The organism is Flagellimonas sp. B-3, from assembly GCF_056857835.1.
Map to the genome: position 1 here is coordinate 1 of NZ_JBSXNW010000018.1, position 115343 is coordinate 115343.

The 115343-nt window shown below is 40.7% G+C and carries 115 protein-coding genes (1 of these 115 running past the window's edge); 67 read left to right on the forward strand and 48 right to left on the reverse strand.

Annotation, left to right across the window (positions count from 1 at the left end):
- A partial coding sequence (locus AC13CS_RS06165) for a DUF7507 domain-containing protein (RefSeq protein WP_482888690.1) occupies positions 1–3524 on the reverse strand: 3524 nt, incomplete at its 3' end.
- 833 nt (positions 3525–4357) lie between these two features.
- The gene (gene uvrA / locus AC13CS_RS06170; RefSeq protein ID WP_293162943.1) at positions 4358–7135 is read right to left on the reverse strand and encodes an excinuclease ABC subunit UvrA; all 2778 of its coding nucleotides are present in this window, start codon (positions 7133–7135) and stop codon (positions 4358–4360) included.
- A gap of 251 nt (positions 7136–7386) precedes the next feature.
- Here uvrA and AC13CS_RS06175 point away from each other — a divergent pair, with 251 nt between their 5' ends.
- Positions 7387–7971 (forward strand): RNA polymerase sigma factor, encoded by a 585-nt coding sequence (locus AC13CS_RS06175; protein ID WP_014034330.1) that lies wholly within the window; start codon positions 7387–7389, stop codon positions 7969–7971.
- A 253-nt stretch (positions 7972–8224) separates the two neighbouring features.
- Here the strand turns inward: AC13CS_RS06175 and AC13CS_RS06180 are convergent, their stop codons facing one another.
- On the reverse strand, positions 8225–8887 hold the full coding sequence (locus AC13CS_RS06180) for an endonuclease III domain-containing protein (protein WP_293162948.1): 663 nt from the start codon (positions 8885–8887) through the stop codon (positions 8225–8227).
- Positions 8888–8942: 55 nt separating this feature from the next.
- Here AC13CS_RS06180 and bcp point away from each other — a divergent pair, with 55 nt between their 5' ends.
- Entirely contained in the window at positions 8943–9398 is a 456-nt protein-coding gene (gene bcp / locus AC13CS_RS06185) for a thioredoxin-dependent thiol peroxidase (protein WP_293162952.1), read from the forward strand.
- A gap of 141 nt (positions 9399–9539) precedes the next feature.
- Here the strand turns inward: bcp and AC13CS_RS06190 are convergent, their stop codons facing one another.
- On the reverse strand, positions 9540–10994 hold the full coding sequence (locus tag AC13CS_RS06190; RefSeq protein WP_293162955.1) for a TonB-dependent receptor: 1455 nt from the start codon (positions 10992–10994) through the stop codon (positions 9540–9542).
- Between the two features lie 89 nt (positions 10995–11083).
- On the opposite strand from AC13CS_RS06190, the gene AC13CS_RS06195 reads away from it, so the two are divergent.
- Both AC13CS_RS06195 and AC13CS_RS06200 read left to right on the forward strand, forming a co-directional pair.
- Entirely contained in the window at positions 11084–11848 is a 765-nt protein-coding gene (locus tag AC13CS_RS06195) for an MBL fold metallo-hydrolase (protein WP_293165229.1), read from the forward strand.
- Between the two features lie 5 nt (positions 11849–11853).
- The gene (locus AC13CS_RS06200; RefSeq protein WP_163624791.1) at positions 11854–12345 is read left to right on the forward strand and encodes a hydrolase; all 492 of its coding nucleotides are present in this window, start codon (positions 11854–11856) and stop codon (positions 12343–12345) included.
- 264 nt (positions 12346–12609) lie between these two features.
- Here AC13CS_RS06200 and AC13CS_RS06205 read toward each other — a convergent pair whose 3' ends face one another.
- The 6 genes from AC13CS_RS06205 to AC13CS_RS06230 all read right to left on the reverse strand — a co-directional run bounded on the left by AC13CS_RS06205 (position 12610) and on the right by AC13CS_RS06230 (position 20962).
- The gene (locus AC13CS_RS06205) at positions 12610–13269 is read right to left on the reverse strand and encodes an alpha/beta fold hydrolase (protein ID WP_293162961.1); all 660 of its coding nucleotides are present in this window, start codon (positions 13267–13269) and stop codon (positions 12610–12612) included.
- Positions 13270–13601: 332 nt separating this feature from the next.
- Entirely contained in the window at positions 13602–14855 is a 1254-nt protein-coding gene (locus tag AC13CS_RS06210; RefSeq protein WP_293162966.1) for a dihydroorotase, read from the reverse strand.
- A complete protein-coding gene (locus AC13CS_RS06215) occupies positions 14852–16774 on the reverse strand; it encodes a BatA domain-containing protein (RefSeq protein WP_293162968.1) in 1923 nt (640 codons plus the stop codon). Before AC13CS_RS06215 ends, AC13CS_RS06210 begins: the two co-directional genes overlap by 4 nt.
- A 215-nt stretch (positions 16775–16989) precedes the next feature.
- The gene (locus AC13CS_RS06220; RefSeq protein WP_293162971.1) at positions 16990–17997 is read right to left on the reverse strand and encodes a glycosyltransferase; all 1008 of its coding nucleotides are present in this window, start codon (positions 17995–17997) and stop codon (positions 16990–16992) included.
- A gap of 246 nt (positions 17998–18243) precedes the next feature.
- Positions 18244–18939 (reverse strand): SGNH/GDSL hydrolase family protein, encoded by a 696-nt coding sequence (locus tag AC13CS_RS06225; RefSeq protein WP_293162973.1) that lies wholly within the window; start codon positions 18937–18939, stop codon positions 18244–18246.
- 538 nt (positions 18940–19477) lie between these two features.
- The gene (locus AC13CS_RS06230) at positions 19478–20962 is read right to left on the reverse strand and encodes a S10 family serine carboxypeptidase-like protein (RefSeq protein ID WP_293162975.1); all 1485 of its coding nucleotides are present in this window, start codon (positions 20960–20962) and stop codon (positions 19478–19480) included.
- 142 nt (positions 20963–21104) lie between these two features.
- Between AC13CS_RS06230 and AC13CS_RS06235 the strand changes: the two genes are divergently transcribed.
- Both AC13CS_RS06235 and AC13CS_RS06240 read left to right on the forward strand, forming a co-directional pair.
- Entirely contained in the window at positions 21105–22244 is a 1140-nt protein-coding gene (locus AC13CS_RS06235) for a Gfo/Idh/MocA family protein (RefSeq protein WP_293162978.1), read from the forward strand.
- A gap of 187 nt (positions 22245–22431) precedes the next feature.
- Positions 22432–22977 carry a YfiT family bacillithiol transferase gene (locus AC13CS_RS06240; RefSeq protein ID WP_293162981.1) on the forward strand — a complete coding sequence of 182 codons (546 nt, stop codon included), beginning with the start codon at positions 22432–22434 and terminating at the stop codon, positions 22975–22977.
- 1 nt (position 22978) lies between these two features.
- On the opposite strand, the gene AC13CS_RS06245 is transcribed toward AC13CS_RS06240, so the two are convergent.
- From AC13CS_RS06245 to AC13CS_RS06260, 4 genes are all read right to left on the reverse strand, one after another.
- Positions 22979–23497, reverse strand: coding sequence for a GNAT family N-acetyltransferase (locus AC13CS_RS06245; protein ID WP_293162984.1), 519 nt, complete (start codon positions 23495–23497; stop codon positions 22979–22981).
- Positions 23498–23535: 38 nt separating this feature from the next.
- On the reverse strand, positions 23536–24096 hold the full coding sequence (locus tag AC13CS_RS06250) for a thioredoxin family protein (RefSeq protein ID WP_293162987.1): 561 nt from the start codon (positions 24094–24096) through the stop codon (positions 23536–23538).
- A 100-nt stretch (positions 24097–24196) separates the two neighbouring features.
- Complete coding sequence (locus AC13CS_RS06255) at positions 24197–24568, reverse strand: PUR family DNA/RNA-binding protein (protein WP_163624780.1); 372 nt, start codon at positions 24566–24568, stop codon at positions 24197–24199.
- Positions 24569–24643: 75 nt separating this feature from the next.
- A complete protein-coding gene (locus AC13CS_RS06260) occupies positions 24644–26398 on the reverse strand; it encodes an ABC transporter ATP-binding protein (protein ID WP_293162991.1) in 1755 nt (584 codons plus the stop codon).
- A gap of 182 nt (positions 26399–26580) precedes the next feature.
- Between AC13CS_RS06260 and nusB the strand changes: the two genes are divergently transcribed.
- The 4 genes from nusB (at position 26581) to AC13CS_RS06280 (ending at position 29787) form a co-directional block, all read left to right on the forward strand.
- A complete protein-coding gene (gene nusB / locus AC13CS_RS06265; protein ID WP_293162993.1) occupies positions 26581–27528 on the forward strand; it encodes a transcription antitermination factor NusB in 948 nt (315 codons plus the stop codon).
- Positions 27529–27566: 38 nt separating this feature from the next.
- Positions 27567–28043, forward strand: coding sequence for a DUF1573 domain-containing protein (locus AC13CS_RS06270; protein ID WP_293162995.1), 477 nt, complete (start codon positions 27567–27569; stop codon positions 28041–28043).
- Positions 28044–28056: 13 nt separating this feature from the next.
- Positions 28057–28347: a preprotein translocase subunit YajC gene (yajC, locus tag AC13CS_RS06275; RefSeq protein ID WP_293162997.1), complete on the forward strand. Its 291-nt coding sequence runs from the start codon at positions 28057–28059 to the stop codon at positions 28345–28347.
- Between the two features lie 93 nt (positions 28348–28440).
- Positions 28441–29787, forward strand: a complete 1347-nt coding sequence (locus AC13CS_RS06280) for a Gfo/Idh/MocA family protein (RefSeq protein WP_293162999.1) — start codon at positions 28441–28443, stop codon at positions 29785–29787.
- Positions 29788–30010: 223 nt separating this feature from the next.
- On the opposite strand, the gene AC13CS_RS06285 is transcribed toward AC13CS_RS06280, so the two are convergent.
- A complete protein-coding gene (locus AC13CS_RS06285) occupies positions 30011–30775 on the reverse strand; it encodes a TIGR02757 family protein (protein WP_293163001.1) in 765 nt (254 codons plus the stop codon).
- 1 nt (position 30776) lies between these two features.
- On the reverse strand, positions 30777–31445 hold the full coding sequence (locus AC13CS_RS06290; RefSeq protein ID WP_293163003.1) for an ABC transporter ATP-binding protein: 669 nt from the start codon (positions 31443–31445) through the stop codon (positions 30777–30779).
- 282 nt (positions 31446–31727) lie between these two features.
- Between AC13CS_RS06290 and AC13CS_RS06295 the strand changes: the two genes are divergently transcribed.
- Positions 31728–32366, forward strand: a complete 639-nt coding sequence (locus AC13CS_RS06295) for a peroxiredoxin (protein WP_014034357.1) — start codon at positions 31728–31730, stop codon at positions 32364–32366.
- An 83-nt stretch (positions 32367–32449) separates the two neighbouring features.
- Positions 32450–32644 carry a cold-shock protein gene (locus AC13CS_RS06300; RefSeq protein WP_014034358.1) on the forward strand — a complete coding sequence of 65 codons (195 nt, stop codon included), beginning with the start codon at positions 32450–32452 and terminating at the stop codon, positions 32642–32644.
- Positions 32645–33081: 437 nt separating this feature from the next.
- On the opposite strand, the gene AC13CS_RS06305 is transcribed toward AC13CS_RS06300, so the two are convergent.
- Positions 33082–34014, reverse strand: a complete 933-nt coding sequence (locus AC13CS_RS06305; RefSeq protein ID WP_293163007.1) for a peptidylprolyl isomerase — start codon at positions 34012–34014, stop codon at positions 33082–33084.
- 384 nt (positions 34015–34398) lie between these two features.
- Between AC13CS_RS06305 and msrA the strand changes: the two genes are divergently transcribed.
- The 3 genes from msrA to AC13CS_RS06320 are packed head-to-tail and all read left to right on the forward strand — an operon-like array spanning position 34399 to position 35882.
- Positions 34399–34959, forward strand: coding sequence for a peptide-methionine (S)-S-oxide reductase MsrA (msrA, locus tag AC13CS_RS06310; protein WP_293163009.1), 561 nt, complete (start codon positions 34399–34401; stop codon positions 34957–34959).
- Complete coding sequence (gene folE / locus AC13CS_RS06315) at positions 34946–35545, forward strand: GTP cyclohydrolase I FolE (protein ID WP_293163011.1); 600 nt, start codon at positions 34946–34948, stop codon at positions 35543–35545. Before msrA ends, folE begins: the two co-directional genes overlap by 14 nt.
- A 40-nt stretch (positions 35546–35585) precedes the next feature.
- The gene (locus AC13CS_RS06320) at positions 35586–35882 is read left to right on the forward strand and encodes a hypothetical protein (RefSeq protein WP_293163013.1); all 297 of its coding nucleotides are present in this window, start codon (positions 35586–35588) and stop codon (positions 35880–35882) included.
- Between the two features lie 118 nt (positions 35883–36000).
- Here the strand turns inward: AC13CS_RS06320 and AC13CS_RS06325 are convergent, their stop codons facing one another.
- The 8 genes from AC13CS_RS06325 to AC13CS_RS06360 form a co-directional block, all read right to left on the reverse strand.
- Positions 36001–38262 (reverse strand): TonB-dependent receptor, encoded by a 2262-nt coding sequence (locus AC13CS_RS06325; RefSeq protein WP_293163016.1) that lies wholly within the window; start codon positions 38260–38262, stop codon positions 36001–36003.
- 45 nt (positions 38263–38307) lie between these two features.
- The gene (locus tag AC13CS_RS06330) at positions 38308–38646 is read right to left on the reverse strand and encodes a hypothetical protein (RefSeq protein ID WP_293163018.1); all 339 of its coding nucleotides are present in this window, start codon (positions 38644–38646) and stop codon (positions 38308–38310) included.
- A 54-nt stretch (positions 38647–38700) separates the two neighbouring features.
- Positions 38701–39216 (reverse strand): DUF6787 family protein, encoded by a 516-nt coding sequence (locus AC13CS_RS06335; protein ID WP_163624767.1) that lies wholly within the window; start codon positions 39214–39216, stop codon positions 38701–38703.
- A gap of 31 nt (positions 39217–39247) precedes the next feature.
- Positions 39248–39622 carry a DUF6146 family protein gene (locus AC13CS_RS06340; protein ID WP_482888691.1) on the reverse strand — a complete coding sequence of 125 codons (375 nt, stop codon included), beginning with the start codon at positions 39620–39622 and terminating at the stop codon, positions 39248–39250.
- Positions 39623–39777: 155 nt separating this feature from the next.
- The gene (locus AC13CS_RS06345) at positions 39778–40416 is read right to left on the reverse strand and encodes a DUF937 domain-containing protein (protein WP_293163023.1); all 639 of its coding nucleotides are present in this window, start codon (positions 40414–40416) and stop codon (positions 39778–39780) included.
- Between the two features lie 76 nt (positions 40417–40492).
- Positions 40493–41446 (reverse strand): D-2-hydroxyacid dehydrogenase, encoded by a 954-nt coding sequence (locus AC13CS_RS06350; RefSeq protein ID WP_293163025.1) that lies wholly within the window; start codon positions 41444–41446, stop codon positions 40493–40495.
- Positions 41447–41451: 5 nt separating this feature from the next.
- A complete protein-coding gene (gene serC / locus AC13CS_RS06355) occupies positions 41452–42516 on the reverse strand; it encodes a 3-phosphoserine/phosphohydroxythreonine transaminase (RefSeq protein ID WP_293163027.1) in 1065 nt (354 codons plus the stop codon).
- 71 nt (positions 42517–42587) lie between these two features.
- The gene (locus AC13CS_RS06360; RefSeq protein ID WP_293163029.1) at positions 42588–43634 is read right to left on the reverse strand and encodes an acyl-CoA reductase; all 1047 of its coding nucleotides are present in this window, start codon (positions 43632–43634) and stop codon (positions 42588–42590) included.
- 85 nt (positions 43635–43719) lie between these two features.
- On the opposite strand from AC13CS_RS06360, the gene AC13CS_RS06365 reads away from it, so the two are divergent.
- The 7 genes from AC13CS_RS06365 (at position 43720) to AC13CS_RS06395 (ending at position 52013) form a co-directional block, all read left to right on the forward strand.
- Positions 43720–44073 (forward strand): 4Fe-4S dicluster domain-containing protein, encoded by a 354-nt coding sequence (locus AC13CS_RS06365; RefSeq protein WP_293163031.1) that lies wholly within the window; start codon positions 43720–43722, stop codon positions 44071–44073.
- Positions 44074–44122: 49 nt separating this feature from the next.
- Entirely contained in the window at positions 44123–44251 is a 129-nt protein-coding gene (locus AC13CS_RS06370) for a hypothetical protein (protein WP_293163032.1), read from the forward strand.
- Positions 44252–44306: 55 nt separating this feature from the next.
- Positions 44307–45401 (forward strand): redox-regulated ATPase YchF, encoded by a 1095-nt coding sequence (gene ychF / locus AC13CS_RS06375; RefSeq protein ID WP_293163034.1) that lies wholly within the window; start codon positions 44307–44309, stop codon positions 45399–45401.
- Between the two features lie 67 nt (positions 45402–45468).
- The gene (locus AC13CS_RS06380; protein WP_293163035.1) at positions 45469–46371 is read left to right on the forward strand and encodes a DMT family transporter; all 903 of its coding nucleotides are present in this window, start codon (positions 45469–45471) and stop codon (positions 46369–46371) included.
- A 102-nt stretch (positions 46372–46473) separates the two neighbouring features.
- Positions 46474–48342 carry a DNA topoisomerase IV subunit B gene (locus AC13CS_RS06385; protein WP_293163037.1) on the forward strand — a complete coding sequence of 623 codons (1869 nt, stop codon included), beginning with the start codon at positions 46474–46476 and terminating at the stop codon, positions 48340–48342.
- A 15-nt stretch (positions 48343–48357) separates the two neighbouring features.
- Complete coding sequence (locus tag AC13CS_RS06390; RefSeq protein ID WP_293163040.1) at positions 48358–50985, forward strand: DNA gyrase/topoisomerase IV subunit A; 2628 nt, start codon at positions 48358–48360, stop codon at positions 50983–50985.
- Positions 50986–51050: 65 nt separating this feature from the next.
- Positions 51051–52013 carry a sterol desaturase family protein gene (locus tag AC13CS_RS06395; protein ID WP_293163043.1) on the forward strand — a complete coding sequence of 321 codons (963 nt, stop codon included), beginning with the start codon at positions 51051–51053 and terminating at the stop codon, positions 52011–52013.
- A 40-nt stretch (positions 52014–52053) separates the two neighbouring features.
- Here the strand turns inward: AC13CS_RS06395 and AC13CS_RS06400 are convergent, their stop codons facing one another.
- Together AC13CS_RS06400 and AC13CS_RS06405 are read right to left on the reverse strand one after the other, a co-directional pair.
- Positions 52054–52431, reverse strand: coding sequence for a DNA topoisomerase IV (locus tag AC13CS_RS06400; RefSeq protein ID WP_293163046.1), 378 nt, complete (start codon positions 52429–52431; stop codon positions 52054–52056).
- A gap of 32 nt (positions 52432–52463) precedes the next feature.
- Positions 52464–52871 (reverse strand): helix-turn-helix domain-containing protein, encoded by a 408-nt coding sequence (locus AC13CS_RS06405; protein WP_293163048.1) that lies wholly within the window; start codon positions 52869–52871, stop codon positions 52464–52466.
- A 283-nt stretch (positions 52872–53154) separates the two neighbouring features.
- Between AC13CS_RS06405 and AC13CS_RS06410 the strand changes: the two genes are divergently transcribed.
- From AC13CS_RS06410 to AC13CS_RS06420, 3 genes are all read left to right on the forward strand, one after another.
- Entirely contained in the window at positions 53155–54258 is a 1104-nt protein-coding gene (locus AC13CS_RS06410; RefSeq protein WP_293163051.1) for a M14 family metallopeptidase, read from the forward strand.
- Between the two features lie 99 nt (positions 54259–54357).
- A complete protein-coding gene (locus AC13CS_RS06415) occupies positions 54358–54837 on the forward strand; it encodes an Lrp/AsnC family transcriptional regulator (RefSeq protein WP_293163054.1) in 480 nt (159 codons plus the stop codon).
- 16 nt (positions 54838–54853) lie between these two features.
- Positions 54854–55372, forward strand: a complete 519-nt coding sequence (locus AC13CS_RS06420) for a DinB family protein (protein WP_293163057.1) — start codon at positions 54854–54856, stop codon at positions 55370–55372.
- Between the two features lies 1 nt (position 55373).
- Here the strand turns inward: AC13CS_RS06420 and AC13CS_RS06425 are convergent, their stop codons facing one another.
- Complete coding sequence (locus AC13CS_RS06425) at positions 55374–55700, reverse strand: hypothetical protein (protein WP_293163060.1); 327 nt, start codon at positions 55698–55700, stop codon at positions 55374–55376.
- Positions 55701–55794: 94 nt separating this feature from the next.
- The gene (aroB, locus tag AC13CS_RS06430; RefSeq protein WP_293163063.1) at positions 55795–56850 is read right to left on the reverse strand and encodes a 3-dehydroquinate synthase; all 1056 of its coding nucleotides are present in this window, start codon (positions 56848–56850) and stop codon (positions 55795–55797) included.
- A 91-nt stretch (positions 56851–56941) separates the two neighbouring features.
- Between aroB and AC13CS_RS06435 the strand changes: the two genes are divergently transcribed.
- On the forward strand, positions 56942–58114 hold the full coding sequence (locus AC13CS_RS06435; protein ID WP_293163066.1) for a proline dehydrogenase family protein: 1173 nt from the start codon (positions 56942–56944) through the stop codon (positions 58112–58114).
- Positions 58115–58682: 568 nt separating this feature from the next.
- The gene (locus AC13CS_RS06440) at positions 58683–59786 is read left to right on the forward strand and encodes a hypothetical protein (RefSeq protein WP_293163069.1); all 1104 of its coding nucleotides are present in this window, start codon (positions 58683–58685) and stop codon (positions 59784–59786) included.
- On the opposite strand, the gene AC13CS_RS06445 is transcribed toward AC13CS_RS06440, so the two are convergent.
- The 7 genes from AC13CS_RS06445 to porX all read right to left on the reverse strand — a co-directional run bounded on the left by AC13CS_RS06445 (position 59763) and on the right by porX (position 64906).
- The gene (locus AC13CS_RS06445) at positions 59763–60254 is read right to left on the reverse strand and encodes a helix-turn-helix transcriptional regulator (protein ID WP_293163072.1); all 492 of its coding nucleotides are present in this window, start codon (positions 60252–60254) and stop codon (positions 59763–59765) included. The genes AC13CS_RS06440 and AC13CS_RS06445 overlap by 24 nt on opposite strands.
- Positions 60255–60361: 107 nt before the next feature.
- The gene (locus AC13CS_RS06450; protein WP_293163075.1) at positions 60362–60739 is read right to left on the reverse strand and encodes a DUF4258 domain-containing protein; all 378 of its coding nucleotides are present in this window, start codon (positions 60737–60739) and stop codon (positions 60362–60364) included.
- A 5-nt stretch (positions 60740–60744) separates the two neighbouring features.
- On the reverse strand, positions 60745–61944 hold the full coding sequence (locus AC13CS_RS06455; RefSeq protein ID WP_293163078.1) for an alanine dehydrogenase: 1200 nt from the start codon (positions 61942–61944) through the stop codon (positions 60745–60747).
- A 44-nt stretch (positions 61945–61988) separates the two neighbouring features.
- Complete coding sequence (locus tag AC13CS_RS06460; protein ID WP_293163080.1) at positions 61989–62534, reverse strand: hypothetical protein; 546 nt, start codon at positions 62532–62534, stop codon at positions 61989–61991.
- A 94-nt stretch (positions 62535–62628) separates the two neighbouring features.
- Positions 62629–62763: a hypothetical protein gene (locus tag AC13CS_RS06465; protein WP_293163082.1), complete on the reverse strand. Its 135-nt coding sequence runs from the start codon at positions 62761–62763 to the stop codon at positions 62629–62631.
- Between the two features lie 174 nt (positions 62764–62937).
- Positions 62938–63354 (reverse strand): tRNA (adenosine(37)-N6)-threonylcarbamoyltransferase complex ATPase subunit type 1 TsaE, encoded by a 417-nt coding sequence (gene tsaE, locus AC13CS_RS06470; protein WP_293163083.1) that lies wholly within the window; start codon positions 63352–63354, stop codon positions 62938–62940.
- Positions 63355–63361: 7 nt separating this feature from the next.
- On the reverse strand, positions 63362–64906 hold the full coding sequence (gene porX, locus AC13CS_RS06475) for a T9SS response regulator signal transducer PorX (protein WP_293163085.1): 1545 nt from the start codon (positions 64904–64906) through the stop codon (positions 63362–63364).
- 37 nt (positions 64907–64943) lie between these two features.
- Between porX and AC13CS_RS06480 the strand changes: the two genes are divergently transcribed.
- The 23 genes from AC13CS_RS06480 to AC13CS_RS06590 all read left to right on the forward strand — a co-directional run bounded on the left by AC13CS_RS06480 (position 64944) and on the right by AC13CS_RS06590 (position 87482).
- Complete coding sequence (locus AC13CS_RS06480; protein WP_293163087.1) at positions 64944–66167, forward strand: HD domain-containing protein; 1224 nt, start codon at positions 64944–64946, stop codon at positions 66165–66167.
- 23 nt (positions 66168–66190) lie between these two features.
- Positions 66191–67225, forward strand: a complete 1035-nt coding sequence (gene lpxD, locus AC13CS_RS06485) for a UDP-3-O-(3-hydroxymyristoyl)glucosamine N-acyltransferase (protein WP_293163089.1) — start codon at positions 66191–66193, stop codon at positions 67223–67225.
- The gene (locus AC13CS_RS06490) at positions 67209–68621 is read left to right on the forward strand and encodes a bifunctional UDP-3-O-[3-hydroxymyristoyl] N-acetylglucosamine deacetylase/3-hydroxyacyl-ACP dehydratase (protein ID WP_163624739.1); all 1413 of its coding nucleotides are present in this window, start codon (positions 67209–67211) and stop codon (positions 68619–68621) included. Before lpxD ends, AC13CS_RS06490 begins: the two co-directional genes overlap by 17 nt.
- A complete protein-coding gene (gene lpxA, locus AC13CS_RS06495) occupies positions 68622–69407 on the forward strand; it encodes an acyl-ACP--UDP-N-acetylglucosamine O-acyltransferase (RefSeq protein ID WP_293163112.1) in 786 nt (261 codons plus the stop codon).
- 4 nt (positions 69408–69411) lie between these two features.
- Positions 69412–69978: an elongation factor P gene (gene efp, locus AC13CS_RS06500; protein WP_207026480.1), complete on the forward strand. Its 567-nt coding sequence runs from the start codon at positions 69412–69414 to the stop codon at positions 69976–69978.
- A gap of 6 nt (positions 69979–69984) precedes the next feature.
- On the forward strand, positions 69985–70920 hold the full coding sequence (locus tag AC13CS_RS06505) for a UDP-3-O-(3-hydroxymyristoyl)glucosamine N-acyltransferase (RefSeq protein WP_293163119.1): 936 nt from the start codon (positions 69985–69987) through the stop codon (positions 70918–70920).
- A 62-nt stretch (positions 70921–70982) separates the two neighbouring features.
- The gene (sucD, locus tag AC13CS_RS06510) at positions 70983–71855 is read left to right on the forward strand and encodes a succinate--CoA ligase subunit alpha (protein WP_293163121.1); all 873 of its coding nucleotides are present in this window, start codon (positions 70983–70985) and stop codon (positions 71853–71855) included.
- A gap of 392 nt (positions 71856–72247) precedes the next feature.
- Positions 72248–72997, forward strand: a complete 750-nt coding sequence (gene fabG / locus AC13CS_RS06515; protein ID WP_293163123.1) for a 3-oxoacyl-[acyl-carrier-protein] reductase — start codon at positions 72248–72250, stop codon at positions 72995–72997.
- 6 nt (positions 72998–73003) lie between these two features.
- Positions 73004–75037, forward strand: a complete 2034-nt coding sequence (locus tag AC13CS_RS06520) for a VWA domain-containing protein (protein WP_293163125.1) — start codon at positions 73004–73006, stop codon at positions 75035–75037.
- Positions 75038–75049: 12 nt separating this feature from the next.
- A complete protein-coding gene (locus tag AC13CS_RS06525) occupies positions 75050–75865 on the forward strand; it encodes a prohibitin family protein (protein ID WP_293163127.1) in 816 nt (271 codons plus the stop codon).
- A 199-nt stretch (positions 75866–76064) separates the two neighbouring features.
- Positions 76065–76922: an ATP phosphoribosyltransferase gene (gene hisG, locus AC13CS_RS06530; protein WP_293163129.1), complete on the forward strand. Its 858-nt coding sequence runs from the start codon at positions 76065–76067 to the stop codon at positions 76920–76922.
- Positions 76922–78211, forward strand: coding sequence for a histidinol dehydrogenase (hisD, locus tag AC13CS_RS06535; RefSeq protein WP_293163131.1), 1290 nt, complete (start codon positions 76922–76924; stop codon positions 78209–78211). Before hisG ends, hisD begins: the two co-directional genes overlap by 1 nt.
- A 32-nt stretch (positions 78212–78243) precedes the next feature.
- Complete coding sequence (gene hisC, locus AC13CS_RS06540; protein WP_293163133.1) at positions 78244–79293, forward strand: histidinol-phosphate transaminase; 1050 nt, start codon at positions 78244–78246, stop codon at positions 79291–79293.
- Positions 79293–80429, forward strand: a complete 1137-nt coding sequence (gene hisB / locus AC13CS_RS06545; RefSeq protein ID WP_293163135.1) for a bifunctional histidinol-phosphatase/imidazoleglycerol-phosphate dehydratase HisB — start codon at positions 79293–79295, stop codon at positions 80427–80429. The genes hisC and hisB overlap by 1 nt, the downstream gene beginning before the upstream one ends.
- 81 nt (positions 80430–80510) lie before the next feature.
- The gene (gene hisH, locus AC13CS_RS06550; RefSeq protein ID WP_293163137.1) at positions 80511–81095 is read left to right on the forward strand and encodes an imidazole glycerol phosphate synthase subunit HisH; all 585 of its coding nucleotides are present in this window, start codon (positions 80511–80513) and stop codon (positions 81093–81095) included.
- A 2-nt stretch (positions 81096–81097) separates the two neighbouring features.
- On the forward strand, positions 81098–81514 hold the full coding sequence (locus tag AC13CS_RS06555) for a GNAT family N-acetyltransferase (RefSeq protein WP_293163139.1): 417 nt from the start codon (positions 81098–81100) through the stop codon (positions 81512–81514).
- A gap of 3 nt (positions 81515–81517) precedes the next feature.
- The gene (gene hisA, locus AC13CS_RS06560) at positions 81518–82246 is read left to right on the forward strand and encodes a 1-(5-phosphoribosyl)-5-[(5-phosphoribosylamino)methylideneamino]imidazole-4-carboxamide isomerase (RefSeq protein ID WP_293163141.1); all 729 of its coding nucleotides are present in this window, start codon (positions 81518–81520) and stop codon (positions 82244–82246) included.
- Positions 82239–82757, forward strand: coding sequence for a DinB family protein (locus AC13CS_RS06565; RefSeq protein WP_293163143.1), 519 nt, complete (start codon positions 82239–82241; stop codon positions 82755–82757). Before hisA ends, AC13CS_RS06565 begins: the two co-directional genes overlap by 8 nt.
- A gap of 17 nt (positions 82758–82774) precedes the next feature.
- Complete coding sequence (locus tag AC13CS_RS06570) at positions 82775–83101, forward strand: DMT family transporter (RefSeq protein ID WP_293163145.1); 327 nt, start codon at positions 82775–82777, stop codon at positions 83099–83101.
- Between the two features lie 38 nt (positions 83102–83139).
- Positions 83140–83895 carry an imidazole glycerol phosphate synthase subunit HisF gene (gene hisF / locus AC13CS_RS06575; protein ID WP_293163147.1) on the forward strand — a complete coding sequence of 252 codons (756 nt, stop codon included), beginning with the start codon at positions 83140–83142 and terminating at the stop codon, positions 83893–83895.
- Positions 83896–84180: 285 nt separating this feature from the next.
- Positions 84181–84777: a bifunctional phosphoribosyl-AMP cyclohydrolase/phosphoribosyl-ATP diphosphatase HisIE gene (gene hisIE, locus AC13CS_RS06580; RefSeq protein ID WP_293163149.1), complete on the forward strand. Its 597-nt coding sequence runs from the start codon at positions 84181–84183 to the stop codon at positions 84775–84777.
- A 63-nt stretch (positions 84778–84840) separates the two neighbouring features.
- A complete protein-coding gene (locus AC13CS_RS06585) occupies positions 84841–86004 on the forward strand; it encodes a vWA domain-containing protein (RefSeq protein WP_293163151.1) in 1164 nt (387 codons plus the stop codon).
- An 8-nt stretch (positions 86005–86012) separates the two neighbouring features.
- On the forward strand, positions 86013–87482 hold the full coding sequence (locus AC13CS_RS06590) for a magnesium chelatase ATPase subunit I (RefSeq protein ID WP_293163153.1): 1470 nt from the start codon (positions 86013–86015) through the stop codon (positions 87480–87482).
- 132 nt (positions 87483–87614) lie between these two features.
- On the opposite strand, the gene cysM is transcribed toward AC13CS_RS06590, so the two are convergent.
- The gene (gene cysM, locus AC13CS_RS06595; protein ID WP_293163155.1) at positions 87615–88499 is read right to left on the reverse strand and encodes a cysteine synthase CysM; all 885 of its coding nucleotides are present in this window, start codon (positions 88497–88499) and stop codon (positions 87615–87617) included.
- Complete coding sequence (epsC, locus tag AC13CS_RS06600; protein ID WP_293163157.1) at positions 88492–89283, reverse strand: serine O-acetyltransferase EpsC; 792 nt, start codon at positions 89281–89283, stop codon at positions 88492–88494. The genes cysM and epsC overlap by 8 nt, the downstream gene beginning before the upstream one ends.
- 91 nt (positions 89284–89374) lie before the next feature.
- On the opposite strand from epsC, the gene AC13CS_RS06605 reads away from it, so the two are divergent.
- Positions 89375–90055 (forward strand): DUF2461 domain-containing protein, encoded by a 681-nt coding sequence (locus AC13CS_RS06605; protein ID WP_293163159.1) that lies wholly within the window; start codon positions 89375–89377, stop codon positions 90053–90055.
- Here the strand turns inward: AC13CS_RS06605 and AC13CS_RS06610 are convergent.
- Positions 90044–90457, reverse strand: coding sequence for a glyoxalase (locus AC13CS_RS06610; protein ID WP_293163161.1), 414 nt, complete (start codon positions 90455–90457; stop codon positions 90044–90046). The two genes, AC13CS_RS06605 and AC13CS_RS06610, sit on opposite strands and share 12 nt — an antisense overlap.
- A gap of 339 nt (positions 90458–90796) precedes the next feature.
- On the opposite strand from AC13CS_RS06610, the gene AC13CS_RS06615 reads away from it, so the two are divergent.
- The 4 genes from AC13CS_RS06615 to AC13CS_RS06630 all read left to right on the forward strand — a co-directional run bounded on the left by AC13CS_RS06615 (position 90797) and on the right by AC13CS_RS06630 (position 92862).
- Entirely contained in the window at positions 90797–91018 is a 222-nt protein-coding gene (locus tag AC13CS_RS06615) for a hypothetical protein (protein WP_293163163.1), read from the forward strand.
- Between the two features lie 2 nt (positions 91019–91020).
- Positions 91021–91326: a type II toxin-antitoxin system RelE/ParE family toxin gene (locus tag AC13CS_RS06620; RefSeq protein WP_293163165.1), complete on the forward strand. Its 306-nt coding sequence runs from the start codon at positions 91021–91023 to the stop codon at positions 91324–91326.
- Positions 91327–91372: 46 nt separating this feature from the next.
- On the forward strand, positions 91373–92272 hold the full coding sequence (locus AC13CS_RS06625; RefSeq protein WP_293163167.1) for a DUF72 domain-containing protein: 900 nt from the start codon (positions 91373–91375) through the stop codon (positions 92270–92272).
- Between the two features lie 170 nt (positions 92273–92442).
- Complete coding sequence (locus AC13CS_RS06630; protein ID WP_293163169.1) at positions 92443–92862, forward strand: hotdog domain-containing protein; 420 nt, start codon at positions 92443–92445, stop codon at positions 92860–92862.
- Here AC13CS_RS06630 and AC13CS_RS06635 read toward each other — a convergent pair.
- Entirely contained in the window at positions 92859–94142 is a 1284-nt protein-coding gene (locus AC13CS_RS06635; RefSeq protein ID WP_293163171.1) for a dipeptidase, read from the reverse strand. The two genes, AC13CS_RS06630 and AC13CS_RS06635, sit on opposite strands and share 4 nt — an antisense overlap.
- Positions 94143–94271: 129 nt before the next feature.
- Between AC13CS_RS06635 and AC13CS_RS06640 the strand changes: the two genes are divergently transcribed.
- Together AC13CS_RS06640 and AC13CS_RS06645 are read left to right on the forward strand one after the other, a co-directional pair.
- Entirely contained in the window at positions 94272–95054 is a 783-nt protein-coding gene (locus AC13CS_RS06640; protein ID WP_293163173.1) for a hypothetical protein, read from the forward strand.
- 11 nt (positions 95055–95065) lie between these two features.
- Positions 95066–95419 carry a hypothetical protein gene (locus AC13CS_RS06645; RefSeq protein ID WP_163624710.1) on the forward strand — a complete coding sequence of 118 codons (354 nt, stop codon included), beginning with the start codon at positions 95066–95068 and terminating at the stop codon, positions 95417–95419.
- Positions 95420–95818: 399 nt separating this feature from the next.
- Here the strand turns inward: AC13CS_RS06645 and AC13CS_RS06650 are convergent, their stop codons facing one another.
- Positions 95819–96682: a sigma-70 family RNA polymerase sigma factor gene (locus AC13CS_RS06650; RefSeq protein ID WP_100818963.1), complete on the reverse strand. Its 864-nt coding sequence runs from the start codon at positions 96680–96682 to the stop codon at positions 95819–95821.
- A gap of 243 nt (positions 96683–96925) precedes the next feature.
- Here AC13CS_RS06650 and AC13CS_RS06655 point away from each other — a divergent pair, with 243 nt between their 5' ends.
- Positions 96926–98437, forward strand: a complete 1512-nt coding sequence (locus tag AC13CS_RS06655; RefSeq protein WP_293163184.1) for a DEAD/DEAH box helicase — start codon at positions 96926–96928, stop codon at positions 98435–98437.
- A 569-nt stretch (positions 98438–99006) separates the two neighbouring features.
- On the forward strand, positions 99007–100242 hold the full coding sequence (locus AC13CS_RS06660) for a glycosyltransferase family 4 protein (RefSeq protein WP_293163186.1): 1236 nt from the start codon (positions 99007–99009) through the stop codon (positions 100240–100242).
- Between the two features lie 483 nt (positions 100243–100725).
- Here the strand turns inward: AC13CS_RS06660 and AC13CS_RS06665 are convergent, their stop codons facing one another.
- Entirely contained in the window at positions 100726–102897 is a 2172-nt protein-coding gene (locus tag AC13CS_RS06665; protein WP_293163188.1) for an endonuclease MutS2, read from the reverse strand.
- 227 nt (positions 102898–103124) lie between these two features.
- On the opposite strand from AC13CS_RS06665, the gene AC13CS_RS06670 reads away from it, so the two are divergent.
- Positions 103125–103790 carry a uracil-DNA glycosylase gene (locus AC13CS_RS06670; RefSeq protein ID WP_293163191.1) on the forward strand — a complete coding sequence of 222 codons (666 nt, stop codon included), beginning with the start codon at positions 103125–103127 and terminating at the stop codon, positions 103788–103790.
- A 10-nt stretch (positions 103791–103800) separates the two neighbouring features.
- On the opposite strand, the gene AC13CS_RS06675 is transcribed toward AC13CS_RS06670, so the two are convergent.
- The 5 genes from AC13CS_RS06675 to AC13CS_RS06695 all read right to left on the reverse strand — a co-directional run bounded on the left by AC13CS_RS06675 (position 103801) and on the right by AC13CS_RS06695 (position 108134).
- A complete protein-coding gene (locus tag AC13CS_RS06675; RefSeq protein WP_293163194.1) occupies positions 103801–104649 on the reverse strand; it encodes a substrate-binding domain-containing protein in 849 nt (282 codons plus the stop codon).
- A 72-nt stretch (positions 104650–104721) separates the two neighbouring features.
- The gene (locus AC13CS_RS06680; RefSeq protein WP_293163197.1) at positions 104722–105609 is read right to left on the reverse strand and encodes a nucleoside phosphorylase; all 888 of its coding nucleotides are present in this window, start codon (positions 105607–105609) and stop codon (positions 104722–104724) included.
- A gap of 4 nt (positions 105610–105613) precedes the next feature.
- Entirely contained in the window at positions 105614–106546 is a 933-nt protein-coding gene (locus AC13CS_RS06685; protein WP_293163200.1) for a DUF1835 domain-containing protein, read from the reverse strand.
- 144 nt (positions 106547–106690) lie between these two features.
- Positions 106691–107020 (reverse strand): translation initiation factor, encoded by a 330-nt coding sequence (locus AC13CS_RS06690; RefSeq protein ID WP_293163202.1) that lies wholly within the window; start codon positions 107018–107020, stop codon positions 106691–106693.
- 163 nt (positions 107021–107183) lie between these two features.
- Positions 107184–108134, reverse strand: coding sequence for a 2-oxoglutarate and iron-dependent oxygenase domain-containing protein (locus AC13CS_RS06695; protein ID WP_293163205.1), 951 nt, complete (start codon positions 108132–108134; stop codon positions 107184–107186).
- 110 nt (positions 108135–108244) lie between these two features.
- Between AC13CS_RS06695 and AC13CS_RS06700 the strand changes: the two genes are divergently transcribed.
- From AC13CS_RS06700 to AC13CS_RS06730, 7 genes are all read left to right on the forward strand, one after another.
- Complete coding sequence (locus AC13CS_RS06700; RefSeq protein WP_293163208.1) at positions 108245–110224, forward strand: dehydrogenase E1 component subunit alpha/beta; 1980 nt, start codon at positions 108245–108247, stop codon at positions 110222–110224.
- Positions 110225–110310: 86 nt separating this feature from the next.
- Entirely contained in the window at positions 110311–110796 is a 486-nt protein-coding gene (locus tag AC13CS_RS06705; RefSeq protein WP_293163211.1) for a lipocalin-like domain-containing protein, read from the forward strand.
- Between the two features lie 4 nt (positions 110797–110800).
- Complete coding sequence (locus AC13CS_RS06710; RefSeq protein ID WP_293163214.1) at positions 110801–111493, forward strand: YiaD family glycine zipper/OmpA-like lipoprotein; 693 nt, start codon at positions 110801–110803, stop codon at positions 111491–111493.
- Positions 111494–111654: 161 nt separating this feature from the next.
- Positions 111655–111984 (forward strand): hypothetical protein, encoded by a 330-nt coding sequence (locus tag AC13CS_RS06715; protein ID WP_293163217.1) that lies wholly within the window; start codon positions 111655–111657, stop codon positions 111982–111984.
- Positions 111985–112081: 97 nt separating this feature from the next.
- The gene (locus AC13CS_RS06720) at positions 112082–112999 is read left to right on the forward strand and encodes an EamA family transporter (protein ID WP_293163220.1); all 918 of its coding nucleotides are present in this window, start codon (positions 112082–112084) and stop codon (positions 112997–112999) included.
- 68 nt (positions 113000–113067) lie between these two features.
- Complete coding sequence (locus tag AC13CS_RS06725) at positions 113068–113628, forward strand: DUF4251 domain-containing protein (protein WP_293163223.1); 561 nt, start codon at positions 113068–113070, stop codon at positions 113626–113628.
- A 309-nt stretch (positions 113629–113937) separates the two neighbouring features.
- Complete coding sequence (locus AC13CS_RS06730; protein ID WP_293163226.1) at positions 113938–115131, forward strand: PQQ-dependent sugar dehydrogenase; 1194 nt, start codon at positions 113938–113940, stop codon at positions 115129–115131.
- A gap of 204 nt (positions 115132–115335) precedes the next feature.
- Here AC13CS_RS06730 and AC13CS_RS06735 read toward each other — a convergent pair whose 3' ends face one another.
- Positions 115336–115343: the 3' end of a TIGR03915 family putative DNA repair protein gene (locus tag AC13CS_RS06735; RefSeq protein WP_293163229.1), read on the reverse strand. The gene runs 757 nt beyond the window's last position; only the last 8 of its 765 coding nucleotides appear in the window; its start codon lies beyond the right edge, outside the window; its stop codon occupies positions 115336–115338.

The following is a 115343-nucleotide window of genomic DNA, read 5'->3' on the forward strand; positions in this document are numbered from 1 at the left end:
TCGTTGACGGTGACTTCGTCGAGGTCCACATCGCCCGTGTTGGTTACGGTAAAGGTATATTGGATGCTTTCATCGCAGCCATCGGTATTGACATCTACCAAAGCTCCAGTTTTGATCAGCCCGATACCTGCACTGCCAGTCGTACAGGCGTCGTTGGGCACTACGTTATTGGTGGGGTCGTCCTCCAGAAGGCTATCGTTGTCGCATTGGTCCTCCACCTCGGTATCGGTGCCGACCATCTGTGCGGAGACCGTTGCGCAGTTCACCACATTCCCGTTGTCGATGTCCGCTTGTTCGAGTTCGTAAAGTGCCTCGTACGTCCAGCTCTCGCCGATGGAGAGGATGCGGTCTTCCCCTTCGTCGCTTTCGGGTACGGGGCCTGCGAGCGAACCGCCGAGCAATCGGTCGTCCACGATAATCTGGTCCAGGTCCACATCGCCCGTGTTGGTCACGGTGAAGGTATATCGGATGCTCTCGTTGCAGCCATCGGTGTTGACGTCTATCAAGGCACCTGATTTTATCAGCCCGATTCCCGCGCTGCCGTTTATACAGGCATCGTTGGGGATTGTGGTATTGGTGGGATTGTCTTCCTGCAGGCTGTCGTCATCGGACAGGTCCTGCACCTCGGTGTCGGTGCCCAATAGCTGTGCGGTGACCGTTGCGGAGTTGGCCACATTGCCGTTATCAATGTCCTGCTGGGTAAAGGCGTAGAGTGCCTCGTAGGTCCAGCTCTCGCCGATGGACAGGATACCGTCGTTTCCTTCGTCGCTGCCCGCTACGGGGCCTGCAAGCACACCACCGAGCAATGGGTCGTGCACGGTGACCTGATCCAGGTCCACATCGCCCGTGTTGGTCACGGTGAAGGTATATCGGATGCTCTCGTCGCAGCCATCGGTGTTGACGTCTGTCAAGGTTCCAGTCTTTATCAGTCCGATGCCGGCACTGCCGTTTAAACAGGCATCGTTGGGAACCGTGGTGTTTGTGGGGTCATCTTCCAATAGGCTGTTGTCATCGGACAGGTCCTGCACCTCGGTGTCGGTGCCCAATAGCTGTGCGGTGACCGTTGCGGAGTTGGCCACATTGCCGTTATCGATATCCTGCTGGGTAAAGGCGTAGAGGGCCTCGTAGGTCCAGCTCTCGCCGATGGAGAGGATACCGTCGTCCCCTTCGTCGCTGCCCGCCACGGGGCCTGCAAGCACACCACCGAGCAAGGGGTCGTCCACGGTGACCTGGTCCAGGTCCACATCGCCCGTGTTGGTCACGGTGAAGGTATATCGGATGCTCTCGTCGCAGCCATCGGTATTGACATCTGCAAGGACTCCTGATTTTATCAAACCAATGGATGGTGAACTAATTTGACAACTAGATACATCAATAGAGGTAATATCATTTTCATCAATACTATTGTCATCGGATAAATCTTCTATCATCAGGTCTGGAAGTCCAAGAACATTGGCAGAGACCAAAGCTTGATTATCTACTTGCCCAGCATCAATATCGGCTTGTGTTAGGGCATAAGTGGCGGTATAGGTCCAAGTTTCATCTATATCCAAGCGGGTATTGTTATTCGCATCACCTTCAGGACCTTCAATGACGAGGGGTAGGCTTAAATCGTTCAACACCACATTTTCCAATATTTGATCGTCACCGCTTTCATTGGTAAGGGTAAAAGTGTAATTAATGGATGTGCAATCTTCATTGAGTACTCCTGTTTTAATGAGCCCCATGCGGGCACAATTGACGAGTGGCACTACGGTGGGACGGTCTTCATCAATGCTTTCATAATCGGAGTAATCCTCAACATCAATATCTGTACTTAGGAGTTTTGCTTTTACATGTGCCTGATTTTCCACCTGTTCCGCATTGATGTCATCGGCAGTTAATTGATAAATAGCAGTATAGGACCAACTTTCCCCAGGATCCATAAGGCCATCATTATTGGTATCGCCATCGGGGCCAACTATGGCATCATTTGGGATGTTCAAGTCTGTCAATGTTATATTTCCAAGAGTTAAATCTGGTCCACTTTCATTGGTTACAACAAAGTTGTACTCTACAAAACTGCATCCTCCATCTTCACCAAAACCGTTCTTGGCCACTCCTTTTTTAATAAGACTGATCCTTGGCGAACATGCTGAAAGGTCCACCACGGTGGGACGGTCTTCATCGGTACTTTCATAATCGGAAAAATCCTCGAGGGTAATATTCACTGGCCCCAATAGCTCGGCCCCGACGCGAGCCTGATTCTCTACAGAACCAGCGTTGATATCATCCGCAGTAATTTGGTAATTGGCCGTATAGTCCCATGTTTCTCCGGGGTCCATAAGACCATCATTGTTGATATCCCCATTAGGTCCTTGTATAAAAAGTCCTGGGTTATTTATATCGGCCAAAGAAATATTGCTCAGCACTTGGTCTTGGCCACTTTGATTGGTTACTGAAAAAGAATACTGTATAAAGCTACAGCCTCCTTCTTCACCTAATCCATTTATAGTTACCCCCTTTTTTATAAGGCTGATTTTTGGCACACAGGTAGATAGGTCTATCGCTGTTTTTCTATCTTCGTCCAAGCTAACATAATCAGAAAGGTCGCTGACCATTATATTGGTGTCAAGAGCAGAAACACCTTCCACATAGCCTTGAACCAACATGGTCCCAGCCAGATATTCTTCGGCAGTGGGCACATAGGCGACTTTGTAAATCCATACTTCACCTGGATCTAGGTGGCCAAAGTTAATATCATCACCACTGTCTGGGGCAATAATATTGCCTTGGTGGGAATCGTTCAGCACAATGGATTCAAATGTTTCGCCAGGAACGTCACTGGTATGGTGCAGTTCATAAGTAAGCTCAACACCGGAACAGCCGGGGTCTCCATTTCCTAAAGGCCCTGTGGTTACTCCTGTTAAGAGTAAGGAAATACCTGTGCCACAATCATCTAAAAAGGTTTTTGTGGGAGCATCAAAATTTTGTAGTGTTCCGTGTGACAAGTCGCTCACGACCACCCCTGGTTGGCCTACCACATCAGCTTTTACTGCTGCTTGGTCCTCTGCCATACCATTTTCTATTTCACTTTTAAGAATTATTCGTTTGCCCTGGTATGTCCATTGTTCCCCTACATCCAATTGGCCGTTGTTGTTGTCATCGCCATCTTTAAAGCTTATGGTAATCTCTGTTCCCATGCTTATATCTATGTTCTCAAGAGATTCGTTGTTGTCACTTTTATTATAAACCAATATTCGAAACTCGATATAGGTACAACCTGGTGTATTGTTGTTATAGGTAAGTGTTTGAGTTTGAAGTATTGCAGCAATGCCCGGCGCATAGACCTCACTGTCCATCGGTGAATCGATAAAGGGTGCCGGTAGTTTTGTTTTGTTCGCCCTTACTTTTAGATGGTTGAACTTGTTTTTTACTGAATGATCGTAGTTATTACCCCATGCATAAGGAGTCAATACAATGAACATTAGAAGAAAAGCAATAACGTACTTTCTCTTTTGTAAGGTAGATTTGGAGAGGAACATGGCTACAATGTTAACTTGTGACCTGTAATATTAGAGAATAGGGACGTTATTGGACTAGATGAATTGATAGATGCCAATGGTAAATTGACGAAATAGCGGTTTGGATTGATAGAAAAAATCAACCACTAAAGTCCTTGGAACTTAGTGTATTTTCTTTTTTACAAAACAAGTGGTAATATACTTACATTGCTGTTTGTTCCGTGGTTAAAGTGCAGTATTTGGTCTTGTAAACGTGATTCTTATTTTGCTAGAGATTTAGAATCGAACTCAAGTATTAAGTTTAAGTTCAAGACTTTGGAGTTATGAGTTCGGAGTTACTGCAAACTGCGTACTTCCAAATTCGGACGTTTCGACTGCGCTCAACGTGACACTTCGGACTAAATTGTTCGTTTATTGAGTTACAGCAAACTGTGTACTGCGTACTTCCAAATTCGGATGTTTCGACTACGCTCAACGTGACACTTTGGACTAAGTTGTTCGCTTATTGAGTTTCTGCAAACTGCGTATTGCGTACTGCAACTGCCGACTGCGTACTTCCGACTTCGGATGTTTCGACTACGCTCAACGTGACACTTTGGACTAAGTTGTTCGGTTATTGAGTTTCTGCAAACTGCGTATTGCGTACTGCAACTGCCGACTGCGTACTTCCGACTTCCGACGTTTCGACTGCGCTCAACGTGACACTTTGGACTAAGTTATTCGCTTATTGAGTTTCTGCAAACTGCGTATTTCGTGCTGCAACTGCCGACTGCGTACTTCCAAATTCGGACGTTTCGACTGCGCTCAACGTGACACTTCCAACTCCGTGCATCGGGCTTCCGACATCCGACATCTTATAATTTTTCCCTTAAATACGTTGCTGTGTAGGATTCCTTATTGTTGATAATTTCTTCGGGAGTGCCTTCCACCACTAAATTACCACCTTTTTCGCCACCTTCGAGACCAAGGTCGATGATGTAATCCGCACATTTTACGAGCTCCATATTGTGCTCTATTACAATTACGGAATGTCCTTTGCCAATAAGTTCATCAAAGGATTTAAGCAATTTTTTAATGTCGTGGAAATGAAGACCTGTGGTAGGTTCATCAAAGATGAACAAAGCTTTTTCCTTGGTATGTCCTTTTACCAAAAATGAGGCCAGTTTTATACGCTGCGCTTCACCACCGGAAAGGGTAGAGGAGGACTGCCCCAAAGCCACGTATCCCAAGCCCACATCTTGCAAGGGCTTCAGTTTGGTTACTATCTTGTCTTGTTTGTGGGTTGAAAAATGTGCAATGGCATCGTCAATGGTCATGTTAAGGATGTCGTCAATATTTTTTCCTTCAAACTGGACTTCCAGAATATCTTTTTTGAAGCGTTTTCCATCACATGCATCACATTCCAAATGCACATCTGCCATAAACTGCATCTCTACAGTAATTTCACCTTCGCCCTTACATTTTTCACACCGACCACCATCAACATTAAAAGAGAAATGCTTGGCCTGGTATCCCCTTAACTTGCTCAGTTTTTGTGAAGCAAACAGACTTCGAATGTCATCGTAGGCCTTTATATAGGTTACGGGATTGGAGCGCGAAGAGCGACCAATAGGGTTCTGGTCTACGAACTCTACATGCTTTATATGGGAATATTTTCCCTCCATTGCCGAAAACTGACCTGCTTTTTCGCCATATCCTCCGGTTTCTTTTAATATGGTGGGATACAATATTTTCCTGACGAGGGTACTTTTTCCACTTCCGGATACGCCAGTGACCACGGTAAGCACATTTAAAGGAAAAGTAACATCTATATTTTTAAGGTTGTTTTCGCGTGCCCCTTTTATTTGAATGTAGTGTTTGGAATTCCTTCGTTCTCCAGGAACAGGGATTTCCATAGTTCCATTAAGGTAAGATGCTGTTAAGGAATCTGATTGAAGGATTGCTTCCCAATCTCCAGTAGCCACCACTTTTCCGCCCAAGGTTCCTGCTTCTGGACCAATATCGATGATTTCATCGGCAGCTTTCATAATATCTTCATCGTGCTCCACTACAATAACCGTATTGCCCAAGTCACGAAGGGATTTGAGCACTTCAATCAAATTCTCGGTGTCTCGAGGATGCAATCCAATACTCGGTTCGTCCAAAATATACATGGAACCTACCAAGCTGCTTCCTAACGAGGTGGCCAAATTGATACGTTGGCTTTCACCACCAGAAAGTGTGTTCGATTTTCGATTCAGAGTGAGGTAACTCAAACCTACTTTGTCCAAAAAGCCCAATCGCGTAGTGATTTCGGTCAATAGTCTCTTGGCAACAGAAGTATCGTGTTCAGAAAGCTCTAATGCTTCAAAAAATGGTGTCAACTGGTTGATGGGCAGTTCAATCAAATCTGAAATGGATTTGCCGCCTACTTTAACATAATCAGCTTCTTTGCGAAGTCGTTTTCCTTTACACACGGAGCATCGTGTTTTTCCACGGTAACGGGACAGCATCACCCTATTCTGGATTTTATAGCTTTTTTCTTCTAGCTGTTCAAAAAACTTATGGATGCCGATAAAATGTTCGTTCCCATCCCAAACCAATTGTTTTTGTTCTTCGGAAAGTTCAAACCAAGGTTTGTGAATGGGGAAATCAAACTTGTAAGCTGAGTTCACCAATTGATCACGGTACCAGCTCATACTTTCGCCTCGCCATGGGAAAATGGCATTTTCATAGACAGATAGAGCAGTATTGGGAATCACCAAATCCTCATCAATTCCGATAACATCGCCATAGCCTTCACATTTTGGGCAGGCTCCGTAGGGGTTGTTAAAACTGAACAAGTGAACGTTCGGTTCCAAAAACTTCATTCCGTCCAACTCAAACTGGTTGCTGAAGGTCTTTACTTCTCCGGTTTGAAGGTTTTCAATGGCGCACTGGCCTTTTCCTTCAAAAAAGGCATTGTCCACAGCATTGGCCAAGCGGTTATAAAAATCCTCATCATCCTTTACAATGATACGATCTACGACCAAGTCGAATTCTCTACCAATATCTTCTGGCGCTTGATCTATTCGGATGACCTCTCCTTTATATTTAATACGGGCATACCCTTGTTTGGAGAAAAGTTCCAAGGATTTTAAAGGTTCCCGTTCTTCACTAATGGTTATAGGGGCCAATAACAGAAGTTTGTCCCTTTCGTTAAGTCCTTTGATATAATTGATGACATCCGTTACGGTATGCTTCCTTACTTCTTTGCCAGAAATAGGGGATAGGGTCTTTCCGATTCTGGCATACAGCAACTTTAAGTAGTCATATATTTCGGTAGTGGTTCCAACGGTTGAGCGTGGGTTCGTGGAATTTACTTTTTGTTCAATGGCAATGGCAGGAGCTATACCTTTAATATAGTCCACTTTGGGTTTGTCCAGTTTGCCCAAAAACTGGCGTGCATAGGAGGAAAGGCTCTCTACATACCTACGCTGGCCTTCGGCGTAGAGTGTATCAAAAGCTAGGCTAGACTTCCCCGAACCGGATAAACCTGTGATAACCACCAATTTATTTCTTGGGATGACAACATCTATGTTTTTAAGGTTATGCAGTTTGGCACCCTTTATGATAATATTCTGCTTGGGATCTACGTTTATATTGATTGCCATTCGTTAAAATTAGGGTCTCAAAGATACGATACGCCACACTTAATACGTATATTGCATCAGTTAACATATAAAAATCGTCAACTCACAACATAGATTTTTAGATCGCCTAGCTATTTATCTATATTTGAAGTGTAATTAAAATCCTGATAGGCCTATACAGAATAATTACTTTTTAAAGATTAAAAACTGAATAACTAAGGTTTTCCTTTTAAAGGGAGGACTGTGATTTTAACCCAAAAAAAGTAATTTGTATGGAACAGCTACAGATTAAAGATTCGATTTTAGTAAAGAACTACATTGACGGAGACGAAAAGGCTCTTGAAATCCTGATCAACAGGCATAACCAAAGAATTACCAGCTTTATTTACAGCAAAGTTTTGGACAGAGATGTTGCAGAGGACATCTTTCAGGACACTTTTATCAAAGTGATCAAAACCTTGAAAAAAGGAAGATATAGCGAAGAGGGCAAATTCTTGCCCTGGGTAATGCGAATTGCGCACAACTTGGTGATAGATCATTTCCGTAAAAATAAAAGAATGCCCAAGTTCGAAGGCAGCGATGATTTCAACATTTTTTCCGTTATCCACGATGAAAAGTTGAATGCCGAAAAGCAAATCATCAAAGATCAAATAGAAAGTGATCTAACACTTTTGATCGATGAATTGCCAGATGATCAAAGAGAGGTGCTCATCATGCGTATTTACAAGGATATGAGCTTTAAGGAAATATCCGAAAACACCAATGTTAGTATTAATACAGCTTTGGGAAGGATGCGTTATGCACTCATTAATTTAAGAAAAATTGTAGAGCGTAAAAACATCGTTTTAACGAATTAATCGAGCAATACGTCGAAGTCTGCAATATTTCCAAACTAGCGCCGTTATATAATGGAAACAATTACTTACGCTAGAATATGGAAAACATTTACTCTGAAGAACAAAAATCCGTAAAAACGGTAAAAGCTAGTCAGAAAACAGTAGATTTTTTGCTTAGCTTTTCAAAATCGATTCATGTAGTTGACTACAAAAAACACCAGTTTGAAGTAACATTGAATTAATTTAAGGATCAAACTGACGAAAAGAGCCGCAACTAGCGGCTCTTTTTGTTTTTATAATACTCGTTGATCACTGTTTTTCTACCAATGGTCTTGGTAATAATATCTTTTTCCAAATCCCAGCCCCTGGCCGGTGAATATTCCCTACCGTACCAAATAATCTGAAGATGTAAACGGTTCCAAATCTCCTTGGGGAACAATCGTTTGGCATCACGCTCGGTTTGCACCACATTTTTCCCATTACTAAAACCCCAACGGTACATCAGCCTATGAATGTGGGTATCTACCGGAAAAGCAGGAATTCCAAAGGCTTGGGAAACCACAACACTCGCCGTTTTGTGTCCCACGCTTGGCAATTCTTCCAACAACGCAATGTCGCGAGGGACTTTACCATTATATTTTTCAATCAAAATTTGGGACAGCCCATATATTCCCTTTGATTTCATGGGTGACAGCCCTACTGGTTTTATGATTTCCCGAATCTCATCCACAGAAAGTTTTACCATATCATAAGGGTTATCCGCCTTTTCAAATAAAAGAGGGGTAATTTGATTGACCCGAACATCCGTACTTTGGGCCGATAACAACACAGCTATCAACAAAGTATAGGGATCTTTATGATCTAACGGAATGGGAATAGTAGGATATAGTTCATCCAAGGTTTTGATGGCAAAATCAACCTTTTCTTGTTTGGTCATATTTGTTTAACTTTGTTAATGTAAATATTAAACAATTAATTCAAGAGCAACGCACATGAATATGTTAAAAGTAGGTGATAAAGTACCTGATTTTTCAGCAAAAGACCAAGACGGCAACACAATTAATCTCAGTGGTTACAAAGGGAAGAAGCTGGTAGTGTTTTTCTATCCCAAAGCAAATACACCAGGTTGCACGGCCGAAGCGTGTAATCTTCGTGACAATTACAAGGAATTACAAGCACAAGGCTATGAACTTTTGGGTGTAAGCGCAGATTCGGAAAAGAAACAATCGAATTTCAAGAACAAATATGAATTCCCATTTCCTTTATTGGCCGACGAAGACCATACCGTAATCAATACCTTTGGCGTTTGGGGCCCTAAGAAGTTTATGGGCAAGGAATATGATGGCATTCACAGAACCACTTTTGTGATCGATGGAGATGGTGTTGTGGAAAATGTTATCGACAAAGTGAAGACTAAAGATCACGCCGCGCAATTACTTGATGCGTAAAACGTATTTGTCTCATCGAGCTCGCGCCTGCCGGACGGACGGGCAATCGAGATGATATGGAACAATAGGCATTAAAAGTTCTTGACTGCGCGCGAACTGACATTTTAAAATAAAAAGGCGCTGAATCAGCGCCTTTTTATTTTATTTTTCCTTCTCTTCAAGAACCTTTCTGGTAAACAGGTTTTTCTCTTTTATTATTTCAGCAATACCTTCTGGCAGCTCTTTTTCCCATCCATCATCATTGTTAATAATCTTTTTGAGCACATTTCTTGAAAAGATATGAAGTACATCCGGGTCATAATCAATAATATCCATCACTTTTCCATTGTACTTAAAGAATTTGTACAATTCCTTCATACGAGGATGGACTTTGACATTGTTGCTGGTGAGTACTTGACCCGTTTCTGGATCTTTCATCGGATATAGATAAACCTTCAAATCTTTAAAGAACAATTTTCCGAAAGCTTCCAAAATACCACCACTTAAGTGACGGTAGTATTTTTCATCAAATACATCCACTAAATTGTTCACGCCCATCGTCAATCCAATCTTGGCTTTGGTATAATTGTTAAAATACTCTACCAATTTATAGTACTCTTGGAATTTGGAAATCAATACTGTATGTCCGAGTGAACACAATAGCTCCGCCCTGTCCATAAAATCCTGCTCGTCGATTTCTCCAGATGCCTTTAGGTTGGACAATGTTATTTCGAAAACAACAATGGCATTTTCCATATCCACGGTCTGTTCCCGAATAAAAATATCGTATGACTTTTGGAACATGTCCATATTCACCTTGGTAACAGGCCTAAAACTACCCCGTAATGCCAAGATATTTTTCTTGTACAACACGGCTGCAGGCAGCAAGTTGTTTCCATCGGGACCAAACATAACCGCGTCGGTCATGTCATTTTTAATAAGCTGAAGGCTCATCAACCTATTATCAACATCCGCAAAGTTGGGTCCTGTGAAGTTGATCATATCAATTTCCAAAGTATCATGGTCGATATGATCGTATAGGTATTTTAAAAGTTTTTTGGGCTTATGGAACTTGAAAAATGCCCCATAAATCAAGTTTACACCTAAAATGCCCAAGGTTTCTTGCTGTAATCTTGCTTCATTTTGTTTAAAACGAATATGAAGTACGATTTCGTCATATTCCTTTTGGTCCGGGTCCAACTGAAAACGAAGTCCAACCCATCCATGCCCTTTGTAACGTTTGGAAAAATCGATGGTAGCTACAGTATTGGCGTAACTAAAGAACAAATAATCCGGATTACTGTCCCTACTGATCCGTTCCTCGACCAATCTCATTTCGTGATCCAACATCTTTTTTAACCGGGATTGGGTAACATAGCGCCCATCTTCCTCAATGCCATAAATGGCATCACTAAAAGATTTGTCGTAAGCGCTCATCGCCTTTGCTATGGTTCCAGAAGCCCCACCGGCCCTAAAAAAATGTCTGGCAGTTTCCTGTCCGGCACCAATTTCCGCAAATGTTCCATAAATATCACGGTTCAAATTGATCCTAAGGGTCTTGGCCTTTATGGAAGGAATATTTTCAAAAGCATTTTCTCTGCTTGGTACGCTAGGCATATCCGAATTTTTAAAGTAAAGCAAAGTTACACTCTTCAATCAATCTATTAAATAAATAAGTTATAATTTTGGATTTAATGGATGATAAGATGACCATTACTTTTTTGGGTACGGGAACTTCACAGGGAATCCCCATAATCGGAAGCAAACACCCCGTTTGCCTGAGCGATAATCCAAAAGACAAAAGACTACGTGTATCCGTGCTCATTTCTTGGAAAGATTATAACTACGTGATTGATTGCGGCCCCGACTTTAGGCAACAAATGTTGGCCAACCCCATAGATAAATTGGACGGGATTCTGTTTACGCATGAGCATGCCGATCACACCGCTGGAATTGACGATATTCGACCCTTTTTCTTTAGACAAGGAGACATTCCGGTTTATGCGCATCCAAGGGTTTTGGATTCCCTCAGAAGACGTTTTGATTATATTTTTGCAGATGAGGACCGTTATCCTGGCGCACCAGCAGTACAGGTCCACGAAGTTTCAAAGGATAAAAATATTCCGTTGGGCGATTTGGATGTAGTTCCCATAGAAGCCTTTCACAACAGACTACAGGTCTTTGGATACCGCTTTGGGGAATTTGTGTACTTAACTGACGTAAAGCGGGTAGATGAAGAGGAGATCAAAAAAATAAAAGGCGCCAAAGTATTGGTTGTAAATGCGCTTCGGCTAGAACCGCACCATTCCCATTTCAATTTGGAGGAAGCTTTGGAGTTTGCCGAAAAAGTAGGGGCGGAGCAAACCTATTTTACCCATATCAGTGCTTTGTTGGGATTCCATGAAGAAGTGGAGAAAAGTCTTCCCGAAAACATACATTTGGCCTACGATAACCTAAAGATTAAAATTTAGATTTGATGAAAAGCAGAATTTTTCTATACCTGTTTGTTTTTGCCGCTTTGTTGGCTTTGTTTCAATATGTGACGGGAAACAATATGCAAAAAGCATTGACCTCTGATGTAAAACAACTTGAAGAAGAGGTAGTAAAACTCGAGGATTCCCTGCAGACCATGCATTTAAAAGTATTGGATATGCAATACTTTACTTTGGAAAACAATGATGATGCTTTGGCATATTACGACCATTTGAATTTAGAAAACCCATCACTCTATATTCAGGATAAATTATTGGAAACCAACGAGAAGAAAGGCGATAATCCTTTAATTCCCTATGAAGGAATGGAAAGTGATTTTAAAATAAATAAGATTAAGGTGTTGAACCATAAATGGATTTTGGCCGATTTTTCAGATGGAAAATATTGGGGAGACCTTATTATAAAATATGAGCTAAAAGATGATTTAAGCGTGGATTTTACCTTGGCCGAACATTTGCTTTACGCTCCGCAGTAATTAATCCGTGCCAAAAGAGAAACAAGAACAGAGAAAAAATAGAATAAGGACAAAAGAATCAAGAGACAAGAACCAAGACTGAAGTTCAGAGTTCAGAGTTCGGAGTTACTAAGTTATTGGGTTACTGCCAGCTTCGTGCTTCGGACATCAGACTTCGGCCCCCCAACAAGTTCAAAAACAAGAGTTACTACCGACCGCGAAACTGACTCCAGACCTCGTGCATCGGACTTCCGACATCAAACATCAAACATCAAACATCAAACATCAAACATGTTCCTCTAACCACTTTTTAAAGGAAAAGAAGTTCTGTTGGGAAACACCATGACCCACAGGAAATTCCTGATAAGTAGTTGGAATGCCCAGATTTTCAAGGAATTCTGGCGACTTTTGTGCCCATTCCAAAGGAATTACTTGGTCCACTTGCCCATGCGATGCGTAAAAATTTAGTTTACTATGGTCTTTTTCAGCATAGCCGTCCACCAAAATATTTTCGTTGATGTATCCGCTGAGCGCAATCACGTTCTTCACTTTTTCCGGATATGATAAGGCGACCGCATAGCTTAAAATGGTTCCTTGGCTAAAGCCCAACAGCGTAATATTGTCTTTGTCCAAATCGTATGCCTCAATGGCTTCGTCCATAAAAGCAACAATTTTTTCCCTAGATTCTTTGGCCTGTTCGTCATCGCTCCATTTCCCTTGTTCGGCATCAAAATTAATGGCATACCATGCATGGCCAAATGGTTCAATATCATAAGGAGCTCTTACTGAAAATACCATCAGCTCTCCTGGCAATTCCGGTGCAAAGGAAAAAAGGTCCTCTTCATTGCTACCATAACCATGGAACATAAAAAGCGCAGGTATTTTGCCGGAAACTTTAGAGGATGGTCGTAATAAATATGTTAGCGATAGGGGTTTTAAGGACATTGTTATAGTTTATGATATGAATGTGAACCATTTTTGAAAGTATTTTCCCAATACTGGTAATGGTTTTGTCTTTTCGTTAAGCGCTTGCAAAAAGCCAAACACCCAGATTACAATATAAAAAATATAAATAAGGAACGATAAGTAAACAAATCCAGTGTAAGTGAGCAAAATAGCCAGGGCATGAAAAAGTACATGAATACCAAAAGCCTGCCGGATATGAAATCGGGCAAAGGCATTTTTGGGCTCAATATTCATGGTGATGGCTATTAAACAACCAACAATGGTAATGTATGATACAATTGCAGTAGTTTTTCCCGGAGTGGAATTACTCATTATAGTGTACTTTGACCGTTATTAATGATTCCGTAAACTTTACCCCTTAATGTAGAACCTACGAACATGCTATTCTTTGAGGTAGAAAGAATGTTCTTTGCCTCAAAAGTGTACTCCCCATCAGGATTGAACAGGGTTAAACATGCTTTGGAGCCTTCTTTTAGGGCAGGAGGCACTATTTGGAACCGAGAACGTCCTTTGGTTAAAAAAGCAATGGTTTCTTCCAACTCAAAAATGGTGTTCAAACTTCCAAAAGCGGATTCTAGCCCAAGACTTCCGCTTTTTGCATTATCAAATTCTACACGTTTGTGCTCAATATCCATAGGAATATGGTCTGTGGTCACAAAATCTATGGTTCCGTTTTTCACTCCTTTGATCAAGGCCTTGCAATCCGATTTTGTCCGAAGGGGCGGCGACACCTTAAAATGGGTATCAAAACTCGTTAGGGTCTCATCCGAAAAGAATAGATTGTGAATGGCCACGCTGCACGTTACATCCAACCCTTTTTTCTTGGCCTCAGCAATAAGTTTTACCGCCCCCCCCGAAGATATGGTCGGAATATGCAGTTTACCACCCGTATATTCCAATATAAAAAGGTCTCTGGCAATTTGTAGCTCTTCCGAAAGTGCAGGGATTCCCTTGAGTCCTAATTTTGTTGAGACTTCACCTTCGTGCGCCACACCTTTCCCTTTTATGTCGCCATCCTGAGGAAAGGAATACACCAATCCATCAAAATTTTGGGCATACAACAATGCAATTTTTAATAGGTTGGGATTGGAAACCTGTTTTTTGAAATCGTAAAAGGCCACGGCTCCCGCATTCTTCATGTCATAAAGCTCCGCAAGATCAACACCGTCGGAATTCTTGGTCAAGGTACCCAAAGGATAAATTTTTGTAGCCTTTCCAATTCCGCGCTCTTTTAAAAACACCACATCGGAACTGGTATCGGGCACGGGATTCGTGTTTGGGTTCAGCACAATATCGGTGAACCCACTTTTACCGGCCGTAAACAATCCATTTGCAATGGTTTCCCGTTCCTCAAATCCTGGCTCACCAAAACTCACACTGCTATCGAACCAACCGAGGGATACATGTAGATTATCCTTTTCTACCACCTTGGTATTGGCAGGAGCTTCCACAGCCGCACCGATCTTCTCAATAATTCCTTTTTTAATAAGGATATCCCTTTTCTTCAGGTGAAGTTCCTTGTTCTCTGGGCATACGATTTTTGCAGACTTCAGCAGAATGTTCATGTAACAAATTTTTGAATGAGTACCTCAATAAGCGCCAGAAGCAACGCTAAAATAACAAACCATTTCCAATATGCGGTAATGTTGTTCTCCGCTTCCAGATATTCAAATAGTTCGGGAACGGAATCCATGGTGTTTACATTTTCCAAGGCTCCGATATCCAAGTATTTGAGTTGACTTTCCGCTCTGGGGTAATTAAAACTTATATTTTGTAGCCTTTGTTCGTTTTGTAAGATGGAAAAAATGCCATCTTCGGTCGGATTTTCGTCAAAAGTGAGCCGCACCCGATTTGGGAAAGTTTGTTGCAGCGGAATAAACCCATAACCTGCTTTGGATACCTCTAAAATATCGTCGTTGCCTATTTGAGCAGAAATATCCACCATGGTTGTTTCACCAAGGGTTTGATAGGGTTTTGGTGTTTGCAAACTGGATTGTGCCATATTATAAAAGGTGGGCACAATCAACGGGGAGTTGATAAAATTGGAGTTGTTCAATGCTAAGGGAACTGTAAAAACATACAGTCCATCATCCCCGGACAAAAACGAATCGCCACCTTCCAAGGACAAAGCTTTGGGCAAAGTGGTCTGTATTCTGAAATGTTCTTTTACGGATGGATATTGAAAATTGGTCACTTCTTGCTCGAAAACGTTGCGGTACAATGGATGGTCAAAGGTGATGGTAGTCAACTGGGCATCGGATGTGATTTTCTCCGAAAATTGTGTTGTGGACAAACTGGACAAAAACGTATTGTAAGAGGATAAATTACTGTCGATGGCAGGAACTATGATCAAGGTGCCGCCATCATTTTTAAAAGTGCGCAAGATATTTTGAAGGCTGCTTGGAATTGTAGCTAAATTATCCAGAATCACTACATTTTGATTGTCCAAATTACTGTAATCCAATTGATTCAAACCAAATTTTTGTAAATCGAACTCGTTGCCCCGGAACAATCGGTTTAAATAATCGCTATCCGATTCACTAATGGCCAATACCTTAATTTTTTCTTTGGAATTGATGTTGAAGAAAAACCGATTATCGTACCCCAATGCATTATCGATGATGCTCAAACGTCCGTTTAACTCTTCACTGGCCGGAATGGTAAATTCGACTTCAGCATCTCTATTTGATTTAAATTTTGCAGCAGTTTTGGCAATCAATTCATCATCATTATAAAGAGAAATGGGTAAGGCATTATTCTCGTTTCCTCCAGAAAGAAACACTTTTAATTTGGCCTGTTCGTTCAAGCCATCATCCACAAAAACGGAATCAATCGATACGTTTTGAACCTCCCGCGGCCGCATCGGAACAAAATGGGCCACCAAAGTTGAATCCAAATCGGTATTTCCATCGGATACCCTTTCTTGAAAATCAGAAATTACGACCAAGTTTTTTATGCTACTACTGTTTTGCGAGAACAGACTGTTGGCCTTTAGGCCAATTTCGTTCAGGTTGAGTTGTTTGTACGAGTAGGGGAGCGATAGCAACGAATTTTGAATGTCAGTTATGCGAACATTATTGAATGTTTTTTCGTTGGTGAACAGACTGAACTCCGTATCTCTCTCAATGTTTTTGATCAGATCTTGGACAGCTTTTTCCAAAAGTGAAATGCCATTGTTCTTGGCTTGCATGCTGAAAGAATCGTCCAGATAAACAACGGTTTCCTTTTCTTGAAGCGCTGTTGTGGCCGAGGTAAACGGTTGCGCAAAGGCAATTATAATGGCAGCCAACAATAAGAGACGGGTAAACAGCAGCAGCCATTTTTTAAGCGTATTGCTTTTTCTGGACTCCGAAACCACTTTTTGTAGCATGGCCACATTGGTGAACGGGGTTTTGGTAAAGCGTCGTAACTGAAATAAATGGATTAAAATGGGTATGACTAGAAGAAAAAGTGCCCAAAGAATTTCTGGATGTTTAAACTGCATTCCCAACATTGCTTGATCAAAGATAGGCATTAAAACATTCTGATTTCAAACTTCATTTATCAATTATCTATGACGATTAAACAATTACTAATGAACCTATTTTGATTGTGGGCGGGGTGAAGCATCTTTTTTGACACGAATTTCACGAATGACTCGAATATACTTAATTGTCAATTTCGAACGAATGTGAGAAATCTAACTCGAAACAGGTTTAGTCAGCAAAAAAAGAAGTAATCCTGCATGGGCGATTGTCCCAATTCTGAAAAGTATTCCCTGATTTCTTCTTGGGCTTCCTCATTGGCAACGGTGATAATGCTTTGTGGATTGTCCAGTTCTTGTAATGCCTCAAAATGGACGAGTTCCTTGCCGTAAATTTCTTTGCCGATTTTCTTGGGGTTATCACATAACCAAACAAAATCATGCCCCTGTCTTTTTAACCCTTTTGCGATATTCTTCCCTTTAAATCCAGCCCCCCAAACTACCAACGAACGGGTGTCATCGTAATCCAACCGTATAAAATAATGGAGTTTAATGTCCAAAAAATAGTTTTGCGCGTAATGCTCGTGGGTGCGGGAGGTACGGGTATCGTAATCGCGCCAAAGGTGCAGCACTTGGTCGCATGGAATAATTTTAAATCCATGTTCATAAAATCTAAAGGTTAGGTCGTAATCTTCGGGATAGCGTTGGGGCTCAAAACCTTTGCATTTTTCAAAATCTTCACGGTGGACCATCCAGCAAGGAGAGGGGATCACACATTCCTTATAAATTTCATCATAATTATTGCCCGTTGATGTTAATTGGTTCAACCATTTCTCATACCGCTCGTAACCATTGCTGATACCTCGGTCGGAAAAATATTTTACCTGTCCAACAGTGACATGCCCAATCCCGTTTTCAACTATAGCGTTTACCATTACCTCCAATCTGGTAGGCTTCATGATATCATCAGAATCCATGCGAGTCACAAAGCTCCCACTACTTTGGGCGTATGCCGTTTGGAGCGCAGGAATAATCCCCATGCCTTTGTTTTGGAAGATTTTGATGCGCTCATCCTTTTTGGAGTAGGAGGTAAGGAACTCAAAACTCTCATCGGTGGAATGGTCGTTAACGGCTAAAACCTCCCAATTGGTATACGTTTGATTCAAAATGGAATCAAAACATTCGGGCAAAAAATTTGCTGTGTTTTTAAAAGGAATGATGATGCTGACCTTACCGTTTTGCATGCTGCAAGGTAACTAATTCTGATTGTCCGCAATCAACCAAAATGCACTGTCACTTCGAGCCTTTCGACTCCGCTCAAGATAAACTTAAGTAGAGAAGTTATTGAACCCAATGTCTTAAAAATGAGGTCTCGACTGCGCTCGACCTGACAACTTTTTGTTTATATGGTTGATTGCGGACAATTAGTTAACCAAATAACTCAGTAACTGTTTGCAATATCATTGTTTTTCAACCCATAATGGTTTAGTTCAATAACTTTTTAAGGCTTTGTCAATGGCTTCTTTTACCATTGTCTCCATAATATCATATCCTGCTTTGGTGACGTGCACTTCGTCCGTAGTTAACTTGGACTGCATTCCATTTCTATCATCAACCATTTCAGAGAAATAGTCCAAATACATTACGTTCTGGGCTTTGGTCATATCTTTGAGCAATGCATTTAGCTTTGGAATTTTAACGTTTGGATTCAACCCTGGACGCCACGGATAATCGTAAGCAGGCAGTACGGAACAAACGATTGGTTTAATGCCATTTGCTTTTGCCAGTTCTACCATGGAAAGGATATTGTCGTGTATTTGTTTTAGTGTCATGGGGCCTGTATTGCCCGCAATATCGTTGGTTCCAGCCAAAATAACGACAACTTTGGGATTTAGATCAATCACATCTTGACGGAAACGAAGCAGCATCTGTGGCGTGGTCTGTCCGCCGATGCCTCGGTTTACAAAAGGGTGGTCCTTAAAAAACTCAGGATGGGCATCTTTCCACATTTCGGTAATGGAATTGCCCATGAACACTACGCGGTTTTCACCGTCTGCGGGAGCGGTGAGTTCGGCATTTGCATTTTTATACTTTTCCAAGTTGGGCCAATCTTGGGCATTGATTTTAGAAGTGCCCATCAATCCTAAAAAAGAAAGCATCATCCAGAGTATGGTTTGTTTTTTCACTTGTGTGGTTTTTGCTAAAAATAGAAAATTATCATTGTACAAATAGCAAATACATCACAAAAAACAGAAGGACGGTTGCTATGATGGCATAAAACATCTGCCGTTTTTCTTTCTCTTTTTGGATAAACATTTTTTTACGGATTCGAGCTACGTCCCGTCGGGTAGATTTTTTGAAATGTAATTTTGTGACGTTTTTTTTGCCATAGACATCACCTTTAGAAGCTAACTTTCTTTTTTTTAACATGCTTCGATTGGCCTTTAAGCTTTTTATGGCATGCATCATACTTCCTTCACCTCCCATAATTGATATATTTTACCATATAAGTATGATTAATTACATTTTTGTTACACAAAAGGCTACTTTTCGGATTTTTCTTCAACAAAAAAGCGGCATGACTTAAAATGTCATACCGCTTTTGTAAACTATGAATATTGTTTGAATCCCTCATTGAGGGTTTGATTCCCCGACGTTCTACGTCGAAATGAATTAATTTATTTCATTTGAATACCTCGTGGGCTTGCCACCGAAGTAGTTGATTTAATATTTCGCGCTCTTTCCTTTGGCTTGGGTTCTTAAAATGAACGCTCTAATATCGTCGTTGGCCGATTTTAAATCTTCTTTTCTCAAATACATCATGTGACCGGAACGGTATCCTTTAAACTCAAATCGGTCTTTCATTCTACCGCTAGGGTCTACTTGCGACATGGTGTACTTGGCCGCAAAATAGGTGCAGGCGCCATCGTAATAACCCGATTGCACCAAAACGTTCAAGTATGGATTTTGTGCCATCGCTTGACGTAGATTGTCCCTTACGTTATCATCATCATTGTCCCAGGGATGTACAGGGCCGAACATATTGTACTTAATGTCAGTTTTAAAATCAAGCTCTTCTTGCAAGTAATAATTAATGGCAGGGGTAAAACTGTGCAACCAAGAGGTCAACTCGGGTGAATAATCGGGTCGGGTTCCTGCCAATGTTTTGTCGATTCCCAAATAACGGCTATCCAAACGCCCGATCGTGTATCCGCCTTTATCTCGCAACAAAGCTTTCCAAAAGAATTGCGTAGGCACATCCAAATTGTGGTCAATAATGTCTTTTGCATCCAATCCGGAATAACGCGCCATTTTATCGGCAATGGCTTTACGCTCAGATTCGGGAATAAAACCACCTTTGGCGATAGCCGGCAATAATTCATTAATTGTGAATTCTTCCACCTCTGGCAACACTTCCAACAGGTCTTTGCTTTGCAAATCGGATGGCAGGGCTTTGTGGTGCCATGCTGCGGCAGCAAAATAAGGAAGGTTCAAGGCACTGGAAACGGGGTCGTTGTCACGGAATACCTTGTAATCGGCTGGGGAAACCATAATTACCCCGTTCAAATACATCCATTGTTGGTTTTGAAGTGCCAAGGAAAGGCCCATAACACGGGTGCCTCCGTAACTTTCACCCACAATATATTTAGGGGAGTTCCAACGGTTGTTTCTAGATACAAAAGTGTTCAGCCATTCGGCCAAATATTTGGTATCTGCATTGATTCCGAAGAATTTTTTACGGTCCACTTCTTTTCCTGTTTCGGGAATGGTACGTGAATAGCCTGTGTTCACAGGGTTTACGTAAACAATATCGGTTACGTCCAAAACGGAATACGGGTTTTCCTTAACGCCATAGGGTTGCACGGGATACCCTTCATCATCAATTTTAAGAATACGCGGACCTGTGTAGGCCAAGTGCATCCAAACCGAACCGGAGCCCGGTCCGCCGTTAAAGGAAATCAACAAGGGTCGCGAAGACCTATCCTTTACACCATTTTTGGTGTAGTAAGTGTAATGCAAGGATGCAATCGGTTCCCCCAATTCATCCCAAACGGGTTGGGTTCCTGTAGTCGCGGTGTAGTCAATGTTGGAACCGTTGATGGTTACGGAATGTTGTGTGGTTACTGTGGTGTCAACGGGTAATTTTCTACTTTGGGCAAAGGCAAATGACGTGCAAAACGCCATGCCTAACAATACGAGTTTTTTCATTTTTACGGGTTGAATTAGTCAAGTTCATAAAAATAGGGAATTTGAAGATTCTTATACAGACAAAAGCTCTGAAAATGCATGAAGGTGCATTCGATTGTTCTATTATGTGTAAATTTAATAGCGTTAACTAAATCTATATTCCATGAAAAGTCTCACCCGAAGAAATTTTAATACCCTGACCGCAAAAGGCATAGGAGGTGCCGCCTTGTTATCATCGGTGCCGTTTGCCTGTGCCATGGGAGCCAATCAGGATAAAAAGAAGCTGGGCATTGCCTTAGTTGGACTTGGTAGTTATAGCACCTATCAATTAACGCCTGCTTTGCAGGATACCCAACATTGCTATTTGGCAGGAATTGTTACCGGAACTCCCGAAAAGGAAAAGGTTTGGGCCGATAAATACGGTATTCCTAAAAAGAACATTTACAACTATCAAAATTTTGATGATATTGCCAACAACCCCGAAATTGATGTGGTATATGTGGTGCTTCCCAACAGTATGCATGCCGAATTTAGTATTCGTGCCGCTAAAGCAGGCAAGCATGTTATCTGTGAAAAACCTATGGGCATTAGCGTGGCAGAGTGTGATGCCATCATAAATGCATGTAATGAAGCTGGCGTAAAACTGGGCATGGGTTATCGCTTACATTCCGAGCCCTATACGCAGCAGGTAAAGGAATTTGTCAGGGAAAAAACCTTTGGCGATGTGTTGTTTGTTTCCGCAGATGCCGCCTACCGATCCACGGGCAATCCAGACCAATGGCGTTTGGACAAAAAACTTTCGGGAGGAGGCGCTTTAATGAATATGGGCGTGTATGCTGTGCAAAGTGCCATTTATGGTACGGGTGAAAATCCAATTTCGGTGGCTGCACAGGAATTTAGCACCAGACCTGAGTATTTTAAAGACACTGACGAGACCATTACGGCACAATTTGAATTCCCGAGTGGGGCAGTGGGCAACATTTCCACTTCGCACAATTTTAATGCGAATGCGATGTATGTTTCCGGGACTTCGGGATGGTTTCGGTTACAGCCTGCCAATAATTATGGTCCGTTGAGCGGGGTGACTTCTAATGGTGATGTTATTAAATTTCCGCACGAGAGCCAGCAGAAATTGCAAATGGACGATTTTGCCCGGCACGTATTGTTCGACGAGCCCAACAAAGCGCCCGGTGAAATGGGTAAACGCGATATGATGATCGTGGAAGCCATTTACAAATCCATTGCGAATGGGGGAGAAACCATTTCCTTGGATTTTGAACCTGGTTTTGGGTTTGGGGGATGAGTTGGGTCGATTGAAGAATTGGAGGTATTTTAAATTGGTATTTGCCCGTTACTTTCTATATTGGCTTTGTACTTGTGTCATAATGTTTAGGTTCCGTGAAGCAAATATCCTTAGCGCTATCTTTTAATCCGAAAAGGTCTAAACCGTTTCTCTGAAAAAAAAATGTAATTCGCTAACGTCAATCAAAATGAATAAAAAAGAAACTTTGGAACAACTACGTTACCCTATTGGAAAATTTGAGGTTCCTGATACCATCACAAAAAATAATTTGAAGGAATGGATTTCCGTTTTGGAACAGTTGCCCCAACGTTTGAGCGATTTGGTTACTCCATTGTCCGAGGAACAGCTCGAAACCCCTTATCGACCAGGGGGTTGGACTGTTCGCCAAGTGGTCCATCATATTTCCGATAGCCATCACAATAGTTATATTCGCTTTAAATGGGCACTTACAGAAGATACTCCTACAATTAAAGCTTACGATGAAAAGGCTTGGGCCGAATTGTTCGATACCCGTACCGCGCCCATATTAATGTCGCTTTACCATTTGAGTGCCATACACGCCAAGTTGGTTTATTTGCTGAAAGGGCTTTCCGAAGGAGATTTAAAAAGAAGCTTTATACACCCCGATGGAAACCAAGAGACCACTTTGGAAGAAAACATAGCTCGCTACGCTTGGCACAGCAATCATCATTTTGCCCATATTGAAAACTTGGTAGAGCGCGAAGGGTGGTAACCTAAAGGTTTTTGGTTAAGATCCACATGGCCTTCTCGGTAGGTTTAACGCGGGGCAAAACCACCTCGCTCTCCCGTTTGATGGTAAATCCGTTTTTTTGATAGAAATGAATCGGGTTTCCTTTTTGCATGGCATCCAACCAAACGATTTTCTTGTTCAAGTCTCTCGCCGTATCTTCAATAAATTGAAGCACTTGTTTGCCTATTCCTTTACCGGAGTGTTCTTTCAGCAAATATATTTTCTCAGCTTTAAGCGCATCTGTATCTGCAATTTCATCGATACCACAGTTTTTTACCAATTTAAGGATACCAACGTTTTTATTGTTTTGTTGAATTAAATAGTTGAACGCATTGGGGTCCTGAAGTTCACGCTCAACAACTTCTTTGGTCAGTCCGTACGAAATATAGGGGGTTGGATCTTCGTTCTCCCATAAGTGGAGGTAATGTTCGCAGTACGATTTTACGCCAACAGCCAAATATTCATTTAAGTTATCTTGGATAACGGGTTCCAAGCTTACCATGTTTTTTTGAACAGTAAGAGTCATTCTTTATTATAGTGCTAGGTGTTGATCCATTTAATATTGCAGCCCAGACTTGGCTTTTGCTCGGAATTTACAGCTTTACCATCCAAAACGGCATCCATTGCATTTTTAAGGTCCGTTCCTGTAAGTGGAATTCCGTTTCCCGGTCTGGAGTCGTCTAATTGACCGCGGTAGACCAAGGACAAATTCGCATCAAAGAGATAGAAATCGGGAGTACAGGCCGCATCGTATGCCTTTGCTGTTTCTTGTGTTTCGTCATATAAATAGGGAAACGTATAGCCTTCCTTTTTGGCTTTCTCGGTCATTAAATGCGGAGCATCTTGTGGATAGTTTTCCACATCGTTGCTGGAAATGGCCACAAAGGCAATTCCTTTTTCCTGATATTCTTGAGCCAACTTTACGATCATCGGGTTTACATGAACCACAAAAGGGCAGTGGTTGCAAATAAACATTACCACGGTCCCTTTTTCTCCTTTCAGCTCGTCCAAAGAGCGTTTTTTATTGGAAACGGTGTCCAACAGTTCAAAGTTGGGAGCCTTGGTGCCCAAAGGGAGCATGTTACTGGGAGTCCTAGCCATTGTTCTTAAATTTTAGGATTGTACAAGGTCGTATATGGTAAAAATAAAAAAACGACCTGCAAAAAATACAGGTCGTTTAATTTTTTTAAAGGAGATGTTTTTAGATATCGTCGAAACTTACATCGGTAAAGTTGCCCGATGCAGCCCCGTTTTCACTAAAACTGTTTTCTTCCTTTTTAAAATCTTTTTGGTGGCGTTCGGAGATAACCTCGGTACCTTTTTCGTCAATAATGTAGTCCATCATCTCTTCCATAATCTCACGGAAAGCACTAAAATCTTCTTTGTACAGATAAATCTTGTGCTTTTTGTAGTGGAAAGAACCATCGTCGTGGGTAAACTTTTTACTTTCGGTGATGGTAAGGTAGTAATCTCCGGCCTTGGTACTTCTTACGTCAAAAAAATAGGTTCTTCTTCCTGCTCTTAAGACTTTCGAATAAATCTCTTCCTGATCCATTGTATCTTTCTGGCCCATATGGTATAGTGTATTTAGTACTATGTTGAATTATGTCATCAAAAATGTAAAAAAAAAGCTAATTCAGCAACTTTTTTATGAATCTTTACCCGAGAGTTGGTTGATGTAGAGGTCTTTGTAATACCCTTCGGTATTGTTCAATTCCTCGTGGGTACCCTCTTGAATGATGCTACCGTTGTCCAACACAATGATTTTATCGGCATTCTTGGCAGATGATACTCTGTGACTTACAATAAGTGTGGTTTTACTTTCCGATACTCTTTTTAAATTATTAAGGATCTCTTCCTCGGTCTCAGTGTCCACGGCGGATAGGCAATCATCAAAAAGATAAATTTTAGGGTCTTTTAAAAGGGCACGGGCAATGGAAACCCGTTGTTTTTGGCCACCGCTCAATGTGATGCCCCTTTCTCCCAATACCGTGTCGTATTTTTTTGCAAAGCCTTGGATATTTTTGTGTACCACTGCTTTTTTGGCTACTTCCACAATATCGTCGTGCGTTGCATTTTCATTTCCAAAACGAATATTGTTCTCAATGGTATCCGAGAACAAGAAAGCATCTTGCGGTACGGCGCCTATGGAGCTGCGTAGGCTATCAAGGTTTAGTTGTTGAACAGGAATGCCATCAATCAATACTTCTCCAGAAGAAGTGTCGTACAAGCGGGCCACCAAATCCAATATCGTTGATTTCCCTGCACCTGTTTTTCCTAAAATAGCCACAGTTTGACCGGCTTCAACAGTAAATGAAACATTTTTGAGGGCAGTTATATTGGTGTCTTCGTAGGTAAAGGTCACATTTCTGAACTCAATACTACCAATAATTGGGGTCGGTGTTTTTACTTGGTTTTTAATGGATGGTTCTTCCTTTAAAAATTCGTTTATTCTTTTTTGCGAAGCCTCAGCCCTTTGTACTATGGATGTAAGCCACCCCACAACGGCAACGGGCCATGTAAGCATATTTACGTAAAGAATAAACTCGGCAATGATCCCAATGGTCTCAATTTCCCCATTTATATATTGGCGTCCACCTATGTATATCACAAACACATTGCTGATACCGATCAATAAAATCATTAAAGGAAAGAACCAAGCGTTCACTTTGGCCAAGGCCATACTGGTATCTTTTCCCTCTTGCGCCAATCCACGAAGCTCCGTATTTATTCGGGGCTCAATGCTGTATGCCTTTATTACTGAAATCCCCGAAAAGGATTCTTGTGTAAAAGTGGACAGGGTGGACAAATATTCTTGGACCTTGGTGCTTCTTTTGTGGATAATTTTACTGATCTGGTAAATCAGAACAGATAAAATAGGTAACGGAAGCAAGGTATAGGCCGCCAGGGTAGGGGCCTTTATAAACATTAGGGGGACCAAGCACACAAAAAGGGTTAAGGTTTGTATACCATACATAATGGCAGGGCCGCCATACATCCGCACTTGGTTGATGTCTTCACTGATTCGGTTCATTAAGTCACCAATCCTATTTTTTTTGTAAAAATTGAGACTAAGTAACTGATAATGGTCAAAAACTTCGTTTTTCAAATCATACTCAATGTAGCGGGATACATTAATGATCGTTTGGCGCATCAAAAAAGTGAAAAGGCCCGAAAGAATAGCAGCTCCAACAATAATGAGAATGTACTGTAGCAATAATCCCTTGGCATCCGAAAGGCTGATCACATCCGATGCAAAATCTTCGACTGCCTGTATGGACTTGTTCACATACGAAGGCATTACCAAGGAAAAAACACGGGCAATTATGGTAATGAGAATCCCCAAAAAGAGTTTGAGCCAATATTTTTTAAAATATTTATTTAGGTGTTTCAGTTCCTTCATAAAAAGGTAAAAAAAGTGATTTTTAGGGTAAATGTACAGCGACAATCCCGCAAATATATACCATACCAAACAAAGTAAACGTTATAAAACTGATAAGAAAGTAACTTTGGTAGGTAAGATTCAAATATAAGATTACTTTTGCGGAGTGAAAGCCAAACAATGACTTTAAAAGTTCTTTAAACATGCTTACCCGAAGGCACATCAGAGTAAAAGTAATGCAATGCATTTATGCATTGGTGCAATCCAAGGATGATTCCTTGCAAAAACAAGAAAAGTTTTTGAGAGTTAGTATAGAAAACATGTACGTTCTATACCTTTTGATTTTAAGCCTTTTGGCCGAACTCCATCGTTTGGCGGAAAAACATGTGAGCCACGCTTCCAAAAAATATGTGGCCACCGAGGAAGACAACTACCCAAACCCCAAAAAGTTTATAAAAAATCGTTTGTTGCTGCAATTGGTGAACAACGAGGTCTTGAAAAACGAGATTTCCAAGCGAAAATTGGACAATTGGTACATGAATGATGAATATGTAAAAATCATTCATAAAGAAATTATTACCAGCGATATTTATAAGGAGTATATGTCCAATGGCGAAGACAGCTATGCGGACGACCGCAATATTGTTATTCAACTGTTCAAGGAAATTATAGCGCCCAACGAAAAAATTTACGATTACTTTGAGGATGATAAGTTAACTTGGGTGGATGACTTCCCCATTGTGAACACCTTTTTGGTAAAGCGTTTAAAAAAGGCCAAACCGGATTCTGGGGACCGTTTCTTTTTACCAGCTTTACTAAAAGACCAACAGGACATGGATTTTGCCAACGAACTGTTGACTAAAACTTTGCTCAACGATGCCAAATGGGAAAAGGAAATCGAAGGTAAAACACCCAATTGGGACAACGACCGTATCGCAGAGATAGATTCCATTATTTTAAAAATGGCAATTTGTGAGCTGCTCAACTTCCATTCCATACCCGAAAAAGTAACCTTGAACGAGTATTTGGAGATTGCCAAAGAATACTCCACACCAAAGAGCAGCATTTTTATTAATGGTGTTTTGGACAAGTTGGTAAAAGAGTATAAATCAGATGGTAGGCTTCAAAAAATGGGTAGAGGCTTGCAATAAACAATTATTCCTTAATTTTGGAAAAACAAATTTTAATCATGAAAAGAATAACAACAATTTTAAGTTTGATCATGGTAGTCGCCATAATGGGCGTATCATGCAAGGACAAAGCATCAAAAAAAATAGTTGCTGACAACGTTGAGAGTGCTGTGGACAGGGATGAAGCAGCAAAAAATGTTCCCGTAATGACCTTTGAGAAAACTGAACACGATTTCGGTACGATCCAACGGGGAACTCCACAAGAAACAACTTTTGCATTTACCAATACCGGCAACGCCCCTTTGATCATTACAAATGCTAAAAGTAGCTGTGGTTGTACCGTGCCAAACCCTCCAAAAGACCCTATTGCACCAGGAGAAACAGGAGAGTTGTTGGTTAAGTTCAATGGATCTGGTCAAAACCAGGTCACCAAAACAATTACCGTAAACGCAAATACAGCTAAAGGTTCAGAAATATTGAGAATCAAGGCGTTTGTTCAAGCACCGGGAGCTACACCAGCAGGCCCTGTTAAATAATTAAAAGACCTAAATGGAAAATATAGGACAGTTTTTACCGCTGATATTGATTTTTGCCGTGGCGTACTTTTTTATGATTCGCCCGCAGATGAAACGTCAGAAGGATGAGAAAAAATTCGCTTCAGAATTAAAAAAAGGTGATAATATAATTACCAAAAGTGGGCTGCACGGCAAAATCGTGGAATTGAACGACAAGGATTTTTCCTGTGTCATCGAAACCATGGCAGGCCGTTTAAAGTTCGACCGCTCAGCCATTTCTATGGAAATGAGTAAAAAATTGAACGCTCCCGCCGAAAAGAAGTAAGCGAAAGTATACACATTAAATTCAAAAACGTCCCTTGAAAATTAAACTTCAGGGGACGTTTTTTTGTATCTTTTTCCAAAATTTTTAAAGAATATGGGAACAAGAAGACAATTTGTAAAACGTGGTGGAATGTATGTGGCAGGTTTGGGAGCATCAATGGTATTTCCTACCGAGTTATTGGCATCAATTCGGAAAAACATAAGTCCTAACGATAAAGTACAGGTTGGTCTTATTGGTTGTAAGGGTATGGGCTTTTCCGATTTAAGTTCCATGCTGCAGAACAGCGAAGTGGAAATTGTTGCCCTTTGTGATGTAGATGAAAATGTACTTCGCGAAAAAACGGCAGAACTTGAAAAAGGAGGTATCAAAAAGCCAAAATGGTATTCCGATTACCGAAAATTGCTGGAGGACAAAGATATTCACATTGCCATTATCGGAACTCCGGACCATTGGCATTGTCTACAACTTACAGATGCCATTGATGCAGGCAAAGATGTGTATTGCGAAAAGCCCATTGCCAACTCAGTAGCAGAGAGCGATGCCATGCTCGCCAAAGTAAATGCAAGTGATAGAATGGTGCAAATAGGCCAGTGGCAGCGTAGCGAGCCCCATTTTGTAGATGCGATCAATTACGTACATTCCGGTAAATTGGGGCAGATTCGCTTGGTAAAAACTTGGGCCTACCAAGGGTGGATGCAATCCATACCTGTAGTACCAAATAGTTCCGTACCGGAAGGAGTGGATTACGATATGTGGTTGGGCCCTGCGGAAAAAAGGCCATTCAATAAAAATAGGTTCCATTTTAATTTTAGATGGTTCTGGGACTATGCTGGTGGATTAATGACGGATTGGGGCGTTCACTTGATCGATTATGCACTTTACGGCATGAAAGCCTCTACACCAAAATCCGTAATGGCAATGGGGGGCAAATTTGCTTATCCCAATGATGCCGCAGAAACACCCGATACCTTGCAGACCGTATACGATTTTGGCGACTTTTCCCTGTTATGGGAACACGCCACTGGTATTGATGGTGGCAATTACGGACGAAACCACGGTATCGCCTTTATTGGCAACAATGGTACCTTGGTGCTGGACCGTGGTGGATGGGAAGTGATCCCAGAGCACGACCGCCCTCATTGGAGCAAAGATTTAGGGCCTAAAATAGAAGCCGTACCGTTACAGCAAGGAGTAGGGCAAGGGTTAGGGCTACACACACAGAATTTTTTGGAAGCCGTAAAAACCCGTGATAAATCAATTTTGAAGGCACCAATAAAAATTGGATACGATGCAGCCGTGGTTAGCCACTTGGGCAATATTGCCTATAAAACAGGGGGTCGACTTTTCTGGGATGCTGAAAACGGCAAGTTTAACCACTCAGAAGCTGATGCCATGTTGAAAAATGAATACCATAACGGTTGGGAGTTTCCAAGGACTTAACTTCTAGGGAGTAATTTGGATTGAAAAAATTTCAAAAGAGATGCTCAATTTAATCAATAGGTCCAGTAATGCCCAAAAGATAAATTTGATTGATCCTTGAAAAATTTTTAAGAGTGCATTTGCCATATTTATGTCTTGGAGACTTTTTCAAAAAACAGCTTCCTAATTATAAAAGTAGGCAGCTCCTTAACCAAACACCAATTCAGTGAATGTTCAGAAGTTTCTAAAACCGCTCAAAAACACCTAAGCTAAATAGGGCAAAGTCATACTTTACGGGGTCGGTGGCATCCAATTTTCTAAGATTATTGTCGAGCTCCTCTAATGCTTTGGCATCATTTTGTTTGCGTTTGAGCAGTTTTAGTTTCCGGGCCACATTACCCGAATGTACGTCTAACGGACAGGAGAGCTTGCCGGGGTCGATTTTTTTCCAAAGCCCAAAATCAACTCCCGTGTCATTGTCCCGAACCATCCAACGTAAAAACATATTGATACGTTTGGCAGCGGAACCTTTATTGGGGTCGGAAACATGTTTTTGGGTTCTACTTTGGTGGGGCAACTCAAAAAACACTTCCTTGAACTTGGAAATGGCAGGCTGCATGGAGTCTTTGGTCTGATGTTCTGTGAAAATCGCTTCCAAACCACCGTGGTTCTTATAAATATGCTTCAAACTGGTTACAAAGTAAACAAGGTCTATCCCATTAAAGGTTCGGTGTACAAAAGACCGTAGTTCTTCAAGATCATCGTCGGTATGGTTTATCACAAAATCATAAGGTGTGTTGCCCATCAACCCCATTAATTTAGAGGCATTGTTGATAATGCTTTTGCGATTGCCCCACGCAATGGTGGCCGTTAAAAACGCACTGATTTCAATATCTTCTTTTCCAGTAAATTGGTGCGGAATCTGTATGGGGTCATCTTCCAAAAACTTGGGGTGGTTATACTCCAACACCTTGGCATCCAAAAATTCTTTGAGCTCTGCTTTGGTCATATCAATCTTTGGAAACGATCAAACCATCTACCATGGTGAGTTTTCGGTCTGCCATGTCGGCCAACTCTAGGTTGTGGGTCACCAATACAAAGGTCTGCCCAAATTCATCACGCAATTGAAAAAAAAGTTGATGTAGATTGTCCGCACTTTCGGAATCTAGGTTTCCGCTGGGTTCATCTGCCAAGACTACAGAGGGATTGTTCATTAACGAACGGGCGACAGCAACACGTTGTTGTTCACCCCCAGAGAGAGCATTGGGTTTGTGGTCGTAACGATCCTGTAATCCTAAAAAGTCCAACAGTTCCTTGGCGCGCTTTTCAGCTTCGGCCCGAGGCGTTTTTTTAATGAAAGCAGGAATGCAAACATTTTCCAAGGCTGTAAACTCGGGCAACAATTGGTGAAACTGAAAAATAAAACCGATATGCTGGTTCCGGAACTGTGCCAAGCTCTTATCGTTAAGTTGGTTTACATCGGTGTCGTTGATAAGAAGTGTGCTCTCTCCTTTGTTGGTAGGGGTATCCAAGGTGCCCAGAATTTGCAATAAAGTGGTTTTTCCTGCACCCGAGGCCCCGACAATGGATACCACTTCGCCTTTTTTTATTACCAAATCGACCCCTTTTAAAACTTTGAGGTCTCCGTAACTTTTTTGAATATTAGTGGCCTTTATCATAAATACAACTTCGTTGGTCGAAGATAATGATTACTGCTGTATCGCAAAGAATGTATTTTCTTGATGAACACCTGCCAAGTTAAGTTTTTTGGCTCAAGCCAATAAAATTGTATTGAGATTTGATATGCTCAGATGTTAGTCCTTGATGTTTTTTTGAAACAGGTACTCTAAAATGTACAACAGGTATTTTTAATACACTTTTAACTGATTTTATGCGCAATACACAAATAATCTAGTAATTTTGTAGGGTACTATTTTTCAAACTTTAAAATCAGAAAATATATGGCAACTTTACGATTGGGAGATACTGCTCCGGATTTTACTGCAGTTACTTCGGAAGGAACACTTAATTTTTATGAATACCTTGGCGATAGTTGGGGGATTCTATTTTCTCACCCTGCTGACTTTACCCCTGTTTGCACCACCGAACTGGGCACAGCTGCCAAGTTTAAGGATGAATTCGACAAAAGAAACGTAAAGATGATGGCATTGAGTGTTGATGGGGCAGCATCGCACATGGAATGGATCAAGGACATCAACGAGACCCAAAACACCAAGGTCAACTTCCCCATAGTTGCCGATGTGGAAAGAAAGGTTTCGGATCTATACGATATGATTCACCCCAATGCAGACGATACACTTACTGTACGATCTGTGTTTATTGTGGGTCCCGATAAAAAAATCAAACTTACATTAACATATCCTGCCTCGACCGGACGTAATTTTTACGAATTGTTGCGTGTTGTGGATTCTTTGCAATTAACGGCCAACCATAAAGTGGCTACTCCCGCTAACTGGAAAAATGGAGAAAAAGTTGTGGTAAGCCCATCTATACCTACCGAAGAGGCCAAAGGAATCTTTACCAAAGGTGTGGAAGAAATCAAGCCATACTTGCGTTTAACCCCTGATCCAACCACATAATTATTTTATTTTTAAGAAAAAAACTGATTCCCAATAAATTAAACGTACCTTTGTAGCTCAATTAATTTTTTTCAATTTATATTATGAGTAAAGGAACAGTAAAATTCTTCAATGATTCTAAAGGTTATGGATTTATCACTGAAGATGGTTCAAACACAGATCACTTCGTACACATTTCTGGTTTAATCGATGAAATTAGAGAAGGTGACGTTGTAGAATTCGAACTACAACAAGGTAAAAAAGGATTAAACGCCGTTAATGTACAAGTTGCGGATTAAGTTATAACATACTTTTTTATAGACACAAAGCCTGGGCATTGCCCAGGCTTTTTTTTGCATTTTTCTTTAATCTCACGCAACCATTTATTTTTTTACTATCTAAGCTATAAACACACTGTTCCCCATAACCATTAAATCCAATTTAAATGAACACTTTTTTTGGAGTACTCTCGTTCCTTTTGATCGTTAATGCACTGTTGTTGTTGTGGAGTGTAAACGGTTCCAAAAAGTAATTGAAAAAATATTTTAGGCAATAGGTAGGGTTTTTTAACGTTGGGATGTTATGTAATAAATACGTTACAACCATGACCATTTTTTTCAGTATTCTAATTACATTACTTGCTCTTAATCTTTGTTTGCTTTTATTAAGTGTAAACAGAGCTAAATAAAAAACTCCCATTTTTATGGGAGTTTTTTATAAATTCTCGTGAGTCTTGTTATTTCATGTTCACCAGTTCCACATCAAAAATAAGTGTTGCGTTCGGGGGAATAACCCCTCCTGCACCTGTGCTTCCGTAAGCCAAATGAGATGGAATTACAAAACGGGCCTTGTCACCTACCTGCAGTAGGCTAATTCCTTCGTCCCATCCCGGTATTACCTGTCCAATCCCCAAAACAAAGTCAATGGGTTGGTTTCTTTTGTAGGAAGAGTCGAAAATTTGTCCGTTGGTCAATGCACCTTCGTAATGAACGGAAACGGTTTTACCTTTTTCAGCTTTGGCACCACCTCCCTTTTGAATCATTTTATAGCGCAGCCCACTATCGGTCTTGTCAAACCCAGCGGCCAATTTTTCCATTTCTGCCTCTGCGGCAGCCTTTTGTTCGGCAATTCGCTTTTCCCTAGCTCCTTCAAAAACCCTAAAGGCTTCTACGGCATTCCAGTTTTTGGCTTCATCTCCAACCCTAATAATTTCCAAGGTTTCAATAGTATCGCCTTGTGCAATGGAATCCACAATATTCTGGCCTTCTTCTACACGACCAAATATAGTATGCTTGTTATCTAACCAAGGAGTAGCTACGTGCGTAATAAAAAACTGGCTTCCATTAGTACCGGGTCCGGCATTGGCCATGGACAACACTCCGGGGCCATCGTGTACCAAATCAGGGTGGAACTCATCATCAAACTTATAGCCTGGGTCTCCGGTTCCCGTTCCGGCTGGGCATCCGCCTTGGATCATAAAATCGGCGATTACCCTATGAAATTTTAGGCCGTCATAATATGGTTTGCCCTGTGGTTTTACATTGTTTTCCATATTTCCTTCAGCCAGAGCAACAAAGTTGCCAACAGTTCCCGGTGTTTTATCGTGGGTAAGTTTTACCAGTATTTCCCCCTTGGTGGTATTGAATTTTGCGTAGATTCCGTTTTGCATTGTATGTTGATTAATATGTTATTAAAAACTAAATTCTCGGATTTTTACAAGGATGCAAAGGTAGGGGTTTATGGTTAAAGGCAAAAGCAAGGACTATGGTGTAAAGGGTTTACTATCAACTATAAATTCCCACCCATCCAATTACATGGGTAAAACCTGCAATGTTTTATCAATGTTTTTGTAGAATGATTCAAATATGTATCGCCCTTTTAAGTAATTGGGCAGGGAACCATGCCTTAAGATGGAAGATTACATTTTTTACACCCGGTTTCTGCTTGTAAACAGCAAAAGATAATTTTATGATAATTTCGACCAAGGATTATATTAATATTTGCTAGAATTCATTTTCTCAATCAAATATTGTTTAACTTTGAATCAAATTATATGAACAAAAATAATTTAAAATTGGAAACCGCAATATTTGCCGGAGGGTGTTTTTGGTGCACGGAAGCTGTTTTTCAGCGACTTAATGGAGTAGAGGAGGTGGTTTCCGGTTATACGGGTGGCACCATTAAAAACCCTGCGTACAGAGAGATTGCTACAGGAAGAACAGGACATGCAGAGGGAGTAAAAATAACATTTGATGCTTCACGAATATCATATAAAGAGTTATTGGAAATTTTTTTTGCCACTCACGACCCCACAACGTTAAATCGTCAAGGAAATGATGTGGGCACGCAATATCGCAGTGAAATTTTCTATACTACTGCGGAACAAAAGGAATTGGCAGAGGACTTTATCAAACTTTTGGAAAAAGAAGAAGTGTTCGATTCCCCAATTGTAACAGCAATATCTGCTGAAAAACCCTTTTATTTGGCAGAAGAAGACCATCATAATTATTACAACCAACATAGGAAACAACCGTATTGTCAAATTATAATTGATCCCAAGATCAAAAAACTGAACAACTATTTTTCAAAAAAACTTAAGCATGGCACCCTATAGAAACCTCGAAGAGTATAATATTGAAATTACCAATGAGGTAAAAGAGCATTTCTCAAAGATAGTGGAGGATATCGGAGAGGATGTAACCCGAGAGGGGCTTTTAAAAACCCCTGAACGTGCCGCAAAAGCTATGCTTTTCTTAACGCAAGGTTACAAACAGGACGCCGAAGAAATTCTGAAAGGAGCCATGTTTGCAGAGGATTATGACGATATGGTCATAATAAAGGATATTGAGCTTTATTCGCTTTGTGAGCACCACATGCTCCCCTTTTTTGGGAAGGCTCATGTAGCCTACATTCCCAATGGGCATATTGTAGGTCTGAGCAAAATTCCCCGTGTTGTAGATGTTTTTGCACGTAGGTTGCAGGTGCAGGAACGTTTGACGCACGATATTCTGGAATGCATCAACAAAACATTAAAACCCAAAGGCGTTGCCGTTGTAATAGAGGCCGCCCATATGTGTATGATGATGCGTGGTGTGCAAAAACAAAACTCTGTGACGACAACCTCGGGTTTTAGAGGACAATTTGAAAAAATTGAGACCAGAAACGAGTTTTTAAAGCTCATCAGCTCTGATTTGTCATAAACTGCTTTTTCAATTAAGCGGGAATTGCTATTTTTCCTTTATGGTAGAAGAAAAAGATAACAAGTATCGTAATCTACTACTGGGATTATTGTTCGATGGCATTGGTATGCTATCCTTTATGATTCCAGGAATTGGAGAGTTTTCCGATGTAATCTGGGCACCCGTTGCGGGATGGCTCATGACCAGACTTTACAAGGGCAGGGTAGGACAGGCAGCAGGTTTGGTGACTTTTGCCGAGGAGCTGGTGCCTGGTATGGACGTAATCCCTACTTTTACCTTGACCTGGATTTATACTTATCTTTTGAGCAAGAAAAAAGGTCAACCTAAAAAAGATTGACCTTGATTTATTCTGATTTGATTTAGAAAGAACTTGTTCTCGATACAATTTTCTTCGCTATACTCGAAAATGACTCGAACTGACGATTTTCAATTTATAATTTACTGCCAATTTATTATCACAACGGAACATTCAAATTGAAAGAAATGTTTCTTCCGATATTGGCAATACCATCTGCTTTTAATCTGGACAAATGTGAGATATAGTTCTTATCAAAAAGGTTGTTTCCTGTAATGGAATATCCCACTTTTTGGTTGAAGATTCGTAAATCGCCGCCCACACCAACATTAAATAGATTGTATCTGGAAGTAGGAGTTTCAAAATCTGCTACTTTATTTTGGTCAAAAAAGGTTTGAAGCGTTACAAACGCATAGCATTTATAATCTTGTTTACTTTTGTTCCATTCCACTCTAAAAGTGTTTGTCCAACGGTTGGCTGGAATCAAGGGGAGGTCGGATTTATCTTCCAATTCACCAAAAACAATATCGTAGCTACTTTCCAAATGGAGCCAATCAATAGGGTGGGGGTGCAGGTGGAATCCGAACTCACCACCATACAAAATGGCGTTTTGCTGTTGAAAATCATAAATTGGATCTAATTCTCGGAATTCTCCGGTTGGCTCCAAATAAATATAGTCATTTACAATATTATAAAATGAATTAATGTAGGCTTCAAGGTGTTTGTTACCGTACTCCAAGGCCAAATCAATCTGAAAATTTTGCTCACTATCCAAATCTGGGTTACCAATTTCCACTCGGTTCGCTCCGCTGTGCAAACCATTCGAGGTCAATTCCGATAGGTTAGGGGCCCTAAAGCCAGTTGCCAAGTTTAATCGACCCATTACGTTTTGAGTCAAGTCCATTCGGTAACCTACAGCAGCGTTGAAACTGTTGAAATCCTTGTTCAAAGCAGGAATGTATTCTTCATCCCCTTCGATACCACTTTCTTCACCATTGATAGATCTAAGGTCGTAACGCAATCCAATTTGTAAATCACTTTTGTTGAAATGAATGTGAGAAGTGGCCAAAACACCAAAATCGTTTGTTGTAGCATTGGGCACCAACACTTCTTCCCCGAAGTTTTCATTGGTTTGATGCATTCCCTGAACCCCGAAAATGGTTGTCATTTTTCCCCATTGCGGATTAAATTGGATGTTGTAGTTGAAGGTACTCAAACGCATGTCCAAAGCAGCTCCTTCTCCTTCTTCATGCTCTTCGCCTTCATGTTCCTCACCTTCATGCTCATCGTGATGGTGCTCCTCGAACTCTTTTCTGTCGTTTACAGTATACCCAAAAGTGGCCTCTAAACTCGATTTTTTAAAGAAAAGGTTGTTTTTAGAACTTATAATATGTGTGGAAAGCTCTTGATAAGGCTCCAACGGATCACGATCGTTGTTCTGAACCCCAATTTCTTCGGGAATACCAAGCTCCGAAGCATTGTAATTGTATCGGAGTTCCGTCTTAAATTTAGATACTTGGTAGGCAAGACCGGTTTTTAAATCCGCTTCGTTAAACCTAGAATTTGTAACGCTTGTTCCGTCGCCAGTTTCATAATCGGCGTTGGTAGCGTAAGCACCACGTACCAAAAACTTTAATTTTTCCCCAGATGTTTTAAAACCTGCATTGGCATTGTACCCCAAGGTATTGGTAAAATATCTCATGTTTACATCTCCTGAAGTTTGGCCAGAGGCTTCAAACTTTTCCGGATTTAAATAGAGTACACCGCCCAAGGCATCGGAACCATAAAGCAAGGATGCAGGTCCTTTGATTACTTCCACACTGGAAATCCCGGCATCGTTGATACCCAAACCGTGCTCACCACCATATTGCTGGTTTTCCAAACGAACCCCTTGAGTGTAAACTAGGACACGGTTAAAACTCAATCCCCGGATGACGGGTTTTCCAATTCCCACACCTGTAGAGACAGAGGAAACCCCTGGGATATTCGTAATTCCTTCAGACAGTGTTATGCCACCTTGTTGTTTCAGCTCTTCCATGGATTTTTGTTCCACCTTCATCACGTTTTCGCGCTGTAATTTATGGAAGGGAGTAGACAGTACCACTTCATCCATTTCTATGGCAGATGGTACCATTTGATAATCAAATTGGTTGTTTCCAGAGTTGATTTCCACTGAAGTTGAATAGGTTTCAAATCCTATGTAAGAGATAACGAGCTTATAGTTTCCTTCTGGAAGATTTTTGAGGGAATAGTTCCCATTTTGGTCAGTAACCGTTCCGTTTTCCAATTGGGGTATATAAACGGAAACCTGCTCCAAGGGTTCGTCAGTTTCAGCTTCCGAAACGTTTCCCGAAAGTGTATTTTGGGAATAGGCATAAATGGATGTCAATGCCAAAAGCATTGAAATATAAAATTGTTTCATTGTAAAAAGTAAATGGTTTAAAAAACTTAAATCAATCGGTACTTACTATGAAACTGTTGGGGGAGCACGTAAAGCTCGAAAAGAAACTTTTTTGGGCTTGTAAATAAAGTTGTAAATGGAAGTCGTGTACCTTATTTCAGGTATGTTGACCGGAATGTAGGTAAAAGAAAAATTGAATAGTACTTTATTGACTAGGGTAAAGTCATGAAAATCACAATCCAGATTGGCATCATGAATATGATTGGTGCCATACGCAATACATTGCTCTTCTTGGTTGTGCTCATATAAAGCGTGTCCCAATTTAATAAAGGAGGGGGCTATAATTGCCGCCACCATTACAATGGAAACAAAGATGAGTATACGTTTATGGAGGTTGGTAAACATACTTCACAAAAGTAACTAAGGCACTTACTCTTTTTATGTTAAAAAAGTTATAAACTATGAAAAGAAAGCACCTAACCCCATGCGTTTAAGCATCTTTTTTTCAAAATCCCAAAAAAATTGATACTGACCGAACAACCAGCCAATAAAAACAAGGAGAATTTGGTAGATGGGAAAAATCAATAGGATCCGGAGTGCCCAATACACTGCAGAATGTACATTTTCACTATCCAATCCGATCCAATGGACCAAGGGACCGGCCAATTTACCGGAAAGACTACCGGTAATCGCAAAAACAATAAAAATGGCTATCATTTCCCATTTATAGTCCACTTTCCATTTGTTTTCCACTTTTTTAAAGCACCAAATAAAGAATTTTACCAAAAAGTAATACAATATTGGTGTAGCAACAAATAGAACGGGCCACTCGTAGGTATGCCCCTCCAAACCGAATGCATTTACGAATCCCTGAACAATAGCATAGGCGGTAAATAGTGTCAACATTGCACCCAAAATCGGAAATAAAAGTTGCCAATTTCTTTGGATTTCCCAGCGTTGTTTTAGTTTCTGCATCGCAAAAATTTAGAACTGCAAAAATAACACATTAAATTCTTGGGAGAAAAGGCCCTAGTCGCTGATTGTATTTTCTTTGAAAATAAATGAAGTAGTTATAGAGTTTATAGTTGACTTCGTAACCATAATCGATACTTGGGTCGTAGTTAATTTGCATTTCGTATAGGTTGGGGTTCCATCTTTGAGGTTGTAGCACTCTTTGGTTCCAAGTAATAACCATGATTGCATTTCTATTCTCCAAAAATGATTGGGAATAGTAGCCCTCAGGCCGAGCAATAGAATTTAACCAAGTGTAAAAACCCGGTTCTATTATGATGATTTCGTACTCGGTTTCATCATCGGCAATCTCTACGGGTTCTTCATCCCCCGAATCAAATAGTGCCTTTTCTTCACTCGAAACATCCAAGGTTGATTTTTGCGAGGTGCAAGAAACCAGACCAAAACAAAACACTAAACAAAATAATAATAATGTATGTATTAGTTTCCTTTCCATCTTATTAAGATACAAAAAAAGCCACTTGAAAATTCAAATGGCTTTGTTAAATACCGTTGGCTGAATTTTTATTTTCCGAAAAGCCCGCCCAGCATTCCACCAAGACCGCCTTTCTTTTGACCTCCTCCAAGGGCCAATCCAGCTAAGTCATCTATAACACTGCCGTCTCCATCACTATCCAAAAATGTTTCCACAAGGGATTGTTGTTTGGCCGCTGTTTTTCCACCACCCATTAGTCCACCCAAAAGGCCATTTAATCCTTCGGGACTGCTTACATTTTGTTGTCTGGTCTGTTTTCCCAAATAGCCCAAAATAATAGGGGCAGCAATTTTTAATATTTGTGAGACTGTACCAGCATCGATACCTGACTTGCTGCTCAAGGCATTTTCTACTTGGGGTTGTTTGGAACCAAGGATATGGCCCAAGATTCCTGCGCCATCATCCATTACATTTTGGTCCACACCACCTCCGAAAAGGCCTCCCAAATCGTCCAAAATGCCACCATCGTGTTTGGAAGAGAGCGCATCCATAAGTCCTTGTGCCCCTCCCGGGGTCGATGCGTTTTTCTTCATGGCACCCATTAAAAGGGGCATTGCCATGCTCAAAACATCTGCTGTTTTGCTTTCCGATTGCCCTGTTTGACCAGCGACACCGCTGACCAATTGTTTGCCCATTGGGCTATTTATCAAATCTAGTAGTCCTGACATTGTGTTAGTGTTAAAGTTAAAAAAGACAATGTACAAAAAAATGGGGTTAGAAAAGATGTTTACAAACAGAACCCCATCACTTTAGCAATTTGATAACCTTTTGGGCCAATTCAATCCCGATACGTTGCTGCGCTTCGATTGTGGAACCACCAACATGGGGACTGAGAGAAATTTTGGGATTCATCAATATTTTGATTTCTGGATTGGGTTCTGACTCAAACACATCGAGTCCTGCAAAAGCCAGATGGTCGGAATCCAAAGCCTCAACCAAGGCAACTTCATCCAAAACACCACCGCGTGAGGTGTTTACAATTCCAGAGCCTGGTTTCATGAGTGCCAATTCTTTTTTTCCAATCAGGTATTTTTCTTGTGATGGTACATGCAGGCTCACAAAATCAGAATTTGCGAGCACTTTTTTTAAATCGTTGTTTTTCAAATTGAAACTAACGGATTGTCCATCAAAAAAAGGAACCGAAATGGTAACCTCCTTGGTATTATGGTCTGTAAATAGCACCTCCAAACCCAAAGCAAGTGCCATTTTAGCGGTAGCTTGACCAATTCTGCCAAAACCTACTATTCCCAAGGTTTTTCCGCGAAGTTCAATACCAGTTGCGTAACTCTTTTTGAGTTGCTTAAATTGACTATCACCTTCCAAAGGCATATTTCTGTTGGAATCGTGCAAAAAGCGTACCCCATTGAGCAAATGCGCAAAAACCAGTTCAGCTACCGATTCTGAAGATGCCTCTGGCGTGTTGAACACATGTATGCCTTTGGATTTTGCATATTTTACATCAATATTGTCCAAACCAACACCACCGCGACCGATCAACTTTAAGCTTTGGCAGTCGTCAATCAACTTTTTGTCGACCTTTGTAGCGCTACGCACCAAAAGTGCTTCAATGTTGTTTTTGTTGATATAATTTGCCAATTGCTCTTCGGCGACCCTTGTATTTTTTACTTCGAAACCTTCTTTTTCAAGCAAGTCGATTCCTGATTGGGCCAAGCCATCATTCGCTAAAATATTCGCCATTAAATTTATCCTTTCTTTTCGAGTTCACTCATTATATCTACCAACACGCCTACACTTTCCAAAGGAAGTGCGTTGTACATGGAAGCACGGTAACCACCAACGGAACGGTGGCCGTTTATTCCGTTTATTCCTGCTTCTTTGCACATTTCATCAAATACATCCTTTAATTCGTCATCGGTGATGTTAAAGGTGGCGTTCATATTGGAGCGGTCTTCCTTGGTGGCAATTCCAGAAAAAACAGGGTTGAGTTCAATTTCCGAATAGATCAAGTTCGCTTTGCGTTCATTGATTTCCTCAATAGCGGCGATTCCTCCCAAATCCTTCAACCATTGCATAGTAAGCATGGAAACGTAGACCGCAAAAACAGGTGGGGTATTGAACATACTGTCCTTGGCGATGTGAACCGAGTAATCCAGCATTGATGGTATTTTTCGGGATACTTTACCTAAAATATCCTCTTTTACAACCACAAGAGTTGTTCCGGCCGGGCCCATATTTTTTTGTGCTCCTGCATAGATCAGGTCAAACTGAGAAAAATCGAGCTGTCTGGAAAAGATATCGGAACTCATATCACATACCAAGGGCACATCGGTTTTTGGGAATTTCTTAAACTGTGTTCCGTAAATGGTATTGTTGGAAGTTAGGTGCAGATAATCCAAATCGGAGGGAATATCGAACCCCTTCGGAATATGGTTGAAATTATCCTTTTGGGAAGACGCTACTTCCACAATATCACCGAACAAGCGAGCTTCCTTAATGGCTTTTTGGCTCCATGTTCCCGTGTTTACATATCCTGCCTTTTTCTCCAAAAGGTTATAGACGGTCATTAGGAATTGCATACTTGCGCCCCCCTGAAGGAACAGAGCTTGGTACCCTTTGCCTTCGAGCCCCAAAAGTTCCAAGGCAAGGGCTCTAGCTTTTTCCATAATGTCCACAAACGCTTTGCTGCGGTGGGAGATTTCTATAAGTGAAAGACCAATGCCATCCAGTTCCAGAACGGCTTCGGATGCCTTTTGCATTACCTCTGCGGGCAAAATGCAAGGGCCTGCGCTAAAATTGTGCTTTTTCATTACCTAGGTTTAAGGGATAAAGGTCTTAAAAATTGTTGGATCTATAAACGGTTCCGTAGGTTAGGATTTTCTTAAAGTTGAAGGAGAAATTCCATAGTGTCGATTCCATCCGCGTAGTCGTTAAGACTTGGCTTTTGCGTTTCTCCAAATTTCACCTCGTTTTCTCTTGATTTACTTGAAACCACACATTGGATCTGTTCTTCAAGTGCTTCCAATTCTTTTCTCAAACTTGTTTCATCATCATAATATGAATAAAACACTACAGAAATAGGGGAGGAGAGGCCTTCGTCTTCTTTTAAGACCAAGAATCCATTATCCAAAATCTTGAATTGGCTCATTAAATAAACCGCCTTGTTGTAATCGTAGTTATTGGCATATTTATGTTGGTGAATGATGTCATTGTAATCATATAGCGCTTTGAACAATGCATCAAAATCATACTCTTTTGGCACATAGATTTTGGATACGTTGCGACAACCCAATCCATAATACCTGAAAATATCCTCGCCAAGTGATTTTAGTTCTTCTTCGGTTTCATTTCCGGTAAGGACAGCGACCGAATTTCTGTTTTTTCGTATGATGTTGGGCTTATTTCCAAAATAATATTCAAAATAACGGCTTGTATTGTTGCTTCCCGTGGCGATAACGGCATCGAAGTTTTCGAGTTTTCCGTCAACGAACCCAATCCTATCTGCGAGTGAGGGTTCCTGTTGAATCAAATATTTTGACAGGTATGGTAGCAGCACTTTATCGTTGGACGACAGTTTGGCCAACACCTTGTTTCCAGAGAGCAATACGCACAAGAAATCATGGAAACCCACTAGTGGGATGTTGCCCGCCATTACAATGCCCACCGTTTTAGGATCACTTGTTTTGTTAAAGGTATAATTGGACAACCAATCCTTGAGATTTTCTTCAGTAAGTAAATCGCCCCATTGTTTTAGGGAAAACAATATGTTGTCCTTTGTGAACCATCCGTTATGGTGTCCGGCCTTGGATATGATTTCCTTGAATTCAGCATCAACTTTCGCGCTTTTGGAATAACATTTATCACAAAAATCCGTTAGGTATTTTCCAAGTTTAACAAAAGCTTCTATGGTTTTAATATACGGAGCCATTAAATTTGTACACTAATTTAGTAGGGTTTATTTTTGTCAAAAGTAAGCATGCTGATAAGAATCAACCCAAAAGGAAAAGAAAATTATGGCAATTATTATAACAGATGAGTGCATAAATTGTGGTGCTTGCGAGCCAGAATGCCCAAACACAGCAATTTATGAAGGTGCGGATGAATGGAGATATAGTGATGGAACTTCGCTGACCGGCGATGTAGTTTTGCCCAATGGCAAAGAGGTCAATGCCGATGAAGTTCAAGAACCTGTTAGCGATGAGCTTTATTATATAGTTCCCGATAAATGTACGGAATGTCAAGGATTTCACGAAGAACCCCAATGTGCAGCGGTATGCCCGGTGGATTGTTGTGTTCCTGATGAAGACCATGTAGAAACCGAAGAAGAGCTATTGGGCAAGCAAAAGTTTATGCACCCCGATGGTTAAGCAATAAAAAACATTTAATTTAGCCCCGAACCAAGGTTCGGGGTTTTTTATGCAAGAAAAAGAGAAAGCATACAACGGTATTTGGAAACAAGCGGGATGCATATTGTCCTTGATCGCCATTTTTGGCATCATAGCCTTGGTAGTGATGGGCTTCTATTTACTCATTCAAGGTTATTAGGCTCCAGTACCAAAACTTCAACTTATATTTGCAGCCTCAAAACACAAGAATTTAGATGAAAGCAGGTATTGTAGGATTGCCCAACGTAGGAAAATCAACACTTTTCAACTGTTTGTCCAACGCAAAGGCACAAAGTGCCAATTTCCCTTTTTGTACCATAGAACCCAATATTGGTGTGGTGAATGTACCCGACCAACGCTTGGAGAAATTGGAGGAATTGGTAAATCCCGAGCGTGTAATCCCCGCAACGGTAGAAATTGTGGACATTGCCGGTTTGGTAAAAGGTGCCAGCAAAGGAGAGGGACTTGGAAACCAGTTTTTGGGAAATATCCGCGAAACCGATGCTATTCTGCACGTACTTCGCTGTTTTGACAATGATAATGTGGTTCATGTTGATGGTTCCGTAGATCCAATCAGGGATAAGGAGACCATTGATATGGAATTGCAGCTAAAAGATTTGGAGAGCGTTGAGAAAAAGCTCGACAAAGTAAAGCGCGCCGCCAAAACAGGCAATAAAGAAGCCCAAAAGGAAGAAGCCGTACTTTCTGCGTTAAAAGAAGGTTTGGAAGCTGGAAAATCGGTCAGAGCTATTGAAATTAACGAAGATGGTCGGGAAGAATTTGTGAAACCATTGCAGTTGATCACGGACAAGCCCGTAATGTATGTTTGTAATGTAGATGAAAGCTCAGCCGTTGATGGAAATGCTTACGTGGAAAAAGTAAAAGAGGCGGTAGCTCAAGAAAAAGCTGAAGTTATCTTTTTGGCCGTGGGCACTGAGGCAGATATTACCGAATTGGAGACCTATGAAGAGCGCCAAATGTTTTTGGAAGACCTTGGACTCTCCGAGCCCGGTTCTGCCAAATTAATTCGTGGTGCTTATAAATTACTTGATCTGGAAACTTATTTTACTGCTGGGGAGAAAGAGGTCCGCGCATGGACCATTCCCGTAGGGGCAACCGCTCCACAGGCAGCAGGTGTTATCCATACCGATTTTGAAAAGGGCTTTATCCGCGCCGAGGTTATCGCTTACGACGATTACGTAAAATATGGGAGCGAAGCTAAAGTGAAAGAAGCAGGTCGTATGCGCGTGGAAGGCAAAGAATACATTGTTAAGGACGGTGATGTGATGCACTTTAGGTTTAACGTGTAGCCACTGGGCATTGTAATCAACACCACTTACTACATTTTAGTTTACGAGTATAAAATAGCTTTGCCACATGTCCAGTAAAAGCTTGGGGATTTTATACGGTATTTTGGGAGTGGTGCTATTCTCCTCCAAGGCCGTAATGGTGAAATTGGCCTACCAATACGAGGTGAGCACACTTGATTTGCTGTTGTTTCGGATGCTATTTTCCTTACCGTTTTATATTATTATTCTCTTTTTGATTCGGAAAAAATCCGCAAAAGCTCAAATTAAAACCAAAGATTATGCTTGGCTCTTTCTTTTTGGATTCGTGGGCTATTATTTGGCCAGTTATTTCGATTTTTTGGGACTGAATTACATTAAGGCCGGATTGGAGCGCATCATTCTATTTGTATACCCGACCATTGTAGTATTCCTGAGTTGGCTCATTTTTAAACAAAAAATTACCCGAGTTCAATTTATTGCCATTGCCGTCACTTATATTGGAGTGCTGATAACCTTTTGGGATGAATTGGATATTGCGGGGAACAAAGTTTTGTTGGGTGGATTTTTGGTATTGTTGAGCGCCATCACCTACGCATCCTATTTAGTGGGCAGTGGTTGGTTGATTCCCAAATTTGGAGTACTTCGATTTACGTGTTATGCCATGATAGTGTCCACCATTTGTATCGTGGCGCATTATTTGGTATCGGGCCATTGGGAATTTATGGATTATCCTTGGCCCGTGTACGCTTATGGTTTGGCCATGGCTATTTTCGCTACCTTTATCCCATCATTTTTGGTATCGGCCGCCATTGAACGATTGGGAGCATCCAATTTTTCAATTCTGGGAAGCTTGGGACCTATTTCCACTATTTTGCTCGCCTTTGTGTTTTTGAACGAAAAACTCACGTATTGGCAGCTCGTTGGAATGATGGTTGTTATTTTTGGAGTGACCTATCTATCAATCCAAGGAAAAAGGCGGGCTAAAGGCTGATATATATTAACAATTATTGTTTTCTATTGTTGATTACTTTCTACCTTACACCCTTTTATTTTTGCTCCTAAATTTTATATTGCAATGATTAACCCTTAACTAATGGCAGACACCCAATATACTGAGGATAATATCCGTTCGCTGGACTGGAAGGAGCATATTCGTATGCGTCCGGGGATGTACATTGGAAAATTGGGCGACGGTTCCTCCGCAGATGATGGTATTTATATTCTTCTAAAAGAAGTGCTCGATAACTCCATTGATGAATTTGTGATGGGGGCGGGAAAGACCATCGAAATCAACATCAAGGACAATACCGTTCACGTTCGCGACTACGGTCGTGGCATTCCACTTGGGAAAGTGGTGGACGTGGTTTCCAAAATGAATACCGGAGGTAAGTACGACACCCGTGCCTTTAAAAAATCCGTAGGATTGAACGGGGTAGGTACCAAAGCGGTGAATGCACTTTCCTCTTATTTTAGGGTGGAATCCAACCGAGACGGCCAATCCAAATCCGCTGAGTTTGAAACAGGGAATTTGGTCAACGAAGAACTTTTGGGAGAATCTTCCAGAAGAAAGGGGACAAAAGTAAGTTTCATCCCCGACGAATCCATCTTTAAAAAATACAAGTACAGGAACGAGTATGTAGAGCGCATGCTCAAAAACTACGTCTATCTAAATCCCGGTTTGACCATTGTTTTCAATGGTGAAAAATTCCATTCGGAAAATGGTTTAAAGGATTTGTTGGAAGACAATAACAATGACGAGGATTTCCTCTATCCCATCATTCACCTAAAAGGTGATGATATTGAGGTTGCCATGACCCATAGCAAAACTCAATACAGTGAGGAGTATCATTCCTTTGTAAACGGACAGCATACCACACAAGGGGGAACACACCAATCTGCTTTTCGGGAAGCCATAGTAAAAACTGTCCGTGATTTCTACGGAAAAAACTATGATGCTTCGGATGTTCGGAAATCCATCATTTCCGCAGTTTCCATTAAAGTGATGGAGCCTGTATTTGAGAGCCAGACCAAGACCAAGCTGGGCTCGACCGACATGGGAGGCGATTTGCCTACCGTCCGTACCTACATCAATGATTTTATCGGCACGCATTTGGACAATTACCTCCATAAGAACCAAGCAACTGCCGACGCTCTTCAAAAGAAAATTGTTCAGGCTGAGAAAGAACGTAAAGAACTCTCGGGCATTCGAAAATTGGCCAGGGACCGCGCCAAGAAAGCCAGTCTTCATAATAAAAAGCTAAGAGATTGCCGCATCCATCTGCAGGACATGAAAAAAGACCGCCGTTTGGAGACCACCCTGTTTATTACAGAGGGGGATTCCGCATCGGGTTCCATTACCAAATCCAGGGATGTGAATACGCAGGCGGTATTCAGTTTGCGAGGCAAACCGTTGAATTCCTACGGAATGTCCAAAAAAATCGTGTACGAGAACGAAGAGTTCAATTTGTTGCAGGCGGCGCTCAATATCGAGGATTCCATGGAAGACCTCAGATATAACAATATTGTAATTGCAACGGATGCCGATGTGGACGGAATGCACATTCGATTATTGTTGATTACCTTCTTTTTACAATTTTTTCCTGAATTGATCAAGGAAAACCACTTATATATTCTGCAAACCCCATTATTTAGGGTACGTAACAAAAAAGAAACCATTTATTGTTACAGTGATGAAGAGCGAAGAAATGCCATTGAAAAACTCTCTGGAAAACCAGAAATTACCCGATTTAAGGGATTGGGCGAAATTTCTCCGGATGAGTTCAAAAATTTTATCGGTGATGATATCCGTTTGGAGCCCGTGATGCTGGACAAAGCCATGAGCATTGATGCACTGCTGAAGTTTTACATGGGAAAAAATACTCCCGACAGACAAGAATTCATCATCAACAACCTTAAAGTGGAACTTGATTTAGTGGAAGAAAACCAACTACAACCCAAATAAATGCCGACTTTCTAAATGGAAGAAAATGAAGAACTGAACGATGAGAGTTTAGAAAACCATGACGAGTCCCAAGACAGCCTGATCAAGGTAACGGGGATGTACAAGGATTGGTTTTTGGATTATGCCTCGTATGTAATATTGGAGCGTGCCGTACCTGCTATTGAGGATGGGTTTAAGCCCGTGCAGCGCAGGATCATGCATGCGCTAAAGGAACTGGACGATGGCCGATACAACAAAGTGGCCAACGTGGTGGGGCATACCATGCAGTATCACCCGCACGGTGATGCGAGTATTGCCGATGCCATGGTCCAAATTGGGCAAAAGGATTTACTTATCGATACCCAAGGGAACTGGGGGAACATTTTAACAGGAGACGGAGCTGCCGCACCTCGTTATATTGAGGCCCGATTGTCCAAGTTTGCCCTGGAAGTGGTGTACAGCCCAAAAATTACGGAGTGGCAACTTTCTTATGATGGCAGAAAAAAGGAACCTGTAAATCTACCTGTAAAATTTCCACTTCTTTTGGCCCAAGGAGCCGAGGGCATTGCGGTAGGCCTTTCCACAAAAATACTCCCGCACAACTTTAACGAGTTGATAGATGCATCCATAAAACACCTAAAAGGAAAAAGGTTTACCATTTATCCCGATTTCCCAACGGCAGGGGTCATTGATGTGACCAATTATAATGATGGAATGCGAGGCGGAAAGATCAGGGTGAGGGCAAAAATATCGACCTTGGACAAGAATACCTTGGTCATCAATGAGATACCCTACGGTACCAACACTTCCTCTTTAATTGACTCCATCTTAAAGGCCAATGATAAAGGGAAAATCAAAATAAAAAAGATAGAGGACAACACGGCCGCCGAAGTAGAGATTTTGGTGCATTTGCCCAACGGCATCTCTCCTGATAAAACCATTGATGCCCTCTATGCGTTCACGGCGTGCGAATCGTCCATATCCCCGCTTGGTTGTGTTATTGAAGACAACAAGCCCTTGTTTATCGGTATTAAGGAGATGCTTGAAAGATCCACTGACAATACTGTGGAACTACTTAAAGCAGAACTTGAAATACAGTTGGACGAGTTGGAGGAGCAATGGCACTTTTCTTCCTTGGAACGAATTTTTATAGAGAACAGGATTTATCGAGAAATCGAAGAGGAGGAAACTTGGGAAGGTGTAATCGAAGCCATAGACAAAGGCTTGAAGCCACACATCTCACATTTAAAAAGAGAGGTGAACCGGGATGATATTGTTCGTTTGACCGAAATACGAATCAAACGAATTTCAAAGTTTGATTTGGACAAGGCACAACAACTTATTGAAAGTTTGGAAGATAGGATTGCGCAGACCAAGCATCACTTGGAGCATTTGGTCGAATTTGCCATCGACTATTTTAAAGAACTAAAAAAGAAATACGGAGCAGGAAGGGAGCGTAAATCCGAAATAAAGATTTTTGATGATATTGAAGCCACCAAAGTGGTGATCAGAAACACCAAACTCTATGTAAACCGCAAAGAAGGCTTTATCGGCACCTCTTTAAAACGGGATGAATACGTTACTGACTGTAGTGATATTGACGATATTATTGTATTTACAGAGAAAGGGGAGATGATGGTGACCAAGGTGGACTCCAAGGTGTTTGTTGGCAAAAACATTATCCATGTGGCTGTTTTTAAAAAGAAGGACAAGCGCACTACCTACAACATGATCTACAAGCTCATGAAAGGTGGGCCTAGTTACATCAAAAGGTTCAATGTCACCAGTATGACACGGGACAAAATTTATCAGCTGGCTGGGGACAAGCCATCTGCAGAAGTACTTTATTTTTCGGCAAACCCAAATGGTGAAGCCGAGGTGGTCACGGTAATGTTACGCCAATCAGGTAGTATCAAAAAATTAAAATGGGATTTGGATTTTTCCGATGTTCTGATCAAGGGAAGGGGCTCCAAAGGAAATTTAGTCACCAAATATGCCGTAAAACGCATCGAACTAAAGGAAAAAGGTGTATCTACACTTAAACCAAGAAAAATTTGGTTCGATGATGTGGTAAGTCGCCTTAATGTGGATGGACGAGGGGAGTTGCTCGGTGAGTTCCGGGGCGACGACCTATTGTTGGTGATAGACCAGAAGGGGATTGTAAAAACCATTCCGCCAGATTTACTGACAAGATTTAATGACGATATGATCGTGTTGGAAAAGTGGAATCCCGACAAACCTATTTCGGTAGTGCACTACGTAGGTGATAAGGAACGTTTTTACTTGAAAAGGTTTTTGGTGGAAAGCCCCAACAAAGAAGAGGTGGTGATCTCCGAAGATTCTAAATCGTATTTGGAGCTGGTATCTACCGACTGGAGACCCATGTTGGAAATTGAATTTGTTAAGCCCAGAGGCAAAGACCCCAAACCAAACCAAGAAATAAACGTGGAAGAATTTATTGCCGTAAAAGGGATAAAAGCACTTGGAAATCAGCTTACTCCAGAAAAAGTGAAAAATATAAATGTTTTGGATTCCTTACCTTACGAGGAACCCGAGGAACAAAAAACCGAAGACATTGAAGTAGTGGATGAAGAGCAAATAGACAACGATGATAATGATATTGGCACTAAGAATGACAGTTCCGACCAAACCACTTTGTTTTGATGTGATTTATGGCTAATTTTCACGCGAGTTACACACTTTACAAGCAGACCGATTAATACATCTATATGGATTTTACAAACCCACTGGTATATGGTGTACCAGTATTTATTGCCTTTATTTTATTAGAATTAACTTACAGTAAAACCCATGATCATGAACACCACGATCTTTATAACTGGAAAGATTTAGCGGCCAGTGGTTTTATGGGGATTGGCTCTGCTATCCTTGGGCCTTTGTTCAAGGTTGCCTTTGCCATACTCCTTTTTGAAGGGACCTATGAGTTGTTCAATCCAGTTGTTGGGGGAGTAAGAACCAACATTATGGGGTATGAATCCTTTGGATATGCATGGTACGTTTGGATTCTTTGTCAATTGGGCGACGATTTCACCTATTATTGGTTCCATAGGGCCAATCACGAGGTCCGTATTTTATGGGCTGCACATATAGTGCATCATTCTTCCGATAATTTTAATTTAGGTACGGCGATAAGGAACGGATGGTTCACTATTTTATACAAACCCTTCTTTTACTTATGGTTGCCTGCAATTGGTTTTCCACCGGAAATGGTACTGGTATGTTTAGGGATTGAAGCATTATGGCAATTTCAATTGCACACGGTTTACGTTCCCAAACTCGGATTTTTGGAAAAAATATTCAACACACACACCATGCACCAAGTACACCACGCACAAAATGTGGAGTACTTAGATAAAAACCACGGCGGTTTCTTGAATATTTTTGATAAAATATTTGGCACATGGAAGGAGCTTGATGATGATGTCGATGTTAAGTACGGCGTAATCCATGCTCCAGAATCATACAATCCCGTAGTTATCCTTACCCACGAATTCAAGGATATTTGGAACGATGTCAAAAAATCGAAAAAACTCTCCCATAAATTAATGTACATTTTTGGCCCTCCAGGATGGAGCCACGATGGCAGCACTTTAACAGTGAAACAACAACAGCGATTGTTTAAAAAACAAAAGGAAGCCAGCCCGGAACTTGCTTACCAAAGACCCAACTGATTTTTATAAATCCAAATTATTGAATTGGCAACTCCCTAAATCAATCAATTTTATGGGCAGTTCCTTTAAACTTGCGATTATCACCAACTACGCTGTACTCAAAAGTGTATGAAGACTCAGTAGTGGTCAATATTTTGATGTGAATCGGTTTTTCTTCTGCCTTGTTCTTGGGGTTCAAGTTTTTTAGCACATATTCACAATCGTTTATCCAGCGAACCGATGAAGAATCCGTTTTCCCTTCAAATTCATCCACTTCCAAATCTGTGGTTCTGTTGAATGTGGTTTTCTTCTCTTCACCATTTATGGTTGCGGTAAACGAAAATTTACCAGTTTTAAAATCGTTACAATTACGTTGTGGCGGCTGCCCACAGGCCAAAAACAATAGCATTATTGACCCGAAAAGAAGATGTTTTGTCATACCTGCAAAGTAACGGAAAGTAGTTGAAAGGGTCAATCCTTTTTTGTGTTGTAAACCTCAAAAGTACCATCGGAATAAAACATAACTATTTTATACGGGTTTTTGGACTGTAGCTCGTGCTTCTTTTCTTTAGAAAAGGGAATGACAAAATCATCCACATACGGTTCTTCCATCGCTTTAGTGATTTTAGTGTCATTTATCTCATCCTGATTGGTGCTTTCCTTTGGAAATCGTCCCTCACCCTTTAACAGCCAATACAAATCCACTTCGGGGTAGGTGTTGACCAATTTCATCACAAAATCCAAGCTAGGCTTATTTCGTCCGTTCAACAAGTGGGAGATGCTCGAACGCTGCACACCAATCTCGTCGGCAAAGGCAGAAACAGATAACTCCAAATGCTCGATAACAGTTTCTATACGGGTTACAATCTCTTTGTTCACAAATGTAAATTATTTAATATCTAAGATAGCACAATTCAAATTAACATAGGGTGTACACCATGAAATAAATTCATTTTTTTGAAATAAAACATTTAAATAAATAATTATATATTACTGATATAATGTATTTTGTGTTGTAAAATAAAGTTATTGTTTACATTTATCACAAAAGGAAGTGGAGGTACATCAATTCGAGTTACAAATGTGTCACGGGTGATTCAAAACTGATTACAATTGTAAATATTAGGTTGGTTACTTTTGTAAACTTTAATTACAAAACTTTATGCTTGATTATTCATTATATAAAGAGAAGTCCATTCAAGGTAGATACATTAACATAGCATCCATTCAGCCTTGTTTCTCCAAACTATCATCACCTTTAATCCATATCGGGGATTCCGTCAATGGCATTAAAATAAATGCTCTTAAAATCGGTACGGGAAAAAAGAAGGTACTTATGTGGTCCCAAATGCATGGCAACGAATCAACCACGACCAAGGCGGTATGGGACATGGTCAATTTTATGCAATCGGAGGAAGCATTGGCCAAAACCATTTTAAAGGAATGTACCTTAATGATTATACCCATGCTAAACCCAGACGGGGCCAATGTGTATACTCGCGAGAATATAAACAAGGTAGATTTGAACCGCGATGCCAAAAATTTGACACAGCCCGAAAGCATAGCTTTCCGAAAACTATTTGAATCGTTTCAGCCAGATTTTTGTTTTAACCTACATGATCAACGTACCCTGTTTAGTGCCGGTAAAACAGACAAACCGGCGACGGTCTCTTTTTTATCTCCGGCAAGCAACCAAGAACGCCACATTACCCCTGCAAGGGAAGTGGCCATGAAACTGATTATTGGTATGGACGCCATGTTGCAAAAACATATTCCGGGGCAGGTGGGCAGGTACGATGACGGATTCAACGATAATTGCATTGGAGATACACTGCAAATGTTGGGGGTGCCGACCATTTTGTTCGAGTCCGGCCATTATCCCAAAGACTATGAGCGGGAGAAAACCCGAGAGTTAATTTTTTTATCGATTGTAGAAGCGTTGAAAATTATTGCCACAGATAAAATCGACGACTATAAAACAGGTGATTATTTTTCAATTCCAGGTAACTATAAGTTATTTTTTGATGTGCTGGTAAAGCATCCAGAGGCGGTAAACCCTGAATTTGATGCAGGACATTCGGTAGGAATCCGATATAAGGAAGTGTTGGAAAACGACAAAATCATTTTTAAGCCGGAAATAGCGGAAATTGGCCCTCTTGAAGGTTTTTACGGACATCAAACCATAGAATGTGTTGATACCAAGGATTTTGGATTTGCAGCTTTCCAAAACGAGATTCTTGATTTACTCCTGAAAATCAATAAATAAAAATCATTTCTCAAAGATTCTTGCATATTATTTAAAAAAGAACCATTTTTATTACGTAAATTTCCTTTTTTAACTATTTTTGCTGCAAAATTCAATGTAATGACCAAAGTAAAACTTGACGAGATAGATCACCAGATACTGGATATGTTAATCGATAATACTCGCACACCTTTTACGGACATCGCAAAAAAATTGTTGATTTCCGCAGGTACGGTTCATGTCCGTGTCAAAAAAATGGAGGAATCCGGGATTATTAAAGGTTCTTCCCTTACGCTGGACTATGTCAAATTGGGTTATTCCTTTATCGCCTATGTTGGTATATTCTTGGAAAAAACACACCAGACAAAATTTGTGCTGGAAAGGTTGAGCCAAATACCATACGTTACCGTGGCCCATATAACAACAGGCAAATTCAATATTTTTTGTAAAATAAGGGCCAGAGATACTACACATGCCAAAAATATTATTTTTAAGATAGATGATATCGAAGGTATCAGCAGAACTGAGACCATGATTTCTTTGGAAGAGAGCATTAACGATAAAAGACGTTTAATGCACACTATTTTCAACGAGTTATAATTCCATTATACATATTATGGTGCTTTCGGAACTGTCCTCTTCGGAATACAATCCATTTTACCAGACCTATATTATGGCGCTGGGAAATGTAGATTTAATGGAAGAGCTAAGAAAGGGGAAGGACGATTTTTTGACCTTACTGCAACAAACACCAGAAGAAAAACTTAATTATGCTTATGCAGAGGACAAATGGTCCTTAGCGGAAGTATTAGTGCATGTTATAGACACGGAGCGAATATTCCAATACCGTGCACTTTGTATTGCAAGAAACGATAAAACCCCACTACCAGGGTTTGACCAAGACACTTATGTACCGTATTCCAACGCCGATAAAAGATCCAAAAAAAACTTGATGGAGGAATATAAAGCGGTTAGGGATTCCACAATTTTTCTTTTTAATTCCTTTGACGAAGAAACGATTAAAAGGGTTGGAGTGGCCAGTGGGTCCAAAATGAGTGTGCGGGCACTGGGCTTCATCATAAGCGGACATCAAGCGCACCATATTCGGATCATAAGGGAACGCTATTTGGCCTAAATCAATATTGATCTTCGCTTTCCAAATCATCTGAAGTAGGTTCCAAGCCTTCAAACGAGTCGTCTTCAAAATCAGAAACCACCAATTCTTTGTCGAGTTCCTTTTCAATGGTCTCTTCAAAATTTGAAATGAAGTTGGAAAGACTCTTGCTGATTTTTACCAAGTAAATGGTATCTGCTGTTTTTACTTCAACAGCTTCTATGACCTCCCCATTTGGTTTTTTAATGGTAATAACATCGTCATCGCCATAACCATCAGGATAAGAATCAATTAATATGGCCACTACCTTGTGGTCCAACTTTTTGTAGTCTATCAAAACTCGTTTCATAATGGTTGGTTATTAAATGCATTCCTAAACTAGGAATTTTTGAATGTGATGGACCCAAAGAGTTGTAAACGAAAAAAATAAGTATGCGAAGAGCTTATTCCTTGTAGTAAGCAAAGGCTTTATGGAATAATTCCTCGGGAACTTTAATATCCGTAACCGCTTTACCAATGGAATGCAGCAATACAAAATTTACGTTCCCGTGAGAATTCTTTTTATCGTATTTAAGTAATTGAAGAATGGCATCAATATCGTTATCCGTAAAGTCCACTTTGTCAAAATGGGTTAAAAATGTTTTTTTGATTTCATCCAACGATAATTTGGAAAGTCCTTGGAGCTTGTGCGACAAATATCCCTCCAAAATCATTCCTGCTGCAATAGCTTCACCGTGCAACAAGGTTTTCTTGTCATGGTTCTCCAAACAATACGATTCTATGGCGTGACCCAAGGTGTGTCCAAAATTTAAGATTTTTCGCAACCCTTTTTCGGTAGGGTCTTGAAGAACAACCTCATTTTTAAGGGCAATGGATTTTTGGATGCATGACGCATCTGTAAAATTGCTTTTTTCAGCTAAACTGCCCCAGTACGCTTTGTCCATTATAAGCCCGTGTTTCAGCATCTCGGCATATCCACTTTTTACCTGGCGTGGGTCTAGGGTCTTTAAAAATTCTGGAAAAATCAGCACCATTTGGGGTTGGTTGATCACACCGATCTGGTTTTTTAACGATCCCAGATCAACACCTGTTTTGCCGCCGATGGACGCATCTACCATAGAAAGTAGGGTAGTGGGGATGTTGATAAAATCAATTCCTCGTTTAAAAGTAGAGGCCACAAAACCTCCCATATCGGTAAGCACCCCACCACCAAGGTTGATCAGTAGGCTTTTTCGGTCACCATCTAAATTGGATAGGTCCTCCCAAAGTTGCAAGCAAGTATGGATATGTTTGTTTTCTTCCCCTGATCGGATTTCCAAGATAAAATCTACAGGTCCGTCAAACATTTCTTTAAAAAAAGGCAAGCAATGCGCTTTGGTGTTTTCATCCACCAAAACAAATATTTTGGAGTAACTATTTTTAGCAATGTGTTGGTTAAGAGCAGCTTCTGCCAATTCGCCAATATGTACCTCGTAAGACTGTGATTTAACCGATTCCATAATTTAAATTTCACTGCTAAATAAAGACTATTTTTATATATATGGTTCTAGTTTGCGTACTTATCTTTGAATCTTTAATGGATATCAAAGAATGCGACCTAATTTTGAGAATACTGCAATAGCTTTTGAGCTTAAGTCGGACTCCCAGCTGGAGCGAGCCTATTTCCTTTTTAAATTGATTTCCAACGAACCTTTGGTTCGTATTGGAACCGCTGTGACCAATTTTGCCATTAAGGCCCATTTACCTGTTGAGGGGTTGATTAGGGCTACCGTGTTCGACCATTTTTGTGGTGGGGTGAACGAGGAAGATTGTCTCCCTATTATTGATAATATGTATGGCAATGGGGTCTGTTCTATTTTGGATTATTCGGCCGAGGGCAAAGAGGTGGACAACCAGTTTGATTTTGCCATGGAAAAGACCTTGGATATTCTGGATTTTGTGAAGGAAAAAGATGCGATGCCCTTTGCAGTTTTTAAGCCCACAGGATTTGGCCGCTTTAAATTGTTCGAAAAAATTTCTGCACAAAGCGAATTGAATGAAGATGAAAAAGCGGAATGGGCAAGAATAGTGAACCGATTCGAAAAAGTTTGTCAAAAAGCACACAAGCTGGACGTTGCGTTGTTGATAGACGCCGAGGAAAGTTGGATGCAAGATGCCGCAGATGATTTGGTCCTTGATATGATGCGCAAATACAACAAGGAAAAAACTATCGTTTTCAATACCTTTCAAATGTACCGTTGGGACCGAATGGATTACATTAAAAAACTCTATGGGTTGGCTTCTGATGAAGGTTTTAAGATTGGCGCCAAAGTGGTGCGGGGAGCCTATATGGAGAAGGAGAACGATCGAGCGAACGACAAGGGCTACGAAAGCCCGATTTGCAAGTCCAAACAAGAAACAGACGAAAACTTTGATGCCTCCATTACATACATGATGGAGCATTTAAACCAATTTACCATTTTCGCCGGCACCCATAACGAGCAAAGTACCCTCAAACTAATTGATTTGATGGAAAAGCAGGGTGTGCCTACCAACGACGAACGGATTTGGTTTGGTCAATTGTTTGGTATGAGCGACCATATCACCTATAATTTGGCCGCCCATGGCTATAATGCTGTAAAATATGTTCCGTATGGCCCTGTAAGGGATGTAATGCCCTACCTGATCAGAAGGGCAGAGGAGAATACTTCGGTCGCTGGGCAAACCTCAAGGGAACTGGCTTTGATAACCAAGGAACGGAAGCGTAGGAGGTTGGATTCTTAACGCTTCGCTTATCAATAATATTTTCCTCTCTGATTCGGGTATTCCACCTAAAAATAAATACTGATTTATAAATCAAACAATATATCATTTGATTAAAACTGTCTGAAACGTCTCTTTCTTAGTATTTTGCTATACTTTTAAATAGGTAAAGTGGCTGTGAAAGAAAATAAAAATATCACCCATCATGAGTTTGAAGATTACATTCTCTCAGAACATTATCTTAAAAAGTGCAAGGCCATACGTGATAAAGCTGATAGAATCTATCATAAAAAAATAAACGCCCAAGACAAATACCTAAAGAGGAAGATTGTTCTCTTTCAAAAATGGATTTTCATATCTAATGAAAGGAGGAGATTACTGCTAAAACGATATTCCAATTTGTTTTGATTTATATTTCAAAATGCGTTCTTCGATATTTTCCATAAATTTCTACTCTGCTATAATGTTGGGTACATTCTACTTCTCAACCTTTCCTATAAGTTTTGCACAAAACACTCAAGCATACGACAGCATTTACCCATCACACTTCTACGACTTTTCCATTATAAATGGACAAAACCTATTCACCATGCGCCAGACAAACACAAACTATGTGTCGGCAAATAGGATTTTGGCCAGATTAATCAATAAAAAGCCTTCTAAGGTTGACAGGTTCTTACAATTCGGGGTTTCATTTCTAGGAACGGTGGTCACCCACGAAGAAGGGCACAGGTCAATTTTGACAGATTTGGAAATAGGATCGGTAAGCCAGCCCTTTTCAATATTCAACGGAGCAGCTTATGTTAAAGGAGTGACAGATCAAACATTGATTGATTTAAGAGACAACAATCTGGATGATTATATAAGGTTGCACACCGCAGGATTGGAGTCCGATTATGCTATCCTCACTAGGACAGAAACACTCTTAGCTTTCGAAGAAGATAATTTTGACAACCTTGGCATAGATTATTTAACGAGAAAGGCATCTATGATCGGTTATTACCTCACAAATTTAATCCCTGGGTTGTTTTCAGATATTGAAGAAGAAGACAATGAGTTGGAAAGGGATATTGTTGGGCATGATATTTATGGTGCCATAAAAAACTTATACCGACCCAACGAAGAATTTTACAGATACACCAATTTTGATGATTTGGTAAGTGAAGAAAAGAAATTTGCAAAAAAAGTTGGCTGGTTGTCCTTGCTAAATTTAGTTAACCCGATGATGTTGGGAAAGAACAACTTCAAGTTTAACCAGAATTTAAAGGCAAATGCTGGTCTGGGATACACAATGGCTCCTTTCGGTGGTTACTTGGATGAGAATTTTTGGTTCAACTATAAAAACCGATTCAAAATCCACTTTTATTTAAGACAGTTCCACAATAAAGACTATCTATTTATGGCTACAGGCATCAAACTTTTTAATCATTCGCTATTTGTCGATAAGATTATTTTAAACTCAGAACTCCATTATTGGAACCAACCTGAGAACTTGGATTTCTTTACCTCCAATTCCACATCAGGGGTAGGAGGAGCATTGGATCTAGGGTATAAAATTTTAAATGAAACCGAAAATGAGTCTAAGCTATATTTAAATCTTGGTCTCAGTCACAAAACTCAAGGGTTTTTACCTGAATACGCTAGTTTGGACAAAAGGACAATGTTAAACCTAGGCTTTTCTTTGGCTTGGTGATTTCCTCCATTCATCCTCCAAAACTCTTTTAAAAAACACCCCTGGCGTTAACCCAGTTTTATCTTTAAACGTTTTTGTAAAAACGTTTAGGGAGTTAAATCCGTACATTTCGGCTATCTGGATCATGGATTTGGTTTTCACAATCTCCGGATTTTCCTTTAAATGGTTTATCGCATAAGTAATCCGAACATCTTTTAGGTAGCTTGCAAAATTTTGATTTTTATGGGTGTTTATCACTTTGGATAAGTAAGAACTGTTGGTGTTGAGTTCTTTAGACAAACGGTGCAAGGTAATTTTGTTGTCCAAAAAGCCGTTTTGTTGTTCCCAAAAACTGAGTTTTTCCAAAATTTCTCCAACCAACTCTTCTTTTACTTTTGACCTTTTATTTATTGGAAAAGTTGAAGCAAACGATAATTTCTTTTTTGATACTCTACTGAGCTTATATTTAAGTACACCAAAATCAATCATGAAAAGAGTGTTTTTCTGTTTAGTCAGAAATATAACACTTGATTTGTGTAATTAGCTTACAAATTGACGAATGCCCCTTTTGAATTGATGGATAAGGCCATGAATTGTTATTCATTAATTTTCTCGACCTTTTCTAGTATAACTTCCTCCTCACAACTCTTGGCCTTTAATTCCAACTCTTCACCATTGTATTCATGTGAGATAAAATACGTCTTGCACGGTTCGGATTTGGTGTCACTTTTACCAAAATCCACGTCTCCATCCTCTAAAAAGGACTGGATCAGCAAAGTGTCTCGATATTGCTCGGGCAGGGATTCGGAGAAAGTCAACGGTTTGGAACGCATATCCTTGAGCACCCTACAATTAGGGAAGTAGCAGAAATCCAACCCCTCTTCACCCGATTTTTTCTTCAAAATAAAAACCAAAAAAATCAATCCTATGGACAGTCCCACTAGGTACCATCCCAATCGTTTCAAAAATGCCATCTACATTAAAAAATAAGAAAATTAATATCGTTATAACTCAAGCCGAACCAATCGCCCACAGATTTGTTGGTCAAAATACCGTGGTACATGTAAAGTCCGTTGCGCAAGCCTTTATCAAACCGAAGTGAATGCTCCAGACCGCCCTCCTCGCCAATTTTTAATAAATAGGGCGTAAAAATATTACTTATGGAGATAGAGGATGTTCTCGGATACCTCGATGGAATATTGGGAACACCATAATGGATCACCCCATATTTCTCAAAAGTGGGTTTTCTGTGTGTGGTCACCTCGGAGGTTTCAAAACAACCGCCCATGTCAATGCTCACATCAATGATTACCGCTCCTTTTTTCATGTTCTCCACCATGGAACTGGACACGACTACGGGAGAACGGTCCTTTCCGCGGGTGGCGCCAATGGCAACATCGCAACGTTTTAAGGACTTGATCAAATTTTTGGGTTGCACCGTAGAGGTGTACAATGTTTGGTTAAGGTTGGTTTGCAGGTTTCTGAGTTTACTGATGGAATTATCAAAAACCTTTACATTGGCTCCAAGCCCTAAGGCAGACCTGGCTGCAAACTCACCTACGGTTCCGGCTCCAATAATGACCACTTCAACGGGAGGTACCCCGCTAATATTTCCAAACATTAATCCGTTGCCCGTACTGGGGTTTGCCATCAATTCCGAGGCAATTAAAATGGAGGAAATTCCTGCAATTTCGCTCAACGACCGAACAGCTGGGTAATTTCCATCATCATCCCGAATGTATTCAAAAGCAATGGCCGTAAGACGTTTTTTAGCCATGATCTCAAAATACTCCTTGTTCTGGGTCTTGATCTGCAAAGCAGAAATAATGATGGTCTGTGGATTTAATATATCTATTTCCGAAAGGGTGGGGGGCTCCACTTTTAAAATTAAGGGGCAGGAGAACACTTTTTTGGTATCCCTTGTAATCTCGGCTCCTGCATTCGTATAGTCCAGATCCGAAAAATTGGCGCCCTCTCCGGCTCCGGATTCCACCAATACCCGATGTCCATGTGCCGTAATGGCGTTAACAGCGTCAGGAGTAAGGCATACCCGCTTTTCTTGATACTGGTTTTCTTTTGGAATGCCTATAAAAAGTTCCCCCTTTTGTTTTACAACCTCTAAGGTTTCTTCTTGGGGGAGCAATTGTTGTTTGCTAAATGGAGATGAAGCTTGGCTCATAAACGGTAAATCTATTCATAATACCGCTAGGTATTAAAACAAATTTACATTTTTTTTGAAGCAGTCTTTTGACGCTGTTCCAGTTTCTCGCGTTCTTTGCGCAATTCTTCTTTTTCCTTGAGTATTTGGAGTTCGGTGTCCATGGCGTCCAAATCGATACCATGTACATGTTTATCAACTAGTTTCAATCGAATAAAATATACAATAGGCACCACTACCATGGTAACGGCAATTACATATAGAATTTCGTTTTCATCTATTCGTTCACTATTAGCATAATTCAGAGCAGAAAACAACTGAAAACTGTACATGGCAATCGGAATCAATATGGCATGGTACCACCAGTTTTTTGAAGTAATAAACCAAATAACCAATAAGAGTAAAGGGACTAACTTACCAAAATAATAATAAAAGGCTAGTGACACTTCGCCAAAATTGTTCTCAGTAAACGTAATTCCTAAAAAGGTCCACGAAGTGGCATTAGGTGGTAAGTATTTATAAAAATAAAATAATATAGGGGTAATCGCAATCAATAATGCTATCGCTCCTTCAATAATAAAACGTTTCTTTATTGTAGATTTTTTGCTCATTACTTTTGTAAACTCAAAAAATCCAAGATTATTGTAAAAAAAATCCCTTTTCGAAAAAAGGGATTAATTTTTAAGGGTCGAAAAGAATCAAAAATTAAAGTTTAATCAATTTTTTCTTTTCAACGCTTACTGTTTGGTCTTTGTCAATTTTAACAACGCTTGTCGAAACAGCGGTCATTGCCAAAAATGCAACAGCTAGCAATCCAAAAAAAACTTTTTTAGTGTTCATCGTAAAAGAGTTTTTGGTTAATAAATGAATTCATTTCAGAACAAATGTAGGAAAATATTTCAACCTACCATGCTTTTTGTCGATAAAATTGGTTTTTAAACGAAAAAACCCCACACTTTATCGAAATAAGCTTGCTCTGAACAATAATTGCGATGAAGATACCGGGATGATCCCTTAAGAAATATTTAACTCGATTGAACGTGTGCTTTCCTCGACAAAGTGCAAGAATACACCCACAGCATCCTCTGGAAGTAAGGATGGGATTTTATCGGGCCACTCAATAAACAACCAAGCGTCGGAACTCAAATAATCCTCCAAGCCCATGTCCAAGGCTTCCATTTCATCATTTAACCTGTAAAAATCAAAATGGTAGGCTATAGGGGTGTCCTTATCATCATGGTATTCGTTCACCAAACCAAAAGTGGGGCTGCTGGCCACATCCACCGCTCCAAGTTCTTTTACCAAGGCTTTTACCAAAGTAGTCTTGCCAACTCCCATATCACCATACAAACAAAGCACCTTGTTCGGTGCTTTTTCCAGTAGCTCTTTGGCAACCTCATGGATTTCATCCAATTCAAAGTTTCTTTTCAAAATAGATTTATTTAGGATCCAAAACTACAAAAGGAACTATCATTTCTTCCAACGAAACACCACCATGTTGATAGGTGTTTCTGTAATAGCTTACATAATGATTGTAGTTGTTCGGATATGCAAAAAAGAGGTCGTTCTTGGCAAAAATGTAACTACTGCTCAAATTGATGTTCGGCAAGTGAATCTCTTGCGGATTTTTGGTGGCCAAAACATCTTTGTCCTGATAGGTAAGACTTCGCCCAGTTTTATAGCGAAGGTTCAAGCTGGTTTCTCTATCGCCAATTACCTTAGATGGCTGTTTTACATTGATGGTGCCGTGGTCCGTGGTCAAAATCAACTTCATTCCCAAATCCTGTGCCTGCTGGATAATTTCCAACAAGGGCGAATTTTTAAACCAGCTCAAGGTAAGGGACCGGTAGGCCTTGTCGTTGGCGGCAAGCTCCTTGACCACCTCCATTTCTGTTTTGGAGTGGGAGAGCATATCCACAAAGTTGTACACCAATACAGTTAAATCGTTATCTTTTTGGGATTTAAAGTTTTGGGCCAGTTGCTTACCTTGTTTAAGGTTGCTTATTTTGTGGTATTCCCAATTTAGGTTAAGACCAAGTCTTTTTAATTGTTCTCCAAGAAATTCTGATTCGTGAAGGTTTTTTCCGCCTTCGTCAGTGTCATTTTTCCACCAATCAGGATACCTTTTCTCCATTTCAGAAGGCATCAGGCCAGAAAAGAGTGCATTACGGGCATATTGCGTTGCCGTTGGCAAAATGCTGAAGTAGGCACACTCTTGCTTCTTTTTATAATATGCCGATAATGTTTTCTCAAATGCCAACCATTGGTCGTACCGTAAATTATCGATCACCACCAAAAGGGTTTTGCACTCTTCCAATTCGGGCTGAATCTTATTTTTGAATAAAGTGTGGGACATTATGGGGGCATCACCATCTCTAAACCAACCTTTATAATTCTTGTCCACAAACTTGCCAAACTGCGAATTGGCCTCAGTTTTCTGGGATTCCAATATCTCGAACATACCGGAGTCTTCGATTTGCTCAAGTTCCAGCTCCCAATAGATCAATTTTTTATAGAGTTCCACCCATTCTTCCTGCGTATTGATCATGGAAAGATCCATGGCAATCTTCCGAAACTCCTGCTGATAATTGGCGGTGGTCTTTTCTGATACCAATCGGGAATTGTCCAAACTCTTTTTTAAGGAGAGTAAAATTTGATTGGGGTTGACGGGTTTTATCAAGTAATCGGCAATTTTGGAACCAATGGCCTCGTCCATAATATATTCCTCCTCGCTTTTGGTAATCATTACCACGGGAATGGAACCATCGTATTTTTTTATTTCCGTCAAGGTTTCCAAACCAGAGAGTCCGGGCATATTTTCATCGAGGAAGACAATATCAAAAAAAGTTTCCTTGATCTCTTCAATGGCATCTTGGCCACTTTGGCTGGTAACCACTTTGTAGCCCTTGCTTTCCAGAAATAATATGTGAGGTTTTAATAGGTCTATTTCATCATCGACCCAAAGAATTGTTATCTTGTTCATATAGTAGTTATCTTTGTGGGAATTAAAACAAAAAACTTTGGTAAAAACCAATAAGCTTAATGTTTTCAACGATCCAATTTACGGTTTTATTGGAACTCCCAACGAACTAATTTTTAGTCTAATTTCGCACCCTTACTTTCAAAGATTGAGGCGGATATCCCAAATGGGACTTTCTTATTTGGTATATCCGGGAGCCCATCATACCCGGTTCCACCACGCGCTGGGTAGCATGCATTTAATGACCAAGGCCATTCAGGCTTTAAAATTAAAAAATGTTGAGATTACTGAAGAGGAAGAGAAAGGATTGTTGTGTGCCATTTTGTTGCACGATATTGGACATGGCCCATTTTCCCATGCATTGGAAGGTTTTGTGGCCAAAGAAATAAGTCACGAGCAGATTTCCTTGAGATTTATGATGGAACTGAACAAGGAGTTTGAAGGACAACTCGATATCGCTATTTCCATATTTAAGGGAGATTACCCCAAGCTGTTCTTAAATCAACTGGTATCCAGTCAGTTGGATATGGACCGGTTAGATTACCTGAAACGTGATAGTTTTTACTCTGGGGTTACCGAGGGAAACATCAATTCGGAACGGCTCATCTCCATGTTAAACGTAGTCAACGGTAATTTGGTGGTAGAGGAGAAGGCCATTTATGCCGTGGAAAAGTTTTTGATGGCCCGTAGGTTTATGTATTGGCAAGTTTACTTGCACAAAACAGGATTGGTGGCCGAGCAATTGTTGATTCGGATCATGCAACGGGCTAGACTGTTGTTGCTGAGAGGAGAAGATTTAATGGGAAGCCGACCATTATTGTTTTTTCTGAAAGATAATAGGGCACAGACATTTCATAAGGAAGTTCTTGAGACTTTTGCCGAACTGGACGATATTGATGTTCTGGGTGCCTTGAAAAATTGGCAGTTCCATGAAGATTTTGTGCTTTCCAAACTGTGCAAGATGATTTTGGACAGAAAACTTTTGCACGTTAAAATAAAAAAGAGACCCATGACTCCTGAAAAAATGAACGAAAAGTTGGATTGGATCATAGAAAAGCATGATCTTTCCGTTGAAGAAGCTTCCAATTTTGTGTTTCAAGGAGAAATATCCAATAAAGCCTATAGTAAGGATGAGGCTATTCAAATTTTAAAAAAGAACGGGAAAATTTCGGATGTTTTAAAGGAGTCGGACCAACTTAGCCTAAAAGCATTGGCCAAAACCGTCACCAAATATTACAGCTGTTATCCAAAGAAAGCCGTTTAACAAATTTTGTTACTTTTGCACCAATGAAATTTACAGCTACCCAAATTGCCGGAATCTTAGAAGGGGAAGTTGAGGGAAATCCTCAAATCGCTGTCCATAAATTGTCCAAGATAGAAGACGGTGAAAAAGGGTCTTTGACCTTTTTGGCCAACCCAAAATATACATCGTACATTTATTCCACTAAGGCATCGATAACCATAGTAAACAAGGATTTTATTCCAGAGCAGGAAATTTCTACCACACTTATTAAGGTAGATGATGCCTATAAATCCTTTTCCAAATTATTGGAGTACTATAATCAAGTTAAAAACAACAAGACAGGGGTTGAAAACCCTTGTTACATTTCCGAAAGCGCAAACTACGGCGAAGGTTTTTACTTAGGTGCTTTTGCCTATTTGGGAGATAATGTTAAAATCGGGGATAACGTTAAAATATATCCCAATGCTTATGTGGGCGACAATGTGGTTATTGGCGATAATGTTATTGTTTTTGCCGGGGCCAAGATCTATTCAGAAACCATTATAGGTAACAATTGTGTTATCCATGGTGGTGCTATCATTGGGGCAGATGGGTTTGGTTTTACACCAAACTCAAATGGAGAATACAGTAAAGTGCCCCAGACGGGCAACGTAATAATAGAAGATAATGTGGATGTAGGCGCGGGAACCACCATAGACCGTGCCACTTTAGGTTCCACTATTTTGAGAAAGGGTGTAAAACTGGATAATCAAATCCAAATAGCACATAATGTAGAAATTGGTGAAAATACCGCCATCGCGGCTCAAACCGGGGTCGCAGGTTCCACCAAAATAGGAAAAAACTGCTTAATTGGCGGTCAAGTGGGCATTGTGGGCCACATCATCATAGGTGATAGGGTACGCATTCAGGCCCAATCCGGAATCGGAAGAAACGTAAAAGATGATGAAGTCCTCCAAGGGTCACCAGCATTGAACTATGGAGACTTCAACAAATCATATGTACACTTTAAGAATTTGCCGAAATTGGCAAATCAAATCTCCAACATAGAAAAAAGAGTTGAAGGTGAGCAAACCAAGTAACAAACAACGCACCATAGCTAAAAAAGTAACGCTACAAGGTGTAGGATTACATACAGGCGAAAATGTAACCATGAGTTTTCTTCCTGCCGATGAGAACCATGGCTATGCGTTCAAAAGAATAGATTTGGAAGGGGAACCCATAATTGAAGCCGATGCGAATTATGTGGTAAATACCCAACGTGGCACCAATCTGGAAAAGAATGGCGTCAAAATCCACACCTCGGAGCATGTACTTGCAGCTCTGGTCGGTTTGGATATCGACAACGTCCTAATTGAATTGGATGCCCCAGAGCCCCCTATCATGGACGGTTCCTCCAAATTTTTTGTTGAGGCGCTGGAAGAAGCAGGCATAGTGGAGCAAGAGGAGGAGCGTGAAGAATTTGTGGTGAAAGATGTTATTTCCTATAGAGATGAAGCCACAGGAAGCGAAATCACCGTAATTCCTGCGAACGAATACCAGGTAACTACAATGGTGGATTTTGGGACCAAGGTTTTGGGCACTCAGAATGCCACTTTGGAAAAAATGTCCGACTTTAAAGAGCAAATAGCGGACTCACGTACCTTTAGTTTTCTTCATGAACTGGAAATGTTATTGGAAAATGGCCTTATCAAGGGAGGTGACCTGAATAATGCCATTGTTTATGTGGACAAGGAGATATCGGAATCCACAATGAAGAAATTGGAGAAGGCCTTTAACAAAGAAAAACTATCCGTAAAGCCGAACGGTATTTTAGATAACCTTACCCTGCACCACCCAAATGAAGCAGCACGGCACAAGCTGTTGGATGTAATCGGGGATTTAGCGTTGACAGGCACCCGGATTAGGGGCAAAGTAATCGCAAACAAACCTGGCCATTTTGTGAACACACAGTTCGCGAAAAAATTGTCCAAAATCATTAAAATAGAAAAAAGGAACAAAGTTCCCAGCTATGATTTGAATCAAGAGCCTTTGCTTAACGTGAATCAAATCATGGAGCGATTGCCTCACCGACCACCGTTTTTGTTGGTCGATAAGATTTTGGAGTTGTCCGACACCCATGTGGTGGGAGTTAAGAACGTGACGATGAACGAACCGTTTTTTGTCGGTCACTTTCCCGGAGCTCCTGTAATGCCAGGGGTTTTGCAAGTAGAGGCGATGGCTCAAACTGGTGGAATACTTGTTTTGAGTACCGTTCCAGACCCAGAGAACTACTTAACTTTCTTCATGAAGATTGATAAGGTAAAGTTTAAACAACAAGTGGTACCGGGAGATACTTTAATATTTAAATGCGATTTGATTTCTCCCATCCGTAGAGGTATCTGTCACATGCAGGCCTATGCTTATGCCAATGGTAAATTGGTGTCCGAAGCCGAATTGATGGCCCAGATCGTAAAAACAAAAAATACAGATTCGTAGATGAACCAACCATTAGCATATGTACACCCCGGGGCCAAAATTGCCAAAAATGTGGTAATTGAACCCTTTACCACCATACATAATAATGTAACCATTGGGGAGGGGACGTGGATTGGTTCCAACGTTACCATAATGGAGGGGGCCAGAATCGGAAAAAATTGCAGCATTTTTCCAGGTGCCGTAATCTCCGCAATGCCCCAAGATTTAAAATACCAAGGAGAGGATACCACCGTTGTAATTGGGGACAATACCACAATCAGGGAGTGTGCCACCATAAACAAAGGAACTTCCGACCGAATGAAAACGGTTATCGGGAATGATTGTTTGATCATGGCCTATTGCCACGTAGCACACGATTGTTTTGTGGGCGACGGATGTATCTTCAGCAATAATTCAACTTTGGCAGGACATGTAACCATTGGCCAGAATGTAGTGTTGGCGGGAATGGTAGCCGTGCATCAGTTTGTCTCTATTGGAAATCATGCTTTTGTAACGGGTGGATCATTGGTCCGTAAGGATGTGCCCCCGTATGTAAAAGCGGCCAGAGAACCACTTTCTTATGTAGGTATCAATTCCATTGGATTGCGAAGAAGAGGTTTCGAATCCGATAAGATTCGAGAGATTCAAAATATTTACAGACTACTATATCAACAAAATTATAACAATTCCCAAGCTGCATCCATTATTGAAGCTGAAATGGAGGCAACTCCAGAGCGAGATGAGATACTTCAATTTATAAGAGATTCGCAACGTGGAATTATGAAAGGTTATTTCAGTTCAAATTAAATTTATGGCAAGTACTTCTGATATAAGAAAAGGGTTGTGCATCAAGTACAACAACGATATCTACAAGATTGTAGAGTTTCTTCATGTAAAACCAGGTAAAGGACCCGCTTTTGTCCGTACCAAATTAAAAAGTGTGACTACTGGTAAAGTAGTCGACAATACATTTTCAGCAGGTCACAAGATTGAAGATGTTCGTGTGGAGACACGTTCATACCAGTTTTTGTACAATGATGGCGAAACATATCACTTTATGAATACGGATGATTACACCCAAATCGCATTGCAAAAAGATGCCTTGGATGCTTCCGATTTGCTAAAAGAAAGCGAAGTGGTGACCATTATTTTCAATGCGGAGGACAATATGCCCCTTTCTGTTGAAATGCCGGCGAGTGTGGTGTTGGAAGTAACCCATACCGAGCCAGGCGTAAAAGGAAATACCGCTACAAATGCTACCAAACCCGCTACTGTGGAGACGGGTGCAACGATCAATGTTCCGCTTTTTATCAACGAAGGCGACAAAATTAAAATTGATACGGAGAAAGCAGCCTATTTGGAACGCGCCAAAGAGTAGCCTTACATGAAATTCCCTAAAACCTATACCTTAAAGGAAATATCGAAAATCATTGATGCCAATTTCGTGGGGGATGATGATTTCCCGGTCTTGGGCATGAATGAAATCCACGTGGTGGAAGAAGGCGATATTGTATTTGTAGACCATCCCAAATATTATGACAAGGCGTTACAATCAAAGGCTACGGTTGTTCTCATCAACAAGGAGGTAGAATGCCCGGAAGGTAAGGCTTTACTTGTATCAGATGACCCATTTAGGGATTTCAACAAGTTGACCCATCATTTCAAACCTTTTGAAACAGCAGCATCATCCATTGCTGATTCAGCCGAGATAGGGGAGGGAACCGTAATTCAACCGAATGTTTTTATTGGAAACCATGTAAAGATTGGTAAAAACTGTGTGATTCACCCCAACGTAACCATTTATGATGGGTGTATTCTTGGGGACAATGTTACCATCCACGCAGGAACCGTGTTGGGAGCCGATGCGTTCTACTACAAAAACAGGCCCGAAGGTTTTGATAAATTACTTTCAGGCGGAAATGTAGTGATCGAGGACAATGTAGATATCGGAGCTGGGTGTACCATTGACCGTGGAGTAACAGGTTCAACAACCATTAAGGAAGGGGCCAAATTGGACAATCAGATTCAAGTGGGGCACGATACCGTTATTGGTAAGAAGTGTTTGATAGCCTCTCACGTTGGTATTGCAGGTTGTGTTGTTTTGGAAGATGAAGTAACCCTTTGGGGGCAGGTAGGCATCACTAGTGGCATCACCATCGGCAAAAAAGCTGTGATATTGGCTCAATCTGGCATTTCAAAATCACTAGAAGGCGGTAAAACCTATTTCGGATACCCAGCTGAGGAAGCACGTGAAAAGTTAAAACAAATCGCATCCATCAAAAAGATTCCAGAAATCTTGCAAAAACTGAAAAAGATTTAAGAAATCAATAGATAAAAACTTTAGTAAACCATATTTTTGTATCTCTACATTAAGTTAAATATATGAGCGTCTTAGTAAACAAGGATTCAAACATAATTGTACAAGGATTTACCGGTAGTGAAGGAACCTTCCACGCCGAACAAATGATTGAATACGGAACCAACGTGGTTGGTGGTGTGACCCCGGGCAAAGGTGGTCAGGAACATTTGGGAAAACCAGTTTTTAATACAGTGGAAGATGCTGTAAAAGAAGTTGGTGCCGACACCACTATTATTTTTGTTCCGCCCGCATTTGCTGCGGATGCCATTATGGAAGCTGCCGATGCAGGAATTAAAGTAATCATCACTATTACCGAAGGTATTCCTGTTGCTGACATGGTAAAAGCCAACGATTACATTAAGGATATGGATTGCACATTGATCGGGCCAAACTGCCCAGGTGTAATTACTCCCGGTGAAGCCAAAGTTGGCATTATGCCAGGATTTGTCTTCAAAAAAGGAAAAGTGGGCATCGTTTCCAAATCAGGAACTCTGACTTACGAAGCTGCCGACCAAGTAGTTCGTCAAGGATTGGGAATTACTACGGCCATTGGTATTGGAGGTGACCCAATCATAGGAACCACTACAAAACAAGCTGTTGAGCTATTGATCAATGACCCAGAAACAGAATGTGTTGTAATGATCGGTGAAATTGGCGGTCAATTGGAAGCAGAAGCTGCAAGATGGTATAAGGAAAGTGGCAGCAAAAAACCAATTATTGGTTTTATCGCTGGAGAAACTGCTCCTGCAGGACGTACCATGGGACACGCTGGTGCCATTGTTGGTGGTAGCGACGATACAGCCCAAGCCAAGAAAAAAATCATGCGCGATTGTGGCATCCACGTAGTGGATTCACCCGCGGAAATTGGCGTAAAAGTGAAAGAAGTGGTTGGGTAACCAACCGTTAAAACCATACTAAATCCCGTTTTATGCGGGATTTTTTTCGTCTACGAGCATGTTTGAAAAGGATTGATTGAAGCGAAAAATCATCATTTTTAGCCAATTGAATTGTTTTTAAATATGCTCTAAACCTAAAACAACAACTATATTTGACTTGTTGTGTATTTTGAAAAATAAAAATTAGTTCTAGGCGTCAGTTCGAGTGATTGTGAGGAACGAAAAATCGTACCTGCCTGCCGGCAGGCAGGTCGAGAACTTTTTAGATGAAAATTCTGTTTCTCGATACAAATTTCACTCCTACTGTCGTGAAATCCACTCGAAATGACGAATTTTAGTAAAACAGATAAGAACCAATATTTTGGTTAATAACCATTCAAACATAATTATCTATGCAACTTTTGGAAGGGAAAAACGTAATCATAACAGGAGCCAGCAGGGGAATTGGTAAAGGAATTGCCGAAGTATTTGCAAAACACGGTGCCAATGTGGCTTTTACCTACAGCTCCAGCGAAGCTCCAGCCTTGGAACTGGAAAAAGAACTGACCCAAATGGGCGTGAAGGCCAAGGCCTATAAAAGTAATGCCGCCAGTTTTGAGGAATCTGAGGCCCTTGTGGCCAAGGTTTTGGAAGATTTTGATGGCAGAATCGATGTACTCATCAATAACGCTGGTATTACAAAAGACAATTTATTGATGCGTATGGGCGAAGATGATTTTGATAAAGTAATCGAAATCAACCTAAAATCGGTATTCAATATGACCAAAGCGGTGCAACGTACCATGTTGAAGCAGCGTAAAGGTTCCATAATCAATATGAGTAGTGTGGTTGGTGTTAAAGGTAATGCCGGACAAACCAACTACGCAGCCTCCAAAGCGGGTATGATTGGTTTTACCAAGTCCGTAGCATTGGAATTGGGTTCAAGAAACATCCGTTGCAATGCCATTGCCCCTGGATTTATCGAAACTGAAATGACCGAGAAATTGGACGAGAAAGTAGTTCAAGGCTGGAGGGAGGCCATTCCATTAAGACGTGGTGGAAGCCCTGAAGACGTTGCCAATGCCTGTGTGTTCTTGGCATCCGACTTATCGGCTTATGTTACAGGACAGGTATTGAACGTTGATGGTGGTATGTTAACATAGAATTGAATGGATTTACGCACGGTACTACTTATTATTTTAGCAGTTGCTGCCGCGCTTACCATAGTATTTTTTCAATACTTTTATAAGAACCCGAGAAAAGGTTCGCTTAAAATAATATTGGCCGCATTGAGGTTTGTTACCTTATTTTGCGGCCTTTTGCTTTTGATAAACCCAAAATTTGTCAGCAAGGATTATTTTGTGGAAAAAGCGAATTTGATTCTCTTGGTGGACAATTCCACTTCCATGGAAGATGCTTCTACCACTTCGGAGATTTCCCAAGCCATAGCCCAAATTAAAGCCGATGATGATTTAAGTGAACGGTTTACCATCCATCAATACGGGTTTGGAAATACAATTACAGTAACGGACTCTGTAAATTTTAACCAAGGAAATACCGACGTCTCCAATGCCCTTTCAACCTTAAATGATGTTTTTGTGAACGGAACCAACGCCATTGTGCTGTTTTCTGATGGAAACCAAACCCTGGGCAGGGATTACGAATACATCAACCTGAATAAAAATTCAACAATATACCCTGTTGTGGTCGGGGACACCACGCAGTATGAAGATATTTCCGTTGGGTTGATAAATGTAAACAAATACGCCTTTTTAAGAAACAGCTTCCCTATTGAGACTTCCATTCGGTACCATGGTTCAAGACCTGTTTCAAGTACAGTCACTATTTCCATTAACGGAAGGAGGGTACATCAAGAACGGGTAAACCTTAATAGCACAAAAAACAGTCAAACCCTAAATACGTTGATCGAGGCGCAAAGTGTGGGCATCAAAACCATCAAAATTGAGGTGGGCGTGTTGGAAAATGAACGAAATACGATCAACAATTCCAAAGAGACCGCCATTGAAGTAATCGATGAAAAAACCAACGTAGCCATAGTTTCGGATATACTCCATCCAGACATCGGCTCATTAAAAAAATCCATTGAATCCAATGAGCAACGTTCGGTTACCCTGCTAAAACCAAATGCAAGTCAGTCTGTTCTAGAGGAATCCGACCTTATAATCCTGTATCAGCCGAATCGAAATTTTAGAAGTGTTTACGAGTTTTTGAAGAATTCTGGAACCAATTATTTTACCATTACAGGTAGCAAAACGGATTGGAACTTTTTGAACCGGGTACAAGAAAGTTTCACCGTTTCCGGCAGTAGGCAACCAGAAGAAATTTTACCCATTTTAAACAATGCCTTTGGCCTGTTTGGTTTAGGTGAATTTTCGGTTGATGGATTTCCGCCCTTGAACGGAACTCTTAGGGATATTCAACTCAATAAGGACAACGAAACTGTTATGTTCCAGCAATTACAGGGGGTTGATTTGGACAAGCCTTTGTTTGCCATTCTCACGGAATCCAATCAAAAGGAAGCTGTACTATTTGGTGAGAATCTTTGGCGCTGGCGCGCACAGGTATATCGTAACGACCAAAGTTTTCAAAAGTTTGATGAATTTATAGGCAATTTGATGGTATATCTGGGTTCCAACAGGCAGCGAAACCGTCTCGAACTCGTTTATGAGTTGGTTTTTGATAATGCCAATATGGCCAAAATCAGGGCTTCCTATTTTGATGAAAGTTACCAGTTTGATGCCAATGCCGATATTTCCATCAAAGTGGAAGGTGTTGACAATGATTTTTCAAGAATTTCGCCCATGCTTTTAAAAGGTTCTTTTTACGAAGTGGATTTGACCGATTTGGATGCTGGCGAATACAACTTTACTGTTACTGTTCAGGATGAAAATTTAAAACGTTCGGGAGCATTTAGAATATTGGATTTTAATCCCGAAAAGCAATTGGTCTCTGCCAACTACAAAAAATTGGGGCGTTTAGCAGCTAATAATAAGGGGCAACTGTACTTTTTGGATGAGCTTGAAGATTTACAATCCGATTTAACGTCCTCCAATGTACTTCTTCCTGTCCAAAAAAGCAGGGATAATGTTGTATCTTTGATAGATTTCCGTATTTTATTGGGGTTGATGATTCTTTCCCTAGCTGCGGAATGGTTCATCAGAAAATATAACGGATTAATATAAAACCATTTATACATGGATAAATTACCTAAAATTGCATTGCCTGCTTTAGCAGGAATTATTTTTCTTATCATTTTCGCGTCAAGGTCTACCGTAACTATTGGTTCTGGTGAGGCTGGGGTGCTGTACAAATATTTTGGTGGAGGTGTTGTTACCGACGAACCGCCTTTGGGAGAAGGTTTTCACTTGGTGGCCCCATGGAACAAAGTGTTTATCTATGAAGTACGCCAGCAAGAAAAACTGGAAAAAATGAACGTACTCTCTTCCAACGGATTGGATATAAAACTGGAAGCTTCTGTTTGGTTTCAGCCAAAATCTGAAGATCTTGGAAAACTGCACCAAGAAAAAGGGGAACAGTATATAGAACGTGTGCTATTGCCTGCAATTCGTTCGGCAGCCCGTAGCGTGGTTGGGCGATATACACCGGAACAATTGTACTCAAGTAAGCGAGATGCAATTCAACAGGAGATTTTTGAGGAAACGCAAAAAATTGTGGACGACCAATACGTTCAATTAAATGAAGTACTGGTGCGCGATGTTACATTACCTCCCACTATTAAAGATGCCATTGAACGTAAATTAAGGCAAGAACAAGAATCGCTGGAATATGAGTTTCGATTGGTGACAGCTTCGAAAGAAGCTGAAAAGGTTCGTATTGAAGCACAAGGAAAAGCAGATGCCAACCGAATACTCAGCGCTTCCTTAACGGATAAAATATTACAGGACAAGGGTATAGACGCCACATTAAAACTCGCAGAATCACCCAATGCAAAAGTAGTTGTAGTAGGGTCGGGAGATGATGGTTTGCCATTAATTTTGGGAAATAACTAATTTTCTCTTTTTTGATATAAAAATATATCCTACTTTTGGAGCATAATGAGAAACAAAAACACACATCATCATTTTTATACTTGCCCTCAAGCGAGATAGAAATGTATTGTTGTTTTTAAAATATATTCTAACCCGTTTGAGAAATCAAACGGGTTTATTTTTTGTACCCCTTTGGTTTTTCGGACAAAACGATTGAAAAATGACAAAAATTAGAATTGCTGTTCAAAAAAGTGGCCGTTTAAACGAGGATTCCCTCAAAATCTTAAAGGATTGTGGAATTTCCATCGACAACGGAAAAGACCAGTTAAAAGCCACCTCCCGAAATTTTCCCTTGGAAGTATTTTATTTACGGAACGGGGACATCCCCCAATATTTGAGGGATGGAGTAGTGGACATCGCCATCATCGGGGAAAACGTACTCATTGAAAAAGGAAAAGATATTTCCATTGCGGAGCGATTGGGTTTTTCCAAATGTCGTGTATCCTTGGCAGTCCCAAAAAATGAGACCTACAATTCCATTACGGATTTTGAAGGTAAAAAAATAGCAACATCCTACCCGAATACGGTAAAGGACTACTTGGCATCTAAAGGGGTTACGGCCGACCTGCACATTATCAATGGTTCTGTAGAAATTGCCCCAAATATTGGTTTGGCTTACGGTATCTGTGACATTGTTTCGAGCGGAAGCACACTTTTTAAAAACAATTTGAAAGAGGTGGAAGTAATGCTGAAAAGCGAGGCAGTTCTCGCAGTATCGCCCACCATCTCCGAAGAACGCAAAGAACTGTTGAAAAAAATCCAGTTCAGGATTAAATCGGTATTGCAGGCGCGCCAGAACAAATATGTGTTGATGAATGCACCGAATGATAAATTGGATGAAATTATTTCCATTCTCCCCGGAATGCGAAGCCCCACGGTTTTGCCCTTGGCCGAAGAAGGATGGAGCTCGGTGCATACGGTAATCAACCGGGAAACCTTTTGGGAAGTCATCGATGAATTGAAAGAGGCCGGAGCCGAAGGAATTTTGGTTTGTCCTATTGAAAAAATGGTACTATAATGCAGCGTATCAATTATCCACAGCAAAGTGATTGGGCCGAAATATTAAAACGACCCACGCAAACTGTTGCCGATATTGAAGAAATTGTCAACAGTATTTTCAAAGAGGTTAAATCTGATGGGGACGCCGTTATAAAAAAGTATACAGACCGGTTTGACCAAGTGAAATTGGATGCACTTTCGGTATCTGCTTCAGAAATTGAAATAGCTGGTGATGCCGTTTCAGACGCCCTAAAACAAGCCATTAACCTGGCAAAGGTCAATATCGAAAAATTCCATGCTGCCCAAAAAACTTCCAAAGTTGAAGTAGAAACCATGCCCGGCGTAAAATGCTGGCAAGAAAAACGCCCCATACAAAAAGTGGGGTTGTACATACCCGGTGGAACAGCTCCCTTATTTTCAACCATTTTAATGTTGGCAATTCCCGCTAAACTGGCAGGATGTGAAGAAATTGTGCTCTGCACCCCGCCCGATAAAAAAGGTGAAATCAATCCAGCGATTTTATACACGGCCCAACTTTGTGGTGTAACACGGATTTTTAAAGTTGGCGGTATTCAAGCCATTGCTGGAATGACCTTTGGTACGGAGAGCATTCCAAAAGTGTACAAAATTTTTGGACCAGGAAATCAATATGTCACGGTAGCGAAACAATTGGCCACCAGGCACAATGTTGCCATCGATATGCCTGCGGGACCAAGTGAGCTTTTGGTGGTTGCGGATGATTCAGCAAACGCAGCTTTTGTAGCTTCGGATTTGTTAAGCCAAGCCGAACACGGGGTGGATAGTCAGGTAATTTTGGTATCCACTTCAGAAAAATTGATTGAGGCGGTTGAAGAGGAAATCGAAAGTCAGTTACAGCAATTGCCTAGAGCGGAAATAGCTCGCAAATCAATTGGCAACAGCAAATTGATTTTGGTGAAGAATGACCAAGAAGCTATGGATTTGATCAACGAATATGGCCCGGAACACTTTATTGTTTGTATGGAGAATGAAGCGTTTTACCTTGAAAAAATTCAGAATGCAGGCTCCGTTTTTATTGGCAATTATACGCCCGAGAGTGCAGGTGATTACGCTTCGGGCACCAATCATACGTTACCAACAAACGGTTATGCCAAACAATACAGCGGGGTGAATCTGGATAGTTTTATGAAGAGCATGACTTTTCAAAAAATATCCGAAAAGGGAATCCAAGGCATCGGAAGTGCCATAGAGCTTATGGCGGATGCTGAGGGATTACAGGCGCACAAAAATGCGGTAACCTTAAGATTAAAAAGTTTGAATAAAGATTAATGTCAGGTCGAGCGCAGTCGAGACCAAATGCTATGCAAAAAACATTTGACATAAATAATATAGTTCGGGAATCGGTTCGCAAGTTGCAACCCTATTCCTCCGCACGTGACGAATATGTATCCGATGGCTCGGAAATGATATTTCTGGATGCCAACGAAAACCCTTTTGACAATGGAGTAAACCGCTACCCAGACCCGTATCAACGAAGTTTAAAATCACTTTTGGCCGAACAAAAAGGGGTATCGGAAAGCCAAATTTTACTTGGAAACGGAAGTGACGAAGTTTTAGATTTGATTTACAGGGCTTTTTGTGAACCTAATCAGGATAATATCATCACATTACCGCCCACTTACGGAATGTACAAGGTGTTGGCGGGGATTAATTCCGTGGAGAACAAAGAAGTTTTGTTGACTACTGATTTTCAGCCGAATGTTAATGAAATTATAGAGGCAGTCGACACAAACACCAAGCTTCTCTTTATTTGTTCACCCAACAATCCTACCGGAAATTCTTTTAAAAAAGAAGGAATTGAAAAGTTATTGGAAGCATTCAATGGATTAGTGGTAATCGACGAAGCATATATTGATTTTTCAAAAGATGAAAGTTGGTTGTCACAACTTAAAACATATCCCAACTTGATTGTGACCCAAACGCTATCCAAAGCCTATGGATTGGCAGGTATCCGATTGGGGATATGCTATGCATCGGAAGAAATAATAGGTATTTTGAACAAAATCAAACCTCCCTACAATGTCAATCAATTGACCCAGCAACGAGCATTACAGCGTGTATTGAATCAAGATTTGGTCGATCAAGAGGTACAGCAGATTCTTGATGAAAGAGATGGATTAATCAAAGCATTGAACAGTATGAAATTTGTAGAACAACTATATCCATCCGACGCTAATTTTGTGTTGGCCAAAGTTGATAATGCCGATAAGCGTTATCAACAATTATTGGAAAAACATGTGGTAGTGCGCAATAGGAGTACGCAGCCATTGTGCGAAAACACCTTACGGTTTACCGTGGGTACACCAGAGGAAAACAAAAAATTGATAGCCATTTTAAAAGCGTTAAGGTAATGGGCAAAAAAGTATTGTTTATTGATCGAGATGGAACCATCATCAAAGAACCAGCTGATGAACAGATTGATGCTTTTGAGAAGTTGTTTTTTTACCCCAAAGCATTTACTTATTTGGCGAAAATCGCCAAAGAACTGGACTACGAACTGGTAATGATTACCAATCAAGATGGACTGGGAACAGATGTTTTTCCAGAAGAGACCTTTTGGCCCGTGCAAAATTTTATTTTAAAAACCTTTGAAAATGAAGGAGTGGTTTTTGAAGCAGTCCATATCGATCGAACCTTTGCAAAGGACAATGCCCCGACACGCAAACCGGGCACAGGAATGTTGACCACGTATTTTTCCGAAGCATATGATCTCGAGAATTCGTTCGTGATAGGTGACCGTTTAACCGATGTGGAACTTGCGAAAAACCTTGGTGCCAAAGGAATTTTTATCAATGATGAAACCCATTTGGGAACAGATGAAATTACCGTAAAACGTGAAGAACTGGACGATTACATCGCTCTGGAAAGCAATGATTGGGAAAAAATCTATGAGTTTCTCAAATTGGAAAACAGGATTGCGGAAATATCCCGAAAAACCAATGAAACCGACATTAAAATCAAGATAAACCTTGATGGTAACGGAAAGAGTGACATTAATACAGGTTTGGCTTTTTTCGACCACATGTTGGACCAATTGGCGCGTCACGGTCAAATGGATTTGGAAATAAAAGTAGATGGCGATTTGGAAGTAGATGAACACCACACCATCGAAGATACCGCTATCGCACTGGGAGAGTTGTTTTCCAAGGCATTGGGCAACAAACTGGGAATTGAACGCTATGGTTTTGCTTTGCCCATGGATGATTGTCTGGCACAGGTTGCCATAGATTTTGGGGGGCGGAACTGGCTGGTTTGGGACACCGAATTTAAACGTGAAAAAGTAGGGGATATGCCCACGGAAATGTTTATGCACTTTTTTAAATCGTTCACCGATGGCGCCAAGGCCAATTTGAACATTAAAGCCGAAGGCACCAACGAACATCATAAAATCGAGGCGATTTTCAAGGCTTTTGCCAAATCCATTAAAATGGCGGTAAAGCGAGATGCGGAAAAAATGGTGTTGCCTTCTACGAAGGGAATGTTGTAAAAAGTGTCATTTCGAAGGAGCTTGCGACTGAGAAATCTAGATTTCTCGCTATGCTCGAAATGACAAAAAGACAAGAAATAAATGAATATAGTCATAATTGATTACGGAGCAGGAAATATCCAGAGCATCATGTTTGCTATTAAACGCCTTGGTTATGAGGCTGTTTTAAGCCATGATGCAGAAGAAATCCAAAATGCAGATAAGGTGATATTCCCTGGTGTTGGAGAAGCGAGTTCGGCTATGGCAAAGTTGAAAGCCACAGGGTTGGACAAGGTGATTCCTACATTAAAACAACCCGTTCTGGGGATTTGTTTGGGTATGCAGTTGATGTGCCATTCATCCGAAGAAGGAAATACCGAAGGTTTGGGAATCTTTGATTTGGATGTGATAAAATTTTCCAGAAATGTTAAAGTCCCACAAATTGGGTGGAACCAAATTTCAGGTTTAAAAAGTAAGCTATTTACTAATATTCCAGAGAAATCATACATCTATTTGGTACACAGTTTTTATGCCCCGATCGGGAAAGAAACCATTGCAACTTCGGAATATGAACTAACTTACAGTGCCGCTTTGCAAAAGGATAATTTTTACGGAGTGCAATTTCACCCCGAAAAGAGCAGTGATGTGGGCAGTGAAATCCTGAAAAACTTTTTAACACTTACCTGATTATGGAATTCCAAATATCAACAGACAAGAATAGGTTGGATATCCAAAAGGTGCACAAAGAAGTTGGATTGACCTATTGGGGAAAGGGCAGGAGTATGGAAGAAACAATAATGACGATTGAAAAAAGTATCTGCTTTGGCATGTACGATGAAAAAGGGGAACAAATGGCTTATGCCCGAATAATAACCGACGGACTGGTTTTTGCCTACATTATGGATGTTGTTGTCTTTGACCCCAATAAAAGAAAGGGATTAGGTAAAAAATTGATACAACATATTTTGGACCGCTCAGATGTAAAAAAAGTCAATACTGTGGCATTCAAAACCATCGACGCACATCACTTTTATGAAAATTTGGGCTTTAAAAGGATAGGGGATTCGGAAATGTGGATGTCCATAGACCGAGTAAAATACGATTAGAAAATGAGATTGATTCCAGCAATAGACATCATTGAAGGGAAATGTGTACGCCTTTCCAAAGGAGATTACAACACCAAAAAGGTGTATAACGAAAGTCCGTTAGAGGTGGCCAAGGCGTTCGAGGCCCATGGTATCCAATATTTACATTTGGTGGATTTGGATGGTGCAAAATCCAAGCATATCGTTAACCATAAAGTTTTGGAGACCATCGCATCAAAAACCAACTTACAAATAGATTTTGGGGGAGGATTAAAAACTGACAAAGATTTACTCATTGCTTTTGAAAGTGGTGCCCATCAAATTACTGGCGGAAGTATTGCCGTAAAAGACCAAGAAACTTTTTTAAGTTGGTTGCAAAATTTTGGTGCAAATAAAATCATTTTAGGCGCTGATGCCAATAACGAAAAAATTGCAGTTTCAGGTTGGCAAGAAGAATCTGAACAAGAATTGTTACCTTTTATTCAGTTTTACCAAAAAGCAGGTATTGTGTACGTAATCTGCACGGATATTAGCAAAGATGGCATGTTGCAAGGCCCTGCTTTTGAACTCTATAAAAAGATATTGGACAATACTTCCAATATTAAATTAATCGCTAGTGGAGGTATTTCTTCATTTGATGAGTTGCCAAAACTTGCTGAAATTGGTTGTGATGGCACCATTATAGGAAAGGCCATTTATGAAAACAGGATCAGTTTAAAACAATTGGAACATTACATTCTCCAAAATGGATAAGGAAAAACAACTCCAAGAAGAATTGGTTTGGAATGCGGGGTATCGCATGAACGAAAGTCTTCGCATGATCAAAATCTGCTTAGAGCAATTGTCGGAAGATGAAATCTGGCAAAAACCCAACAAGTCTAGCAATAGTATTGGGAACCTCATACTTCATCTCTGCGGAAACATTACCCAATACGGTATTGCTTCCATTCAAAATTTGGAGGATTCCCGCCAACGCGATGAAGAATTCTCAACAGTATCGGGATACACGAAAGCAGAGTTGGTCAAAAAACTTGAGGATACCATATCCGATGCAAAAAGGGCATTTTACGATGCTCCGCTCAACGAACTTTTACGTAAAAGAAACGTACAGGGCTTTAATTTTTCTGGTGTGGGCAACATTATTCATGTAACGGAGCATTTGTCTTATCACACAGGTCAAATAGCACTTTGGACAAAGATTTTGCAGAATAAAGATTTGGGGTTTTATGGAGACGTAGACCTGAATATAAAGAATGAAAGCTAGAGTTGGATATATAGCCGATGAACTGGATACTATTGATAATTGCCGGATTCTTTGAAGTAGCCTTTGCAGCTTGTCTGGGAAAGGCCAAAGAAACGACCGGGACCGAAACCACTTATTGGTATATAGGATTTGCAGTTTGCCTGGCAATTAGTATGCTTTTGCTCGTAAAAGCCACACAAGAATTGCCAATAGGCACGGCTTATGCGGTTTGGACCGGAATTGGTGCAGTAGGAACGGTGTTAATAGGAATTTTTGTCTTTAAAGAACCGGCAACATTTTGGAGACTATTTTTTATTACCACATTAATTGCTTCAATTATTGGTTTGAAAGTAGTCTCACATTAAAAATAAACGTAAAATTCAGTAAGACGAAAGAAAAATAAATGCTTACAAAAAGAATAATTCCCTGTCTCGATATTAAAAACGGGAGAACCGTAAAAGGCATCAACTTTGTGGACCTACGTGATGCGGGAGACCCCGTGGAACTAGCGTCCATTTATGCCAAAGAAGGCGCTGATGAATTGGTTTTTTTGGACATTTCCGCCACCGAAGAGAAGCGAAAGACCTTGGCCGAACTGGTGTATCATGTAGCTGAGACCATCAATATACCTTTTACCGTGGGGGGTGGGATTTCTTCCGTGGAAGATGTGGATGTTTTGCTGAAAAATGGCGCAGATAAGGTTTCTATCAACTCATCAGCGGTAAAACGGCCCGAATTGATCAACGAATTGATGGCCAAATTCGGCTCGCAATGTATCGTTGTGGCTATTGATGCCAAGCAAATCAACGGACAATGGAAAGTCCATTTGGTAGGAGGAAAGGTCCCCACAGAAATTGACCTATTTGAATGGGCCAAAGAAGTGGAAGAACGGGGAGCGGGAGAAATTCTGTTCACTTCCATGGACCATGATGGCACCAAAAATGGGTTTGCCAACAAAGCTTTGGCAAAACTCTCGGAATTGGTTAATATTCCTGTGATTGCATCAGGTGGAGCGGGTACCATTTCACACTTTACCGATACATTTAAGAATGGAAAAGCAGATGCCGCTTTGGCTGCCAGTGTTTTTCATTTTAAGGAAATTGAAATCAATAAACTGAAAAAAGAATTAAGGGAAAAAGGAATTCCTGTGAGAGTATAAAATCCACATCTCGACGCTCCTTCCACTACGCTCAGGAAGACAGCTCGATGTGACAAGCACAAAAAACATAAACTAAACACAATGAATTGAATCAATGGGTTTTGAAAAGCAATGGAATTGCAAACTGTTATTAAGTTATTCAGTTACTTAGACAGTATACTTTAATAACTCAATAATCCATAACCCAATAACTCTTATGATGATATTTGTAAAAACCGAAAGTCTTGCACTAAAGTGCATACCTACCTGCCGGCAAGGCAGGGTTTCAACTAACGATTGTGACCAATGAAAATAGACTTCAATAAAAATTCAGACGGACTAATTCCAGCAATTATTCAAGATGCAACCACCAAAAACGTGTTGATGCTGGGTTATATGAACCAAGAGGCGTTTGAAAAAACCCAAGAGACCAAAAAAGTGACATTCTTCAGCCGTTCCAAGCAACGATTATGGACCAAAGGCGAAGAAAGCGGCAACTTTTTGAATCTTGTGGGCATCCAAGTGGATTGCGACAACGATACGTTGCTGGTAAAGGTGAATCCCGTTGGTCCCACTTGCCACAAAGGGACCGACACCTGTTGGGCCGAAGAAAATGTTCAAGATTATGGCTTTTTGTCCACTTTGGAAGGTGTTATCGAATCCAGAAAAAATAATCAAGAAAATCCAGATAGCTACGTGGCTTCATTGTTTCGAAATGGTATCAACAAAATAGCACAAAAAGTAGGGGAGGAGGCTGTGGAAACCGTTATTGAGGCCAAAGATGACAACGAGGACCTTTTCCTGAACGAGAGTGCCGATTTACTGTTTCACTACCTTATTTTGTTGCAGGCCAAAGGCTACACTTTGGACGATATTGCCCAAGTACTGGAAAAACGTCATTAAACAAATCCGTTAAGTTTTTTCTAAAGCCCTAGTCGTTACAGCGAAATGCCGTAAATTTATGTAATGGCTATGAACACAAGAAAAGGGTTTCGTTTTACCAACTACGAAGCTCCGGACCAAACCCCGTTCGAAAAACTCTTTGAGATTTTTCAGGAACTCGTTACCCATACCTCAGGTGATGTGGAGGAGGCTTTGGATTGGCTCCGTGAGCTGGACAAGGAATACGAACTTACCGACGACGATTACACCATTGACGATTTTATAGAAGACCTTAAGGCCAAGGGGTACATCCGTGAGGAATTTGATATGGATGGGCCACAAGGTGGCGAAGGTGAAGAGAGCGACGAAAATGGTGGCGGGGGAAACCTCTCCATCACAGCTAAGCTGGAACGCATGCTACGTCAACGGGCCTTGGACCAAATTTTTGGCAAAATCAAACGAAGCGGCTCGGGAAACCATAAAACAGGCAAGTCAGGAAAAGGCGATGAGCATACGGGTGAGTTCCGTGAATACCGTTTTGGGGATTCATTGGAGCACATCAGCATGACGGAAAGCCTTAAAAATGCCCAAGTGAATCATGGATTGGACAATTTTTCCTTGAGTGAAGAGGATTTGGTCGTGGAAGATACACAGCACAAAGCCCAAATGAGCACTGTACTTATGATTGACATCAGCCACAGTATGATTCTTTATGGTGAAGACCGTATTACACCTGCCAAGAAAGTAGCAATGGCATTGGCCGAGTTCATTACCACACGATATCCAAAGGATACACTTGACATTTTGGTATTCGGAAACGATGCCTGGCCTATTCCCATCAAGGATTTGCCTTATTTACGAGTAGGGCCATACCACACCAATACGGTGGCCGGACTTCAATTGGCGATGGACATGCTCCGTAGAAAACGGAACACCAATAAACAGATTTTTATGATAACCGACGGAAAACCATCTTGTTTGCGGCTTCCGAACGGTGATTATTATAAGAACAGTGTGGGATTGGACGATTACATTGTTGAAAAATGCTACGCCATGGCCCAACAGGCCAGAAAACTTCATATCCCCATAACCACTTTTATGATTGCCGAAGACCCTTATTTAATGCAGTTTGTGCGTGAATTTACCAAAGCCAACAAAGGGAAGGCCTTTTACACTGGCCTTAAAGGTTTGGGCGAAATGATTTTTGAAGATTACGAGCAAAACAGAAAAAGACGAATTAAAGGATAACACATCACATGAATTTGGACCATATCAACATTAAAACGCTAGGCGAACTTAAATCAGCTGGTTATTCCAGTAAAAGCATCAAAGATGAACTACGGGAAAACCTTTTGGAGAAAATATCCAAAGGTGAGCAAGTGTTCGAAGGTGTTTGGGGCTACGAAAACTCGGTAATCCCAGAGCTGGAAAGAGCCATTCTTTCCCGGCATAATATCAATTTATTAGGTTTAAGAGGACAGGCAAAAACACGTTTGGCCCGTTTAATGGTACAGTTGCTGGATGAATGGATGCCGATAGTAGAAGGTTCTGAAATCCATGACGACCCCTTGAAACCCATCTCCAGATATGCAACAGAACTTATTAAGGAAAAAGGAGACGAAACACCCATAAGTTGGGTGCACAGAAGCGAGCGTTTTTATGAAAAATTGGCCACACCAGATGTTACCGTAGCTGATTTGATTGGTGATGTTGACCCAATAAAAGCGGCCAACCTCAAATTATCCTATGCTGATGACCGTGTGATTCATTTTGGAATGATACCGCGGGCCAACCGTTGCATTTTTGTAATAAATGAACTTCCTGACCTTCAAGCAAGAATTCAAGTAACACTTTTTAACATACTGCAAGAAGGCGATATACAGATTAGAGGGTTTAAGCTACGTTTACATTTGGACATTCAATTTGTGTTTACCGCCAATCCTGAAGATTACACCAATAGAGGAAGCATTGTTACTCCTTTGAAGGATAGAATAGGCTCACAAATTCTTACCCATTATCCCGAGAGTATCGAAATTGCAAAGAAAATTACGAAACAAGAAGCGCGGTTGGATAAACGTCAATCTGAATTTGTCCATGTGCCGGAAATTGCCATGGATTTATTGGAACAAATCAGTTTTGAGGCTAGAAATAGCGAATATGTGGATGCCAAAAGCGGGGTGAGTGCCCGTATGAGTATTACGGCTTTCGAAAACCTATTGAGTACCGCTGAGCGCAGAGCGATTGTTGCTGGAGATAAAAAAACCGCCGTACGTTTAAGCGATTTTATGGGCGTTATTCCATCCATCACCGGAAAAATTGAACTGGTGTATGAAGGAGAGCAGGAGGGAGCGGGTTCCGTGGCGGAGAACTTAATTGAGGATGCCGCGAAGTCTTTGTTCCCAAATTACTTCCCTAAAATTGATAAGCTTCAACGCAAAGAAGAGGAAAACGAATATGACGAATTGATAAGCTGGTTCTTTGACGGCGAAGGCTTTGAACTGTTGGATGATGAAAAAGAAGAAGATTACAAGTCCAAACTGGATTCCATCGGTCCATTGAACAATCTTTTAAAGGAATATCAACCCGATGCACCCAAAGAAGATTCTTATTTTTTGAAAGAACTGCTGCTCTGGGGATTGGTTGCCTATAAAAAATTGAGCAAGCATCGTTTTCAGCAAGGGTATCAGTTTAAAGATTTGTATGGAAGTTACATTCGAGGACTGTAACTATTGCCAAATATTTAGGTTGTCGTTGTAGTTTTTAAAGTTCAAACTCAAGTATCAAGTTCAAGCACAAAGGGAAGAGTTACTGCAAACTGCCAACATTTGGCTTCGGGGCATCCAACACCTAACAATTCCTTAATCAAACAAATCCGAAGACAAATAACGATCGCCACGGTCACAAACAATAGAAACGATAACCCCGCTTTCCAAAGTTTCTGCAAGACGTAATGCCACTGTAGCGGCTCCACCACTGCTCATTCCTGCAAAAATGCCTTCTTCTTTTGCCAGCTTTTTAGCCATTTCGGTGGCATCCTGTTCACTGACCTCCATTACCGTATCAACCTTTTTAGGGTTAAAAATCTTCGGAAGGTATTCTTGCGGCCACTTGCGTATCCCGGGAATTTTGGAATCATCGGTAGGTTGCACGCCCACAATTTGGATGTCGGGATTCTGCTCCTTTAAATAAGTGGAGGTTCCCATAATGGTTCCTGTAGTGCCCATACTGGATACAAAATGTGTGATTTCACCATCCGTATCTCTCCAAATTTCTGGGCCTGTGGTTTTGTAGTGCGCTTTCCAATTGTCATCATTGGAGAACTGGTTCAACATTTGGAAACCTTTATCCTTTACTTTAGCCTCTGCATAATCCCGAGCCCCTTCTATACCTACATCGGCAGGGGTCAGCGTCACTTTTGCACCGTAGGCTCGCATAGTTTGCACTCGTTCCTTGGTAGAGTTTTCGGGCATCACCAATTCAATATCAAGCCCAAAAAGGCCAGCAATCATGGCCAATCCAATACCTGTATTTCCACTTGTGGCTTCGATTAATTTGGTTTCCGTGGTAAAATCGCCACGTTCAAGCCCACTTTTTATCATGTTGTAAGCTGGACGGTCTTTAACGCTTCCGCCAGGATTGTTTCCTTCGAGCTTAAACAGGACTTTTACATTAGGATTTGTATTCAAAACTTTGGATTCCACCAAAGGGGTGTTTCCAATAAGGTCGAGTATGCTGTTAGACATTTGGGGTTGTCTTTATTTTAATTTCTGGTTTATGATAAACGGTTGAATTCGCAGGAACGGACGACGTAATCCATGCATTGCCACCAATAACCGAGTTAGCGCCAACTACGGTTTCGCCTCCTAAAATAGTTGCATTGGCATAGATGGTCACATTGTTTTCAATGGTGGGGTGTCGTTTTGTTTTTTCCAATTTTTTGGCAACGTAAAGCGCCCCAAGCGTAACTCCTTGGTATATTTTTACATTATCGTGGATTACTGCAGTTTCGCCAATTACGACTCCCGTGGCATGATCTATAAAAAACGATTTCCCGATTTTAGCTCCCGGGTTAATGTCCACACCAGTTTGTCGGTGCGCATATTCGGTCATCATTCTGGGAATTAATGGAACCCCTTCTTCATAAAGTTCGTGCGCCAATCTGTAAATGGCAATGGCATAAAAACCCGGGTAGGCCATATAAATCTCCTGAATGGAAAGTGAGGCAGGGTCACAATTCAATATAGCTTCAGCATCCAAATTCAAATTTTCTAAAATTTGTGGCAAATGGGAAATGTAATTGTTCCAAAGCTCTTCACTTGGTTTCTCCAAATCCCAACAGGCCATATCCATTAATTGGTTGAATTTTTTCTCTAACAACTCCAGATTAACGGCCACAGGGGTATTGGCATCAAATAAAGTAAAAAAAAGCGTGTCGGTAAAATCCTCGGTTTCTTGCTTTAATCTATAGTCCAGATATGGCAATTTTTTATGCCTATTGAGTTCAGCTATTATTTTTTCTTTATCCATACTGCTCATTATTGTCTTAAAATTAGACAAATCCTTACCATACCCATGATAAAAAGTTAACTTTAGTTTAAAAATAACATATTATCTGTATATGACATCCAAGATTACGGTATCCAATGAGGTTTTTGATTTTTTGACGGAACTTAAAAAGAACAATAATAGAGATTGGTTCGAAGCCAATAAGCCCACTTTTAAAAAGCATCAATCCAAGGTTAAGTTATTTTTTGAAATGGTGAAGGAAAACTTGAACCACCATGATGAAATTGAAAAGATGAAATTGTTCCGTATTTACAGGGATGTTCGTTTTTCCAAGGACAAAACACCTTATAAAAGTCATTTTGCCGGTTCGTTTTCTCGATTGGGCGCCCATTTACGGGGAGGCTATTATCTTCATTTAAAACCGGGGGAGTCGTTTTTGGCAACAGGATTTTGGGCTCCGAACAAGGAGGACCTCTTCCGAATTAGAAAGGAACTGGAGATGGATGCCTCCGAATTCAGGGAAGTCATCAATAAAAAAGAATTGAAAACAATTTGGGGCGAACTAAGTGGTGATGAAGTAAAAACTGCTCCTAAAGGTTTTGACAAAGAACACCCTGATATTGACTTGATCAGAAAGAAACAGTTTGTATTTGTACGTAAACTTTCCGATAAAGAAGTACTTTCCCCATTATTTATTGACGAAGTGGACAAGTCGTACAGGGCTATTCGGCCTTATTTTGACCTAATGAGCGATATACTCACCACCAACTTAAATGGAGAATCAATTTTGTAATAAAGCTTCTTCCTCCAAAAGTTGGATCTGGTCCTTTAATCGTTCCACCACCATGTTCATCATTCTTTTGTTCAATGCAGAAGAATTCGTAATGTAATCCCGATATTCATCCACGGTGAACTGGCCAATGATCATTCCCTTAAGGGAATTCCTGAATTTGATGTCCTTTTGGATAGCCCGCTCAATGTAGTGGAACTTTTTTTCCAAGGAAAGTTCGTAGAACACACCCTTATGTTTGTTCGCATAGTTCTTGAAAGCCTCTACCAACAAATAGTTTTGAAGTTTGATCACGGGTCTCAGGGTCTTGTTCTGAAAATGTTCATCGAAACCCATTTGGCTGTTAAAATGTGACTCTGGAATGGTTGGACGAATGTCCAATCGACGGTCGGATTGTGAATCCATGGTTGTGATTTTTAATAAAATTACAGAATGATCAACCGCACACTTTTAAATATCGCAATAGTTGTCAACGATGTTATGAACAAACAGCAAGGATATTTCTGGGTGTTTTAAAGTAATTTGGAAATCCAGTAAATGATTAGGCACACTATACAAATTGAAAATTCGAGCAAAACCCAATATCTGAATAGCTTGGAGAATTTAATAGATCTGTTGAAGAGTAACATGAACCAAATATATCAAAAATATTGTTCATGCCCTCTAAAAATCACAGGTGTCATATTACTGTTAACATTAGCAATCTAAAAGATTCATTATCTTCGTTTCTACAAAATATTGATTATGAATATTCAGGCGGAAAAAATAGAACTGGTAAAAATGTTGTTGAATACTAATGACCCCAAGATTATTCAATCAATCAAACGAATTTTCAAAAAGGAAGGTTCAACTGATTTTTGGGATGAATTGACTACCGAGCAACAAGCTGAAATAAATCAAGGAATTTCTGAAATTGAAAATGGAGATGTTGTAGACTTTGACTCGTTTATGGCAAAGCATAGATAAGAATGAGCAGAAAGGTCAAGATTTCTAAAACAGCAGAAAAGAAAATCTCAGAACTCTTAAACTACTTGCAGGAAAATTGGTCATTGAAAGTTAAGTCGGATTTTATTAAGAAATTGGATAAATCCATTGACTTGATTAAGAGCGACCCTAATATCTTTCCAGAATCTGATAAAAAGCTTGGACTGTATAAATGTGTAATCTCCAAACAGACCACTATGTATTACCGTTTTAATTCCAAAACGATATTTATAGTTACAATCTTTGATAACAGACAAAATCCCTCTAAACTTAAAAAAGAGGTGAAATAAAATTGTTTTACCTCATAAATTAGGTAGACATAAAATTTGGTGACCCATGAAATTCGGCAAAGTAGACCACCCAGAAAACATAGATTTTACCATCCCACCAGACCACCCCGATACTCCCGTGGTGTTGTCCAAAAACAAAACGGGAGCGGAAACCAAGATTTATGTGGGCTGTGCCAAATGGAACAGACAAGATCTAAAGAATTTCTACCCCAGAGGAACAAAAGACGAATTGGAATATTATGCTTCGCAATTCAACAGTATTGAGCTCAATGCCACATTTTATCGCATCTTTCCTGCGGAACAGTATGAAAAATGGCGGGACAAAACACCGGAGGGCTTTAAATTCTTCCCTAAAATGACCAATGAGGTGAGCCATCTTCGCCGCTTGAACGATAAAGCGCTTGAATCTGCAGACCGCTATTTGGAAGTGACCACTTTGTTAGGAGAAAAATTGGGCACCATCTTTTTGCAAATGCACAACAATTTTGGACCCAAAAACTGGGATAGGGTAGTACGCTTTGTGGAATATTGGCCCAAAGAGTTTCCATTGGCCATGGAATTCAGACATACAGATTGGTTCAACGATGAAAAAGTGGCGCAGGAACTCTATCATTTATTGGAAGAGAACAACATTGCCAATATTTTGGTGGATACTGCAGGTAGGCGAGATCTTATGCACATGCGCCTGACCAATAACGAAGCTTTTGTTCGCTATGTGGGAGCCAATCACAAATCGGATTATCCCCGTTTGGATGATTGGATCGAGCGTTTGTCCACTTGGAAGTCCTTGGGATTGGAGAACATCCATTTTTTTGTACACCAGAACCTTGAACTGGAATCCCCATTATTATCGGCATACTTTATAGAGCAATCAAATGCTGCAATGGGCTGCGATTTGCATATTCCCAAGACCACTTTGCCCCCACAAAAGAATTTGTTCAGTTAAAACACCTCTAATTGATCAAGTTCAAAATCTTGGGCAATCAAAATTAATTACTCCATATTTGGTGACCAGCAAATATTTCAAATTCGTAATTCGCATAAATTAAAGCGATTAACAAGAAAATCTTCAAAGGATTGGGCTAACTTTGTAAGAGAATTCTAAACATTTCAACTATGCGATTCCATACTAGAAAATGGGTAAAGCCAGAGGACCTGAACGCCAATGGTACGCTCTTTGGAGGTAAAGTCCTTGCTTGGATTGATGAAGAAGCTGCATTGTACAGTATTATTCAACTCGAAAGCAGAAAAATCGTAACCAAATACATGTCCGAAATCAATTTTATGAGTACTGCCAAAGAAGGCGATATCATAGAAATTGGTATTGAGGTCATAAAATTCGGGGTCACCTCAATTTCCTTAAACTGCGAAGTTAGAAATAAGATGACCCACGAAAGTATTGTTACGGTGGACAATATTATTATGGTCAATCTAGATGAGCATGGTAATCCCAAGGCCCACGGGAAAACGAAAATAGAATACGTTAAAGACCGTTTGGCCAAAAAGGAAAAAGAAGAGGAAAAAGCCGCTTCTTAATTCAAGGCTTTGGCCACGGCCTGGACCTCGTCCAACACTCTTAACAGGTTACCGCCCCACAATTTTGCTATTTCTTCTTCGGTATAGCCTCGTTTCACCAGTTCCAAGGTTACGTTGAAGGTCTCAGAAGCATCTGACCAGCCTTCAATGCCGCCACCTCCATCAAAATCGGAGCTGATGCCTACGTGGTCTATTCCGATTAAATCCACCATATAGTCAATGTGGTCCACAAAATCGGATACATTTACCGCAGGCGGCACGTTAGGGTCGGTTTCGGCCAATTCTTCACCAATGCCCATCACCTTTCGGTAGTTGGCAAAGAATTCCTCACGCTGTTCATCGGTCAAAGAAGAGAACTGGGAACGCTCATACCAAGCCACATCCAATGAATCGGCTACTTTTTTATAGACTTCGGTCATATAGGCAGAACGGGCTTCGTGCTTTTCGGTGTTCAAATAAGAGCTAAAGGCAACGGTTTGCACCACGCCTCCATTTTCTTTCATCAATATCAATTGTTCATCGTCCAAATTACGGCTGTGGTCGCAAAGTGCCCTAGCCGAAGAGTGCGAAGCTATGATTGGTGCTTTGGTAAGTTCAATCATCTGTTTCATGGCTTCTTTGGATGGGTGCGAAACATCGATCATCATCCCTACACGGTTCATTTCGGCAACAGCTTCTTTACCCAGGTCACTTAAGCCATTATGCAGCCAAACACTGTCTTTTTCACCTGTATTGGAATCACTAAATTGGCTATGGCCATTGTGAGATAGGGACATATAGCGGGCACCTCGTTTTTGGTATTCTTCAATTTTGGAAAGGTCCTCACCGATCGGATACGCATTTTCCACGCCGATCATGGCCACTTTTTTGCCTGACGCCACAATTCTTCTCACGTCATCGGAGGTCAGTGCCAATTCAATCTGGTCTGGTGCAATCTCCTCACAAAGCCTGTGTATGGCCTCAAATTTTGAAATGGCATTTTCGGAAGCCTTGGCATAACCTTCGGCGGTTAATGTGTCCTGACCCGTATAAACGATCAGCCATGCAACATCCAGTCCACCTTCCTCCATTTTCGGAATATTGATTTGAGTTTCCAGTCGTTGGGTGTAATTGATACTATCTGTAAAATTCTGCACGTTGATATCGTCATGAGTATCGATCGTAATCACGGAATCGTGGATCCTTTGGGCTTTTTCTTCCAAGGTTTCGGTCTTTTCAGTTTTTTTTTCTCCACAAGAGATCAATAGGGTAAGGCTAAAGAATAGATAAAAATATTTCATGGTTGGTTTTTTTACACATACAAATAACGCAATTTGACAACAAAATCCGAATGCTACGGAACAATAAATTGTAATCCCTCAGTATAATCAACATTTTTAGGATAACTAATAATTGATTACAACAAAGAATTGGGAACACGTGAATTGTTGACATATCTAGAAAAACTGGAAATAGGATTAAGCTCATTTTCTTATGAGGAATTGGGCGTTGTGGAAGCAGGAGAGCTTAAAAAATCCTTTGAAGTTTTTAAGATGGGATTGGAGAACAAGGTTTTTGGCGTCTCAGAAATGAGACAACTTGAAAGTATCTACCAAAAAATAGGCATACAAAGCTTGGACAACAAACAATTCACAAAATCCGATAACACCAAGTTTTTAGCTCTGATCAAAGCAATGGAAGATACCCCACTATCCGATGAGCAAAGTGCCATTGTGAGAGAACTAAAAAAACTGGTGCAAAATCCGCAGGGTGATAGTGCTCAACATTCTGATAAAAATACCGACAGCATGTCTACCGATTTTAAATTTATAGAAAAAAGCTTGCAAGCTGGGTTTGTTGGCCAAGCCATTGATCTTAAACCTGTTTTGGAAGATTGTATGGGGCAGATGGATCTATTGGAAGAATTGGTCCGTATGTTCAAACAGAACGTTTGGGAATTTATTGGTAGTGCCAAGGTTAATCTAATGAGTGAAAACTTCGCTGAACTGGAGCTTGCATGCCAAAAAATTATGCCTTCGTTGCGCATGATGAAAACCTACGGCCTTTTGGAAGTGGCCCAACAAGTTTCCAGACTTTGCAAAACCGACAAGGATGTAAAACACCTTACTTTTTTATATGACCAATTTCTTCAGGAATATCCGCGAGTGCAAGAGCTGATAGATTTTGAAATGGAAATGTTCCGAACAATGTAAATACCTACACCATGGCAAACAACCAACTTCCCGAGTACCTTCAAAGCATCTTTTATCCTTTGTTCCAATATACAAAGGACCTTGAGACCCAATTAATGTTATTGGATGAAATGTTGGAAGTAGGGGACAGAAAAGAAATTCCTTTTCTTTCTGAGTTGGAATCCCATGAAAACCCAAAAATCAGCAATAAAGCATTTCAAATCAAAAATGAATTACAATCCAAATTGGGTGTAATGTCCGATACCGAACGACGAAGGTTGCCAATGAACCTGTGTTTTATTTATGATGAATTCAACATAAGGCCAAGCAAAGTGGACAAAGACCTTGATTTTGAGGTAGAACTGGATATTTTAAACACAAAGTAGGGGTTTTACCACATTTTATAAGAACAATATAATCTTTAAAATAAAATTACGTTATACCTAAAACCCCGAACAAAAACCGAAGATTACCATGTTATACGATACCTACGGCGAAGAATACTTGGCATTTTTACAAGAACTGAACGAAATTTTGGCAGTAAACGAACTTGCCGAACTTGATTACCTATAGTTGGATAAACAACCCAAAATTTGTTACCATGAAAAACCATAACAAAGAAAACACGGCCTACTTAAATTTTATTCAAGATTTGAAAGACATGCTCACCGACTTTGATATTAGTCTTTTGAGCAAATCGTGATGTTTTTTAAGTGAATATCATGGAAAAGGGGATGTTGAATTGATTACAACATCCCCTTTTTTATTTATAACCATTTGGCATCTTATCCCAAATAAGACTTTAATATCTTACTTTTTGAGGTATGTCTTAATTTTCTGATTGCTTTTTCACGGATTTGACGCACTCTCTCCCTGGTCAGATCAAAGGTGCTGCCAATTTCCTCTAAGGTCATAGAGGGTTGGTCGCCAATTCCATAATACAGTCTTACCACATCGGCTTCTCGTGGGGATAGTGTATCCAACGCCCTGTTTATTTCGGTGTTCAAGGACTGGTGCATCAAACCTTTGTCCGGTTTTGGGGAATCTCCGGCGTTTAGCACATCATACAAATTGGATGTTTCTCCCTCTTTTAAAGGAGCATCCATGGATACGTGCCTACCTGTATTTTTCAAGGATTGTTTTACTTCGGAAACCGTCATGTCCAATTCCTTGGCAATTTCTTCGGGGGATGGTGGACGCTCGTGCGCTTGTTCCAAGTAAGAGAATGTTTTTTTTATCTTGTTGATGGACCCGATTTTGTTCAAAGGCAATCGAACCACACGGGATTGTTCTGCCAAGGCTTGCAAAATGGATTGACGAATCCACCAAACCGCGTAGGAAATAAATTTAAATCCTCGGGTTTCATCAAATCGTTTGGCAGCTTTTACCAAGCCAACGTTCCCCTCGTTGATCAAATCGGGCAATTTTAAGCCCTGATTTTGGTATTGCTTTGCCACAGAGACCACAAACCTTAGGTTAGCGTTCGTCAGTTTTTCCAAGGCAGCTTGGTCTCCGGCCCTAATCTTCTGTGCTAGCTCAACTTCCTCCTGCGCGGTGATCAGATCAATTTTACTAATGTCCTGCAAGTATTTGTCAAGTGATTTGGATTCCCGGTTCGTGACCTGTTTAATGATTTTTAGCTGCCTCATTCTTATATCTGGTTTAACAAGTGTTATAAGCTATCATTATACATTATAATCTCCATTTTTCCAAGTCCAAAATGTTATTGTTATCAAAATGTTATAAGCAAATACATTAATCACGAAAAAAAGGATTCAACAAGGGTTGTTGATACTATTTTAATATAAAAGCCTCCGAGTATTGGTCTCAAGCGCAAAAAACCTCTAATTTTGTAGGGTTTTTTATTTAAGAACCCTTAACGCAATTTCCCTTTGGAGGTAAACAAAGAAATCAAGAAGAAAACATTATACGATTATCAGGAAGAAGACCTGAACAAAATCTTCAAACACTTGGAAAAACTTCCTAAGGGTACCAATATTTTGTACCAATTGCCCACTGGAGGTGGTAAAACCGTGGTTTTTTCCGAGATAACCCGAAGGTTTATTGAGCAGACCGGTAAAAAGGTGATGGTGCTTACCCACCGTATTGAGCTCAGCAAACAAACCTCCAAAATGCTCCACGGGTTCGGTGTGGCCAATAAGGTAATTAACAGCGAGGTCAAGGAACTTTACGACCAGGACAACTATATGTGCTTTGTGGCCATGGTGGAAACACTGAACAATAGGTTACAGGAAGAAAAAGTAAAAATCAACAATATTGGTCTGGTTATTATTGATGAGGCCCATTACAATTCCTTTAGGAAACTTTTTAAATATTTTGAGGATTCCACAATTTTGGGCGTAACGGCAACACCGTTGAGTTCCAACATTAAACTTCCCATGAAGGACAACTATAAGCATTTGATCATTGGGGAGTCCATAAAATCGTTGATAGACAAACAGTTCTTGGCCAAGGCCAACCTTTATAATTATGATGTTAGTTTACGAACCTTAAAACTTGGCATCAATGGAGACTATACCGTAAAATCTTCCGATGAGTTTTACAGTGCTCACAGTATGTTGGGCAAACTGCTTACCGCTTACGAAGAGATTGCGAAGGGCACCAAAACACTAATTTTCAATAACGGTATCAATACCTCGTTGTATGTGTACGAGACTTTTAAAAAGGCCGGTTACAACGTTAGGCACTTGGACAACAAGAATACAGCTACCGAACGAAAAGAAATTCTGGATTGGTTTGCCAAAACACCAGACGCCATTTTAACCTCGGTAAGTATTTTAACCACAGGGTTTGATGAACCCACCGTGGAAAGTATTATCTTAAATAGGGCTACACGTTCGCTTACGCTATATTTTCAGATGATAGGAAGGGGCTCCAGGGTGCTGCCCAATAAAAATGAGTTCAATGTTATTGATATGGGTAACAACATTGCCCGTTTTGGCCCTTGGGATGCACCGGTGGATTGGCAGGAAATATTCCACTTTCCAGACTTTTACCTGGAAAATATTAAAAATGATGAGGAGATCGAGCGTGATTTTGTGTACGAGATGCCCGATGAGCTCCGTGCCAAATTCAGTAAGTCCGACAACATTACGTTTGATGTAAAAGCAGAGTACAAAAAAATATTCGCGCAAGGTAAAAAATCCAAGGTTGTACTGGAAAAAAGTATAGAACAACACGCCCAAATATGTGTGGAAAATAGCGAAGATGTATTCGATGCCCGTATTTTGGCCAAGGAACTCAAAGATGAGATTTCCTATCGTGTAAAGCAGTATTCGTATTGCATCATGAACAACACTAAAAACTACAAGGAGTGGTTGGAAGAAGATTATGAACGAAAGCTCCGCTCCAGTATCTCCAAAATGTTTGCAGCACGGATGTAGTTGGTTTTGAGTTTAGAAGTTTGATGCTCGGTGCTCGATGTCAGGAGTTCTGTTATTTGGTTATTGAGTTATTGGTGTTTCGGGTTTCTGTTCCCTGTCTCTTGTCTATTTTTTATGGTCTGGTTTCAGGTTTAATTATTTGGAACTTGTCTGTCAGAAAGAAGAGTGTCGTGTATCTTGGTTCCTAAATCCTTCTTTTTGTACTTGATGTTTGAACTTGACTCTTGCATTTAGTACTTGTCACATCGAGTGCAGTCGAGATGTCTTCTTCCGAGAAAATTAGTGTCATTCGTGTCAGATACAGATGTTGGTTTTTGATATTTTGATTTTTAGATTTGCTTACCAGTGAAGAAAAGTGTCTTGGTTCCTAAATCCTTGTTATTATATTTGATTGACCCTTGTCGACTGCCAATTGTCCATTGCTTACTGCGTTCTTGAACTTGAATTTGACTCCTGTATTTCCTACTTGTCACATCGAGCGCAGTCGAGATGTCTTTTGATTATTCTATGTACACTTACTACTTTTACCTATAATCCATAATCTTTTACCCAACTACCCTTAACCCAACATGCAAAAAAAACTCCTCGTAATCGGTTATGTATGGCCCGAGCCCAACACCACGGCTGCCGGCAGCCGAATGCAACAATTGCTGGAAACCTTTATAACCTTTGGTTATAAAATTACGTTTGCCAGTACCGCCAGTAAAACCGAGTATAGTTTAGACTTGCAACAAATGGGGATTCGGGAGGTTCCCATACAGCTTAACCATTCCAGTTTTGATGAATTTGTAAAAAAACTATCTCCCGATATAGTGTTGTTTGATCGTTTTATGATGGAAGAACAATTTGGATGGCGCGTAGCGGATTTTACCCCGAATGCCATCCGCATACTGAATACCGAAGATCTACACTCGCTGCGAAAGGCTAGGGAAGAGGCCCATAAAAAGAAGGAATCCTTTACGCTACAACATTGGAAAAACCACCCGATGACTTTACGGGAAGTGGCCAGTATTTATCGTTGTGATCTTAGTTTGATGATTTCCAGCCACGAAATGGAAATTTTACAACAGGAACTAAAGATTCCTGCTGAATTGTTGTTCCATTTACCTTTTATGGTTGATGTTTCAGAGATATCCAAAGATAAATTGGCCCCGTTTGATGCTCGAAGAGGGTTTGTTAGTATCGGCAACGGAAAACATGCACCCAATGTGGATGCCGTTCACATCTTGAAGCAAGAGATTTGGCCCAGGATACGCAAACAACTACCGGAAGCCGAAATGCACATCTATGGAGCATACTTACCCCAACAATTAAACGAAATGCACAACCCCAAAACCCGTTTTTATGTACACGGATGGGCAGAGGACGTAGATGCAGTACTCCAAAATGCCCGAGTACTACTGGCACCGCTTCAATTTGGTGCGGGAATCAAAGGAAAATTATTGGATGCCATGAAAACGGGCACCCCAAGCGTGACCACAAACATTGGCGCGGAGGGTATGCACGGCGACCTGCCTTGGAACGGTACAATTACTGATGATTGGGACAGGTTTGCCCAAGCCGCAGTGGATTTGGACCAAAACCCGACCGCTTGGGAAAACGCCCAACGGCGAGGAAGTGAATTGCTTCAAACTTTTTATGATAAAGAAAGCATGCAAACCCAATTAAAAGAACAGTTACAACAACTAAGCAAAGCTTTGCAAACCCATCGTACACAAAATTTTATAGGGAAATTACTACAGCATCAAACCATGGCCAGCACCAAGTATATGGCGAAATGGATTGAATCAAAGCAGAAGGAGTAGTTCGATATGGCTTTAAAAAGTTGTATGGACATGCCATTAACCTATCAGCCAGGGAGCAGCTACAACAAACAACTAATGATTGTAGTAGGTTTTCAGAAGTAGGGCTATCAAATTTTCGACAATGAATCGTTATAAAAGTTCCCTTGCAAGAATCAAAAGAATTTAAAGATTAGCTCTTGAGGGTTGTTTTTTATGATTGTCGAAGTCCAAAGTTTCCAAATCTTGAAAGGTTCCGCAAGAAACCTGCCTCTTAATGAGTGATTGTGACTTTTTTCGTTTGGTACGCGATTCTATTTCCTTATTTAAAAAATTCACGGGAAAATATTTTATCCAAAAACGAGTTCAGAGCTGTTTTATTATTTAATACACAATTAAATTACTGAAATTCAGTATAATTAATCCAATTTATTTAAAAAAGTATATTGGTTAATTTAAATTCTGTTTGTTTATCCTTTTGAAGAACCCAAGGTAGGAATAAATCTGTTACTTCTTCGCCTCTACCAATTCCAATTGGTCCACGCTTACGTTGGTGGTAAACATACCGTAATTCACCACGGCCTTGCCTTTTTCTAAAGTGTCAATGCTGCCCACGGCCTTGCCGTCCATTAAACGGACGCGGTCACCTACCTTAAAAACAGGTCGCGGTTTGTTCTTTTCGGCCTTAATTTCTTTTTCCTTTTTAATTTTCTTCTCTACCCGTACTTTTTTGATTTTTTGCTCCAATTCTTGGGCCACTTGTTTTTTCTCTTGTTGCTTGGCCTTTGCTTTTTTAGCCGTGATTTTTTTACGCTTGCTGTTTTCTGTTTCCACAATGCGGAGCATCTCGGAAATTAACGGTCTTTTTTTCTTGTCGATAAAGTATTTCTCCGCGGCGGTGTTCACTTTGTTGCCCAGTTGGATCATACGCTGGTTGTGGTCGTACATTTCTTGGTAGCTCTCCAGTTTGGATTTGATCTTGGAGTTGAGCTGTTCCAATCGTTCCGATTCTTCACGGGCCTTGGCTTCCTCATCTTTGAGCTTGGAGCCCGTTTCCACCATTTTACTGCGCTCTTTTTGCAGTTTGGCAATCGTGGCATCAAAACGGACCTTTCCGCGTTCAATTTTCTTCTTTGCCTTATTAATCAAGGAGTAGGGGATGCCGTTCTTTTGGGCCACCTCAAATGTAAAGGAGCTTCCCGCTTCGCCCAAAACCAACTGAAAGGTAGGCTCCAAGGTTTTGGAGTTGAACAGCATATTGGCGTTGGTGGCATGTGGTAGTTCGTTGGCCAAAGCCTTTAAATTGGCATAGTGAGTGGTAATTACCCCATAAGCTTCTCGCTCGTAGAACACTTCCAAAAAAGCTTCCGCCAAAGCACCGCCCAATTCGGGGTCACTGCCCGTACCAAATTCATCGATCAAGAACAGGGTTTTATCGTTGCACTTTCTTAAAAAGCGGTTCATGTTTTTGAGTCGATAACTGTATGTGCTCAAATGATTTTCAATGGATTGATTGTCTCCGATATCCGTCAAAATTTGATCAAAAAAGCAAACGGAACTACGCTCGTGCACCGGAATCAACATACCACTTTGAAGCATCACTTGAAGCAATCCAATGGTCTTCAAAGTGATACTTTTTCCACCTGCATTGGGCCCGGAAATCACAATGATTCGGTTTTCCTGATGCAGTTTTATGGTCTGTGGCCAGGTCTTCTCGTTTTTTCTTTTGTTCGATAAATAGAGTAGAGGGTGGTACGCATCACGTAGAAACAATTCCCGCTCCTCATTAATTTCAGGCAATAAACCATCCATTTCACTTGCATACCTTGCTTTGGCTGCGGTAATATCTGTATCGGAAAGATGCTTTTGATATTCCTGTAACAACTCCCGATATGGTCGAATCTCGTCGGTGAGCTTGTTCAGGATGCGCTGGATTTCTTCTTTCTCCTCAAACTCAAGATTGTTGAGTTCTCTGGTGTAGGACAAGGTGGCCTCTGGTACAATGTACACAATGCTTCCTGTTTTGGATGTGCCCATCACCGTGCCCTTTACCTTTTTGCGGTGCATGGCCTTTACGGCCAATACCCTACGGTTTTCCACAACAGATTCGCGGATTTCATCCAAAAAATCCGAGGATTGATAACGCCCAAGGGCCGCACTAAAACTTTGGTTGATTTTACTGCGCACCTCATTGATCTGGCTGCGGATGTATCTCAGCTCATCCGACGCGGAGTCTTTGATCTCGCCAAACTTGTCAATAACATCATCAATGGCATTGGGTATTTCCGGGTGAAGCTCCAAGGTATTCACTTTATCAAAAAGTAGCGGATAGTACTCCTTAAATTTTTTGAAGAATTTTTGGTGAATGGCCACCGTTTTGCAGATGCCGCCAATTTTTCGAAAGCCCGAAATTTCCAAGGTACTGTTGTCAATCTTGAGCAGCCCCAATTCACTGTTGATATGGTCGAAACCATGATTGGGAATGCGGTTGTCGTTGGAAAAAGACGCCAAATACTCGGAAGTCTGCCCTAAAATAGCCATCAATTCTTCCTTATCTTGGAACGGTTTTACGGCCAGGGCTTCCTCTTTGCCCAATTCGGTATTGCATCGCGCGGCGATTTGGGTCAATACCGTTGGGAACTCTAGATCCTGAAGTGTTTTGGGGTGAATGTTTCGCATCTTTTTCTACTAGCAGCGCAAATATAGGATTTTGAAGGGTTTTTGAAGGTGGGCATCTGGTAAAAACAATTCGCTTTGCGTACTTTTGATTCAATACTCAAATTTGTACTAAAGTGAGGAGTGACAATACCGTTATCTACATTATTGCAGGCGTTATCTTGCTACATTTTTTGGTGGGCATAGGGTATTTAATCTATAAATTGACCAAAAAGAAGTAAAGTCATCACATGGACGTAAACATTGAGCCTAGTTGGAAAGCACAATTGAACAACGAGTTTGAACAACCTTACTTTCAGCAATTGGCTGCTTTTGTGAAGCAGGAATACCAGCATAATACTTGTTACCCAAAGGGTAAGGACATTTTTTCTGCCTTTGATCATTGTCCATTCCAAGAAACCAAAGTGGTCATCATTGGTCAAGATCCCTACCATGGGCCGAACCAAGCGAATGGGTTGTGCTTTTCCGTAAAAGATGGTATTCCGCATCCGCCATCCTTGGTCAATATTTTTAAGGAAATTAAAACCGATGTTGAAAAGCCTTATCCCGAAAGCGGTAATTTGGAACGTTGGGCAGACCAAGGTGTACTTTTGTTGAACGCTACGCTAACGGTAAGAGCGCATCAGGCGGCGAGCCACCAAAATAAGGGTTGGGAACAATTTACCGATGCGGTTATAAAAACAGTTTCCACCGAACTGGAAGGTGTTGTTTTTCTGCTTTGGGGCGGATTTGCCAAGAAGAAATCATCCCTAATCGATAAAAGCAAGCACCATATTCTGACTTCTGGACATCCATCGCCTTTGAGTGCCAATCGTGGGCTGTGGTTCGGTAATCAACATTTCAGCAAAACAAACAAGTTACTGGCCCAGATGGGCAAAGAGCCGATTGATTGGTGAAAATGCCAGGTTATTTCCAGAGGAATGTTGAAGCATTTTTGACTTCTTCAATCAAATTAAGGTCAAATAATCTGGATTGCACCTCGTTCACGGTTGCTTCAGAAAGTTGTTCTTGTCCCCACGTAGTTTTGGATAGCCATTCTTGGATATCCTCCAGTTTTTGCTCGTATCTGTTGGATAGTGTTCTATCAATACTTGGAATTTGTTTAAACTCCGAGGTGTAGGTATTTATCACCTCCAAAATATGGCGCAACACGCCTACGTTTTCTTTTAGAAATGCATCCGAAGCAGCAATCACAAAACAAGGCCAAGGGGTAGGGCAGTCGCCCACTCGTTTAAAGGTTCCGTTGTCCACGAGCGGTTTGGTGGTAAAGTGCTCCCACATAAAATAGGCATTGGAGCCATTTGTGAGGTTTTCTACGGCGCCATCAAGGTTGTTTACGATTTCAAATTCGAGGTTTTCGGTGTCCCATCCTTGGTTTTGTGCATTGATGTAGGCCATTAAATGACTGCCACTACCCATACGGCTGATGGCAATTTTGTCATCTTTTAATGAGGTGATGGAGTGTCGGTCGCTATTTGCATCTACATGGATTCCCCAGAGCAGGGGGGAAGAGATGTATTCCTGAACAATTTTACTTGGATTGCCCTGCGAAATACTTTTTATAATGCCCTCCGTAAGAATGATACCCATGTCCGCTTCACCATCTTGAAGCATTTGGGTCATTTTTCCCGTTCCTTCGGGAATATCCGTCCATTCCAATTGAATACCTCGGTCTTCAAAGGCATTATCTTTCATGGCAAGGTGCCAAGGCAGGTTAAAATGTTCGGGGACACCTATTATTTTTATGGTTTTCATCTGTTTGGATTCTTGATAGGGGTTAAAATTATGATTCCAGATGGTATTTTCTCAAAAATATGGTCTAAAAAATTATACCAGTTGACTTTCAGCAATGCATTTTAGGGTGTATTGAATCAGCTCGTCAACAGTTTTATGCCCTTGTTTGGAGAACTCCCCCGTGGCCCTATTGGCCAATATGGCATTAAGGGAAACAGCTCGGTGTCCATGTAGTTTTGCAATGCCGTAAATGGCCGCTGTTTCCATTTCTAGGTTGGTTATCCTCAAATCTCCAAATGAAAAACCCGCTAACTTTTCATTGAAATCGGCAATGGCCGGGTTTAAGCGTAACACCCTTCCTTGTGGCCCATAAAATCCTGAATTTGTAGCGGTTAAACCTAATCGTATACGATTTGAAGTGAAAATATCTGCTAAATCCTTATCAAAATCGACCGCATAGGGGTGGATATTGTACTTACTCCAATTTAAGTAGGCTGCAAGTGCTTGTTCCATCTCTTTGTTTTTGATGTGCCCGCAATCATAGAAATGTAAAAGATTGTCAAGGCCAATACCAGTGGCGCTCATCAAAAAGGAATCAACAGGGATATCTGGTTGCAAAGAGCCAGATGTACCGACCCGTATAAAACTGAGCTGTTTTTTTTTGGACTTTATTTGTCGAGATTGAAAATCTATGTTCGCCAAGGCATCCAACTCATTAAAAACAATATCAATATTGTCCGTTCCGATGCCTGTAGAAACAACAGAAATACGTTTACCTGAATAATAGCCAGTATGGGTGACAAATTCTCGCTTACTTTTCTTTATTTCGATGGAATCAAAGTATTTGGATACCTCGCGCACCCGTTCTGGGTCACCAACCGTGATAATGGTGGTGGCAATGTCATCTGGAAGAAGATTTAGATGGTAAATGCTCCCATCAGGATTCAGAATAAGCTCTGAACTGCCCAAAGATGAGCCCATTTTATTATAATTTAAGGATTCGGTCCGTATCGCTATTATATAGGAAGTTATACTTTAAAGAACCCCCGAGATACATTTGATTATCACGTAGTTCCGAATAGTAATTTGCTTCTTGCTTTAATACGTGCAATCCTTTTTTGGTCAATTTTACAGGGTCAAAAGAACTGAACAGAGGTTTTAAGGAAGAAATCATGCGTTCGTATTGCGTATCCCCAAAACCATAAAAACCTTGGTTGGTCAATAAATCCTCCAAAAGCTCTTTTTTGGATTTAGGTTTTTCTTGTTTGGCCACTTCCAAAATATGGTTTTCCAAATCGTTAAGCCCATTTTTAATGGTAGGGAAGCGTTTAAGGTGGGTTTTCAGCGCATCCGATAGGTATTCAAACTGAAAATCGTTGTTGGCAATCTGGTTTTCCAAGCGGATAGGATTGTCGCTGCAATAGAGTTGCCATATATAATCGGCGTATTCAATATCATCCTGCGAAAGAACCTTCCTTTTGTCGTAAAGATCAAGTAACTTTTCGTCGCCGAGTTCATTTAAACCATAAAGTTTACTGGAGCCTTCCACTTTGCCACTACAGACCAACGAGATTTCGGCATGCCTTCTGTGCTGTTTTAGCCAGCTAAGTACGGCAAGCATGTTGATTTGGCAAAAGAGGTCGTATTCAAACCACAGTACAATATGGTCCTGTTGCTTGTGGTTGCAGAGTGACCGATATTCCTTGAGGGTTTTTTCTATGAACCAGGATTTGGAGACTTTGTAATTTTTGTTTAGGAACTCGAACCTTGTTTTCCAAAACGATTCGCTTCCTACCGTGGAGAGGGTTTTGCCTTCGCAAAGCATTTCTCTCCAGGTAATTACATCCCCTTTTAAATCTAAAGACTGTAATCTGGACGTGAAACTGTCCCCGTTGGTTATGTGCAACAGTGATTTCATTTTCAGCTCAGTTTTCGTTGGTTAGGAAGAATAAAAGTAAGGTTTAAAGCAAGAACACAAAAATTTTTTCACAAAACATTGGTATTCCGATCAAGTTTTTAACATGAAATAAAAAGTAAATCAATTTTTTGTTGATTTATCGAGTCATCCACCGACACGCTTTACGGAAAAGCCGTTTTTTTTGAGATAGTCCATAATTTTATCCCTGTAATCACCTTGGATGATGATGGTTTCGTTTTTAAAGCTTCCGCCCACGCCCAAGAGTGTTTTTAGGTCTTTGGTCAATTTTTTAAAATCGCTGTCGGCACCGTTGTACCCTTCAAGAATGGTTACAGGTTTCCCTTTTCTCTTTTCGTATTTGCAGATAATGGGGTCGTCTTGTAGCCAATAAGAGGGCTTTTCTTTGTCATTATCGGGCTCTTCTTCTGGTTCGTGGTCTGGAAATAAATTTTTAAGCTGATCTCCTAAGTCCATTATTGGTGTTTTTGTATATCAGTAATTGTACCAGTGACCTTGAAGGTTTGTGCCGATGCTTTGTTTTTGCCCTCTTGAGCGCAGTCGAAAGGCAGACATAAACATCTCGACTGCGCTCGATTTGACATTTGGATTGACCACTGGTACAATTGTGTATGATCGATTATTTTTTTATCAATCCTAGTTCTATCAATCTTTCGTGTAGATACTGTCCAGCGGTAATATCCTCAAAAGCCTTGGGATGCTCATCATCAATACAATTTTCCAAGCAGTCAAGAGGCATGTCGCTAACAGGGTGCATAAAAAACGGAATGGAATACCTCGATGTGCCCCAAAGCTCCTTCGGAGGATTTACAACTTGGTGGATGGTGGATTTTAGTTTGTTATTGGAAAGTCTAGACAACATATCCCCAACATTGATCATCAATTGGTCGGGTTGGGCAATGGCATCTACCCAGTTTCCTTCATGATCTTTAACTTGAAGACCTTTTCCGTGGGCGCCCATCAATAAGGTAATCAAGTTGATATCGCCATGTGCGGCAGCCCTGACGGCGTTCTTAGGTTCTTCGGTAATGGGCGGATAGTGAATGGGCCTTAAAATAGAGTTTCCATTTTTTATGTAATCATCAAAATAGGTTTCTTCCAAATCCAAATGTAAAGCCAATGCTCGCAACACATATTTTGCGGTTTTTTCCAGCATTTTATAGGTTTCCTTTCCAACTCGATTAAAATCTGGAAGTTCTTCAACCATAACATTATCTGGGTATTCAGCTTCCAGTTCCGGATTGTCTTCCACATATTGACCGAAATGCCAAAATTCCTTCAGGTCGCCTTCTTTTTTGCCTTTCGCATGCTCTTTTCCAAAGGAAGTGTATCCTCTTTGTCCTCCAATGCCTTCAATTTCATACTTATCCTTAACCTCTTGTGGTAGATTAAAGAACTTTTTTATTTCGTCATAAAGATTTTCCACTAACTCATCCGATAAAAAATGTCCGCTCAGTGCCACAAAACCGATATCCTCAAAAGCAGCCCCGATTTCTTTGACAAACTTTTCTTTTCTTTTTGGGTCACCCGAAACAAAATCTTTCAGGTCCACACTTGGAATAGCACTCATATTGTCATCTTTGAAATAATGTCAAAAATAGGGAATAATGCTGAAGGTTTTAGAATTTTAAAGCGTTTTGAAAGGCTTTTTACTACATTTAACCAATAGAATTTTATTGTATGAGGTATCATATTGGCAGCTTGGAACATGAAAAGTTGTTGGATTTGTACAAAGGCATGCTTAAGCCGAGAATGATAGAGGAAAAGATGTTGATTCTTCTAAGGCAGGGCAAAATTTCCAAATGGTTTAGCGGTATAGGACAGGAGGCTATTTCCGTGGGTGTTACAAAGGCGCTCAAGGAAAGTGAGTATATCCTCCCCATGCATCGAAATCTAGGTGTTTTTACCTCCAGAAATATTCCTTTGAACCGACTTTTTGCGCAATGGCAAGGAAAACAAAGCGGTTTTACCCAAGGTAGGGACCGTAGTTTCCATTTTGGAACTCAGGAATACAAGATTGTTGGCATGATTTCGCATCTGGGCCCTCAACTCGGAGTGGCCGATGGAATTGCTTTGGCCGATATGTTACGGAGAAAGAAGCGGGTAACGGCCGTTTTTACGGGAGAGGGCGCCACCAGTGAAGGGGATTTTCACGAAGCCTTGAACGTGGCCTCTGTTTGGAACTTGCCCGTGTTGTTCTGTATTGAGAACAATGGTTATGGGCTTTCCACGCCGACCAACGAGCAATACAATTGCGAACATTTGGCGGATAGGGCCAAGGGGTATGGCATTGAGTCCAGAATTATTGATGGCAACAATATCTTGGAAGTGTACGCAAAAGTAGATGAATTGTGCAAAGCCATTCGGAGGAGGCCGCGACCAGTGCTTTTGGAATTCAAAACGTTTCGGATGCGTGGGCACGAAGAAGCAAGCGGAACCAAATATGTCCCAGATAAGTTGATGAAGGAATGGGAAAAGAAAGACCCTATTTCCAATTATGAAAGTTTTCTATTGGAAGAAGGGGTGCTTACAGAGGAAAATATTGAGGCAATCAAGCAAGACATTTCTGAGGAAATCAATACCAATTTGAAGCTTGCTTTTGATGAACCTGAAGTTTCCCTAAATGAAACTAAAGAATTAAATGAGGTTTACCAAGAATTTAACTATCAGAATATTGAACCTGAATCAAATGAATCTGAAAACATTCGATTTGTTGATGCCATTTCCCAAGGATTGGAGCAATCCATGTACCGCCACAACGAACTCATTATTATGGGGCAAGATGTTGCGGATTACGGGGGTGTTTTTAAAATTACCGAAGGTTTTGTGCCCAAATTTGGAAAAAGTCGGGTACGGAATACACCCATTTGTGAGTCGGCGATTGTTTCCGCGGCCATGGGTTTGTCCATTAACGGAATGAAGGCTGTTGTAGAGATGCAGTTTGCCGATTTTGTGAGTTCTGGGTTCAACCCTATTGTCAACTATTTGGCAAAAGTGCATTATCGTTGGAACGAAAAAGCCGATGTAGTCATTCGAATGCCCTGCGGCGGCGGTGTAGGGGCGGGGCCATTCCATTCCCAGACGAATGAAGCTTGGTTCACCAAAACCCCCGGACTCAAAGTGGTATACCCCGCATTTCCTTATGATGCCAAAGGATTGTTGGCCACAGCGGTTAACGACCCCAATCCAGTGCTGTTTTTTGAGCATAAAGGGTTGTATCGAAGTGTTAAAGGTGATGTTCCTAAAGATTACTACACCTTGCCGTTTGGCAAGGCCAAACTTTTAAGGGAAGGGAACTCCCTAACGGTGGTTACCTATGGTGCAGGCGTACATTGGGCTTTGGAAATTCTCGAAAAACACCCTGAAATTGCTACAGATTTGATTGATTTGCGAACGCTTCAACCATTGGACACCGAAACTATTTTCAATTCGGTAAAAAAGACCGGGAAATTGATTGTGCTTCATGAAGACACCTTATTTGGAGGTATTGCCAGCGATATATCGGCCTTGGTCATGGAAAACTGTTTTGAGTTTCTGGACGCTCCCATAAAAAGAGTCGGCAGTTTGGAAACCCCAGTACCCTTTGCAAAACCACTTGAAGCCAATTATTTACCAAAAAACCGATTCGAATCATCATTAATTGAACTATATCAATATTAAAATCAGTTGTTTAACTTTTTTTTGATAATTTAACAACTATAAATACGTCCCCAAACGTATATTTTTTGAACATTAACTTAATACTTATGATAAAACGATCACTTTTACTTTTTACGGTGATGGGATTTTTATTCTCATCGTGTTCCATTTCCAAAAGCGCTAGAGCACAGCGAAATTTGTTTAGTGGAACCTGGAACTTGGACAATGTTTACTACGAAAACAATACCGGAAACTTTAAATCCGTCATTTTCAACGATGCAGAGGACATCTGCTTTGAGGATAGCGAATGGTTTTTTAGAGACAACAATAGTACTGGGAGATACACCATAGCCCAAAGCTCGCTTTGTCAAGGAGGCGACCGTTTTTTTAGATGGTCCGTAGTGGAGCCGCAACAGAGTTACCAAAGCCAGCTTCAATTTAAGTTTATTGACGATAAGCGAAAGGATATTTCCGGTGGGTACGGATACCGTTTGAACATCGTTAACCTGTCCGAACAATCCATGACCCTTAAATCCAATGTGTCGGTTGACGGTACACCCGTTACTGTTGTTTATGAATTCTCAAAAAAATAATTCCATGAAAAATATAGTTTTAAAAGGGGCAACGGCTTTTTTGGCGTTGACCATGATTATTGGTTGTGATGCCATCAAAAATGCGAACAATACCCAAAAAGGTGCCGCAATTGGTGCCGGTGGCGGTGCCGTTATTGGTGGTGTAATTGGCAACAACGTAGGAAAAGGAAATACAGCTCTTGGCGCCATTATCGGAGCTGTGGTCGGCGGTGCTGCCGGTGGTTACATTGGTAATCGCATGGATAGGCAAGCTGAAAGAATTGAACAGGAAATCCCAGGTGCAGAAGTGCAAAGGGTAGGAGAGGGCATCAATGTTACCTTTAGTGGTGAGAACGGTGTTTATTTTGACACCAATAAGTCTGACATTAAAGGAGCTTCCGCTACCACATTGGACAAATTGGCCGGAATTTTTATGGAATACCCTAAAACCAATATTTTGGTGGAAGGACATACCGATAGCGATGGTGCCGCCGATTACAACATGGGGCTTTCCCAACGTAGGGCACAGGCCGTAACCGGGTATTTGGTGGCCAAAGGCATTTCCAGTGGACGTTTTACCACCAAATGGTATGGCGAAGAACAACCTGTGGAAAGCAACGATACCGCTTCAGGTAAAGCAGCAAACAGACGAGTGGAATTAGCTATTATTGCCTCTGACGAATTGAAAGAGGAGGCTTACGAGCAGACCGAAAATTAATTTTTTCCGCACCTAAATTGTATAAGACCCGGTTTTTACCGGGTCTTTTTTTATTTATGTTAAATAAATCATTAAAAGATAGTTAACTATATCAGTATTTGTAAGTATTTGTTTAACTTAAAGGGTGTCAAATAATTAATGCTAAAAATTCTTGCGAGCCAATGGAACATATCACCCAAAATAGTATCGAATATGAACAAGATGTACTGATGCGGGTGGAACGAAACCAGAGAATGGTGCAACGCCTGTCCGAAAAACTGAATTCGTACATTTATGAACCTAAGTGTCCAAGGCGGTTCGAAAAATTTTACGAACTGAACAAACACATCCAGAGTTATAGAGCTCACGAAAAGCAGGTAATGTCTAAAATTAGAGAGAGAAAGATAAATTTTGATGCAAAAAACAACGAAATTGAAGAGCATTTAAATCGCTTTAAAAAATTGGAAAGCGAGTTTGCATCCTACATATTTGATTTAAACAAACCGCTATAATCCATTCAAGCAGAAAAATCAGCTAAAATTTGGCTTCACAGTTACATACTCCACTAAACATACGTAATATTGCAGGGCGATTAAACTGTCCTTATAAATGGCAAAATCCTCCAACTCTGCTCTCGTCATCCTGGCTTTTTTTGCCATCTATGTTATTTGGGGCTCTACCTATTTGTTGAACAAAATAGCTGTATTGGAACTGGAACCCTTTATGCTGGCCAGTTTCAGGTTCACCTTGGCGGGTCTCTGCATTTTTCTTCTGGCCAAAATAATGGGAACCTCCCTGCGAATCACTAAAGAACAACTTTTAAATACCCTGATTGCCGGAGTACTTTTCTTGAGCATTGGCAATGGTTTGGTAGTTTGGGCCCTGCGTTATGTGGATACGGGCTTTGCAGCTCTGGAAATTTCTTCGCAGCCCCTCATTATTCTTTTGTTGATGCGCGTACTGCAAGGCAAAAAAATTCAGCCCATGTCCGTTGTTGGTGTTGTTTTTGGAATAATTGGAATCTATTTGTTGGTAAGCCAAAAACAGATTATTGCCCAAGAAGAGTCCATTGTAGGTATGATCATGATTTTTTTCTGCATGTTCTGCTGGGCCTACGCCAGTCTTTTTGTGGCAAAGGCAGACCTGCCAACCAATTATTTTGTGAACACAGGCTACCAAATGTTCTTTGCAGGTCTTGTTTTAAGTTTGATGAGCCTTGGTTTCGGGGAAGAATGGACTTCACCACTAGCTTGGGAGGGTAAGGTGCAGTTGGCCATGGTATTGCTTATATTTTTGGGAAGTATAGTAGCCTTTACCTCATTCAACTATCTGCTTAAGGCCGTTTCTCCGGAAAAAGTGGCAACCTCTACCTATGTAAATCCAATTGTAGCGCTGTTGTTGGGATGGTATTTTCTCGATGAGAAGATTACCCTGCAATCCATCATAGCCGCTGCGATTCTTTTAACAGGAGTGTATTTTATCAACACTAAAAAAACGTTGGCCATTTTTGAACGCTTTAAACGTTAAGACACCGTTATTTGTCTCGGAATTGGTTTGGTTATTTTGTAATTTGTAAGATGTTAATAGTCAAACCAATGAAGTTTATTGTAAAAATTGGAGCTTATATAGTGTTATTGGTGTCCATTGCTTGTGCATCGAGTAAAAACCAAGCAACACCCGAGGAGATTGCTGCTTTGGACAGGATGATTTCCGACCAACAGTTCAAAATTGAAGCCAATTGGGCACAACCCATGGCCAGTCAAGGATTAAATAGCATTGCCAATGCTAGACTGTTACCTTTCGGGAGCACGGCCAGCCGAATAGATATTTCGGGTACGGGCGGATATTTACGCATGGTGGGCGATAGCGTTAAAGCAGACCTTCCTTTTTTTGGGGAACGCCAAATGGGAGGGTATTACCATCCAGATAAAGCGGGAATCAAATTTGAGGGAATTCCAAAGGATCTCTCTTTCTCTTCCAACAAAAAGGATACTGGAAAAACCATGCGGTTTACAATTAGCCAAGAATCCGAGAATTTTCAGGTAATTGCACAGCTCTATCCGAGTGGACAGGCTAGACTTGCCGTTTCCAGTTCCCACCGAACCAATATTTGGTATCAAGGCCATCTTTCGGAATATAAAAAGGATGAGGAGTAATTTTTTATTGAAAATAGCTTTAAATCAAAAAGAGCCCTGCCACTTGGGTCAAGACTCTTTTACGAGAACACTATATGAAAATGAAAAAATTACTTTCAGAATTAATTACAGGTAAACGTACATTGGTAGCACTGCCATGAAGAAATAATTGTTGTGAAGGGACATTTAATTGTTGTCCTCTAAGTATTTATTGTCACCTACAATAATCACAGTTTCCGATGGAATATTATAAATCTCCAAAACACCTTTAGGTTTCCGCGATTTTATCATAGCTTTATTGAATCAGAAACAAAACACCTAAAAAACAAGATGAAAATGTATACTTTGACCTTAAGGTCAATATTAATGTTGATGCTTTCGGTAACATTTTTGGCATGTAACGGAAAAAAGGATGACAAAGATGAAGAAACTACCGAAGAAACAACAACGGAAGAAACACCGGAATATACAGGTGATTTACCATTAGATCGTCTCAACCTCCCCGATGGATTCAGCATAGATGTGTATGCGGAAAATATTGAAGGCGCACGTTCCATGGCCATGGGAGCAAACGGAACCCTGTTTGTAGGTACCCGAAACGAAGGAAAGGTGTATGCTTTAAAAGATGTGGATGGCGATTATAAAGTGGACGAAACCTATACCATTGCTTCGGATTTGGAACAGCCCAATGGCGTTGCTTTTAAAGATGGTGCTTTGTATGTGGCCGCAGTAAGCCGAATGTTCAAGTACAACAATATTGAATCGCAGTTGGAAAGTCCCCAAGACCCCGAATTGATCTATGACGATTACCCAACCGAATTTCACCATGGTTGGAAGTATATCGCCTTCGGTCCGGATAGTAAATTATACGTTCCCGTAGGAGCTCCGTGCAATATTTGTGATAGTGCTACGGTAGATAAACGCTATGCATCCATCACTCGAATGGATCCCGATGGCAGCAATAGGGAAATTGTAGCACATGGAGTGAGAAACACTGTGGGTTTCACGTGGCATCCAGAAACCGATGAGTTGTGGTTTACCGACAATGGCAGGGACATGATGGGAGACGATGTGCCTCCAGGGGAATTGAACAAGTTGACCGAGGTAGGACAGCATTTTGGTTACCCATTTTGCCATGGCGGAACCGTTAAGGACCCTGAATATGGTGACCAACGCCCCTGTTCCGATTTTGTGCCACCAGTACAGCCATTACAGGCCCACGTAGCGGCTTTGGGCGTAAAGTTTGGTAAAGGCCCTATGTTTCCCGAAGCATACACGGGGCATGCGTTTTTGGCGGAGCATGGCTCTTGGAACCGTTCTTCCAAGGTAGGCTACAGGGTAACCTTGGTGAAGCTTGAAAATGGAGAAGCCGTAAGTTATGAACCCTTTATAGATGGTTGGTTGGATGAAGAGTCGCAAGAAGCTTTTGGTAGGCCTGTAGATTTGCTTTTCTTGGAAGATGGTTCTTTATTGATTTCCGATGATGAAGGGGACGCTATTTATAGGGTCACCTACAAGGGTTAACTCCGCATCAAGTCGCTTGGGAATTGTTATTTACCCTATTTGCGTAATGGAGCAAAAAAATAAATAGCAGTAAAAAATTGGACGACCAAGAAAAGGTGGATCTATAACAATACATTACCCGCATTTACGGCAGTTTAACCAGTCTTATGTGCTGTTTTAAAAGCAAAAGCGACCATTTTGTGGGGGAGAGGGGTAGGGGGATAATCAAACCG

Coding starts and splice junctions, on each gene's coding strand:
- uvrA (WP_293162943.1), bottom strand. CDS start 7,135: ATGGCAATCAATATAAACGTAGATCCCAAGCAGAATATTATCATAAAG.
- AC13CS_RS06175 (WP_014034330.1), top strand. CDS start 7,387: ATGGAACAGCTACAGATTAAAGATTCGATTTTAGTAAAGAACTACATT.
- AC13CS_RS06180 (WP_293162948.1), bottom strand. CDS start 8,887: ATGACCAAACAAGAAAAGGTTGATTTTGCCATCAAAACCTTGGATGAA.
- bcp (WP_293162952.1), top strand. CDS start 8,943: ATGAATATGTTAAAAGTAGGTGATAAAGTACCTGATTTTTCAGCAAAA.
- AC13CS_RS06190 (WP_293162955.1), bottom strand. CDS start 10,994: ATGCCTAGCGTACCAAGCAGAGAAAATGCTTTTGAAAATATTCCTTCC.
- AC13CS_RS06195 (WP_293165229.1), top strand. CDS start 11,084: ATGACCATTACTTTTTTGGGTACGGGAACTTCACAGGGAATCCCCATA.
- AC13CS_RS06200 (WP_163624791.1), top strand. CDS start 11,854: ATGAAAAGCAGAATTTTTCTATACCTGTTTGTTTTTGCCGCTTTGTTG.
- AC13CS_RS06205 (WP_293162961.1), bottom strand. CDS start 13,269: ATGTCCTTAAAACCCCTATCGCTAACATATTTATTACGACCATCCTCT.
- AC13CS_RS06210 (WP_293162966.1), bottom strand. CDS start 14,855: ATGAACATTCTGCTGAAGTCTGCAAAAATCGTATGCCCAGAGAACAAG.
- AC13CS_RS06215 (WP_293162968.1), bottom strand. CDS start 16,774: ATGCAGTTTAAACATCCAGAAATTCTTTGGGCACTTTTTCTTCTAGTC.
- AC13CS_RS06220 (WP_293162971.1), bottom strand. CDS start 17,997: ATGCAAAACGGTAAGGTCAGCATCATCATTCCTTTTAAAAACACAGCA.
- AC13CS_RS06230 (WP_293162975.1), bottom strand. CDS start 20,962: ATGAAAAAACTCGTATTGTTAGGCATGGCGTTTTGCACGTCATTTGCC.
- AC13CS_RS06235 (WP_293162978.1), top strand. CDS start 21,105: ATGAAAAGTCTCACCCGAAGAAATTTTAATACCCTGACCGCAAAAGGC.
- AC13CS_RS06240 (WP_293162981.1), top strand. CDS start 22,432: ATGAATAAAAAAGAAACTTTGGAACAACTACGTTACCCTATTGGAAAA.
- AC13CS_RS06245 (WP_293162984.1), bottom strand. CDS start 23,497: ATGGTAAGCTTGGAACCCGTTATCCAAGATAACTTAAATGAATATTTG.
- AC13CS_RS06250 (WP_293162987.1), bottom strand. CDS start 24,096: ATGGCTAGGACTCCCAGTAACATGCTCCCTTTGGGCACCAAGGCTCCC.
- AC13CS_RS06255 (WP_163624780.1), bottom strand. CDS start 24,568: ATGGGCCAGAAAGATACAATGGATCAGGAAGAGATTTATTCGAAAGTC.
- AC13CS_RS06260 (WP_293162991.1), bottom strand. CDS start 26,398: ATGAAGGAACTGAAACACCTAAATAAATATTTTAAAAAATATTGGCTC.
- nusB (WP_293162993.1), top strand. CDS start 26,581: ATGCTTACCCGAAGGCACATCAGAGTAAAAGTAATGCAATGCATTTAT.
- AC13CS_RS06270 (WP_293162995.1), top strand. CDS start 27,567: ATGAAAAGAATAACAACAATTTTAAGTTTGATCATGGTAGTCGCCATA.
- yajC (WP_293162997.1), top strand. CDS start 28,057: ATGGAAAATATAGGACAGTTTTTACCGCTGATATTGATTTTTGCCGTG.
- AC13CS_RS06280 (WP_293162999.1), top strand. CDS start 28,441: ATGGGAACAAGAAGACAATTTGTAAAACGTGGTGGAATGTATGTGGCA.
- AC13CS_RS06285 (WP_293163001.1), bottom strand. CDS start 30,775: ATGACCAAAGCAGAGCTCAAAGAATTTTTGGATGCCAAGGTGTTGGAG.
- AC13CS_RS06290 (WP_293163003.1), bottom strand. CDS start 31,445: ATGATAAAGGCCACTAATATTCAAAAAAGTTACGGAGACCTCAAAGTT.
- AC13CS_RS06295 (WP_014034357.1), top strand. CDS start 31,728: ATGGCAACTTTACGATTGGGAGATACTGCTCCGGATTTTACTGCAGTT.
- AC13CS_RS06300 (WP_014034358.1), top strand. CDS start 32,450: ATGAGTAAAGGAACAGTAAAATTCTTCAATGATTCTAAAGGTTATGGA.
- AC13CS_RS06305 (WP_293163007.1), bottom strand. CDS start 34,014: ATGCAAAACGGAATCTACGCAAAATTCAATACCACCAAGGGGGAAATA.
- msrA (WP_293163009.1), top strand. CDS start 34,399: ATGAACAAAAATAATTTAAAATTGGAAACCGCAATATTTGCCGGAGGG.
- folE (WP_293163011.1), top strand. CDS start 34,946: ATGGCACCCTATAGAAACCTCGAAGAGTATAATATTGAAATTACCAAT.
- AC13CS_RS06320 (WP_293163013.1), top strand. CDS start 35,586: ATGGTAGAAGAAAAAGATAACAAGTATCGTAATCTACTACTGGGATTA.
- AC13CS_RS06325 (WP_293163016.1), bottom strand. CDS start 38,262: ATGAAACAATTTTATATTTCAATGCTTTTGGCATTGACATCCATTTAT.
- AC13CS_RS06330 (WP_293163018.1), bottom strand. CDS start 38,646: ATGTTTACCAACCTCCATAAACGTATACTCATCTTTGTTTCCATTGTA.
- AC13CS_RS06335 (WP_163624767.1), bottom strand. CDS start 39,216: ATGCAGAAACTAAAACAACGCTGGGAAATCCAAAGAAATTGGCAACTT.
- AC13CS_RS06345 (WP_293163023.1), bottom strand. CDS start 40,416: ATGTCAGGACTACTAGATTTGATAAATAGCCCAATGGGCAAACAATTG.
- AC13CS_RS06350 (WP_293163025.1), bottom strand. CDS start 41,446: ATGGCGAATATTTTAGCGAATGATGGCTTGGCCCAATCAGGAATCGAC.
- serC (WP_293163027.1), bottom strand. CDS start 42,516: ATGAAAAAGCACAATTTTAGCGCAGGCCCTTGCATTTTGCCCGCAGAG.
- AC13CS_RS06360 (WP_293163029.1), bottom strand. CDS start 43,634: ATGGCTCCGTATATTAAAACCATAGAAGCTTTTGTTAAACTTGGAAAA.
- AC13CS_RS06365 (WP_293163031.1), top strand. CDS start 43,720: ATGGCAATTATTATAACAGATGAGTGCATAAATTGTGGTGCTTGCGAG.
- AC13CS_RS06370 (WP_293163032.1), top strand. CDS start 44,123: ATGCAAGAAAAAGAGAAAGCATACAACGGTATTTGGAAACAAGCGGGA.
- ychF (WP_293163034.1), top strand. CDS start 44,307: ATGAAAGCAGGTATTGTAGGATTGCCCAACGTAGGAAAATCAACACTT.
- AC13CS_RS06380 (WP_293163035.1), top strand. CDS start 45,469: ATGTCCAGTAAAAGCTTGGGGATTTTATACGGTATTTTGGGAGTGGTG.
- AC13CS_RS06385 (WP_293163037.1), top strand. CDS start 46,474: ATGGCAGACACCCAATATACTGAGGATAATATCCGTTCGCTGGACTGG.
- AC13CS_RS06390 (WP_293163040.1), top strand. CDS start 48,358: ATGGAAGAAAATGAAGAACTGAACGATGAGAGTTTAGAAAACCATGAC.
- AC13CS_RS06395 (WP_293163043.1), top strand. CDS start 51,051: ATGGATTTTACAAACCCACTGGTATATGGTGTACCAGTATTTATTGCC.
- AC13CS_RS06400 (WP_293163046.1), bottom strand. CDS start 52,431: ATGACAAAACATCTTCTTTTCGGGTCAATAATGCTATTGTTTTTGGCC.
- AC13CS_RS06410 (WP_293163051.1), top strand. CDS start 53,155: ATGCTTGATTATTCATTATATAAAGAGAAGTCCATTCAAGGTAGATAC.
- AC13CS_RS06415 (WP_293163054.1), top strand. CDS start 54,358: ATGACCAAAGTAAAACTTGACGAGATAGATCACCAGATACTGGATATG.
- AC13CS_RS06420 (WP_293163057.1), top strand. CDS start 54,854: ATGGTGCTTTCGGAACTGTCCTCTTCGGAATACAATCCATTTTACCAG.
- AC13CS_RS06425 (WP_293163060.1), bottom strand. CDS start 55,700: ATGAAACGAGTTTTGATAGACTACAAAAAGTTGGACCACAAGGTAGTG.
- aroB (WP_293163063.1), bottom strand. CDS start 56,850: ATGGAATCGGTTAAATCACAGTCTTACGAGGTACATATTGGCGAATTG.
- AC13CS_RS06435 (WP_293163066.1), top strand. CDS start 56,942: ATGCGACCTAATTTTGAGAATACTGCAATAGCTTTTGAGCTTAAGTCG.
- AC13CS_RS06440 (WP_293163069.1), top strand. CDS start 58,683: ATGCGCCAGACAAACACAAACTATGTGTCGGCAAATAGGATTTTGGCC.
- AC13CS_RS06445 (WP_293163072.1), bottom strand. CDS start 60,254: ATGATTGATTTTGGTGTACTTAAATATAAGCTCAGTAGAGTATCAAAA.
- AC13CS_RS06450 (WP_293163075.1), bottom strand. CDS start 60,739: ATGGCATTTTTGAAACGATTGGGATGGTACCTAGTGGGACTGTCCATA.
- AC13CS_RS06455 (WP_293163078.1), bottom strand. CDS start 61,944: ATGAGCCAAGCTTCATCTCCATTTAGCAAACAACAATTGCTCCCCCAA.
- AC13CS_RS06460 (WP_293163080.1), bottom strand. CDS start 62,534: ATGAGCAAAAAATCTACAATAAAGAAACGTTTTATTATTGAAGGAGCG.
- AC13CS_RS06465 (WP_293163082.1), bottom strand. CDS start 62,763: ATGAACACTAAAAAAGTTTTTTTTGGATTGCTAGCTGTTGCATTTTTG.
- porX (WP_293163085.1), bottom strand. CDS start 64,906: ATGAACAAGATAACAATTCTTTGGGTCGATGATGAAATAGACCTATTA.
- lpxD (WP_293163089.1), top strand. CDS start 66,191: ATGAAATTTACAGCTACCCAAATTGCCGGAATCTTAGAAGGGGAAGTT.
- lpxA (WP_293163112.1), top strand. CDS start 68,622: ATGAACCAACCATTAGCATATGTACACCCCGGGGCCAAAATTGCCAAA.
- efp (WP_207026480.1), top strand. CDS start 69,412: ATGGCAAGTACTTCTGATATAAGAAAAGGGTTGTGCATCAAGTACAAC.
- AC13CS_RS06505 (WP_293163119.1), top strand. CDS start 69,985: ATGAAATTCCCTAAAACCTATACCTTAAAGGAAATATCGAAAATCATT.
- sucD (WP_293163121.1), top strand. CDS start 70,983: ATGAGCGTCTTAGTAAACAAGGATTCAAACATAATTGTACAAGGATTT.
- fabG (WP_293163123.1), top strand. CDS start 72,248: ATGCAACTTTTGGAAGGGAAAAACGTAATCATAACAGGAGCCAGCAGG.
- AC13CS_RS06520 (WP_293163125.1), top strand. CDS start 73,004: ATGGATTTACGCACGGTACTACTTATTATTTTAGCAGTTGCTGCCGCG.
- AC13CS_RS06525 (WP_293163127.1), top strand. CDS start 75,050: ATGGATAAATTACCTAAAATTGCATTGCCTGCTTTAGCAGGAATTATT.
- hisG (WP_293163129.1), top strand. CDS start 76,065: ATGACAAAAATTAGAATTGCTGTTCAAAAAAGTGGCCGTTTAAACGAG.
- hisD (WP_293163131.1), top strand. CDS start 76,922: ATGCAGCGTATCAATTATCCACAGCAAAGTGATTGGGCCGAAATATTA.
- hisC (WP_293163133.1), top strand. CDS start 78,244: ATGCAAAAAACATTTGACATAAATAATATAGTTCGGGAATCGGTTCGC.
- hisB (WP_293163135.1), top strand. CDS start 79,293: ATGGGCAAAAAAGTATTGTTTATTGATCGAGATGGAACCATCATCAAA.
- hisH (WP_293163137.1), top strand. CDS start 80,511: ATGAATATAGTCATAATTGATTACGGAGCAGGAAATATCCAGAGCATC.
- AC13CS_RS06555 (WP_293163139.1), top strand. CDS start 81,098: ATGGAATTCCAAATATCAACAGACAAGAATAGGTTGGATATCCAAAAG.
- hisA (WP_293163141.1), top strand. CDS start 81,518: ATGAGATTGATTCCAGCAATAGACATCATTGAAGGGAAATGTGTACGC.
- AC13CS_RS06565 (WP_293163143.1), top strand. CDS start 82,239: ATGGATAAGGAAAAACAACTCCAAGAAGAATTGGTTTGGAATGCGGGG.
- AC13CS_RS06570 (WP_293163145.1), top strand. CDS start 82,775: ATGAACTGGATACTATTGATAATTGCCGGATTCTTTGAAGTAGCCTTT.
- hisF (WP_293163147.1), top strand. CDS start 83,140: ATGCTTACAAAAAGAATAATTCCCTGTCTCGATATTAAAAACGGGAGA.
- hisIE (WP_293163149.1), top strand. CDS start 84,181: ATGAAAATAGACTTCAATAAAAATTCAGACGGACTAATTCCAGCAATT.
- AC13CS_RS06585 (WP_293163151.1), top strand. CDS start 84,841: ATGGCTATGAACACAAGAAAAGGGTTTCGTTTTACCAACTACGAAGCT.
- AC13CS_RS06590 (WP_293163153.1), top strand. CDS start 86,013: ATGAATTTGGACCATATCAACATTAAAACGCTAGGCGAACTTAAATCA.
- cysM (WP_293163155.1), bottom strand. CDS start 88,499: ATGTCTAACAGCATACTCGACCTTATTGGAAACACCCCTTTGGTGGAA.
- epsC (WP_293163157.1), bottom strand. CDS start 89,283: ATGGATAAAGAAAAAATAATAGCTGAACTCAATAGGCATAAAAAATTG.
- AC13CS_RS06605 (WP_293163159.1), top strand. CDS start 89,375: ATGACATCCAAGATTACGGTATCCAATGAGGTTTTTGATTTTTTGACG.
- AC13CS_RS06610 (WP_293163161.1), bottom strand. CDS start 90,457: ATGGATTCACAATCCGACCGTCGATTGGACATTCGTCCAACCATTCCA.
- AC13CS_RS06615 (WP_293163163.1), top strand. CDS start 90,797: ATGAATATTCAGGCGGAAAAAATAGAACTGGTAAAAATGTTGTTGAAT.
- AC13CS_RS06620 (WP_293163165.1), top strand. CDS start 91,021: ATGAGCAGAAAGGTCAAGATTTCTAAAACAGCAGAAAAGAAAATCTCA.
- AC13CS_RS06625 (WP_293163167.1), top strand. CDS start 91,373: ATGAAATTCGGCAAAGTAGACCACCCAGAAAACATAGATTTTACCATC.
- AC13CS_RS06630 (WP_293163169.1), top strand. CDS start 92,443: ATGCGATTCCATACTAGAAAATGGGTAAAGCCAGAGGACCTGAACGCC.
- AC13CS_RS06635 (WP_293163171.1), bottom strand. CDS start 94,142: ATGAAATATTTTTATCTATTCTTTAGCCTTACCCTATTGATCTCTTGT.
- AC13CS_RS06645 (WP_163624710.1), top strand. CDS start 95,066: ATGGCAAACAACCAACTTCCCGAGTACCTTCAAAGCATCTTTTATCCT.
- AC13CS_RS06650 (WP_100818963.1), bottom strand. CDS start 96,682: ATGAGGCAGCTAAAAATCATTAAACAGGTCACGAACCGGGAATCCAAA.
- AC13CS_RS06660 (WP_293163186.1), top strand. CDS start 99,007: ATGCAAAAAAAACTCCTCGTAATCGGTTATGTATGGCCCGAGCCCAAC.
- AC13CS_RS06665 (WP_293163188.1), bottom strand. CDS start 102,897: ATGCGAAACATTCACCCCAAAACACTTCAGGATCTAGAGTTCCCAACG.
- AC13CS_RS06670 (WP_293163191.1), top strand. CDS start 103,125: ATGGACGTAAACATTGAGCCTAGTTGGAAAGCACAATTGAACAACGAG.
- AC13CS_RS06675 (WP_293163194.1), bottom strand. CDS start 104,649: ATGAAAACCATAAAAATAATAGGTGTCCCCGAACATTTTAACCTGCCT.
- AC13CS_RS06680 (WP_293163197.1), bottom strand. CDS start 105,609: ATGGGCTCATCTTTGGGCAGTTCAGAGCTTATTCTGAATCCTGATGGG.
- AC13CS_RS06685 (WP_293163200.1), bottom strand. CDS start 106,546: ATGAAATCACTGTTGCACATAACCAACGGGGACAGTTTCACGTCCAGA.
- AC13CS_RS06690 (WP_293163202.1), bottom strand. CDS start 107,020: ATGGACTTAGGAGATCAGCTTAAAAATTTATTTCCAGACCACGAACCA.
- AC13CS_RS06695 (WP_293163205.1), bottom strand. CDS start 108,134: ATGAGTGCTATTCCAAGTGTGGACCTGAAAGATTTTGTTTCGGGTGAC.
- AC13CS_RS06700 (WP_293163208.1), top strand. CDS start 108,245: ATGAGGTATCATATTGGCAGCTTGGAACATGAAAAGTTGTTGGATTTG.
- AC13CS_RS06705 (WP_293163211.1), top strand. CDS start 110,311: ATGATAAAACGATCACTTTTACTTTTTACGGTGATGGGATTTTTATTC.
- AC13CS_RS06710 (WP_293163214.1), top strand. CDS start 110,801: ATGAAAAATATAGTTTTAAAAGGGGCAACGGCTTTTTTGGCGTTGACC.
- AC13CS_RS06715 (WP_293163217.1), top strand. CDS start 111,655: ATGGAACATATCACCCAAAATAGTATCGAATATGAACAAGATGTACTG.
- AC13CS_RS06720 (WP_293163220.1), top strand. CDS start 112,082: ATGGCAAAATCCTCCAACTCTGCTCTCGTCATCCTGGCTTTTTTTGCC.
- AC13CS_RS06725 (WP_293163223.1), top strand. CDS start 113,068: ATGAAGTTTATTGTAAAAATTGGAGCTTATATAGTGTTATTGGTGTCC.
- AC13CS_RS06730 (WP_293163226.1), top strand. CDS start 113,938: ATGAAAATGTATACTTTGACCTTAAGGTCAATATTAATGTTGATGCTT.